Origin of the sequence: Dokdonella sp. (assembly GCF_019634845.1) — a bacterium.
In the GTDB taxonomy this organism is placed as follows: Bacteria; Pseudomonadota; Gammaproteobacteria; order Xanthomonadales; family Rhodanobacteraceae; genus Dokdonella_A.
In genome coordinates this window covers 56,408-164,367 of sequence record NZ_JAHCAQ010000007.1, presented here as the reverse complement: position 1 = coordinate 164,367, position 107,960 = coordinate 56,408, and the positions used below count along the sequence as shown (strand labels likewise).

Here is a 107,960-nt window from a genome sequence, read left to right as displayed (position 1 = left end):
GTGGGCAACGTGGCGATCGTCAAGACGCTCACCGGCGAGAACGGCACACTCACCGGCATTGCCGAGCCAGGCGAGCAGTTGACCTACACGATCACGCTGAGCAACAGCGGCGGCGTTGCCGTGACCGGTTACGGCGTGAGCGACCCGCTCGATGCCAACGTCAGCTTCGTCAGTGCCGACAACGGCGGCACGTACGGCGCGGGCGTGGTGACGTGGAGCGGTCTGACCGTGCCTGCGGGCGGAACGCTGAGCCTGCAGGTGGTGGTGCAGGTGGCCAGTCCGATTCCGGCCGGGGTGGCCCAGGTGATCAACCTCGCCTACCAGACCGGCACCACGCCGCCGGCGTGTCCGCCTGCGGGCCCGCAGTGCGTGATCACGCCGACTGCCGCCAACCTGTCGGTGACCAAGGCGGTGTCGGATGAAAGCATCACTGCCGACGGCATTGCCGAGCCGGGCGAACTGCTGACCTACACGATCACGGTACGCAACGAGGGTGGCACCGCCGCGCTCGGCACGCTCATCAACGAAACCGTGCCGGCCAACACGACCTACGTCGCCGGTTCGCCGAACATCTGGACCTGCGCCAATGGTGCGGCGGCGGGTACCGCTTGCGACACGCTGGTCGACGTGCCGGCGCAGAGTGGCGTCAACCCGGGCCTGGTCACAGTGACGTTCACGGTGCGCGTCGATGATCCGTTGCCGAGCGGCGTCACCAGCATCCGCAACGCGGTGGTGCTCAACGACGGTACGCCGCCAGACTGCGTGGCCTTGCCCACGGCACCCGGTTGCGCGGTGGTGCCGACGGCGAACATGCGCCTGACCAAGACGGTGGCCTCGCTGGTGCCGACCGGCCCGGCGACCTACACCGTGACCTACCAGATCGATGTGGTGAACCTTGGCGGTGCAGCGGTGAGCTACACGCTGACCGACACGCTGGGCTTCCCCAATGCCGGACTGGTGTTCATGGGCAATGCAGTGGCGGCGACCGCTACCGGCACGCTCAATCCGGGCCTGCCGGGCGGCAGCTTCACGCCGGTCAACGGCACGATCGTGCAGATCTCGGCCAATGGCGTGAGCCTGCCGGTTGGTGCCACGCACAGCTATACCGTGGCGGTTCCGGTCGGCGTGCAGCCGGCGGCGCTCGTCGATGGCGCCTGTACTGGCGCTGCCGGTCATGGCCTGTACAACGAGACCTCGGTCAGCGGCACGTTCAGTCTCGACAGCGCCGCCTGTGCGCCGATCGGCGCCGATGTGCCGCTGATCCGCCTGGTCAAGACCGTCACCCTGGGTCAGGACTTCAATGGCAACCACTACGGTGATGTCGGCGACGTGCTGTGGTACGACTTCACGATCAGCAATCCGGGCAGCCTGCCGCTCAGCACCGTGCAGTTGTTCGATCCGCGCCTGGCCAGCCTGCACTGCAGCCCGACCACGGTGGGTGGTCAGCCGTTCCGCGTGATTCCCGGTGACGAACTGTTCCACGACGGATTCAATCCGCTGGCCGGTGGTACGCTCCAGCCGGGTGATGCGGTGACCTGCTCGGGTACCTACGTGCTGACCGCGGCGGACGTGGCCTTGCGGCGTGTGGTCAACACGGCCACCACCACTGGCAACGCGCCGGGTGGGCAGGCGGTATCGTCGGTATCGACCGCGATCTTCACCCAGTTCCGCTGAGGACAAGGACATGATGAGCAGCAATCAGCACAGGCATCAGCTTCGCGCCCTGGGATTGGCGGCGGCCTTGGCCGCCACCGGCCTCGCATTGCCGGCGACCGCCGGCACCTTGCGCATCGCGGCCAGTTCCGCCGCTGGCGCGGCGCCAGTGAACGCAGCCGCAGGCGAGCATGCGTTCACGATCGACAACGTGGGCTCGGGTGCACTCAGCGCGGTGCGGATCGTGTCCGATCCGGCGCATGCGGTGAGCTGCGCGGGGGCCACCCAGCGTGGCGCGGCGTTCCCGGCCGCGGCAACGCTGGCGGCCGGTGACAGCGTGCGTTGCGTGACGCGCCCGGTCACCCAGGCGCGGCGGCGCAATGCAAGCATCGCCGTCGTCGCGAACGATGGCAGTGGCCATGCCGTCGCCCGCTCGTTTTCGTTCATGCAGCCGGCGGCGATCACGCCTGCACAGGGCATCGCGGTGCTGGCCGCCGGCGGCATCTTCAATGACGCCAACAGCAACGGTGTGCTCGAGGCCGGCGAGACGATCAGCTACCACTACAGCGTGCTCAACCTCGGCACCTTGGCCCTGTCGGGCCTGGCCGTCACCGACATCGACGGGGCGGTGAGCTGCCCGCAGACCACGCTCGCGGTCAATGCCTCGATGGTCTGCACGCAGCTGCATACGATCACCGCGGCCGAGCAGGCCGCGACGATGGTGTTCAACACGGTCGACCTTGCCGGCAGCGCAAGCAATGGCGATCCGGTCGGCGCGGGCGATTTCGTGGTCACCCAGAACCTGGGCGGCAACGCCGGCATCCGCGTGTTCAAGAGCCCGCTGCTGTTCGACGATGTCGACGCCAGCGGCTACGCGAGCGCCGGCGACATCGTCGAGTACACGTTCGTGGTGAAGAATGACAACGCACAGGCGTTGGCGACGGTCGATCTGGCCGAGGATGATCCCAGCCACATCGATGGCGCGATCGTCTGCGATGCCACCACGCTCGGCGGCCAGCCGTTCGCGGGTCTCGGCAGCGGCGCGCTGCAATCCAACGACATCGTGCTGTGCTCGGCGCAGCATACGATCACCGCCGCCGAAGCTGGCGCCGGGGTTGCCACCAATCTCGTCGAGGCGGGCGGCCAGCCCGGCATCGGCGCACGGGTCTATGGCACCGGCGCGTCGGCCGTGCTGATCCCGACGGCGGCCGACGTTGCCGTGAGCAAGGCGCTCACGGGCGAAAGTGGCAGTGTGCCGGGCGTGGCCGAGCCGGGCGAGACGCTGACCTACACGATCACGCTCAGCAACAGCGGCGCCGCCAATGCGTTCAACGTCGGCGTGGTCGACCCGCTCGATCCCAACGTGATCTTCGTGGCGGCCAGCAACGGCGGCACCCTGTCGGGCAATACCGTGACCTGGGCCGGCCTGACCGTGCCGGGCAACGGCACGCTCGCCCTTACGGTCACGGTCAGCGTGGTCGACCCGATCCCGCTGGGCACCACCCAGGTGCTCAATCTCGGCTACGTGGCCGGCACCACGCCGCCCGACTGCGCCGCCAATCCGCTGCCGCCAGCCTGTGCGATCACGCCGACGCAGCCGCCACCGCGCCTGCAGGTGACCAAGACCGCGTCGGCGACGTCGGTGGACCCCGGCGACACGCTGACCTACACGGTCACGGTAACCAACGTCGGCAGCGTGGTGGCGCACAACGTCGTGATCAGCGACCCGATTCCGGCGGGCATCGCCAGCTTCGCGTGGACCTGCGCGGGCAGCGCTGGTGCGGCCTGTGCCAACGCCAGCGGCAGCGGCGCGATCAATGAAACGATCGCCAGCTTCCCGGCCGGCGGCCAGCTCGTGTTCACGGTCGTGGCGCAGCTCACCAGTACGGCAGCAGGCAACGTGTTCAACACCGTCTCGGTCACACCAGACCAGATCACGGTGTGCATGCCGGGTGCGACGCCTGGTCCGTGCGACGCCACGGTCATCGTGGCGATCCGCGGCGTGGTGGGCAAGGTGCCGGCCACCGACGCCTGGGCCTTGCTCGTGCTGCTGCTCGCGCTGGTCATGGTCGCCTGGCGCCAGCACGGTCGCGTGCCGCGCTGAGATCGGCTGCGAACCGCCGGCGCCTGACCCGAACGGTGTCAGGCGCTGGTGGCAGCCGGCCATCACCGATGGCGCCGCCGGCCGCCGGCAGCGCGTGTCTTCACGCGTTGCGCATGGCCAGCAACTGGCGCAGTTCCTGTTTGCCTGCAGCGTCGAGTTGGCCCGCGCCATGGCTGGCCTGCAGTTCGTCGATGCGCTGCTGCCGCGTCTGGCGTTCGAGCTGGCCGATCGCGTCGATGAACTCGACGCGGGCGCCGGCGCTGTCGCCTGGAAACTCGGTCACGGCGAGCTTGTGCAGTGCGGTCGCCTCGTCGCGACCCGCGAAGTGCTCGAGCAGGGCGCCCGTCGTGAGGTCGGGGCGCTCACGCGCCAGCTCGAGCAGCTCGAGCAGCAGTTCGATGCCGGCCAGGCGCAGCGTGGCGAAGCTCCACGGCGGCTCGATGGCCAGCGCCAGTTCGGGCTGCTGCACGAGCAGGGTGATGACCGCGCGCACCAGCGAGCGCGGCGGCGGTCGGCCGCGGCGCTGATCGGCCGGGCGCGGCGCAGCCGATGCCGCGGCGTTGATGCGCACGCCGCCCATGCGTTCGAGTTCGTCGAACATGAGATCGCGGAACGCGCCGTCGGGAATCTGCGTGAGCAATGGGCGCGCGCGCTCGACCAGGCGCGCCTTGCCGTCGAGGCTGCCGAGATCGACTTCGCGCCCGAGCTCGGCGAACAGGAACCGGCTCAGCGGAGTGGCGTCCTTGAGACGCTGTTCGAAACCGGCCAGCCCTTCCTTGCGGATCAGCGAATCGGGGTCCTCACCGTCGGGCAGGAACAGGAACAGCGCCTGACGCCCGTCGCGCAGGCGCGGCAGCACCGACTCGAGCGCGCGCCACGCCGCCTGGCGGCCGGCACGATCGCCATCGAAGCAGAAATAGACGTCGCTGCACTGGCGGAACAGCAGTTCGGCGTGATCGCCGGTGGTGGCGGTACCGAGTGTGGCCACCGCCTGGGTCAGGCCCGCTTGATGCAGGGCGATGACGTCCATGTAACCTTCCACCACGATCAGGCGCGTCACCTTGGCGTGCGTCTCGCGCACCTGCCACAGGCCGAACAGCTCGCGGCCCTTGTGGAACAGCGGCGTTTCCGGTGAATTGAGGTATTTGGGGCCGTCGGACTTCGGCGCCCGCGCGGCGTCGGGCGCGGCCGCTGCGCCCACAGGCACGGTGCCGTCGCCGCGGGTGGCCGCGTGATCGGTGTCGGCGACCTCGCCGTCGGCCGTCGACTTGGTCTTGGGCAGGGTCAGGATGCGACCGCCGAATGCGATCGGCCGACCGCGCCGGTCGAGGATCGGGAACATGACGCGGTCGCGGAAGCGGTCGTAGCGCCTGCCGCGCTCGCCGCTGGTCAGCAGGCCCGCCTTCTCCAGCAATGCGAGCCGCTGCGCACTGGTGCCGAGCGCGCTGCCGAGGCCGTCCCAGGCCTGCGGTGCATAGCCGAGGCGGAAGCGCGCGATGATCGACTCGTCGAGGCCGCGCGCGGCGAAGTAGTCGCGGGCCGGCCCGTTCGCGGCAAGCTGGCGCCGGTAGTACGCAGTGGCGGCTTCGAGCAGTTCGTAGAGGTCGGTCGCGTCCTCGCGCGGCGCCGCGCGGCCACCTTCGTAGGGCACTTTCATGCCGGCGCGCCGGGCCAGCTCCTCGACCGCATCGGGAAACTCGAGGCGGTCGTAGTTCATGAGGAAACCGATCGCGCTGCCGTGCGCGCCACAACCGAAGCAATGGTAGAACTGCTTGTTGGGGCTCACCGTGAATGAGGGCGTGCGTTCGTCGTGGAACGGGCAGCAGGCCGACCAGTCGCGGCCGGCCTTCTTCATCGGCACGCGCTCGCCGATCACGTCGACGATATCGACGCGGGCGAGCAGGTCATCGATGAAGCGGGCAGGGATGCGGCCGGACATGAGGCTTAGCATGCCATGCGCCGACGGTGCGGCGCCGACCGTGTATGCGGCAACGCGCGCCGCGGTGGCCGATCCGGTGCTGCCGCGCGCGGCGGCGTGCCGGCGCTCAGCCGAGCTTGGCCTTGACCAGCGCCGACACCTTGCCCATGTCGGCACGGCCGGCCACTTGCGGCTTGACCAGCGCCACCACCTTGCCCATGTCCTTGGCGCTGGTGGCACCGCTGTCGGCGATCGCCCGAGTCACGATGGCCTCGATCTCGGCCTCGCCGAGCTGGGCCGGCAGGTAGCCTTCGATCACGCCCATCTCGAAGCGCTCGATCGCGGCCAGGTCCTCGCGGCCCGCGCTTTCGTACTGCGCGAGCGAGTCCTTGCGCTGCTTCATCATTTTCTCGAGCACGGTCAGCACCTGGGCGTCATCGAGCGTGATGCGCTCATCGACCTCGCGCTGCTTGATCGCGGCATTGACGAGGCGGATCGCCGCCAGGCGCTGCTTGTCGCCGCCCTTCATGGCGGCCTTCATGTCGTCGCTGAGTCGGAGCTTGAGGGTCATGGCTGGGCCTTGGAATGCTGGGGGGAACGGCGCTGCGGCCGCCGCGGCGACCTGCACAGCACAGGGTGGCGCGATCTGCCAACGCAAAAAGCCGGCTGCGCTTGCGCGCGGCCGGCTCTTGGCGATCCGTGGAGCGACACCGGCGGCCGCGGGCCGCCCGCGACGGTCAGTACAGACGCCGACGCTTGGTCACGTCGCGCGAGACGCGGCGCAGGTGACGCTTGACCGCAGCGGCACGCTTGCGCTTGCGCTCCTGGGTCGGCTTTTCGTAGAACTCGCGCTTGCGCACTTCGGCGAGCACGCCAGCCTTTTCGCAGGTGCGCTTGAAACGGCGCAGGGCGAACTCGAACGGCTCGTTTTCGCGGACTTTGACGCTGGGCATTGGAACTCCAGTTGCCTGAATACCCGGCCTGGCCGGGCGGTGAGCCGTGTATTCTAGCGCGATGAACGCGATTTTTGCAAAACGCTCGGTGGCCGTGGCGGGCGGGCCCGTACTCGGCATCGAAACATCGTGCGACGAGACCGGCGTGGCCGTCTACGACACCGCCCGCGGCCTGCTCGCGCACACGCTCTACAGCCAGATCCGCATGCATGCCGAATACGGTGGCGTGGTGCCCGAGCTCGCCTCGCGCGACCACGTGCGCAAGCTCATGCCGCTGGTGCGCGAGACCTTGGGCCGCGCAGGGCTCGGCGTAACCGATCTCGCCGGCGTGGCCTACACGGCCGGCCCCGGCCTGGTGGGCGCGCTGCTGGTCGGCGCCGCCGCCGCGCGTGCGCTGGCCTGGGCGCTCGGCGTGCCCGCGATCGGCGTCCACCACATGGAAGGACACCTGCTGGCGCCGCTGCTCGAAGATGCGACATTGGCGCCGCCATTCGTCGCGCTGCTGGTGTCGGGTGGTCATTCGATGCTGATCGAGGTCAGCGCGATCGGCCGCTACCGCCTGCTCGGCGACACGCTCGACGATGCCGCCGGCGAGGCCTTCGACAAGACCGCCAAGCTCATGGGCCTGCCGTATCCGGGCGGCCCGGCGCTGGCCCGGCTGGCGCAAACCGGGCGCGAGGGCGTGTTCCGCTTCGCGCGGCCGATGACCGACCGGCCCGGGCTCGACTTCAGTTTCTCGGGCCTCAAGACGCAGGTGCTGCTGGCGTGGCAGGCCAGCGACCGCAGCGAGCAGACCAAGGCCGACGTGGCGCGCGCGTTCGAAGAGGCGATCGTCGACACGCTCGTCATCAAATGCCGGCGCGCCCTGGCAGCGACCGCTGCCGCCACACTGGTCGTGGCCGGTGGCGTGGGCGCCAACCAGCGCCTGCGTGCGCAGCTCGTGCAGGCCGGCGCGCAGCACGGCTATCGGGTTGCGTTTCCGCGGCTGGAGTTTTGTACCGACAACGGCGCGATGATCGCGCTGGCCGGCGCGTTGCGCCTCGCCGCCGGCCAGCATGCGCCGGCGGCGATCCAGGTGCGGCCGCGCTGGCCGCTGGAGGAACTGCCGCCGCTGCATGCCGCGTAAACGGTACGTCGCGCGGCTGCCGCAGCGGATGGACAGCGTCGGGTCGATTTGTGACAGTGCGTGCCACCAGAACCCGACCGGAGGATCGTCATGGGTCGTTTCGCACGCAGCTGGACCTTGCTCAAGGCCAGTGCTGCCGTCCTCAGGGCCGACCGGCGCCTGCTGCTGCTGCCTCTGCTGTCGTCACTGGCCAGTCTCGTCGTCATCGCCAGCTTCGCGCTGCCGTTCGCGCTCGGTGGCGGCCTGGCCGCGCTCGACAACGGTCAGCCGCCAGCCTGGTTCATGGTCGGCGGCTTCGTGTTCTACCTCGTGCAGTACTTCGTCATCGTCTTCTTCAATGCGGCCTTGATCGGCGCTGCCCGCCTGCATCTGGACGGACAGCGGCCGAGCCTGTCGACCGCGCTCGGCATCGCCGCCGCGCACTGGCGTCAGATCCTCGGCTACGCGGCGATCGCCGCCACGGTCGGCGTGATCCTGCGCGCGATCGAGGAACGGGTCGGCTGGCTCGGGCGCATCGCGGTGGGCCTGCTTGGCACGGCGTGGACCGTCGCCAACTTCCTTGTGGTGCCGATACTCGTGCACGAAGATGTCGGCCCGATCGAAGCGGTCAAGCGCAGCGCGCAACTGCTGCGCAAGACCTGGGGCGAGAACCTCATCGGCACGGTCGGTCTCGGCCTTGCGTTCGCGCTGTTCTACGTTGGCTGGGCACTGCTTGCCGCGCTTCTCGTGTGGTTGGCGATTGCCGCCCAGTCCGTCGCGCTGGGGCTGCTGTCGGGCATCGTGGTGGTGCTCGGTTTCGTGCTGCTGGGCCTGGTCCACAGCGCGCTCAACGGCGTGTACGCGGCCGTGGTGTACCGCTACGCGCAGGTCGGCGACGGCGGGCCGGGCTTCGAATCGTCCCTGGTGGCGCAGGCGTTCGGCAGCAAGGCCTGATCGGGCGATACGCGCAGCGGCAGCTTCGCGGCGCCGATCGCGGGCGAGCTCGCGCCGGGCGGCGCGGTGGCCGCGATGAAGGCGAGCACGTCGTGCAGCGTCGGCGCATGGGCGTCGCGCGGTCGCGCCAGCGCAAGCAGGATGCGCGAATGGCCGATCTCGGGATACAGATGCAGTTCGACGCGGTCGCCGCGCGCGCGCAGTGCGGCAGCGAACACGCGGCTGTTGTCGGGATCGACTTCGTCGTCGTCGGTGCCGCTGAGCAGCAGCATCGGTGGTTCCTGCCCAACGACGTACGCGATCGGTTCGGCTGCCCGCCATTGCGCGGGCGTGGTGCCGAACGCGCCGAGCATTTCGTCGTCGCCGACGTCGGCCGGCAGGAAGGCGTACACGCCGGCCAGGCCGATGCAGCCGGCGAGGTCGCTCGGCAGCAGGCCCTGCGCGGCCAGCCAGCGCGGATCGGTGGCCAGCAGTGCCGCGATGTGGCCGCCTGACGAATGACCCATGAGGTACAAGCGCTGCGGGTCGCCACCGTAGGCTGCGATGTGCGCGTGCACCCAGCCGACCGCGCGCGCGGCGTCGCGCATGAAGCCGGGCAGTTCCACCTCCGGCAGCTTGCGGTAGTCGGGAATCACCGCGATCACGCCATGCGCCGCCAGCGCCTGGCCGACGAAGCGGTACCAGCCGCGCTCGCCGCCAAGCCAACTGCCGCCGTAGAAGAACACCACCACCGGTGCCGCATGCGCGTCGCGCGGCGCATAGATGTCGAGCGCGAGTGCGCGGTGCGCGTCGAACTCGATGTCGGCGTGCAGCCGTACCTGCCGCGATCGCGCCGGCTGCAGCGCGGCGCAGCCGGCAAGCAGCAGCACGAGTGGCAGAAACAGCATGCGCGCCGAGGCGCGACAGCGGCAGGGGGCACCAGGCCGATCCATGGCCGCGCAGTATCGCGCGGCCGCGCCCGGCTGTCGCCAACCGGCAAAAACGGCGATCATCGCCATTCATCGACAGCGAGGGGACGGCGTGGACCAGATCCATATCGACGAGCTGCGCGTGGAGGCGGTCATTGGCGTCTACGACTGGGAGCGCGAGCTGCGCCAGCAACTGTTGCTGACGATCGCACTGGCCTTCGACAGTGGCGCCGTGGCGCGCGCCGGCTCACTCGATGGCGGCCACGACTATGCGCAGATCTGCGAAGCGCTGCGCGAATGGGCCGCCGGCTGGGATGGCGAGCTGCTCGAAGTCTTTGCCGAGGACGCCTGCCGACTGCTGCGCGAACGCTTCGGCGCGCGGGCCATCGCGCTGCGCGTGGACAAGCCGCTGGCGGCGCAGAAGCTCGGCTGCGCGCGCGTCGGCGTGAGCGTGCAGCGCAGCTACGCCTGATGCCGACGCACTGGCTGCTGCTGCTGGGTTCGACACTGGCCGACGACGGCCGCCTGCGGCAGGCGCTGGCGGCGCTCGCCGAGCTCGGCAGCGTGCGCCTGTTGGCACCGCTGCAGCACGGCCCGGGCAGCCGCGATCCGCAGCGGCGCTATTTCAACGCGCTGGTCGAGCTGGTCCGCAGCGATGGGCGCGATGCGCTGGTGACCTCGCTCAAGGACATCGAGCAGCGGCTTGGACGCCGTCGCGATGATCGCGAGGTCGCCATCGACATCGATCTGCTCGCCGTGCGCAGCGACGGTCCCTGGCTGGCCGATGCCCACGCGCTGGCCAAGGGCGAGTTCGCGCAGGCGCACACGCGCGCGCTGCTGCACCACGCCGGACTGGCGATCCAGGCAACGCGCGACGCCTGATCAGATATGCAGCAGGCGTCCGCCGTCGACCGGCAGCACCGCGCCGCTGCAATAGCTCGCATCGCGCAGCAGGAACAGCACGGCGGTGGCGATGTCCTGCGGCGTACCCTGGCGGCGCAGGGCCGTGCGCTCCTCGAGCATCGCCGGCGTCTCGGCCTTGAGCGGGTTGGTCGACCACAGCACGTTGCCGGGCGCGACGCCGTTGACGCGCACCTGCGGCCCCAGCTCGATTGCCAGCACCTTGGTCGCCATCGCCAGCGCGGCCTTGCTGATGACGTACAGCCCGTGGTTGGGCAGCGGCCGCTCGGCGTACACGTCGAGGATGTTGACGATCGCGCCGCCGGCCTCGCGCAGTGCCGGTGCGGCGGCGCGAGCGAGGAACAATGGCGCGCGGGCATTGACCGCGAGGAACTCGTCCCACTGCGCCGGCGTGGCATCCATGAGCGGCGTGGCGTGGAACTGCGAGGCGTTGTTGACGAGTGCATCGAGGCGCCCGAAGCGGGCCAGCGCGGTATCGACCAGTTGCGGCAGGCTGTCGACGTCGGCCAGGTCGGCCTGCAGCGCGATCGTGCTGTCGCGTCGCGCGGCCTCGAGCTCGGCGACGAGTGCTTCCAGCTCGGTCCACGACGTGCGGCAGTGCAGGACCAGGTCGTAGCCTGCTGCGTGCAGCGTGCGGGCGATGACCGCGCCGACGCGGCGTGCGGCGCCCGTGATCAGCGCGGCTGGGCGTGAAGTCGAATCGCGCATCGCTGTTTGTCTCCCCCGCAGGTATGCTCGGTGTGACGGCACCCGGTCGAGTGTCGCAGAAAAACCCGCCCCGCACCCGTGCAGACCCGCCTCCCCGAACCCGGCGCCGACGAGCTCGCGCATTCGCGCCAACTGGCCGCGCTGATCCGCAACGAGATTGCCGCCAGCGGCCCGCTGCCGTTTTCGCGCTACATGATGCTGGCGCTGTACGCGCCGGGCCTGGGCTACTACAGCGCCGGCCGCACCAAGTTCGGCGCCGCTGGCGACTTCGTCACTGCCCCCGAACTCGGCAGCCTGTACGCGCGCTGCATCGCACACGCGGTGGCGGCGAGCCTGCGCGAGCTGGGCGCGGACGCCGATTTCCTCGAACTGGGCGGCGGCAGCGGCGCCTTCGCGGTCGCGGCGCTGGGCGAGCTGCAGCGCCGCGATGCGTTGCCGCGGCGCTACCTGCTGCTGGAACCGAGCGCCGACCTGCGTGCGCGGCAGCACGAGCGCATCGCGCGCGAGTTGCCCGCCGAGATTGCCGCGCGCGTGCACTGGCTCGACCGGCCGCCGCAGGAGACATGGCAGGGCGTGCTGTTTGCCAACGAAGTGATCGACGCATTGCCGAGCACGCGCTTTGCGATCCACGCCGGTGAGGTGTACGAGGAGCACATCGACCTTGCCGGCGACGGACTCCGCCGCGTCGACCGTCCCGCCGATGCGCTGGTGGCAGGCGCGGTGCGTCATGTCGAACGCGAACTGGGGACGGCGCTGCCCGACGGCTATCGCTCGGAAATCCTGCCGCAGCTGCCGTATTGGTTGCAGGCGGTGGCGGCGCCGCTCGCGCGCGGCCTGGCGCTGTTCGTCGACTATGGCTATCCGCGGCGCGAGTTCTACCTGCCCGAACGCAGCGACGGCACGCTGGTGTGCCATTACCGCCACCATGCCCACGCCGATCCGCTGCACTGGCCCGGGCTCACCGACATCACCGCCTTCGTCGACTTCACGGCACTGGCCGAAGCGGGCGTCGGCGCTGGGTTCGATCTGGTCGGCTACGCACCGCAGGGGCAGTTCCTGCTCGGCAGCGGCCTGCTCGACCTGGTGGCGGAAGCCGGCGACGACCCACTCGAGCATCTGCGTCGCGTGGCCGAGGTCAAGCGCCTGACCTTGCCCGGCGAAATGGGCGAGCGCTTCCAGGCGATGGCCTTCGCACGCGGCCTGGCCGATCCGCTGCCGTCGCTGCGCGCGTTCGACCGCTCGCGCCGCCTGTGACGGGCGGCATGCGCGCGGCGCGGGCGCCGTATCAGCGCGCGAACGCGCCCTTGTCGAGCGCCGCGATGGCGCGTTCGCGCGCAGCGCGCAGCGCCACGCCGATGGCCTGGCCGGTCAGGCCCTGCGCCAACATCGGCGCGGCGTCCACGCCCGACGCCGCCGCGTGCGCGGCACGCAGCCAGGCCGCCTGCGCGTAGCGATCCTGCGCGTGGCCGTGGCGACCGCGCTGGTCGGCCTCGCAGGCCAGCAGGAAGCGCGTCAACCGTTCGGGGCGGCGCAGCGCATCGAGCTGTTCGATGAGTTTGAGCACGGTCGCCGGGCGCAGCTCGAACGCGCGGTGCGCCTCGAGGTGGTGACGGCAGACGAGTGCCGCCAGCGCCGCATGCTCGGCCGGCACCTTGAGGCGCGCGCACAGAGCGCGCAGTGGCGCGAGGCCGCGTTGCTCGTGCATGACGTGGCGCGGCAGTTCGGCGGCCGGCGTGAGCGCCTTGCCGAGGTCGTGGGTCAGCGCGCAGAACGCCACGATGTCGTCGCCCGGCGCGAGTTCGGCGGCCATGTCGAGCACGAGTTCGACATGCGTGCCGGTATCGATCTCGGGGTGGAACTCGGCGCGTTGCGGTACGCCGTAGAGCGCATCGACCTCGGGCAGCACGCGGCGCAGCGCGCCGCAGTCGCGCAGCGCGCGCACGAAGGCCGCCGGCGTCGGCTCGGTCAGCGCCTTGCGCGTCTCCTGCCACACGCGCTCGGCCACGAGATGGTCGACCTCGCCGGCCTCGACCATCGCGCGCATGAGCGCCAGCGTTGGCGCTGCGATGCGGAACCCGAGCGTGGCGTAGCGCGCGGCGAAGCGCGCCACGCGCAGCACGCGCACCGGGTCTTCGGCGAACGCCGGCGACACGTGGCGCAGCAGGCGTGCCTCGAGATCGCGTGCGCCGCCGAAGGGATCGACCAGCGTGCCATCGTCGCTGCGCGCCATCGCATTGATCGTGAGGTCGCGTCGCGCGAGATCCTGTTCCAGCGTCACCGTCGGTTCGGCGTGAAACGCGAAACCGTGGTAGCCGTGGCCGGTCTTGCGTTCGGTGCGCGCCAGCGCGTACTCCTCCTGCGTCTGCGGATGCAGGAACACCGGGAAATCCTTGCCGACCGCGCGGAAGCCGCGCGCGAGCATCTGCTGCGGCGTGGCGCCGACCACCACGTAGTCGCGATCGGCTACCGCGCGGCCCAGCAGTTGATCGCGGACGGCGCCGCCGACGAGGTAGATGCGCATGGCTGGCTCATTGCTGCCGATGCGGCATTGTGCCAGCGATCGTCGCTCAGGACGTCGCGGCGGCAGGCGCATCGTCGCGCGGCGCAACCAGCGCGGTGAGCGACCAGCCCGGCTTCGCCTCGAGCGCGCGCGCTTCGCTGACCACGTGCAGGCGGCCCTGCTCGTCGAGCGAAAACAGCGCCAGCGCGTCGCTGCCATGGGTGGCGAAGAAATCGTCGACGCCGAAGCTGTCCGACAGACGCGTGCTCTTGATGCGCCAGCCAGCGTCGAGGCGGCGCGCGATGTCATCGAGCGTGATGTCATTGCCGAACAGGGCTGCGGCGCGGATCGCGTCGGCATGTTCGCGGCGTCGCCCGCCATCTTGCGAGGCGCCGACGATGCGCAGCCGGTACACGCGATGGCGGCCGAAATCGGGCCGGAAACGCACGCAGGCGAGGCTGTTGTGTTCGCGCCGCGCCGACATCGCGAACAGGCGGCCGAGGCCGTCGAGGGCCAGGCTGCGCTCGGCGTGCGCGCTGAGCGGGTCGCCATACCAGGTGCGCAGGTTCTGCATGCGGGCGAGCTGGATGTCCGACCAGTTGTCATCGGCAATCAGCACCGGAACGTCCTGCGCGGCGAGCGCCTGCGCGATCGTGCGTGCCACGCGGTGGGCGCCGACGATGAGCACGCCGCGTGGGTCGGGCGCCTTCACGCCGAGCCAACGCGCCAGCGGGGCCGCGGTCGCGCCCTGCACGACCACGGTGCCGATGATCAGCGCGAACACCAGTGGTACCAGCAGCTGCGCGCTCGCATCGCCCTGTTGTTCCAGCCGCAACGCGAACAGCGCCGACACGGCGGCGGCGACGATGCCGCGTGGCGCAATCCAGCCGACGAGCAGGCGCTCACGCCAGGACAGGCCGCCACCGACGCTGCTGGCGAGCACGGCGAGCGGCCGCGCGACGAACTGCGCCACGAGCAGCAGGGCGATGCCGGCGAGCAGTGTTCCGGCGGGCAGCGGCCATGCCAGTCGCGCCGCAAGCAGTATGAACAGCGCGCTGATCAGCAATGTGCTGAGGTGTTCCTTGAACGACAGGATGTCCTCGATGGCAAGGTCGCGCAGGTTGGCCAGCACGATGCCCATCACGGTCACGGCGAGCAATCCGGATTCGTGCGCGATGTCGTTCGCACCGGCGAACGTGAGCAGGACCAGCGCCAGCGCGGCATAGGTCTGCAGGTATTCGGGCAGCCACTGGCGGCGCAGCAGGAAGGCGAGCGCGAAGGCACCGAGCGCGCCGAGCCCGCCGCCAACGACGACCGTCTCCAGGAACACGATGAGCGGCCGGCCGCTCTCGTGGCGCGACACGATGGCCTCGTAGACGAGGACGGCGAGCAAGGCGCCGAGCGGATCGATGATGATGCCTTCCCAACGCAGCACGCGGGCGATGCGTTCGTTGGGTCGCACGCTGCGCAACATCGGCACGATCACGGTCGGTCCGGTCACGCAGGTCAGCGCGCCGAACAGCAACGCGAGATCCCAGCGCAGGCCCGCGATCTCGTGGGCGGCGATCGCCAGCGCCGCCATCGTGATCGCGGCGCCGACGCTGACCAGCCGCAGCACGGTACCGCCGACGCCGGCCAGTTCGTCCAGACGCAGCGTGAGCGAACCTTCGAACAGGATGATCGCCACGCTCAGCGACACGAACGGAAACAGCAGATCGCCGAGCAATGCGTTGGGATCGAGCCAGTGCAGGCCCGGGCCGAGTGCGAGGCCGCTCAGCAGCAGGAACAGGATTGCCGGCAGGCGCACGCGCCAGGCCAGCCACTGCGCACCGAAGCCGAGGGCGACCAGCAGCGCGACCTGCAGCGCGAGCGAGAGGTTCATCCGGCGTGGCCGTCGCCGGTCGGCCCGCGGCTGTCGGCGCCACCGGCCGCAGCAGCGGTCGGCGTGGCGGCGGCCTGCGCTGGCGCAGCGGGTTCGACCTTGGCGCAGGCCACTGCCTTGCGCGGCGTGGCGGCGGTCGGCAGCGTGTAGGACTGGCCGATCCTCGGCATGCGCGAGGACAGCGTGAGCGCGTTGCCATTGATGCGCCAGTCGTAGATCACGCTGAAGGCCATGACGCGCGCAACGTATTCGCGCGTTTCCCGGTAGGGAATCGTTTCGATGAAGAAGTCGGGGTCGAGATCGCCGCGTGCGGCGATCCAGCGCATCACGGCGCCCTGGCCGGCGTTGTAGGCCGCGCTGGCCAGCCACGGACTGCCCTGGAAGGCGTCGGCCATTTGCGCCAGGTAGTGCGTGCCGAGCTTGACGTTGAGCACCGGATCGAACAGGTCGCTGGGACTGCCGAGCTGCAGCTTGAGCGATTTGGCAACCTGTTTGCCGACGCTGGGCAGCAGTTGCATGAGACCGTAGGCATTGGCGCTGGAGCGCGCATCGCTCATCCAGGCGCTTTCGGCGCGCAGGATGCCGTAGGCCCAGCTCGGGTCGATGCCGGCGGCGTTGGCCGCGCGGTGCATGGTGTCGGCCATGCCGAGCGGAAAGCGCTGTTCGTACAGGCGCTGGGTCTGCGGGTCGGCCGAGAACGCGAACACCGCGCGGTCATACCAGCCTTGCCGGTAGGCATAGTCCGCCGCCAGCCGCCGCTCGCGATCGTCGAACTTGCCCATCGCAAAACTCCACTCGCGCCGCGCCTCGCGCAGCATGCCCAGTGCGCGGAACTCGAACGCGCGCGCCAGGTCGGGTTGCTGCGCCAGCCGCGTCTCGTCGTCGCGACCGATCGCGAGCGTGTCGGCGCAGATGCTGTAGGGCTGGTCGAGCCAGTCGGCGGCGAGGAAGCCGTGGAAATTCGCCTCGCGCGCGACCTCGACGAGGATCGGCCGCGCTTCGGCATCGCGGCCGAGACGGGCGAGCACGCGCGCACGCAGGTAGCGCCAGCGCGCGTCGGCCTGCTGTTGCGGACTCATGCGCTCGAGCGCGGCCAGCGTCTCGGGCAGGTCGGCGGCGGCCAGCGCCATGCGCACGTGCCATTCGCGCGTGGCGTCGCTCTCGGCCGTGTCGGGCAGTGCCTTGAGTCGCGCAAGTGCATCGGGTGAATAGCTGGTGGCGCGATACAGCGCCAGCGCGTTGAGGATGCGCTCGCGCTGCGGCGCATCCCACTTGAAGCGTCCCTGCAGATCCGTCCACAGCGTTTCCGCCGCCGCGCTGTTGCTGCGCGCGTAGCGCGCCAGGCCCCAGGCAACGGCATCGCGCGTGCGCGGACTGTCGGCCCAGGACTTGGCCTTGGCCAGCGCCGCCGCCGGGTCGCGCAGCGCGCTGGCGATACGCTCGGCCTCGCTGCGCGCGCTGCCGCGCAGCAGCGCGGCGGCGCCGGTCACGATCGCGACGTTGCCGGCCTCGGCGCCAGCGTCGAGGCGCTGCCAGATGTGCGGTGCATCGAGCGCGCCCTGCGCTTGCGCCTGGATCAGGACCGCATCGCAGGCCGCGGGCAGTTCGCGCGGACTGGTCCACAGGCGCTCCAGGTCACGCGCGTAGTCGAGCTTGCTGCCCGCGTCGATGCGCGCGCGCAGCGCGTCGCATTGCAGATCGGCATCGCTGCTGGCGACGTAGAGCGCAGTGAAGGTCTTCCAGTCGCCGCGCCGCGCCAGTTCGCGCAGCCAGACCTTGCGCAGGTCGCTGGCCGGCAGCGTGTCGGGGAAGCGGTCGAGGAAGGCGTCGATCTCGGCGTGTGTGCGCGACTTGAGGTTGCCGCGCAGCGCCGCGAGTTCGACATAGGGATACAACGGATAGTGATCGTGCTGCAGCAGGGCGGCCCAGCGCCGCGAGGCGTCAGTCGGCGGCTGGGTCGCGGCCGCCAGCGCGGCGCGGAACGCTTCGCGCTGGGCGTCGAGGTCGGCTGCCGCGCAGCAGCCCGCGGCGGCGAACAATGACGCGACGCACCATATCCAGTGGCGCGCAACGTGAATCATCGGCATGCAACTTCATCCTCATCGACCTGCGCCGCCAGTGTACTGCGGACGCCGATGCGGGGCCGGGGCCGGCGCGACGCAACTTTCACTGTACAAATTGCAAACATTTCATTTACATTTTCCCGATGCCTGCGCTGGGGGCCGGGCACGATGCCCGGGCGCATGTGCGACCGCGGTATTCCTAGGCACTGAATCGGAGATTCCCATGCGTTCACGAGGTCATGTTCACGTAGCACTCCATGCGCTGGCAGGCGCCGTCCTGCTCGCCTTGTATGCGGTGCCGACGCTCGCGCAAGACAGCCGTGGTGACCAGCCACAGCAGCTGCAGTCGATCGAGGTCACCGGCTCGCGCATCAAGCAGACTGAAATCGAGACGCAATCGCCGGTTCTCACGATCGATCGCAAGATGATCGAGCGCACGGGCCTGCAGACCGTGGGCGACATCCTCCAGCAGCTCACGGCCAGCGGCAAGGCGCTCAACGCCAAGTTCAATTCGTCGGGCAACTTCGGTTTTCCCTCCGACGGCGGTGGCATCGGCGCGGGTTCGGCCCAGGTCGACCTGCGCAACCTCGGCTCCAAGCGCGTGCTGGTCCTCGTCGACGGCATCCGTTGGGTCAATGAATCTTCGGCGTCGGGTGTGGGCGGCTCGGCCGACCTCAACACGATCCCGGTGTCGATCATCGACCGCATCGAGATCCTCGAGGACGGCGCTTCGGCCATCTACGGCTCGGACGCGATCGCCGGCGTGATCAACATCATCACGCGCAAGACCTTCGATGGCGCCGAGGTGAGCGGTTACTTCGGTCGCTACTCCGGCTACGGCGGTGACACCAAGCAGGGCTCGCTGACCATCGGTGGCAGCGGCGAGAACTTCAGCGCGGTGATGAATGCGAGTTATTTCAAGCAGGATCGCATCAGCTCGGGCAAATGGTGGGCATCGGCGGTGCCGGAGCCGTATGCGGGCCTGGCGGCCGGCAGTTCGGGCATCCCGCAGGGCCGCTTCACGTTCTGCGATCCGGCGCGGCCGATCACGAGCTACGGCGGCTGCGACCCGGGCCAGGAAAACTGGTACGACGTGACGCTCAATGGCGGCACAACCGTGCCGGTGTGGGATCCGGCCGATCCGTCCAGCGGCACCTATCACGACTTCAGCCGCGCCGACCGTTTCAATTTCGCGCCGTTCAACCTGCTGCTCACGCCCAACGAGCGCAAGGCGATCTACGCCAACGTCACCTACAAGTTCAGCGACACCACCCAGTTGCACCTGCGTGCGCTGTATAACAACCGCACCTCGGCCAACCAGGCCGCGCCCGAGCCGATCTTCGTCGGCCCCTATGCCGGCACCGGTGGCATTGCCGACACGATCTTCATCTCGCATGCCAACCCGTACAACCCGTTCGGCATCGACCTCGATCCATCGAGCAACCTGGGCTGGATCACCAAGCGCCCGATCGAAGTCGGTCCGCGCATCTTCAACCAGGCGGTCGACACCTGGTACGTCAATGCCGGCCTGGACGGCGAATGGAATCTGGGTCGCGGCCTGAGCTGGAATGCCAACGTCGTGCATTCGGAGAACAAAGCCGACCAGACCTTCTACAACGGCTTCAACCTGTCGCACCTGGCCCTGGGGCTGGGCGATCCGGCAGTCTGCGCGGCAGTGCCCAACTGCGTGCCGGTCGACCTGTTCGGCGGCCAGGCGCGACCGATGACTGCGCAGATGATCGATTGGATCCGCGCCACCCAGGTCGATCGCAGCAAGCAGAAGCTCGACCTGGCTTCGTTCAACGTGTCGGGCGACCTGTTCAACATCATCGACTCGCGCGCGGTGGCATTTGCCGCCGGCGTGGAATACCGCCGCTACTTCGGTTCGTTCGATCCCGATCCGCTGCGCCAGAGCGGTGATTCGCAGGATTCGCAGGCGGCTGCGGTGGCCGCGGCGTATCACGTCAGCGAGTTCTACGGTGAGTTCAACATCCCGGTGCTCGACTCGCTCGACCTCAGTGCCGCCGGCCGCTATTCGGATTACTCGACCTTCGGTGGCGAGACCACCGGCAAAGTCGGCTTCCGCTGGCAGCCGAGCGCAGACTGGCTGTTCCGCGGTTCGTATTCGACCGGCTTCCGCGCGCCGACGATCGGCGAGCTGCATGGCCTGACCCAGTTCGGTGCGTCGCTGACCGATCCCTGCGGCACGACCGGCTCGCCCGGCCCGGCCGGTCCCGAATACGTCGCTGGCTGTCTCGCGCAGGGCGTGTCGCCGACATTCGAGCAGGCCAATACGCAGATCACCACGATCACGGGTGGCAACCCCAACCTCAAGCCCGAGAAGTCGCGCAGTTGGCAGGTCGGCACCGTGTACAGCCCGAGCTGGGCCGAAGGTCTGGCCGGCACCCAGAAGCTCGACTTCGCGCTGACCTATTACCACCACAAGATCAGCGATGCGATCGGCGCCCGCGACATCCAGGCCCTGCTCGATGACTGCGTGCGTTCGGGCGGCGTCGACCCGACGCTGTGCTCGGCCTTCACGCGCCAGCCTGGCGGCAATCTCAATCCGCCCGACAACAAGCTGACCAACCTCGGCACGATCCGTACCGATGGCATGGACGTCAAGATCAACTGGACCAGTGACGAGTTCAGCTTCGGCCACCTGCGCGCATCGCTGCAGGCCACCTGGGTGCACGAATACAAGGAGGTCGATGCGTACGGCTCGGTGTCCAACCGTGCGGTCGGCATCGAAACCGACAACGGCTCGATCCCGAAGTGGCAGGTGAACACGCAGCTGGGCTGGTCGCGTGATGACTGGAGCGTCAACTGGAACGTGCGTTACCTGCACAGCGTGAAGGAATACTGCAGCGCCGCCGCCGTGACCGGGCCGAATATCCCCGGTTGCGAGAGCGCGTCCAAGGTGCACAGCCTGGGCGACGTCTACTACCACGACGTGCAGGTGGGCTGGGCCAACGCGATCGGCGTGAGGAATCTGTCGCTGGAAGCCGGCATCAACAACCTGTTCAACAAGCAGCCGCCGGTGTGCTTCTCGTGCACGCTCAATGGCTACGATGCCGGAACCTACGATCTGCCGGGCCGCTTCGCCTACGTGCAGGCCTCGTACAAGTTCTGATCCATCGCCGTCAGGCACGATGAAAAGGCCGCCCTCGGGCGGCCTTTTCACTTGCGGGACCCGGCGCCGGCTGGCCGTGCGCGACAGGCGCCATCAGTTGCCGGACGGCGCGTCCGGCAGGCGGATGCGGGCGGCGATCGGCAGGTGATCGGAACCCAGGTGGGGCAGGGCCCAGCGCCGCTCGACCTCGATCGGCGCCGAGGTGAGGATGTGGTCGATCGCGCGCTTGGGTTTCCAGCTCGGGAAGGTCGGCGGTGGATCGGTCGGTGGCGTGAGCGTGGTGCGCCGGTACAGCGCCTCGAGTTCCTTGCTGTGCGCGGGCGTGTTGAGGTCGCCCATCAGCACTGCATTAGCCTGTCCTTCGAGCAGTTCGGCGAGGAAGCCGAGCTGGCGCGCACGCGCTTGTGCGCCGAGCGACAGGTGGGCGACCACCACGACCAGGCCATCGGTGGCGGCGCCAAAGCGCACCCACAGCGCGCCGCGGCCGGGAATGCGTCCGGGCAGCGGGTAATCGAGCACCTCGCTCGGCTCCAGGCGCGCCAGCAGACCATTGCTCGACGTCGCGAGCCTGGCCACGCGCCGATTGGGCTGATGGGTCCAGTATGGGAAATGCGCGCTTTCGGCCAGATATTGGGTCTGGTTGAGGAAGCCCGAGCGCAGGCTGCCGGCGTCGGCTTCCTGCAGCGCAACGAGGTCGAAGTCACCCAGCAGGCGGGCCAGCCCGTCGAGGTTGGCGCGCTTGCCGTGTGGCAGCACCTGCTTCCAGCTGCCGGTCACGTAGTCGCGGTAACCCTTGACGCTGCCGCCGGCGAGGATGTTGCAACTGAGCAGGTTCAGCGCGTTGGCCCGCGGCTCATCGTCATGGGGGCTGGCCGGGGCGGAGGTCATGCGCGGGAGCCGGCGCCGCGGGTGCCGCCAAGCGGCGGCCCCACGGCGCGAATCACTTGGCGGCGGCGGACTTGGCCGGCTTGGCCTTGGCGTCGTGTTCCTTCTTCACCAGCCAGTCGGTGAGTTCGATCATCTGCGGATAGCCGCCGGCCGAGGCACCCGTGATGCGGTACTTGCCGTTGACGACGATCGAAGGCGTGCCGTCGATGCCGTCGTTCTTGACGATGTCGAAGGCGCGCGCGAGCTTGCTTTCCACCTCGAACGAGGCGGCCGTGGCGAGGAACTTGGCGCGATCCACTCCGTGCTGCGCGTAGAACCCGGCCAGGTCCTCGATCGTGCGCATCGGGATGTGGTCACGGTGCAGGGCATCGAAAAGTGCCTGGTGCGTCTTGGCCAGCACCCCCATCGACTGCGCCGTGTAGTAGGCGCGCGCGTAGGGTTCCCAGCTCGCGTTGAAGATGGCCGGCATGTAGTCGAAGGCGGCGTAGGACGGCAGCGATTGCTTGAGCTGCTCGGCATAGGGCTGGAAATGCGCGCAATGCGGGCAGGCATACGAGAACACTTCGAGCACTTCGACCTTGTCGCCACTGGCCACCGGCTGCGGCGGATCGATGGCGAAGTAGTGGGTGCCTTCCTTCCAGTCGGGCGCTGCCGTCGCCACGGCTGGCGCGTCGGCGGCCACGGCCGAGCCGGCCGCCAGCAGTGCGGCAAACAAGAAACCGATGCGCTTGAACATGAGGCGATCCTCGTGGGGCGGAAGTGGAGCCTGGCGCTGCCTCAATGGCCGGCGCTTTCCTTGGCGACGAGATAGTTGACCAGCGGCACCAGCTTGTCGAGGTCGCCCGCCGACCGCGCGGTCACGCGGTACTTGCCGGCAACGACGAGGGTCGGCGTCGAATCCACGCCATAGGCCTTGAGCAGCGCATCGGCGCGCTTCATCTTGGCGTTGACCGCGAATGAATTGGCGGTGCCGATCGCGTCGTCGACGCTGACGCCATGGCCGGCGAAGAACTTGGCGACGTCCTCGATCGACGGCATCGGCTTGAGCGGCTGGTGGGTCTTGGCATCGGTGATGCGCAGCGTGCCATCGTCCTTCCATACCGCGTCGAACAGCGCGTCGTGCACCTTGTCGGCGATGCCCAGTGCCTGCGCCGCGTAGTAGGCGCGCTGGAACACGGGCCAGTCCTCGTCGGGGCGGAACGAGGCGGGCAGGTAGGTCATGACGGCATTGGCGGGCAGCGCGGCACGCAGCTTCTTGATCGTCGGCTGGAACGCGTTGCAGGCCGGGCAGGCGTAGGAAAAGATCTCCACCACCTCGACCTTGCCATCGACCGTGCCCGGCTGCGCCGGCTCGATCAGGAAATAGTTCTTGCCTTCGGTGAAGGTTTCGCTGGCGGGCGCCTGGGCATGGCCGAGCGTGAACGCGGCCAGCCAGCCGAACAGGACGATGGCAGCGCGGGTGAACATCGGTCGAGTGGACATCGACGCAGACTCCGGGTGGCAAGGGAGGGTGCAGCCGCACGCGGCGGCTGCGCTGGAAGCAAGCCGCCCGTGGGCGGCTGCGTCATGGCCGCGCTCAGACTACTTCTGCGCGGTGTTGGTTCCCGCGGCCGCCGTGTGCAGGCCTTCGACGTAGGACGATACGGCGGCGATATCGGCGGCCGACAGGCGCTGGGCGATCGCCGGCATGATCTGGGCGTTGGTGTCGTTGCCCCACGTGGTGCCGCTCTTCCATTCGGTGAGCTTGGCATCGACATAGCTGGCCCACTGGCCGGCCAGTTGCGGGAAGCCGGCGCCGGCCACGCCATGGCCATCGGGGCCGTGGCAGGCCATGCAGGCCGGCACGCCGAGCGCTGCGTCGCCGCCGCGGTACAAGGCCTGGCCGCGGGCCAGAGCCTGTTCGTCGGTGACGCCGGCGGTGACGTTCTTGCTGGCGAAGAAGGCGCCCACGTCGTGGGCTTCCTGTGGCGTCAGCATCGAGGCAAAGCCGAGCATGATCGGATTGTTGCGCTTGGTGGTCTTGAACAGCTCGAGCTGGCGCGCGATGTAGGCCTCGTTCTGGCCCGCGAGCTTGGGATACTGCTGGTCGGTCGAGTTGCCATCCATGCCGTGGCAGGCCACGCAGACCGCGGCCTTGGCCTCGCCCGCCGTGGCATCGCCAGGATGCGGCGCGGCGCCGTCCTGGGCCATGGCGAAGCCGGCGCAGCAGGTGCCGAGCAGCAGGGTGGGGACAAACGTGCGCCGAAAACTCATACACTGGCTCCGCAAGGCGAGGGGTCCCGGGGTTCCGGACGTCGCGGTGCGTTGGCACCGCCGCATGACGTGTGGATTATCCGCGCCAGTCCAAGGGTGGTCAAACCACCGTTCCTTCCAGTCCGACGGTGTTCCATGCCAGCCAACCCATTTCGCCAGGCGCGATTCGCGACCAGCGCCAACCGGCTCGACCAGCTGCCTGCTGACGCGGGCGTCGAAGTGGCCTTTGCCGGCCGCTCCAACGCCGGCAAATCGAGCGCGCTCAACGCGATCTGCGACCAGCACGGGCTGGCGCGCACCTCGCGCACGCCGGGGCGGACCCAGTTGCTCAACGTGTTCGTGCTCGGCGAGGGCCAGCTGCGGCTCATCGACCTGCCCGGCTACGGATACGCCAAGGTACCCGAGGCGATGCGCGCGCACTGGCGCGGGGTGATCGATGCCTACCTGCGCACGCGCGGCTCGCTGTGCGGGCTGGTGCTGGTCATGGACGCGCGCCATCCGCTCAAGGAGTTCGACCGCCAGATGCTCGAGTTCGCGGCCGCCAGCGGGCGGGCCTGTCATTGCCTGCTCACCAAGGCCGACAAGCTCTCGCGCGGCGAGGCCGCGCGCACGCTGCAGGCCGTGCGCAAGGAGTTGGCGCAATTCGCGCCGGGGGCGAGCGTGCAGCTGTTCTCGGCCCAGGCCGGCACCGGGCTGGCCGAAGTGCGCACGCTGCTGGCCGGTTGGCTCGGGGTGGCCACGGCCTGAGTGGCCGGCGCGGCTTGCCGCGCCGCCGCCTGGACGCGCAAGTCACTGATCCATTGGGTTACTCCCGCAAGCGCCGCCGACGTGCGCGGGCACAGCGGCAGCCGCCGTTGGCGTCGCCGGCCCGCAGCGCCCTTCGGTTCGCTGCGGGCGCCCCCATAATTCGTCCCCGTTTGCCGCGAGGAAGCACCGATGTCCGGATTGAGTCAGGTCAAGGACGAGCCGATCCGCGATCGGCAGCAGCTCGTGGACTACATCGCCGCCGGCGAAAAGCCTGCGGCACTTTGGCGCATCGGCACCGAACACGAGAAGTTCGGCTTTCGCCTCGACGATCTGCGCCCGCCCGGATGGGACGGTGAGCGCGGCATCGGCGCCCTGCTCGAAGGCCTCACGCGGTTCGGTTGGCAGCGCATCGAGGAACACGGCAAGTTGATCGCGCTGTCGCGCGACGGTGCGTCGGTCACGCTCGAACCGGCCGGCCAGCTCGAATTGTCGGGCGCGCAACTGGAAACCGTGCACGACACCTGCTGCGAGGTCAGCAGTCACCTGCGCGAGGTCAAGACCATTGCCGACGCGCTCGGACTCGGTTTCCTCGGCATGGGCTTCCAGCCCAAGTGGCGCCGCGAGGACATGCCGTGGATGCCCAAGGGCCGCTACCGCATCATGCGCGACTACATGCCCAAGGTCGGTTCGCTCGGCCTGGACATGATGACGCGCACCTGCACCGTGCAGGTCAACCTCGACTTCGCCAACGAAGCCGACATGGTGAAGAAGTTCCGCGTCGCGCTTGCCCTGCAACCGGTCGCCACCGCGCTGTTCGCCGATTCACCGTTCACCCACGGCAAGCCCAACGGTTTCCAGAGCTACCGTTCGCACATCTGGACCGACACCGACCCCGATCGCACCGGCATGCTCGATTTCGTGTTCGAGGCTGGGTTCGGCTACGAGCGCTACGTCGACTACCTGCTCGACGTGCCGATGTACTTCAGCTATCGCGGCGGCGAATACATCGACCTTGCCGGCAAGTCGTTCCGCAAGTTCCTGGCCGGCGAGCTGGCCGAGCTGCCGGGCGCGAAAGCGACGCTGCACGACTGGGCCGACCACATGACCACGGCGTTTCCCGAGGTACGGCTCAAGAAGTTTCTCGAGATGCGTGGCGCCGACGGCGGACCGTGGAACCGACTGTGCGCGCTGCCGGCGCTGTGGGTCGGCCTGCTCTACGACGAGGACGCGCTCGCTGCGGCCTGGGACCTGGTCAAGGACTTCACGCGCGAGCAGCGCCACGCGCTGCGTGACGGTGTGCCGCGGCATGCCTTGGCGCTGCCGTTTCGCGGCGCCACCGTGCGTGAGCTTGCGCGCGAGGTACTCGCGATCAGCGCGCACGGTCTGGCGCGGCGCGCGCGCCACAACCCCGGCGGCGCCGACGAGCGCATCTTCCTCGACACGCTCAACCACATCGTCGAAGCCAACCAGACCCCGGCCCAGCGCAAGCTCGAGCTCTACCACGGGCCGTGGCAGGGCGACATCGATCGCGTGTTCGGCGAGTTCGCCTACTGACGCGCCACGCGGCGCCGCTGCGCGGCGCGCATCACAGCGCGCTGACGCTGCGCAGCTCCCAGTGCTTGCCGATCAGCAGCGTCATGCGATGCTGGATCACCGCATGCGGCAGCGTCGTCTGCACCTCGACGCTCACATGCACATCCGATTGCTGCGCGATCACGCGCGCCTGCGGGTCACTGGCGCCGAGCGCCGGATCGACCCCGTCGGGATCGGGTTGCAGCGCCTTCCAGCGCAGCCACAGGCCCGGTTCACGCAGCGCCTGCTGCAACGCCTGCGCGAAGCCGTCGGGCGAGACGCCATCGAACGACAGATCCTTCGAGTCGCCGCGTGCGTTGGAGAGGTCGTCGATGATGAACAAGAATCTCTGCGCGCTCATGATGCCTTCCTGATGATCATGGCCGCAGTGTATCAGCGCGCCCCTTGCCTCGGCGTGGCAAGCACCGCGGCGAGCGCGATGAGGCTGGCCACGCATGGCCAGCCCAGATAGCGCAGTTCGGCAGCCGGCGCGAGCACGCCCAATGGCAGCGCCAGCAAGGCGGCGCTGGCGAGTGCGGTCAGCGCGACGCGGCCGGCCAGCGTGGTGCGCCGGCGCCATGCCGGCAGTGCCGCGAGCAGTCCGGCCAGCAGGCAGGGCCACGCCGCGAGCAGCGGCGTCGCCCGCAGCAGCGCCGCGAGCTGCATCAGCCGCGCATGCAGGGCGCCCTGGTGGGTGGCGATCGGTGGATTGTCACGATAGTCGACCGATGCCTGCACGTAGATCAGTTCGGCTGGCCAGTCGGCCGCATGCGTGCCGAGCAGCGCGCGCGTCACCTGCCAGCGGTGGCCGAGCCATGCGGCCGGGTGCGTCGCGATCGCATCGAGCCAGGCGCGCCGCAGCGTGGCCAGTTCGAGCGGCGACAGCGGCGGTTCGAACGGCGAGCGCACGCCGTGGCGCGTGTCGAACAGCGTGAGATTGCTCCATGGTCGGAACGCGTGCGCGAGTTCGCCCACCTCGAGGCCGGGGCCGACCATGAACGCGGGCAGCAGCATCTGGCCACTGCGCACCGACATCCCGGCCAGGTCGAACTGGGCGAGCGATGGCCACACCGGCACGCGCTCGCGGATGCCGTCCTGCAGCAGCCGGCCCAACCCGAAGATCGCCAGCAGCAGTGCGCAGGCCAGCGCCGCCCGCGCCAGACAGGCGCCACGCACGGTGCCGCGCGCAGGTCGGGCCAGCGTGCTCCACCACCATGCCAGCGGCAGCATTGCCGGCAAGGCGTTGTGGCGCAGCAGGCCGGCGCAGGCCAGACAAGGCAGGGCCAGAAGCAGCCATGGCCATGGCCAGGGTCGTGTCGACCGCTGTGCCCGTGCCAGCAGGCCGAGCGCGCAGCATGCCGCGGCGAGCACGATGACATCGGTCCACACATGGCCGCGCAGCAGCCACGGCACCGGCAGCAGGGCAATGGCGAGCAGGAGCGGAGCGCCACGCCGGGCCGGCCATTGCAGGGCCTGCGCCAGCAGCGCCAGACCGCTCCAGAACAGCGTCAGTTGCAGCACGAACAGGGCGCCCGGGCCGGCGCCGAGCCGATCGGCGGCTTGCCACAGCAACACGAACGGCAGCGGCGTGATGCCCGTGGCGGCCTGGTGCCGTGCCTGCCACCAGGCCTGCGCGGAGTCGAACGAGAGCAGTCCGGGCCAGAACGCAACGAGATCGAGCGCGACGCCGGCCAGTGCCAGCCACCACGGCCAGCGCGCCAGCGGCGGCGCGGGCGCGTCAGCAGCCATCGAGCGTGAATCGCGGCGCAGCCTCGTGCCAGGCCAGCGTGGCCAGCAGCGGCGCTTCGATGCGGCTGCCGATCGCGGCGATGCTGGCGTCGGCCTCGGCCATGTGCGGATCGATGCGATTGGCGATCCAGCCGACCAGCCTGCAGCCATCGGCGCGGATCGCGCGTGCGCTGAGCAGGGCGTGGTTGATGCAGCCGAGCCTGACGCCGACCACGAGCACGACGCGCAGGTCGAGCGCATGCACGAGGTCGGCCTGCATGAGCGTGTCCGACAACGGCGCGAGCCAGCCGCCGACGCCTTCGACCACGCTGCGCGTGCAGTGCGCGGCGATGCGGGCGTGGGCGGCGATGATGACGTCGAGCGCGACCGGGCGATCGGCGAGCGCTGCCGCCACGTGCGGCGCGATCGGCGGCTCGTAGGCGAACGGATTGCAGTCGGCGTAGGCCGGCGCGGGGTCGCTGGCGGCGAGCAGGGCCAGCGCGTCTTCGTTGCGCAGGCCCTGCGGGGTGGTCACGCTGCCGCTGGCCACGGGCTTCATGCCGCTGGCGCGCAGGCCTTGCGCGCGCCAGGCGCGCAGCAGTGCGCAACTGGCGAAGGTCTTGCCGCTGCCGGTGTCGGTGCCGGTGACGAAAATTCCGTGCAAGGTCGTCGTTCCGTTGGGGGGAGTGTCGGCGCGCCGTGGCGCATGGGCCGCAGGTCGACATGAGGCGATACAATACGGCGTTTCCCGCTTCCGGTGCCGCATGTTCGCTGCCACCCACATCGAGGCTGCCAGCAAGGACGAGTTCTATGCCGAGCTCGCGCAGCAGGCGTGTGCACTGCTGCACGGCGAGCGCGATCGCGTCGCCAACGCGGCCAATTTCGCCGCCCTGGTCTGGCATGCGCTGCCGGCGATCAACTGGTGCGGGTTCTATTTCTTCGACGGCCGCGAACTCGTGGTCGGTCCATTCCAGGGCAAGCCGGCCTGCGTTCGCATCGCGCTCGGCAAAGGCGTGTGCGGCACCGCGGCGCAGACGCGGCAGACCCAGCTCGTCGACGATGTCAACGCATTCGCCGGCCACATCGCCTGCGACGGTGCCTCGCGTTCCGAGCTCGTGGTGCCGCTCATCGACGCGCGCGGCGTGCTGCTCGGCGTGTGGGACGTGGACAGCCCCGAGCTGGCCCGCTTCGACGCCGCCGATCGGCGCGGCATGGAGCGCTTGTGCGCGGCATTCGTCGCGTCGCTCGAACCGGCTGCGGCTGCGGCCTGAGGAATCCCCATGGCTGGCAACGACAACAAGATTCGCAACGTCGGACCGAAGTCCGCCGCCTGGCTGCGCCAGGTCGGCGTGCGCACCACCGACGACCTCGCCCGCGTCGGCGTGGTCGAGGCCTTCCTCAAGGTCAAGCGCGCCGGCTTCCGGCCCAGCCTCAACCTGCTCTACTCGATGGCCGGTGCGCTGGCCGACTGCCATTGGAACGATGTGCCCGAGGCGCAGCGCAAGGAGCTCGTCGCCGCGCTCGAGGCAGCCGAGTCGGCCAATCCGATCCGCTCGCGCTGGGAACGCCAGAAGGCGGCCAGCGACGGCGCGCCCAGCGCTGGCGACGATGGCAGCGGCGATGCGGCGCAGGCCGCGAGCCTGTTCGATGACCCCGATCGCGCCGAGGATGGCGCGGGCGGTGACGAGCGCAGCCTCAGCCGCTTCGATTGACGGCGCGATCGCCGCGCCGCGACCGCGTCAGCGCGCCGCCGCGTAGGCGCGCGCGTTGGCATCCCAGTCGGGTGTGGCCCGGATCGTCGGCAGCACATCGGCCACGCGTGTCACGCGTGTCCACAGGCCGCGATGCTCGATGTTCATGAAGCGCTGTTCGATCATCTGTTCGAGGAAGCGCTCGAGCGGTGCGTAGAATCCGTTGATGTCGAGCAGCAGGATCGGCTTGGCATACAGCGCCAGGCGCTTGAGCGTGAGCGCCTCGGACAGCTCTTCGAGCGTGCCGCAACCACCCGGCAGCGCGACCACCGCATCCGAGCCCGTCAGCAGGCGATGCTTGCGCTCGCGCATGTCCTCGACGACCTGCATGTCGCCCACGCCCGGATGCTGCCATTCCACTTCGACCATGAAGCGCGGGATGATGCCGATGACCTCGCCGCCTGCGGCGAGCGCGCCGTCGGCCAGCGCGCCCATGAGGCCGGTGCCGCCACCGCCGTAGACGACCGTGCACTGTTCGCGCGCAAGCGTCGCGCCAAGCTCGCGCGCGGCGGCCAGGTAAGCCGGATCGACCAGCGCGCTCGAGGCGCAATAGACACAGACTCGCATTGGCGCATTGTGCCGGAGCGCGCTTGCTGCACGCCAGCACGAACCATGGCCGGCGCGCGCGTAGACTGGCCGCCAGCCGTGTCGTGACCGGGAGACGCAGATGACCGACCAGCAATTCCTGCTCAAGCGTGAGTTCTTCGAGGAAGCGATCCAGATCCGTATCTACACCACCCAGCTCGCCGAGCTGGCGGTCACGCTCGCCCAGGCCGCCGGTGAACACGTGACGCGCCCGCTCAGCGCGCAGCAGATCGCGCGTGCGATCGAGGTCAATGGCGTCGAGACCCAGCTCGTGCTCGACGCCCTGACCGAGCGCCTGCAGAGGCTCTACCGCGAGGGCAAGCTGCCGGCGGATGCCGGCGTGCCGCGCTGGTGATATTCCCGTAGCGCGCCGGGGCGCCCGCTCGCGTCGTTGCGCGAACGGGCACTGCGGGCGGCGTTGCCTTGCTGCGCCCGCGTGGTGGCGCCGCGATGCCTTCGATCCGCAGTCGGTATTGTCCGAATCGGACAATGACGCGGAAATCCTGTGCGCGCTGCCCGACGCCGACCTCGAACGAGGGTGGCCGCGCCGCCGGCCTACTGATCCAGGCAGCAATCGTGCGCCCGAGCCCGCCGCACCGGCGCCGAGCGCGTTAGGGCGAAGCGACCCGGCGGCCGTCTTCAGCCGCGACAGGCGCGGCAACGCGAGGCGATCGACGGCAGGTGTGGCCGCAGTCGGCCTATGGCTTCACTTGTTCCACGTGCAGGCGTTTTCGCCGGATGCCTGCAGGTCTTCTTCGAAGCGGAAGATCTTGCCGTCCTTGTTGCGGATGTAGCGGAAGTCGGCGACGCGCGCGCCCTCGCTGGTCATCACGTATTCGCCGCCGGCGCCCACCGTCGCATCTTCCCGCCAGCGCATCGTCGCCTCGCCGGGGCGATCGCGCGGGGAAAGGGCGCTCTTGTCGTCGGTCAGCGCGACGGGGATCCGGCCATGGCCATGTTCGTAGGTGACGTAGCCAGCGTTGGCGTTCGTGAACTCGATTTCCAGCCGGATCGGTGGCTGATGGCCAATCGATACGAAGCAACGAAAGTCGTCCGGATCGGCGTGTGCCTGGCCGCAGATGCAAGCGGCAACTGCAAGTGTGAGGAGTCGCCTCATGGGGTTACGGTTTCATCCGGGTTTCGAGGTTTTCCGCGATCAGGCCGCAGTGGATGGTGACGGGTTGCGCCTTGATGACGGCGGCAAGGCTGCCGTCGATGAAATCGCAGGCCAGGATGTTGTCCGGATCGCTGTGGCGGGAGGAAAACACGTTGACGTTCACCTTCACGCCACCCTGGATCCAGCCGAGGCGATCGGTCGCGACGTTGCCGCCGCTGAAGTGGACCGGGCCCGCACTGCCGGGCGCCGCGACCTGCTCGTTGCCGAGGTCGATATGGCCCACTTCGTCGGCGTGCTTGGCAGCCGCCGGAGTCGGGTCGCCGTAGTAGCTTGCACTGGCAGTGATGCCTTCGTGCGTCGCCTGCAACTTTGCGGCCGCCTTGGGCGACAGGGTCACGCTCACGTTGAAGTCGAGCGGCTCGTTCGCGGATGCGGCAGCGAGCGTGCCGCAGAGCGCAGCGGCGAGGGCGTACAACCCATGACGTACGGATTTCATCTGGACCTCCGGATCAGTGACACCATGATTCCAGTTGCGTTCTGCCATGGGTCTGGACCGTCAACTGGGCTTTGGCGTTCGACGGCACTTCGTCATTGGTGCAACCCGGCTCGCTGACGACGTAGTCGGTGTTGCCGTTGCGGAAATGCCAGATCCGATGCGAACACATGCCCGTGCCTTCGCGGCTCTCATCGCCGATGAGGTTCATCGCCGGATCAGCCGGCGGCAGGTTGGGTTGGTTCCAGGAACGGTAGCGCGGCTGGTCGTCCGCCCCGGCGTCGATCACGATGTGGAACTTGTTGGTGTCGCACGCGAGAAGCACCTTGTTGCCGCCCGCGGCGCGGGCCGCTGCGGCCTCGGCCGGCGTGCCCTGCGCCGGCGCATGCCCGGGAAGATTGAGCGCGGTGATCCGGAACACTGCGGCGCGGCCGACGAGGTTGACCCACACCGTGCCATCGCCGTACATCACGCCGTCCGCATTGCAGAACAGCTCGCCCGGCTGCTGCCCGATTACGGCGTCCTGCAGGACGGGCCACAAGCCGCCGGCGTAGCGCTCGCGCAGGGCGGCCGCATCGTGGACCTCGACATGGCCACCGTCCTTGTAGTTGAGGCGAACCGGGTAATCGACCAGCGGCGCGAGTGCTGCCGCATCGCGTGCGGTGACGGCCTCGCGCAGCGTGTTGTCGAAGCGGTAAAAGTCGGTGGTGTCACCAACGCCGAGGACGGACAGATCGCAGCTCTCGCCCAGCCGCGAGGCGGCATTCGCCGGCCCCGCGAACAATTCGGCGGCGAGCAGGATGAAGATCAAGGTGGCAGCCATTCTCATGGGATTCGTCTCATGCTGTGCGGTTGGCATGTCATCGGCCCGGTTCCGGGTGCCAACAGTATCCGACATCAGGGAAATCGCTGCTCGGGTTCGTTCGCACGCTGGGCCGATCCCGGTTGTGCGTCGGCTCCGCGCCGTCATGCCGCGCGGGCCGCGTGCCCACCCCGACGGCGGAAGCAACACGTGATGTTATGCTCGGCGCGCCGGTGCCGCATTCGACGTCAGATCCGTCGCGCGTCGCGGATGGCAACCGACTTCGCATCGCAACATTGCCAAGGGAGGACTTCAGCATGCGTCGCGTACAGGTCATGGTTGCGGTCGCCACCTTCTGCATTCCTGCTGCGGCATGGGCCGCCAACGGGTATGGGCCGCAGGGATATTCGTCGGGAGGCGGCAGTAGCATCGAGTGTGACAGCTCGGGTGGTGCGGAACATCGCTGTCCGGCCCGCGGTTTCGCAGGCGCGCGGCTCATCCAGCAGCTGTCGCGCGCGGCTTGTGTCGAAGGTGAGACCTGGGGCTTCGACCAGGGTGATCCGGCAGTGTGGGTGTCCAATGGCTGTCGCGGACAGTTTGCGCTGATCCGTGAGCAGGGCGGCGGTGGTTATGACTCGCCATCGGACGATGATGGCGTTGTCGAGTGCGCCAGTTCGAACGGCGAGATGATGAAATGTTCGATCCCGAGCCATTGGCAGGGCGTGCGCCTGGTGGAAAAGTTGTCGCGCTCGGCGTGTTCGCCCGGCGAGGACTTCGGCTATGACCACCGGGGTGAAATGTGGGTCGACAACGGATGTCGGGGCCGGTTCGCGAACGATTCGCCGTACTGATCGCAAGACTCGCTGTTGATGCCGTGCCCGCGGCGTGGTCGCGGGCTGTTTCCCGACATGCGCCTGCGGCACGCGTCGCACCGCCGGCGCCCGGGCGTGCCGCGTGGCTGCTCGCCTGCGGTTGCGGTACCCAGTCCCATCTTCGCTGCACTCGTACCGCTCAGCTCGCGGCGTTTGGTCGATCCGCGCCTGCGCCTTTCTTCGGCGCTGCGACCGTCGGTGCGGGCGGCGATCGAAACCGGGTCGCGGGCACGCCTTTTGCTGCGTCCTGCATGGGCCAACGGTGCCCGCGGGTCGGGCTCATGCGCCAGTTGTTCGAGCAAGCGATCCAGATACCCACCCACAGCTCCCGCTTGCCGAGCTGACGGTCCCGCGGGCCGTCGGCCGGTGAGCACGCGATGCTCCGCTCGGCGCGCAGCCGGTCGCGCGTGCGATCGAGGTTCAATGACGCCGAAGGTCGAGCTCGCGCTCGACGCCGTGACCGAGCGCCGGCAGAAGCCCTACCGCGACGGCAAGTTGCCCGGGGAGGCGGGCCGCCGTGCTGACAACATCCGCGTGGTGCGCGCGGGGTGCCGGTTCGCCTTGTTGCGCGAGCGTGCACTTCGGGGCGGCGATCAACCAGCGAGGGGGAGTGCAGCATGACGTACATGATCCGTTTGTTGCTGGCCGCAGTGGCGGGCAGCCTGGCTTCGGTCGCCGCTGCGGCCGATTTCATTGGCGGCGGTACCGGGCCGATTCCCGATGGCAGCCCCGCCGGGATGACGATCACTTTCAACGTGTCGGGCATGGTCCAGCCGATCGATCGCGTGAACCTGCGACTGGGCCTCACCCACACCTGGGCCGGTGATCTCAAGGCCACCCTCGTGTCACCCGGTGGCAAGGCGCAGCTGGTCGTGTTCGGGCGGGTTGGTGTATCGAGGCCAAGCGCCGTCGGGACCCCGGCCAACTTCAATGGCACGTATGACTTCGGCGATACCGGTGCCGACCTGTGGGTCACGGCAGTCGGGCAGCCAAGCGCATTCGGCATCCCCGCCGGCCCTTACCGCACGAGCACCGAGGGTACGAAGCTGGGTCTGTCCGGCGGCTGTGGCACTTCGCTCGCGTTGGCCTTTGGCGGGCTCAGCGGCAGCGACGTCAACGGCGCCTGGACGCTGACGATCCCCGATAACTTCGGCGGGGACACCGGCAGCGTGAATTCGGCGCGGCTCAGCTTGCTCGATGACGCGATCTTCGGCGATGGATTCGATGCCACGCGGGGCCATTGCCGGCGCGCGTGGGCCGACTACACCGGCAGCGGCCGCACCAGCTACACGGTGGTGCGCAATACCGGCGGCGGCGCCAATGGCGACGTGACCTGGTTCGTGAAGGGCAACGATGGCACGGCGGCCGGGCCGGTGCAGAGTTTCGTTTTCGGCACCGCGACCAATTTCTTCACCAGCGGCGATTTCGATGGCGACGGCATCGCCGATGCGGTGGTCTGGGTTCCCGGCGCCGCCGCGTTCAAGGTGCGGCGCTCGAGTCGTCCTACCGATGTTCCGTTGATCCAGGTGATGGGCCAAACCGGCGACAATCCAACCCACATCGGCGATTACGATGGTGACGGCATCGACGATTTCGCACTGTATCGTGCTGGAAGCGCGCCGGGTGATGCCTCGCACACCCTGATCCGCCTGAGCAGCACGGGCGCGCTGCGCGATCTGGTGACCGGCGAGACCGGTGCGTTCGCAATGGGGGGTGTCGACTACACCGGTGACGGCCGCGCCGACATGGCAATCCAGTCGAACGCCGGCGGCGGCGTGGCCCAATTCCGCATCTACGACGGTACGACGGGCGCAATCGCCAGGACGTTCAACTTCGGCACGCCCTCAAATGTGGTCGTGGTGGGCAACCACGTCGGCAATGAGCTTCATGACATCACCACGACCGCCAGCAGCGGCGGCGTGGTGCAGTGGACGAGCTACGACATGGGGACGAGCACGGGCCAGCCATCGGTGGCGTTTGGCGCCTCGGCCACCGATTACGTGTTGTCCGGCGACTATGATGGCGATGGGCTCGACGACTATGCGGTGTGGCGTCCATCGGCCACTGCGGGCGAGTCGAAGTTCATGGTGCGAGGTTCGGTCTCGACCGTGGCCGACATGCCCTGGGGTCAGAACGGCGACTACCCCATCGCAAACGTACGCGCGCATTGAAGCCGGTCGCCGCGCTCCAGGCTGCGGGGCCGCGGCGGGTCTGCAAACCTGCGGGCGGGAATGGCCGCCGTGGTCGCCCCCGCTCGGGCCGGTCGCGCCTTCGGCAGGCCGCCGCTGCCGCGCCGCGGCGGCCGCATGCATCGGCGGCCGGCCTGATTCGCGCGCAACCGTCGCGGTGCAGGCTTGGCGCGCGGCGCCGCTGCGGTCAGCGGATCGCGCACGTTTGCGCGGCGCTGGCCGGTCCGACCTCGGGTCGGTCGTCAGCAGCCAACGGCGCTTGGCGCTCGCTTGTGGGCTGCGCTGCCAACGCAGGCGATCAACCTTGGGGCGGTTGTCGCGGTGTCGGCTTGGCGGGCGATGCGCGCGTGCGGCGCAACGGCGGCAACCACGGTTCCAGGGCGGCCTCGGCCAGGCCGGGCCAGTCGCGGTTGGCGGCCGGGCTGGCCGGGCTCGGATGCGGCAGGTAGTGCACCTGCACATCCGCTGCGAGCACGGCGCGCGCGCGAGCCTGTGCGTAACGGCCGATGCCGACCACCGCGGTGGGACGCAGCGCGCGCCAGACGTCCGCCAGCGCGCGATCGCAGGCCTGCGTGAGTGCTGCGCCCTCGTGCCTGCCCAGGCGCTCGGGCACGAGGTTGCGCGCATCCTTGATGAACAGCAGCGGGCAATAGTTCCAGACGAAGAAGCGGGCAAAGAACGCCTCCGGCGTGCCCACGCGCTGCTGCGCCCAGTGCCACAGCCGCGCGCCGCTGCCCTCGCTGCGCCGGCAGTCCTTGCCGAGGATCGGATACTTGCGGTGCTGCGCCGGCAACTCGCGGCCGAGCTGCAGCGGAATGTCGAACCAGTCGCGCACCATGGCGACGTCGCCGAACGGTACGCCGGTCTGCGCCATGCCCCAGGGCCCCGGGTTCATGCCCAGCAGCAGCACGCGGCCAGGCGCCGTGCCGTAGCGGCTGAGGTACTCGCGGTGCGCGGCCCAGGTGTAGACCAGCGGGTTGTACACGTGCGACGGCGTGCTGAAGTGCAGCGCCTGCATGTCGCGCGCGAGACGCCGCGCGATGCGGATCGTCGCGTTGCTGCCCGCACTCACTCGACGGTCACGCTCTTGGCGAGGTTGCGCGGCTGGTCGACGTCGGTGCCGCGCAGCACGGCGACGTGGTAGGCCAGCATCTGCAGCGGCACCGTGAACACGGCCGGCGCGATGAAGTTGCCGCCCGAGGCGACCTTGAGCACGGCGCCGCGCGCATCGGGGTGCTCGACGGCAGCGTCGGTGTCGGCGAACACGAACAGCTCGCCGCCGCGTGCGCGCACTTCCTCGAGGTTGGACTTGAGCTTTTCCAGCAACTGGTTGTTGGGCGCCACCGCGATCACGGGCATGTCGGCGTCGACCAGCGCGAGCGGGCCATGCTTGAGTTCGCCGGCGGCATAGCCTTCGGCGTGGATGTAGGAGATTTCCTTGAGCTTGAGCGCACCCTCCAGCGCCACCGGGTAGTGCACGCCGCGACCGAGGAACAGCGCATGCTGTCTGGCCACGAAGCGCTCGGCCAGTTGCGCGATCCGCGGTTCGAGCTCGAGCGTTTCACCGACCACGCGCGGCAGCGTGGCCAGCTCGCGCACGAGCTGCGCGCAGCGCCCCGCATCGATGCCGTTGAGGCGCGCCAGCTCGACCGTGAGCAGCGCCAGCGCGGCGAGCTGGGTGGTGAAGGCCTTGGTCGAGGCGACGCCGATCTCGGGGCCGGCGCGCGTCATCAGCACGAGATCGGACTCGCGCACGAGGCTCGATTCGGGCACGTTGCAGATCGCCAGTGATCCCAGGTAGCCGCGCTTGCGGCCGTCGCGCAGCGCGGCCAGCGTGTCGGCAGTCTCGCCGGATTGCGATACCGCCAGGAACAGCGTGCCCGGCGGCACCACCACGCGTCGGTAGCGGTATTCACTGGCGACCTCGACGCTGCACGGGATGCCGGCGATGCCCTCCAGCCAGTAGCGAGCGACGAGACCGGCATGAAAACTCGTGCCGCAGGCGACGATCTGCACGTGGCGCACGCGCCCCAGCAGCGCGTCGGCGTCGACGCCGAAGATGTTGGGCAACACGTGGTCGTCGCTGATGCGGCCTTCGAGCGTGTCGGCCAGCGCGCGCGGTTGCTCGAAGATCTCCTTGAGCATGTAGTGGCGATATTCGCCGCGCTCCACCGCGTCGGCACTGAGTTCGCTCCTGCGCAGCGGACGCTCGACGGGTTGCCCCGCGGCATCGCAGATCGCGTAGTGGTCCTGGTCGATCTGCACCACGTCGCCTTCTTCGAGGTAAATGAAGCGATTGGTGTGACGGATCAGCGCCTGCACGTCGGAGCCGAGGAAATGTTCGCCATCACCGACGCCGAGCACGAGCGGGCTGCCGCGGCGCGCGCCGACGATGCGGCCGGGTTCGTCGCGGTTCATCACCGCGATCGCGTAGGCGCCGTGCAGGCGCGCGACTGCCGCCAGGACCGCCTCGCGCAGGCTGGCGCCGGCGGCGATGGCGTGATCGATGAGGTGCGCCACGACTTCGGTGTCGGTCTGCGAGCTGAACCGGTAGCCGGCGGCGGTGAGTTCCTCGCGCAGGGCGGCATGGTTCTCGATGATGCCGTTGTGGACGAGCGCGATGCGCTCGTTGGACACGTGCGGATGCGCGTTGGCCGTGTTGGGCGCGCCATGGGTGGCCCAGCGCGTGTGGGCGATGCCGCTGCTGCCGTGCACGGGCGCGCGCGCCTGCAGCGCCTCGAGCTCGCGTACCTTGCCGGCGGCGCGCAGTCGCGCCAGCACGCCGTCCTGCAGCACGCAGACACCGGCCGAGTCGTAGCCGCGGTATTCCAGCGCCTTGAGGCCATCGAACAGGGTCGACACGACGTCACGACGTGCGCTGGCGGCGACGATTCCACACATGGGGTGATCCTTGCAGGGGAGCGGGTGGGGCGGCTGCGTCCTTGCCGACACGGCCGGGCACTGCCAAGATGATAAACCCACGGCGGCTGAGTGACGGGTGAAGACAACCGATCACGCCGGCCCCAGTGCGCGCACGTGGCGCAATGCGCCAGCGAAGAGCCGCCGGCACGCCGTCGTCGCCACCGGCCCGGTCACGAGGCGGATTCGACTGAAGGAATCAAGTTGATGGACGCGCGTTACCGAGGCCCGGTGTTCACGGAGGCCAACACGATGGAGCGAAACACCGGAATGTGGCAATTGCTGCGCCGGCAGTCGATTCGCTGGCTGGCCCTGCTGGCGCTGGTCGAGTTCGCCTTGCTGAGCTGCGCGGTGGCCTTGGCCGCGCACCTGCGCTACCTCGGCAACGCGGGTGGGTTGGCGGACTTCATGCCATGGCTGTGGCCGCGGGCGGCGCTGTTCGCGCTGGCGCTGATGATCGGCATGGCGGCGTTGGGCCTGTATCAGCAGCATCTGCGCGAGAGCTGGTTCGGCCTTGCCGCGCGCCAACTGGTCGGCTTCGCGATTGGTCTGGCAGGCCTGCTGGTCGTCTACTACCTGCTGCCCGATGCCGCCATCGGCCGCGGTGTGCTCGCCATCGCGCTGCTGCTCGGTTTCCTGCTGGTGCAGGGCTGGCGCTTGCTGTTCGCGCGGCTGATCGATATCGACCTGCTCAAGCGTCGCGTCCTCGTGCTCGGCGCCGGCGAACAGGCCGCCGCGATTCCGCAGCGCATGCGCCGGCGCAGCGATCGCCGCGGATTCCTCGTGCTCGGCTACGTGCGCATGGGTGAGGAAGCCGTGCGCGTGGCAGCCGAGGACGTGCTCGAGGTCGAGGGCAGCCTGCGCGGCTATGCCGAGTCGCTGCAGGTCAACGAGATCGTGGTGGGCCCGGACGATCGGCGCTGCGGCCTGCCGATGCGCGAACTGCTCGACTGCAAACAGGCCGGCATCGCGGTCAGCACGCTGGCTTCGTTCTTCGAGCGCGAACGGGGTCTGGTCAACCTTGCGCTGGTCGAGCCGTCGTGGCTGGTCTTTTCCGAGGGCTTTGACACCTCACCGCTGCGTCATGCGGTCAAGCGCGTGTTCGACATCACGGTCGCGCTGCTGGTGTTCGCGCTGACCTGGCCGTTCATGCTGCTGGTGGCGCTGGCCATCGTGCTCGAATCGGGCCTGCGGGCGCCGATCCTGTACCGCCAGCCGCGCGTGGGTGAACACGGCGCCGTGTTCGATGTGATCAAGTTCCGCAGCATGCGCACCGATGCCGAACGTGACGGTGTGGCGCGCTGGGCCACGCGCGGCGACACCCGCATCACGCGCGTGGGGCGCCTGATCCGACGCACGCGGCTCGACGAGCTGCCGCAGCTGTGGAACGTGCTGCGCGGCGACATGAGCATCATCGGACCACGCCCCGAGCGGCCCGAGTTCGTGGCCGATCTCGCCCGCCAGATCCGCTATTACAACCTGCGTCACGCCGTGAAGCCGGGATTGGCCGGCTGGGCGCAGCTGCGCTACCCGTACGGTGCCTCGGTCGAGGATGCCGAGCAGAAACTCAAGTACGACCTGTTCTACGTCAAGAACCACAACCTGCTGCTCGACATCATCATCCTCGTGCAGACGGTCGAGGTGGTGCTGTTCGGGCGCGGTGCGCGCTGACCGGCGTCAGTGCGCCGGTCGCGTCGGCGGTGGATGTGCGCTGGCCACCTTGAGCGGGCGCAGCGGCGAGCTGTACCAGTCCACGACCTTGCCGTCGCTGAAGGCGATCCACGAAGGTCCGTAGTCCCAGCGCTCCACGCTTTCCATCAGTGGCCGGCCCTGCAGCGCGCGCACCGTGGTCGCGTCGCTGCCGAGCAGGATGAGGCCGCCGGTCGCGGCAACGGCAGGGCTCGGCAGGCCGGCATCGGCGGGCGCTGGCGCGGTGCCAGCAGCATCATCCTGACCGGTATCGAACAGGCCGCCGGCCCACAGACCCCACCCCAGCGCCACCGTCAGCAGCAGCCAAGGCCAGCGCCGTGCGCGCTTCCCAGCCTGCGCTTCGATGCCGGCGGCCCATGGCGTCGCGGTTGCGCGCGGCAAGGGCGTGGTTGGCGCCAGGTGGGCGGCGCCCGGCAGGCGCCCGTAGCGACGGTGGAACTGGTTGGCGGCGTTGTAGGCCACCGTCAGTTCGGACAGCCGCAGTGCGTCGCCGGCATCGGCGCTCACGCCGTGGCGATCGGGGTGCAATTCGGCAACGCGGCGTCGATAGGCGGCCTTGAGCTCGTCCAGCGAACAGCCTGGAGCCAGCCCGAGCTGTTGGTACAACGCCATGAAATCGGCCTTGGTGGCCACGTCGCCCTCGCTGGATCCGCGTCTGCGGTGCACCCCAAACCGGCGCCGCAATGCCGCGCCCGCACCGGTGTCTGGCCGATTCTACGTCGCGCCGCCGCCGCGTGAACGCACCGCCCCCTTGATGCGCCCACCCTCGTCACGCAGTGGCAAGCGGCGCTAAACTGTGAACTGCGTCACGTTTTGCTGGTGGCGCAAGGTGCGCCGGCGGTGCCACCACAGCGGTGTGGCGGTTCGCGCGCCGGTCGCCCATCGATACGGCGCGCGCAAGAGGCGAAGTCATGAGGATCGCGGCAGCAATGGCCAACGACGAGATTGCGACCGATCGCGATGGCTGGGTCGACGAGGTCGAACAGGTGGAACCGGCGCGGTTTCGCGCCCGCTACCTGCTGCCGCGACGGCCGGTGGTGGTGCGCGGCGCACTCGCAGCCTGGCCGGCGCGTCATCGCTTCACGCCGGAATTCTTCCTCGAGCACCACGCCGACCGAACCGTGCGCGTGCGCGGCCGCCCGTACCGGCTGGGCGACATCGTCGGCCAGCAACTGCGTTCCGACGCCGAGCATCCGGCGCCATACCCCTGCACGCTGGCCGATTGCAGCGATCTGCTCCCCGACCTCGGCCCGCGGCTGGCCTGCGGCCAGCCCAATCGCCACACCAGTCCGTTGATGCCAAAGGGCGTGTTCGATCTCGTCAACCACCTCGAGATCTTCTTTGGCGGCCCCGGCAGCGGCTTTCCGTACCTGCACTACGACATGCTCCACATGCACACCTGGATCGCGCAGGTGTACGGCGCCAAGGAGTTCACGTTCTACGAACCCGGTCAGGAAGACCTGCTCTACGTGCATCCGCAGATGCCATGGATGTCGCGCATGGACGACGTCAATGACCGCGAGCGCTGGCCGTCGCTGCAGCAGGCGCGCCGTCACAGCGTCGTGCTCGAGGCCGGCGACGCCGCCTTCGTGCCGTGTGGCGTATGGCACATCACGCGTTGCATCAACATGAATATCACGGTCGCCTTCGACCAGCTCGAAGCGAGCAACTGGCGCGAGTTCACCCGCGACGTGGTCGCCGAGGAGCGCCGCAAGGGGCACCGGGCCCGTGCAGGCTGGCTTGGCGCCTACCTCGCGGCGCTCGGTCCGCTGTTCGGCGTGACCGAACGCTTCGGCGCCAACCGCGGCGCCGATTGGGGCGTGCCGCGTGTGCATTGAGGCAAATACCGGATCAATCGCGATGCAGCCAGCGACGATGACCATGGCCATGAGCAACGATCGGGCTGCGCGCGCGCGGCACGGCCGCGTGGTGGCCGCGCAGGCGATTGGTCGCTGCGCAGTGATCGGCTGCGCTGCCATGCGGTTGCCGCGACGCACTGCATGTCCGTTGCGATGGAGCGTGTGATGGGCGTTGCCAGCGTCTTGCCGCCACGCCCGGGCGGCGCCGACAGCCTGCTTGCGCCGTGGTTGGCGCAGGCCGGTTCGAGCGCGCCGGCGCTGCGTGCGGGCGAGTTGCAGCTCAGTCACGCGCAACTGCTCGCGCGCGTCGCGGCGCATACGGCTGCGCTGCGCGCCGCCGGAGTGCAGTGTGGTGACGTGGTGGCGCTGCCGGCCGAGCGCGCGATCGAAACCATCGCTGCCATGCTCGCCTGCATCGCCTGCGGCGCGGCCTATCTGCCGCTCGATCTGGACTTTCCCCCGGCGCGGCTCGCCGCGATGCTCGACGATGCGGCGCCGCGCTGCTTTTACGCCAGCGCCACCGCGCAGGCGCCGACCGGCATCGCACGCATCGAGCCGGCCGCGGCCATCACGGTCGCGGTCGTGCCGGAGCTGACGGCGGGCGAACTGGCCTATGTGCTGTTCACCTCGGGTTCGACCGGCCGGCCCAAGGGCGTGGCCATGCGCAGCGCCGCGCTGGCCGGGCTGTTGGCCTGGCACCTGCAGCATCCGCGTCTGGGCCACGGCGCCCGCACGCTGCAGTTCGCGCCGCTCGGTTTCGACGTCTCGTTCCAGGAAATTTTCACCACGCTTGCCGCAGGCGGCTGCCTCGTGTTGCCGAGCGACGCCGAGCGGCGCGATCCCTACGCGCTGCTGGCGCTGCTGGCGCGCGAGCGCATCGAACGCCTGTTCGTGCCGCATGTCGCGCTGCAGGCGCTGGCCGAGGCCGTAGCCGCTGGCGGCGTGCTGCCGGCCGCGCTGCGCGACATCATCACCGCCGGTGAACCCTTGCACGTCACGCCGGCGATCCGCGCGCTGTTCGTGGCATTGCCGGGCGCCGTGCTGCACAACCATTATGGTCCGACCGAAACCCATGTCGTGACCGCCCACGAGCTCGACGGCGATCCCGCGCAGTGGCCGGCGGCGCCGCCGATCGGCCGCGCGCTGCCGCACGTGCGCACGCGCATCGTCGATGCCGCGCTGGTCGAGGTGGCTGCCGGCGCGGAAGGCGAGCTGCTGCTTGGCGGCGCCTGTCTGGCCGCCGGTTACATCCACCGCCCCGAGCTCACCGCCGAGCGCTTCATCCTGCTCGATGGCACGCGCTGGTATCGCAGCGGCGATCGCGTGCGCGATGTCGGCGGCGGCGTGCTCGATTGCCTGGGACGGCTCGACGACCAGATCAAGATCGACGGCTTCCGCATCGAGCCGGCCGAGGTCGAGGCCGTGCTGGCCGACCACGATGCGGTGGCCGCCGCCGTGGTGGTGGCCTGCGACGCACCGGCCGGGCGGCGCCTCGTCGCGCACGTGGTGGCGCGCGATGCCCACGCCGATCCGCACGCGCTCGCTCTCGCGCTGCAGGCACACTGTGCCGCCAGCCTGGCCGCCTACCTCGTGCCGCAGGCGGTACTCATGCACGCCGCGCTGCCGCTCACGGCCAGCGGCAAGGTCGATCGCCGCGCACTCGCCGCGACAAGCGCGACCGAGCCGCTGCAATGGCGCGAGGACGCGCCGCTGGTGGAGCAGTTGCGCGAACTGTGGCAACACCTGCTCGGGGTGGCGCGGCTCGACGTGCACGCCAACCTGTTCGACCACGGTGCGCGTTCGCTGCTCGTGGTCGCCGCGCTGACCGAACTGCGCCGGCACGGTCACGTACTTGGCGCGGCACAGATCTACGAACATCCGACGATCGCGGCGCAGGCGGCCGTGCTGGCGGCGCCGGCAGCGGCCGCGGGCGGCAGCGAGGCCGACCCGGCCCGTGCGGCCGCGCGGCGCGCCGCGTTCACCCGTTTCGGCGCCCGCAGCGGAGGTGGACGATGAACGAGCCCGCGCAGGATGGCATTGCGATCGTCGGCATGGCCGGCCGCTTTCCCGGCGCGGCCAGCGTCGACGAGCTGTGGGCGAACCTGCTCGCGGGTCGCGAAGCGATCACGCGGTTCGCAGCGGACGAGCTGTCGCCGCGCGTGCCGCGCGAGCTGCGCGAGCACCCGCGCTACGTGGCCGCCCGCGGCATCATCGCCGATGCCGCGCGTTTCGACGCCGCGCTGTTCGGGATCCCCGCGCGCGAGGCGCAACTGATCGACCCACAGCAACGCATCTTCCTCGAGCTGTGCTGGAGCGCGCTCGAACACGCCGGCATCGACCCGGCGCGCAGCGAGGGCAGCATCGGCGTCTGGGCCGGTACGTCCAACAACGGTTATCGCAAGCTCATCGACGAGCATCCCGAAGTCATCGCCGCCAGCGGCGAATTCGCCGCGATGCTCGCCAACGAGAAGGACTACGTCGCCACTCGCGTCGCGCACCGGCTCGGCCTCACCGGGCCGGCGATCAGCCTGTACACGGCCTGTTCGACCTCGCTGGTGGCGGTGGCGCAGGCCTGGTACGGACTCATGAGCTGGCAGTGCGACGTGGCGCTGGCCGGCGGCGTCAACCTCGTGGTGCCGCAGGAGTCGGGCTATCTGCCGGCCGAAGGCGCGATCGAGTCGGCTGACGGCCATTGCCGACCATTCGCCGCCGACGCCAGCGGCACCGTGTTCTCCTCGGGGGCAGGCGTGGTCGTGCTCAAGCGCCTGGCCGATGCGCTGGCGCAAGGCGACACGATCTACGCGGTGATCCGCGGCGTGGGCGTCAACAACGATGGCGCGGACAAGGCCAGTTTCAGCGCGCCGAGCGTGCGCGGGCAAAGCGCTGCCATCCGGCTCGCGCTCGACTGCGCCGGTCTCGATGCCGGCGCGATCGGCTACGTCGAGGCGCATGGCACCGGCACCCTGCTGGGCGATCCGATCGAAGTGGAGGCGTTGACGCGTGCCTTCCGCGGCGACGGCGCAGCAGCGGCGACCTGCTGGCTCGGTTCGCTCAAGGGCAACCTGGGTCATCTCGTCGCGGCGTCGGGTGTGGCCGGCCTCATCAAGGCGACGCTGGCCCTGTATCACGAGCGCATCCCGCCATCGATCAACCTCGAGCAACCCAATCCGCAGATCGACTTTGCCCATTCACCGTTCCGGCTTGCGCGCGAGGCGGTGGCCTGGCCGCGCGGCGCCACGCCGCGCCGCGCCGGCGTGAGTTCGTTCGGCATCGGCGGCACCAATGCGCACGTCGTGCTCGAGGAAGCACCACCGGCGCCGCCCGCGGCGGCGGGGCGCGGCGTCGAGCTGCTGCTGCTGTCGGCGCACGATGAAGCCGCCCTGCAACGCCGGGCGCAGCAACTCGCGCAGCATCTGGAACACGCCAGCGAGGCGCAGCTGCCCGACATCGCCGCCACGCTTGCACTCGGCCGCCGCGAGCTGGCGGTGCGCGGCGCCGTAGTCGCGCGTGATGCCGCGCAGGCGGCCAGCGCGCTGGCGCAGCTCGCGCCGCAGACCGCGCGTCACCGCAAGATCGCGCTGCTGTTCCCGGGTCAGGGCTCGCAGCATGTCGACATGGCACGCGAACTGGTGGCGACCGAACCGGTGTTCGCGGCCGAGTTCGAGCGCTGCTGTGCGCTGGCCGGTCCGCACCTGGGCTGCGACCTGCGCGCCCTGATCCTGCCGCCGCCTGCGCAGGCGACCGCTGCCGCCGAGCGCCTGGCACAGACGCGCTACACCCAGCCGGCGTTGTTTGCAGTCGAATACGCATTGGCGCGGCTGTGGGAAAGCTGCGGCATCGTCGCCGATGTCCTCATCGGTCACAGCAGTGGCGAGTACGTCGCGGCCACGCTGGCCGGCGTGTTCACGCTCGAACAGGCCGTGATGCTCGTGTGTGCGCGCGGCGCCGCGATGCAGGCGCAGCCGACCGGTGCGATGCTGGCGGTGCGCGCGGCGCCGGCCGCGATCGCCGCGCAGCTCGGCGCCGGACTCGACCTTGCCGCGCACAATGCGCCCGAACTGTGCGTGGTGGCGGGCACTGGCGCCGCCATCGACGACCTCGCGCAGCGGCTCACCGCGCAGCATGTCGCCAGCACGCGGCTCAAGGTCAGCCATGCCTTCCACAGCGCGCTGATGGCAGGCGCGCTGGAGCCGTTCGAGCGTGCGTTCGCCGGCCTGTCGCTGGCGGCGCCGACGCGGCCGTTCCATTCCTGCGTCAGCGGCGCGCCGATCACCGCGCAGGAGGCGACCAGCGTCGCCTACTGGTGCCGCCAGCTGCGTCAGCCGGTGCAGTTTGCCAGCGCCATCGCCGCGGCGACGGCCGACGGTGTCAGCCTGTTCATCGAGGCCGGGCCCTCGCACGCATTGACCAGCTTCGTGCGCAGCCAGCTCGGCGGCGACGCGCAGGCCGTGGCCACACTCGGCCCGGCCGCCAAACCCGGCAGCGACGCCGAACATTTTGCCGCCGCGCTGGGTGCCTGCTGGGTGGCCGGTGCCACGCCCGACTGGAGCCTGCGCTACGCCGGCCAGGGCCGTCGCCGCATCGGTTTGCCAACCTATCCGTTCGGCGGCCAGCGCCATTGGATCGACCCACCGTTGCCCGTGCGCGGTGCGACAGAGGAAGTCAGCATGAACGAAGTCCAGCCCACACCCGCAGCTCCCGTGACCACGACCGCGACCGCCGACACGACCGCCGACACGGTCGCGCCGGCGGCCGCCGATGCCGCGCTGCGCGTGCAACTGCGTGCGCTGGTCGAGTCGCTGACGGGCGAGCGCATCGACGCCAGCCATGACACCAACAGTTTCCTCGAGCTCGGGCTCGATTCGCTGTCGCTGACCCAGGCCGCGCTCGAACTCGAGCGCCAGCATGGCGTCAAGCTCAAATTCCGGCGCCTGCTGGAGGACCTCGACAGCATTGCCAGTCTCGCTGGCTTCATTGCCTCGACGCGGCCACAGCCGGTCGTGGCCGCGCTGGCGCCGGCAGCAATGCCGACGCCAACTCCGACACCCATTGCGGCGCCGTCTGCGACCACCGCCACCGCCACCGCGCCCGCCGACCTGCTCGATCTGCTGCGCAGCCAGCAGGCGCTCATGCAGCAGCAGATGCAGTTGCTGGCACGGCTGGCCGGCGCTGCCGCGCCCGCCGTGGCAGCACCGTCGCCGAGCGTGGCCACGCCCGCGGTCGCCACCGCGCCGCCCCCGGCAGCCGGCGCCGACGCGCTGCCGGCCGATCTTGGTGCGCGCCCGTTCGGCGCCAGTGCGCGCATCACGCGCCAGCGCGAGCTGGCCCTGACGCCGGCGCAGCACGCCTGGATCGACGACTTCACGCAGCGCTACAACGCGCGCACGGCGCGTTCGAAGGCGTTCGCCGAGCACAACCGCGCGTGCATGGCCGATCCGCGCGTGGTGACCGGCTTCAACCCGCTGTGGAAGGAGCTCGTCTATCCGATCGTCGTCGAGCGCTCGCAAGGCGCGTACCTGTACGACCTCGACGGCAATCAGTACGTCGACTGCCTCAATGCGTTCGGGGCCAATTTCCTCGGCTACCAGCCCAGCGCCGTGGCGGCCGCGCTGCATCAGCAGATCGACGCCGGCTACGAGATCGGGCCGCAGCATCCACTCACCGCCGAAGTGGCGGCGCTCATCGCCGAGATGACCGGCATGGCGCGCGTGGCGTTCTGCAATACCGGATCCGAAGCGGTGATGGGCGCGATGCGCATTGCGCGCACCGTGACCGGGCGCCGCACGATCGCGATCTTCACCAATTCCTACCACGGCATCTTCGACGAGGTGATCGTGCGCGGCACGCGCAGCCTGCGTTCGATCGCGGCGGCGCCGGGCATCCTTGCCAGCGCGGTCGAGAACGTGCTCGTGCTCGACTATGGCAGCGATGCCGCGCTCCAGGTGCTGCGCGAGCGCGGCCACGAGCTGGCCGCGATCATGATCGAGCCGGTGCAGGGCAGGAACCCGACGCTGCAGCCACGCGCCTTCGTGCAGGCCTTGCGCGCGATCTGCGACGAGGCCGGCTGTGCGCTGATCTTCGACGAGGTCATCACCGGATTCCGCTTGGCCCAGGGCGGCGCGCAGGCGTTCTATGGCGTGCGGGCCGACATCGCCACCTACGGCAAGATCATCGGCGGCGGTCTGCCGCTGGCGGCGATCGCCGGCAGCGCGCACTGGCTCGATGCGCTCGACGGCGGCGACTGGCACTTTGGCGACGACTCGGTGCCCGAAGCCGGTGTCACCTATTTCGCCGGCACCTTCGTGCGGCATCCGTTGGCGCTGGCGGCGGCGCGCGCCGCGCTGCTGCACCTCAAGCGCAGCGGGCCGGCACTGCAGGAAACGCTCAACGCGCGCAGCGGCGAACTCGTGGCGCGTCTCAACGCATTGTTCGAGCAACGCGCAGCGCCACTCACGGCGGTGGGCTGCAGTTCGTTGTGGCGCATCGTCGCCGACGAGGACCAACCGTGCGCGAGCCTGTTCTGGTATGCGCTGCGTGGGCACGGCCTGCACCTGTACGAACAGTTCAATTGCTTCCTCACCGAGGCCCACGGCGCGGTCGAGGTCGAGCGCATCCACGAGGCGGTGCGCGCCGCACTCGACGAGTTGCTCGCGGCCGGGCTGCTGCGGCCACGTGCGGCGCCGCCGGCGTTGCCGGCAGCGGCCAGCGCGCCTGCAGCGGCAGCAACCACGCTGCCCGAGACGGTGGCGCTGACCGACGGCCAGCTCGAGAAATGGCTCGGTTGCCAGTACGGGCCGAGCGCCGCGCTGGCCTGCAACGAAGCGGTGCTGCTCGAATTCGACGGCACGCTCGATCGTTCCGCACTCGAGGATGCGCTGCGCAACCTGTGGCAGCGTCACGAGGCGTTCCGCTGTGCCATCTCGGCCAACGGGCGCAGCCTGGTGCTGCAGGCATTGCCGCCGTTGCCGCTGCGCGAGGTCGATCTCGCCGGCGCTGATGCGCAGAGCGCGCTGGCGGACTGGTGCGAGCGCGAGATGCGCACGCCGTTCGATCTCACGCAAGCGCCGCTGCTGCGTTTTGCATTGCTGCGGTTGGGCGCGCAACGCCATGCCCTGCATGTGATCGGCCATCACCTCATTCTCGATGGCTGGTCGCTGGCGGTGCTGTGCGAGGAACTGCAGGTTGGCTACAACGCCGCGCACGCCGGCCACGCGGCGCAACTGCCGGCCGCGCAGAGCCTGCGCGCCTACGCGCTGGCCGAGCATGCCCGGCGCGCCGGCAATGGCGCGGCGCAGTTGGCCTGGTGGAATGCGCTGTACGCCGAGCTGCCGGCGCCACTGGATCTGCCGGCCGACCCGACCCTGACCGCGGGCGCCGACAGCGACTTCGACGCCGCCACCGAACGCCACGAGTTCGGCGTCGAGCTGAGCACCGCGTTGCGCGCACAGGCCAGGCGTCGCGGGGTGACCCTGTACGGTCTGCTGCTGGGCGCCTTCGGCCTGTTCCTCGCGCGCCTGTCGGGCCAGCGCGACTTCGCGGTGGCCGTGCCGTTCGCGGGGCAGGCGCTGGCCGGCAGCGGCGCGTTGATCGGCGATGGCGTCAACACGCTGCCGCTGCGGCTGCGCATCGCGGCGCACGATGGCATCGACGCGGCCGTGGCCGGTGCCCAGGCCGCGTTGCTCGATGCCGCCGAGCATCAGGACCTCAGCCTGCTGACGATCGTGCGCGCGCGCGCGCTGCGCCGGCGTGGCGCGCGTGGCGCGCTGGCCGATGTGATCTTCAATCTCAATCCGCGCGTGCGCGCGCCGCAGTTCAGTGGGCTGGTCACGCGCTGGCGCGATTGCCCGCACGTGGCGCTGTTGTGGAACCTGTTCTTCAACCTCAATGACGACGGTCGCCAGCTCACGCTGGATCTGCACTACCGGACCGCGTTGTATCAAACGGCGACGATCCAGCGCTGGATCGCCCAGTACGAGCGCCTGCTCGAGGAGGTCGCCATGCAAACCCCAACGCATGTGCTGCCGGCAGCGGCCGTCGCCACGGCCACGCCAGCGGCACCGGCGCCGCGGCCGGACACCGGTTCGCTGCTCGATCTGATCGCGGCGCAGGTGCAGGCCACGCCCGACCGCATTGCGGTATCGGATGCGGGCGCAAGCTACAGCTACGCGCAGTTGTGGCATGCCAGCGCGCAGGTGGCGGCGCGACTTCTCGCCAGTGGCGTGGGCCGCGGCGAGCTGGTCGGCATCTGCATGCCGCGGCGCTGCGCGATGCTGGCGGCAGCGCTCGGGATCCTGCGCGCCGGTGCAGCCTACGTGCCGCTCGACGCGGCGTTCCCCGCCAAGCGCCTGCAGCTCATGGCCGAGCGTGCCGCGTTGCGGCACGTGGTGGTGCTCGACGGCGAAGCCGTACCGGATGCGGTGAGTGGACCCGGCATCGCGCTGGTCGCGTTCGGCGACGGCGAGCTGCGCCGGGCCGCGGCGGTGACGCCGCTGCCGGCCGTGAGTGGCGCCGATCTCGCCTACGTGCTGTTCACGTCGGGCTCGACCGGCGAACCCAAGGGGGTGCGCATCCTGCACCGCAATCTCGTCAATTTCCTGTGCTCGATGCGCGAGCAGCCGGGCTTCGACGCCGACGATGTGATCTGCGCGGTGACCACGCTGTCGTTCGACATCGCCGGGCTGGAGCTGTACCTGCCGCTGATCTGCGGCGCGCGCGTGCACATCGCCAGCGAGGCGCAGGTGCGCGATCCGCAGCAGGCGCGAGCGCTGTTCAAGGACTGCGGCGCCAGCGTGCTGCAGACCACGCCGACCCTGCTGCGGCTGCTGTGCGAGGGTGACGCGGGCGAGGCGGTGGCCGGCCTGCGGCTGCTGGTCGGCGGCGAGGCGATGCCGCGTGACCTGGCCAGTCTCGTGCTGCCGCATTGCCGCCAGTTGTGGAACATGTACGGTCCCACCGAGACCACGATCTGGTCGACGCTGCATCGTGTCGTCGCCGACGAGGATCCGGTGCCGTTGGGGCGGCCGATCGCCAACACCCGCATCCATGTGCTCGATGCCGCGGGGCAGGCGGTCGCGCCCGGCGAGCGCGGCGAGATCTGGATCGGCGGCGACGGTGTCGCCGACGGTTACCTCAACCGCCCCGACCTAACGGCCGAGCGTTTCCGCGCCGACCCGTTCGCGGCCGACGGCAGCCGCATGTACCGCACCGGGGATGCCGGCAGCCTGCGCGACGGCGTGCTGCAGTTCCATGGCCGCATCGACGACCAGGTCAAGGTCCGCGGCTTTCGCGTCGAGCTTGGCGACATCGAGGCCGCCGCGCACGAAGATCCGCTCGTGCGCGAGGCCGCCGCGGCGGTGCGCGAGTTCGGCCCGCACGACCAGCGGCTCGTGCTGTACGTGACCGCGCGCGACCGCTTCGGCGACCTCGCCACGCGCCTGCGCGAGCGCCTGCGCGACACCTTGCCGGCCTACATGCGCCCCAGTCACATCGTCGTCGTCGAATCGATGCCGACGACGCCCAACGGCAAGATCGACCGTAAGGCCTTGCCGCCACCAGCCGAGCAGGCCGCGCCGGCCGCCGCGCCGGCCGCTGCCGTGGTCGACGCGCGCGAGACCTATCTTGCCGCGCTGTGGTGCGAGCTGATCGGTGTCGCCGCGGTGCAGGCCGACGACAACTTCTTCGACCTCGGTGGCGATTCGCTGCTGGCGGTCGACATGCTCGCGCGCGTGGAACGCGAGACCGGCACGCGCCTCAACGTGCTGGCGATCGCCACCGGTACGCTGGCCAGCATCGCGACGGCGCTGCCGCAGGAGTCGGCGACGCTGCGCGGCGGCTGGCTGTCGCGCCTGCGCGGCTGGATCGGCGCGAGGCGCACCGGATGACGGCCGTGCCTGCGTCGACGTCGCCCGCGCGTGGTGGCGAGGCTCTGCACGAGTTCGCGTTCGCGGGCGCCCCGCAGCGACGCCTGTCGACGGTGTTCCGCCCCGCGCAGGGGGTGCCACGTGCCGCGCTGCTGCTGTGTCCGCCATTTTTCCACGAGCACTTCCTCAGCTACCGGCTGCTGTCGCTGGTAGCGGCGCGATTGGCCGAACGCGGCATCGCCAGCTTGCGTTTCGATTACTTCGGCAGTGGCGACTCGTGGGGCGAGGAAAGCGCCTTCACGCTCGCCGGCGCGGTCGCCGATGCCGAGGTTGCGCTGGCCGAACTCGCGCGCCGGGCCCCGGCGCTGCCATGCAGCGTGCTCGGTGCGCGCGCCGGTGGCTGGATCGCGGCGCGACTGGCGCGCTGCCATCGGCTGCCGCTGTGGTTGTGGCAGCCCTTGCCGCGCGGCCAGGTCTGGCTCGACGAGCTGATCGCGATGGACCGCCGCGAGCGCGCCTCGCGCCAACGTTACCCATTCCTCGGCGCGCAGCCGTGGCCGAGCGACCCCGAGCGGCTGCTGGCCGCATACTGCCCGCCCGCGCTGCGCGCCGAACTCGCGGCGCAGGATCTGGAGGCGCTGCTCGAGTCCGCTGTCGAGCCCGTGCATGTGGTCGACGATGAGCGCGCCGCGCCACTCGCGCGCGCCACCACGTGGCACGCGTTGCCAGCCGCGGCGGCGGCCTGGCACGAACGCATCGATTTGCGCGCGACCTTCATCACGCCGCCGGTGGCGGCCTGCATCGAGGCCCTGGCGCGACTCGCGCCGGGCGCGGAGGCGGCATGATCGAGGAAGTTCCGCTCGACCTCGGTGGCGGCCTGACCGGCATCCTGACGCGGCCCGCACAGCCGACCACGCGCCCGCTGTGGATCCTGCTCAACGCGGGTTTCATCCCGCGCAGCGGACCGTTCCGGTTGCACGTCGATCTCGCCCGCGCACTGGCGCGCGACGGCATTGCGGTGCTGCGCGTGGACCAACCGGGGGTGGGCGATGCGCCGCCCAAGCGTGGCGACGACGTGGCCGTGCTCGTGCAGGGCCTGGACCGCCTGTGCGCCATCAGCGGCGCCAGCCGCTTCGTGCTCGGCGGCCTGTGCAGCGCGGCCGACCAGGCCTGGAAGGTGGCGCTGACCGATGCGCGCGTGTGCGGGCTGCTGCTGCTCGATCCGTATGCGGCGCGTGGCGCGTGGTTCCGCCTTGGCCAGTTGCGCCTGCTGCTCGGTCGCGGCGGCAGCGCGGTCAGGACCGTGTGGCGACGCCTGCGCCGCAGACATGTTGCTGCACTCGGCGACCGCGACCTGCGCGACTGGCCCGACCCGGCCGCGGCGCGCCGGCAGGCGGCGCAACTCGTTGCGCGCGGGGTGGCGCTGCTGGCCCTGTACACCGGCGGCGCCGCTGCCTATTTCACCGATCGACGCCAGTTCGCCGCGACCTACGGCGCCAGCGCACGCAGCGCCCGCGTGCGCCTGCACCACTGGCCCGACTGCGACCACATGTTCATGCGCCACGAGGATCGGCAGCGCCTGCAGCAGGCCATCATCGACTGGGCGCGGGCGTTGGCATGACCGCCACCGGCGTCGCCGACCAGGCCACTGCACTGTACGCGGACCTGCCTGCGCACGGCCGTCGGTTGCGCGTGGTGGTACTGCTCGATCGTCTGCTGGTGCCGGCCTGGCTGGCCGAAACCCTGGCCGCACTGACAACGACCGGGGCCTGCGAACTGGTGGCGTTGCTGCAGGTGCCGCTGCCGCCGGCAGCGGCGCCGCGGGGTGCCCTCGCCGCCTTCCTGCGCCTCGATGCGCGATTGGCCGGCAGCGCGCGCCGCGCCACCGCGAGCGTGGATCTGCGCACACGCCTGCCGGCGCTGCCGCTGCATGCGGTGCCGGCGGTCGAGCGCGCGGGCCGGCTCGAGCTCGACGCCCAAGGCTGCGCGCTGGTGCGCGGCCTCGATGCCGACGTGCTGCTCGGCTTCGGTCTGCCGCCGGCCGCGGCGGACCTCGCTGCGCTCGCCACGCGCGCGAGCTGGTTTTTCGAACGCGACGCTACCGACGGCCACGGGCACGGCCTGCGCCATCTGGCGCCGCTGTGGCGCGGCGAGGTCACCAGCGCCGGTGGCATCGTGGTCCACGATGGCGCCGACTGGCGCTGGCTCGGCGTCGACCACAGCGCCACCGCGCAGTTGTCGTTCGCACGCAACCGCGCCTGCCAGTTGCTGCGCGTGCCGGCGACGTTGGCACGCCTGCTGCGCGAGCTCGCTCGCGGCCACGCGCCACCGGCCGCACCGCCACCAACCTTCGCGGCGCCGGGCGCGCTCGCGCTCGGTGGGTTCGTGCTGCGCCTGCTGTGGCGGGCGGCGCGGCGTCATCTGCCGCGCCTGGGCCGTGCCGAGGACTGGTTGCTGGCGGCGCGCTGTGGCACGCCGCTCGACCCGCGGCAGCCGCAGGCCGCCGACTGGCAGTTGCTGGCGACGCCGGCCGGGCGCTTCTGGGCCGATCCCAGCCTGGTCGAGCATGACGGGCGCCGCTGGCTGTTCGTCGAGGAATGTCCGCATGCGACGCGGCGCGGTCGCATCGCAGTGGCCGAGCTCGACGCCGCGCTGCGTCCGCAACAGGCGCAGGTCGTGCTCGACCTGGCCTGGCATCTGTCGTATCCGCTCGTGTACCGGTGGGACGATGCGTGGTGGCTGAGCGTGGAATCATCGGCGGCACGCAACTTCGTGCTGTACCGGGCGCTCGACTTTCCGGCGCGTTGGGAGCCGGTCGCCGAACTCGTGCGCGGGCGCAACGTGGTCGATGGCACGCTGCATCACGATGGTCGCCACTGGTACCTGTTCGCCTGCATCAGCGAAAGTCCGCTCGACGTCGACCGCCGCGTGTGGACCGATCTGTTCCTGTTCGTCGCCGACACGCCATTGGGGCCCTGGCGTGCGCATCCGGCCAATCCGCTGCTGAGCGACGTGCGGCGCGCGCGACCGGCCGGCAAGTTGTTCATGCACGAAGGGCGCCTGATCCGGCCGGCGCAGGATTGCAGCGTCGAGTACGGCTACGCCGTGGTGTTCAACGAAGTCACGCGGCTCGATCCCGAACACTACGCGGAGCGGGCGCTCGGCCGCATCGAACCGGACTGGCGCCATGGCCTGCGCGGCTGCCATACCTACAGCGCCGCCGCCGGCGTCGAGATCATCGACGCCAAGCGCCTCGTCGCGCGCTGGCGCCAGCGCGCAATCGCGGAGGAACGCACATGACGCAAGCCACGATCCTCGTCACCGGCGGCGCCGGTTACATCGGCAGCCATGTGGTGCGCCAGCTGCGCGAGGCCGGCCTGCCCGTGCTGGTGCTCGACGACCTCAGCACGGGTTTCCGCGAGGCGGTGCTCGATGCGCCGCTGGTGGTCGGCAACGTCGGTGACGCGGCGCTGCTCGATGATCTGTTGCCGCGCCACCAAGTGCAGTCCGTACTGCATTTCGCCGCACGCACCGTGGTGCCCGAATCGGTGGCCGATCCGCTGCGCTACTACGGCAACAACACCTGCGCCACGCGCAACCTGCTCGCGGCCTGCGTGCGCCATGGCGTGCAGCACTGCGTGTTCTCCTCGACCGCGGCCGTATACGGGCCCAACGCCGATGGCCGCGCCAGCGAGGACACGCCAACCGAGCCGATCAGTCCCTACGGCCGCTCCAAGCTCATGAGCGAGTGGATGCTGCGCGACCTCGACGCCAACGCCAGCCTGCGCCACGTGATCCTGCGCTATTTCAATGTCGCCGGCTGCGATCCGCAGGGGCGCATCGGCCTGTCCACGCGCGGCTCGACGCTGCTGTTCAAGGTGGCCTGCGAAGTCGCCACCGGGCAGCGCGAGGCGCTGGCGATCTTCGGCACCGACTACGCGACGCCCGATGGCACCGGCATCCGCGATTTCATCCACGTCGAGGATCTGGCCGCGGCGCATCTGCGCGCGCTGGCGCACCTGCGGCGCGGCGGTGCCTCGCTCACGCTCAACTGCGGCTACGGGCATGGCTATTCGGTGCGCGAGGTGATCGCTGCGGTGGAGCGCGCCAGCGGTGCGCGCCTGCGCGTGGTCGAGCAGGCGCGCCGCGCGGGTGACATTCCGGCGCTGGTGGCCGACGCGCAGCGCATCCGCACGCTGCTGGGTTGGCAGCCGCGTCACGACGATCTCGACGAGATTGCGCGCACGGCGCTGGCCTGGGAGCGTCGCCTGCAGCAACGGGCGTCCTGAGCGCGTCATCCGGGCCGGTCCCGGCGACGGTGCGGTCAAATCACCGCGCGGACTCGCGGCGCGCAGTGTCGCTTGCCGCGGGCCGCGGTGTTGTCGCCGGCAGGGCGCCCTCGCGCAGCACGATCATGTAGTCGTCGACGTCGTTGCTGCTGCTGGTGTTCCAGTTGGAATTGAATACCACCCGATCGAGCTGGCGGTTGGGCGCCGCATGCGGCTCGGTCCAGTAGCCGACGTAGTGGCTGACTTCATGGCGGCCGAGCGCGAACAGGCGCGGCTGCGCCGACAGTTCGAGCGCGAAGATCTTGTTCGTGTACCACGGCCACTGGCCGCTGCGCGTGGGCTGCGTGGCATAGCTCGACACCACCACCCAACCCGGTCGGGCATAGGCCTTGCCGGAAAAATGCAGGGAGGTGTGGGCGCCATCGATGTAGGTCGGAAACAGCACCGTGCGCGGGCAGGGCGGCACGCTGGCAGCGGGCGTCGTGGCCGGCACCGATGGGCACTGGTCGATATCGACGTAGAACACATCGCCGCCGTTGCTCTGGAAATCGACCGACACGTACAGATCGTGGCCATCGGCGCCGAAGGCGAGGTCGGAGTGTTCGGACTTGTGGTGCAGTTTCTTCTTGCTGCTGAAGTCGGGTGACCAGGCCCAGGTGCCGTCATCGTCACCCGAACTCACGAACCAGCGTCCCGAAGGACTCATGCTGACATGGTCGGGTCGGACGCTGCTGGCGCGGCTGCCGACGATGCGATCCTGCTGCAGGTCGTAGACCACATAGCCGCGGATCGCGAACGCGGTACCGGCCTCGGCCTGAAAGCCCCAGTAGCGGCCATCGGCCGACGGTGAACCCTCGTCCTTGGTCCACAAGTGGGTCACGTCGGGCCACGGCAGGCGGTCGCGCAGGTTCGCCGCCACACGCGAGCGGTTGGTGCGGATGTCGAGCGCGTCGATCTCCAGGCCGCCATTGGTGGGCAGGTAGTAGAGCGTGTTCGGATCGGTCGGATGCCATTGCGGCTCGGCGTCGCCGGCCGGGCCCTTCAGCCGCAGCAGGTGGCGCAGGCTGCGCGCGTCGTAGAGGTGCCAGTAGCCGCCGCTGCCATAGACGAGCAGCACGCTGGAATCGGCATTGAAGGCCTGGCGGCGCGAATAGTCGTTGCGGGCGAAATCACCGACTGAGTCGGCGTCGTGGTCGGTGACGCGCACCACGCAGGTGCCGGCGCTGTCACGCAGCGGCACGCCACGGGTCGGCTTGGCGAGCGCGACTTGCGATTGATCCCAGCCGCTGGCCTGCAGAGACGACAGCGCAGCGACCGGTTCGTGGGCATACACATCACGAGCGCAGTCGGTGGCGATGTCGGCGGCAGCGCTGGGTGGCCGCAGCGCATGGCTCGAGTGGGCCGGTTCCGATGCGGCCGCCGTGGCCGTGCCGGCGACGAGCAGGGCCAGCAGCACGAAGGGGCGCGCCGGCGAGGCCGGCGCCGATGGCGCAGACGGGATGGCGCGGCGCATGCGGCGGACTCCGGGTCGATGGCGCTGACGGGCGCCTGGGCACCGCGCCATCGTAGTGCAGTCGCGCTGGCGCCGCGCAGCCGCGCGGCCGCTGCCGTTACACTGCCCGGCTCGCGTTCAGGAAACCCGCGATGCTGTCGCCACTGCGATTGCTGTTGCTGCTTGCGATCGGCGCATGGTTGGCCCAGCGGCGCGGCTGGCGACGGTTGCGCTGGCTGTGCGGCGCAGCCGCGGTGTTGGCACTGGTGCTGACCACGCCGCTCGGCGCCAATGCGCTGGTGGGGCTGCAGGAGGCGCGCGCACCGGGTGTCGAAGCCTGCACTGGCCCGGCGCCGCAGGCGATCGTGCTGCTGTCGGCGGGTGTGACCGGTCGACCAAAGGACGAGCGCGACTATGCCGTGCTCGACCTCGCCAGCCTGCAGCGCCTGCTCGGCGCAGTCGACCTGCAGCGCCGCCACGCCGATCTGCCGCTGCTCATCGTCGGCAGCAGCGGCTGGCGCATCGCCAATAGCACGTTGATGGCGAGCCTCGCCGGCGAACTCGGCATCGCCCCGGCACTGCTGCGTGTGGAGACCCACTCGCGGGACACCTGGCACAACGCGCAGGCCAGCGCCGCGCTGCAGCCAGCGCTGCCGCGTCGCATTTGGCTGGTGACATCCAAACTGCACATGGCGCGGGCGCTGTTCGCGTTTCGCAGCGCCGGCTTCGAGCCCTGCGCCTATCCGGTCGACGCGCGCTACCAGCGCTTCACCGGCGTCGGCTACCTGCTGCCGAGCGGCAGCGCGACGGTCAAGGCCGAACAGGCGCTGCACGAACTGGTGGGTGAGGCGGCCTACCGCGTGCGCGCCGCGTTCGACACCGCGCACGCGCCATGAGCAGCGGCCGCCATCGGCGGCCGTCTGCAGGACTGGCGTCGCCCGCTCATTGCGAGGCGGGAATCATCCCCGGCGCCAGCTGGATCATGTAGTCATCGACGTCGGTCGCGCTGCCCGTATTCCAGTTGGAGTTGAAGGCGATGCGCGTGAAGTCGCGGCTCACTGCGCCCTGGTTCTCGGTCCAGTAGCCATCGGCGCCGCCGTGGTGGAAGCCCAGCCCGTAGACGCGGCCATTGGGCTTGAGCTCGACCGCGATCTCCTTGTCGGTGAACCACGGCGCCGCGCCGCTGCGATCGCGCCGCGTGCCATAGGTCGAGATCAGTACCCAGCCCGGCCGCGCATAGGCCTTGCCCGAGATGTGCAGTGATGTCGAGGCGCCATTGAGATAGGTCGAAAACAGCACGGTGCGCGGACACACCGGGACGCTGGCCGGGTCGGCATCGGCCGCCACGGCCGGGCAAGTGTCGATGTCGGTGTAGAACACATCGCCGGAATTGCTCTGGAAATCGATCGCCACATACAGGTCGTGGCCATTGGCGCCCAGCGCGATGTCGGAATGCTCGGACTTGTGGTGCAGCTTCTTTTTCTGCGAGAAGTCGGGCGACCAGGCCCAGGTGCCGAGGGTGTCGTCGGAGGCCGTGAACCAACGCCCCGATGGCGACATGCTGGTGTGGTCGGGACGCACGCTCGCGCTGCGCGTGCCGACGATGCGGTCCTGCTGCAGGTCATAGACCACGTAGCCGCGGATCGCGAAATTGTTGGTTTCGGCCTGCAGGCCCCAGTACCTGCCGTCGGCCGACGGCGAGCCTTCGCTCTTGGTCCACAGCCGCTTGGCATCCGACCACGGCAGGCGTCCGTTGAAATCGGCGACGGTCTGGTGCGTGTTGGTGCGGATGTCGAGCTTGTAGATGTTCATGCCGCCATTGGTCGGCATGTAGTAGATCGTGTCGGGATCGGTCGCGTGCCACTGCACCTCGGAGTCTCCGGCCGGACCGCTGAGCGTCTTGTAGAAGGCGAGCGTGTTGGCGTCGTAGACGTGCCAGAAGCCGCCCGAACCGTACACGAGCAGGCGGCTGTTGTCGGCGTTGAACGGCTGGCGGCGCGAATAGTCGTTGCGGGCGAAGGTCTGCGGCGGTTCCACGTCGTGCTGGGTCACGCGCACCATGCAGGTGTCGAAACCGGGATCGGCGAACACCTGCCCCTTGGCCGGCTTGGACAGCGTGCCGATCGGCGGATTGAGTTGTCCTTGCAGCAGGCTGAAGCCATCGGGATAGAAATTGCGGCAGGGACCGGCGCTGATGGCCGCGTATTCGAAGCCGCTGGCGAAGACGGTGTCAGCCGCAGCGGCGGCATGGGTGGGTGCAACGAGGCAGAGCGAGGAAAGGGCGATGCCGGGCAGGGCGAGCGTGGCAAAGCGGATCACGGACACAAACATGACGGACTACTGTGGTGGGGGTGATCGGCATTCTCCTGACCCGTTCTCACTGAATATGGGACGTGTGTCGCAGCTTGCGCCACGCATTGCGGTTGATTGTGTAAAGAGCCGTGTAAAGTGTTGACCCAGCGTGAAAAAAGCGTTGACGGCGAAGCTCGGCAGGCGCTGCTTGGCCGACCTGCGGTACCGCCTTCACACGACCGGAGTGCCGCGCTGACGCCGCACGCGGGCTCGCAGTCTGTCGAGCAGCGCGACCGCTTCGGGCAGTCGCAGACGCACCGCGAGCGCACCTGCGGCGAGTACCGCAAGCATTGCCGCCGCGCCACAGGCGATGGCCCAGCCGCGGTGGCTGCTGGTGTAGAGGCTGGTTGGCACCAGCCAGCGTGCCAGCACGGTGCCCAGTGCGAGAACCAACATCGGCATCAGCATGGCCGGTGACAGCAGGCGCGGCAGCGCGCCGGTGCCACGCAGCAGTTGACGCACCACCAGCCCGGCGATCAGCGCCGACTGCAACTGTGACAGCGTGGCCGACAGCGCGACGCCGCGCAGGCCCAGGCGTTGTGCCCACACCAGGTTGAGGCCGATGCAGGTGGCCACGCCGGCCAGACCGATCGCGACCTGGGTCCACGGCCGGATCATGCTGTGCAGCACGCGGTAGCTGAAATAGGCCTGGGCGCGGAACACCATGCCGATCGACAGGATCGTCATCGCCTCGACCGTGAGCGCGGTCGAGTGTTCATCGAAGCGGCCGTGTTCGAGCAGGACGATGACGATCGGCTTGGCCAGTCCGATCAGCAGCACTGCGCACGGCAGCGTGAGCAGCAGGATCATGCGCTGGCCGCTGCGCCAGGCGCCGGCGACGGCGTCGTGGTCGCCGGCCGCCACGCCGCGTCCGAGCGCGGGGTAGTAGCTGGTGATGATCGCCTGCGCGAACACTTCGACCGGCAGCATCGCCATCATCAGTGCGTAGGTCAGTGCCGAGATCGAGCCGGCATCGAGCCGCGACACGAAATACTGGTCGACGAGCGCGGTCATGGTGGCGCCGATCGAGCCGACCAGCAGCGGCAGCAGATGCGCCAGTGGCCGCAGGAAATCCGGATGGCTGAACGCGAACGCCGGGCGCAGGCTGTCGCGCAGCAGGTCGCGATTGCCGTAGACGAGCATGCACAGATGCACGAAGAAGCCGAGCGTGACGCCAACCACCAGCGCCTGCACACCGAGGCGGTGCGCCAGCAGCAGCGCCACGAGGATGATCGCGACGTTGTTGATGACGCCGTTCAGTGCCGGCAACACGAAGCGTTCGCGCGCATTGCCGAGCGCCGACAGCAGCGATGACAGCGTGAGCATGAGCATGCATGGCAGCATCAGGCGCACCATCTGGATCGCCTGCTCGCGGTAGGGGCTTGCAAGACCCGGCGCGAGCCAGCGCACGAGCACGTCGGCACGCCACAGGATCGCCAGGCAGGTCACCAGTGCGAGTCCGATCGCGAGCGTGAACAGCGTGTTGGCACCGCGCCAGGCCACGGTGCCGGTGCGGCCTTCCAGGTTCTTCACGAAGCGCGGCACGAATGCCACCGTGATCACCGTGGTGAGCAGGTTGGGCAGCATGAGCGGCAGCGAATAGGCCACCCAGAACGCATCGAGCATGCCACTGGTGCCGAACAGCGTGGCGATGATCAGGGTTTTGCCGATGGCGAGGAACTTGCCCGCGAGGTTGAGCGTGGACAGCGCGAACACGGCGCGATGTGGCGTGTTCACGGACGCCGCGCCGGAATGCCGCGCGCACGCGCGGCCAGTGGGTAGCGCGCGAACACGCTGGCAGCGGCCTGAGGGGCCGGCGCCGATGCGCTTGGTGCCTGCTGCGTCTTGAGCAGCATGTAGCGCTCGAGCAGGCCGCACAGGATCCAGAACGTGCCCATGACATTGCCTTCGAGGAACGGGCTGCCATACAGGTTGCCCAGCGCCATGCAGACGGCGCACACGCTGAAGCCGATCGCCAGCGCCTGCGCCTCGGGGTCGTCGGGTGGCGCCTTGCGGCGCAGCCAGGTGCCGAGCCGGAATGTCGCCCATACCAGCAGCAGCAGCGCGAGCAGCGCCTGCGGGCCGCCTTCGGCCAATGTCAGCACGTAGAAGTTGTGGGCATCGTAGCCACGGAACGCGGAGTAGTGGCCGATTTCCTGTTTGAAGCGGTTCTGGCCCACGCCGGCCGGATGGTCCTGCCACATCGCCAGCGCACCGGTCCAGATTTCCCAGCGGCTGGCCGTGCTCTCGTCGACCTGATCCTCGCCGTGTGGCCCCTGCTGTTCAGTGCCGGCCACGCGCTGGGTGACGCTGTCGGGCAGGTAGCCGATCAGCGAGGCCAGCGCCACCCCGAGCACGAGCGCCAGCAGCACGCTGCGCCGGAACAACAGCACGACCAGGCCGAACACGGCAATGAAATAGGCCTGGCGCGAATAGGTGAACAACAGTGCCATGGCCAGCAGCACGACGCCGGCGAGCGCGGCCAGTCGCCAGCGTTTGTCGCGCGCGAACAGGGCCATGCCGATGAACAGCGGCAGGAACATCGCGTAGTACACGCCGGCGCGGTTGGCGTCGCGATAGTTGCTGCCGAACGGGCCCGCCGCACGGTGGCTTTCCACGTAGTTGCCGATGCCGTAGTCGAAGCCCTGCCGGATCGCCTGTACGGCGGCCAGCGCCGCGACCGCCATCACCACGATCACGAGCAGGCGCGTGTTCTTGAGGTCCTGCCTGCAGTGCAGGTACATGAAGTACAGCAGTGGCGCAAACAGTGCATTCTTGAGATAGGTCAGGTCGGCCATGAGGTCGCCTGGCGCGCGCAGTTGCGCGATCGCGAACGCCAACGCGAGCATCGCCATGAACAGCAGCACTGCGCCGCGCAGCATCGCCTGCGGCGCCACCGCGTCGCGCTTGCCGGACGACCACAGCAACACCAGCGTGACGAGGAACAAGGCGTTGGGCAGGTTGACCCCGGGCACGCCCGACTCGAACACGTAGTGGTTCTGGTAGACCGTGTAAAGGATCTGCAGGGCGAGCAGCAGGCGCAGCATGGTTCAGCCCGCGGCCGGCGAATCGAGAAAACGGCGGGCCCACAATTCGAGCGACAGGATCAACCACAGCGTCTCACCGCGATCGGCGCGCCCCGCCAGGTGGTCGTCGAGGCAGGCGCGAGCCGCGGCCGGATCGAGCAGGCCACGTTCGCGGAACGCGCGACTGGCAATCAGGTCCTCGGCCAGTGCGCGCAGCGGTCCGCGAAACCATTGCGCGAGCGGAATGCCGAACCCCTGCTTGGGTTTGGCCAGCACGTCGGCCGGAAGCCAGCGCTCGGCCACGCGTCGCAGCAGGTGCTTGCCACGGCCGCGGGCTACGCGCAGGCCGTCGGGCAGGCTCACTGCAAACTCGACCAGCGCCGGATCGAGGAACGGCACGCGCCCCTCGAGCGAATTCGCCATCGCCATGCGGTCGACCTTGACCAGAATGTCATCGGGCAGATAGCTGCCGAAATCGATCTCGATGATGCGGTCGAGCAGCGAATGCTGCGCGCTGCCAGCGGCGGCGAGCGCGCGCAGCGGATCGACGTAGTCGGCCGGCGCGTCGGCGCCGAGCAGGTCGCGCACGGTGCCGGGGCGGCTCATCGCCACGCCGCCGAGGTAGCTGTCGGGGAATGGCATGCGCATGCGCTCGGCCAGCCCGCGCAGGCGAAAACCGAACGCGCCGCCGAGCATGCGCCCGGCCTGACGCGCGGCCCAGCCCGCCGGTCGCGCCAGCGGGCCGAGCCGCTGCATGGCGAGGAAGCGCAGGTAGCGCGTGTAGCCGGCGAAGGTTTCGTCTCCGGCGTCGCCGGTGAGCACCATCGTCACCTGCGAACGGGCCAGCTTGGAGACGAGGAAGGTCGGCACCGCCGAGGAGTCGGCGAATGGCTCGTCGAGGTACCACACGAGCTGTTCGAACAGGTCCACCGCATCGGGCTCGACGACGAGCTCATGGTGCTCGGTGCCCAGGTGCTCGGCGACCCGGCGCGCGTCGGACAGCTCGTTCCAGGCCGCCTCCTTGAACCCGATCGAGTAGGTGCGCACGCGCTGCGAGGCGTGCCGCGTCATCAGCGCCACCACCGTGCTCGAATCGAGGCCGCCGCTCAGGAAGGCACCGAATGGCACGTCGGCCACCATGCGGCTGTGCACGGCGCGATCGAGCAATTCGGCCAGGCGATGCTCGGCCTCGCGCGGATCGATGACCTGCTTGCGGGCGAAGTCGAGCCGGTAGTAGCGCGTCAGCTCGATGTGGCCATCGCGGCAGCGCAGGGTGCAGCCGGGTGGCAGCTTGCGCACGCTGGCGAAGATGCTGGCCGGTGTCGGCACGTAGCCGTAGCGCACGTAGGAGCGCAGCGCCGCGGCGTCGATCTCGCGCGCGAAACCCGGCACCTGCAGCAGCGCCTTGAGCTCGCTGGCGAACAGCAGCCGGCGCGCGTCGTGGGCGTAGAACAGCGGCTTTTCGCCGAAGCGGTCGCGCGCGAGCACCAGTGTCCGGGTGCGGTCATCCCAGGCCGCGATCGCGAACATGCCGTCGAAGCGGCTGAAGCAGTCCTCACCCCATTGCGCAAACGCCTGCACCACCACTTCGCTGTCGGAGGCGGTATGGAAGCGACGTCCGAGCAGCTCCAGCTCGCGGCGCAGTTGTCGATAGTTGTAGATCTCGCCATTGAAAACGAGCTGGATGTGGCCGCCATCGGCCGTCACTGGCTGGTGACCACCGGCAGGATCGATCACGGCCAGTCGGCGCATGCCCAGCAGCACGCGCGCGTCGTGATGGAAGCCGGCGTCGTCGGGGCCACGATGGCTGATCGCATCGTTCATGGCCTGTCCGACGCGCGCGTCGGGCGGCGCCTGGCCCGGTGCAACGACGATGCCGACGATTCCACACACGGATCAGCTTCCCTTGTCTGCCGCGGCCGGCGCCATCATGGCGTCCGGCTGCCCACCACGGTACAGGCTAACGAGGCGCGCGACCACGACGGCGAGATCGGCGCGCGCACACACGTCCTCGCGCGCCTGGCAGCCGAGCCGGTACAGGCCGGTGCGCCCGCATTGCGCCGCCGCGCGCAGCCGCTCGGCCAGCTCGGCGCGCGCGCCCGCTTCGAACAGCCAGCCATTGCGGCCATCGACGATGAAATCCTCGCTGCCGCTGACGCGGCTGGCGACCACCGGCAGACCCGAAGCCATGAACTCGAGCAGCGTGTTGGACAGGCCCTCGATATGCGAGGGCAGCACGCCGAAATCGGCAGCACCGAGCAGGCCGGCGACATCGGTACGCTGGCCGAGGAACTCGACCTGAGCCGCGATGCCCAGTTGCGCGGCACGGGCGCGCAACGCGGCGTCGAGCGGACCGGCGCCGACCAGGCGCAGGCGCGCGTCGGCACAGTTGCCGAAGGCGTCGGCCCAGGCATCGAGCAGCAGGTCCAGGCCCTTTTCGGGCACCAGGCGGCCGACGTAGATCGCGGCCGGGTGGCCTGCCGCGGCCGGTGCGGCGCGCAGCGCGAAGCGGCGCGTGTCGATCGCGTTGGGCAGCGCCACGATGCGTTCGCGCGCAAACCCCAGGCGCAGCAGTTCGTGCTCGATGCGCCGGCTGATCGCCTGCTGCGCGCTGGCCCGCCGCAGCCAGCGGCGGCCAAGGCGTGCCACCGGGCCGCGCGCAGCGCCGAGCAGGCCCTTGCGCAGTTCCCACCAGCCCGACACCTTGACCACGACCGGCCGCCGCAGGCGTTCGCCCATCATCGCGGTCAAGGCGCCGAGGTAGTGCGCGATGTGGACGTGCCAGGCGTCGTAGCGACGGCCGCGGCGGGCGAGGAAGGCGAGCAGGCGCAGCCACAGCACGAGGCTGCCGAGCAGGCGGATGCGCGGATAGTCCAGGCGCAGTACCGGGATGCCGGCGTGGCGGCCGATGCGTGCCGGCGTGAGCGCGCGGTCGTGCAACGGCGTCAGTACGGTAACGCGATGTCCCTGCTCGCGCAGGCCCAGCGCCAGCGTGCGTACCTGCGACTCGGCCCCGCCGCCGCCGACCACCGGAAAGTTGCTCTCGAGCACCATCAATACGTGCAGCGGCCGTGGCTCAGGCGACATCCAGATGCCTCCGCAGCCACAATTCGAGCACCACGAGTTGCCAGATGCCGCGCGAGTGGTCCCAGCTGCCGCGCTCGTGCTCGGCCAGCAGGCGTTCGACGCAGGCGCGCTGGAACAGGCCGCGTGATTGGGTGCGCGCATCGAACAGCACCTCGCGCACGTAGCGGCCGAACGCCGCGTCGCTGCGCAGCCATACCGCGACCGGCAGGCCGAAGCCCTGCTTCTTCTTGCGCAGCACCTCGACGGGGAGGATGCCGGCCATGGCCTGCTTGAACAGGTAGCGCTTGTGCGTGCCGCGCACCTTGCAGTCGGCCGGCAGGTGGCCGGTCCAGTCGACGAGGCGCGGATCGAGGTAGGGGTAACGCACGCTGATGCCGTGGGCGCGGCAGGCGCCCTGCACCTTGACGAGATCGTTCTGCGCAATCGCCATTTGCAGGTCCAGCCGCATGATCCGGTGCAGCGGATCGGCCGCATCGCCAAGCGCGTAGATGCCGCGCATGAACTCCAGCGAGGCATCGCGCGGCACCTGGGCGCGGAAGTCCGCGCTCAGCAGGCTGTCGTAGTCATCCGAGCCGAACGAGTCGTCGGTGTAGAAGCGGTCGGGGTTGGGCAGGCTGGCGCGGCGCGTGAAATTGTCGATGCGGTTGAGGAACCGCGAGGAGGAGCGGCCGGCCAGCCGCCCGATGCCGCGCGCAACCGCCTTGAGTGGCGCCGGCAGGCGATGGAAGCGCTCCATGACCTGGTCCTTGGCGTAACGCTCGTTGCCGCCGAAGATCTCGTCGCCGCCGTCACCGGCCAGCAACATGTCGATGCCGTGCTGCGCCGCGAGTGCCGCGCAGGCGAGCGTGGGCACGGCCGAGGCGTCGCCGAAGGGCTGGTCCCAGCCGTCGACCACCTGCTGCAGCAGGTGCATGCTGTCGTCGCGGCCCACCTGCGCGGTGTACGGATGCGCATGCACCCTGCGCGCGACGAGTTCGGCGTAGCCGAGTTCGTCATACCCGGCCTCGGCGAAGCCGATCGAGAAGCTGCGCACGGTCTCCGCGCGGTCCTGGCTGGCGAGGATCGACACGATGCTCGAGCTGTCGGTGCCACCCGACAGGAAGCAGCCCCAGCCCTCGGCGCGGCCGGGGCGGTAGTCGTGCACGCTGGCCACGATCTGCTCGCGCAGCGCGCTGGCGCGCGTGGCGTCGTCACCGCGCAGGTCCTGCGGGTACTCGGGCAACCAGTAGCGCGAGGTGGTGCCGCTGCCAGCGTGCCAGGCGTAGCGCGTGGCCGGAGTCAGGTGCTGCACGCCGCGGCAGATCGTCAGCGGCGCCGGCACGTAGGCGAAATTGAGGTAGTGGTAGAGCGCCAATGGGTCGACCGCGCGGCTGCACAGCGGGCTGGCGAGGATGAGGCGCAGGTCGGTCGCCAGCAGCACGTTCGGGCCGTGCTCGAGCACGTACAGCGGCAGCGTCGAGAAGTGGTCGCTCAGTGCCACCAGCCGGTCGCGCGCGGCGTTCCACACCAGTTGCACGAAGCGGCCGCGCCAGTGCGCCTGCGGCACCGTGCCGGCCTGCAGCGCGGCGACGCCGTCGTCGCAGTCGCCGGTGACGAGGTCGGCCAGCGCCAGCCAGTGGTTGGCGCCGACCTGGCCATGGCGCACCGCGCCGCGGCTGGCGATGCACAGGTCGGTGGCGCCACTGAGCGCGAAGCCATCGGGTGCACCGACGGCGTGCGCCGCCTGCGGCCCGAAGGCGCAGATGAAATCGCCGATGACGCCGGCGCGTGGGGATGGCTCAAACATGGGCGGCGCCCTCGACGGGAAAGTGCGCGCGATGGCGGGCCAATGCCTGCAGGTACACCGCTTCGGTGCCGCGCACCATCGCCTCGATGGTGAAATCGCGCTGCGCATCGGTGCGCGCGGCCGCGCCCAGGCGCAGGCGCAGTGCGGGATCAGCGCCAAGCCGCGCCAGCGCCGCCGCCAGGGCGTCGGCATCATCGTCGGCAAACAACAGGCCGTTGCGCTCGTGTTCGATCAGTTCGGGATTGCCGCCGACCGCCGAGGCCAGCGGCGGGCAGCCCACCGCCATCGCTTCCAGCACGACGTTGGACAGCCCCTCCTCGCGCGAACACAGCACGAGAAAGTCGGCGCATTGCATCAGCGCCTGCGCGTCGTCACGCTCGCCGAGGAAGCGCACGTCATCCGTCAGCGCGAGCGCCGTGGCCTGCGCGCGCAGCGCTTCGTCGAGCGGACCGCTGCCGGCCAGCAACAGGTATGGGCGCTGCGCCGGCGCGAGTTGCGCGAGCGCGCGCAGCAGCAGTGCGACGTTCTTGATCGCGACCAGGCGGCCGACGAACAGGCCGCAGGCGCGTCCGTCCGGCAGCGCCAGCGAGGCGCGCAGTTGGGTGCGCTGCGCCGGGTCGAGCGGCGGCGGCAGCGTGACACCGTTGGGTACCACGCTGACGCGCTCGCGCGGCAGGTGCGCGCGGGCGGCGGTGACGGCGGCCCCGGCGCGTGCATTGGCGATCACCGCGTCGGCGCGGCGCACGATCCAGCGCTTCTGGCGCCACTGGGCGGGCGTGTGGTGCAGGCACAAGCCACGCACCGAGGCGATGAAGGTGCAGGCGGGCAGCAGCGGCAGCAATGCGCGCACCCACAGCTCGGCGGTCAGCGAATAGCAGTGCACGATGTCGTAGCGGCCGCGCCGCAGCAGCATCAGCAGGCGCCACATGAAGCGCCCATCGACGCGGTGGCGCTTGGGCAGCTCGTGGATCGCGAGGCCGGCTGCGCGCACTTCGTCGACGAGGAACGAGCGTTGGCGAAAGTACAGCAGCTCCGCGTCCCAGCGCGTGCGATCGAGTCCGCGCAGCAGGTGCACGATCTGGCGCTGGCTGCCGCCGACTTCCATCTCGTCGCTCACCACCAGCACGCGGGTCCGCGAACGCTCAGCCATGGACCACCTCACGGAAGCAGTCGAACAGGCGACCCGCCTCGATGCGCACGTCGAATTCGCGTTCGACCTTGGCCCGCCCGGCGGCGGCGCAGGCATCGCGCAGGGTCGCGTCAGCCAGCATGGCCGCGATCGCATCGGCGAGCGCCGGCGCGTCGCGCTGGTCGACGAGGAGTCCGCTGACACCATCGTCGACGAGTTCGGGGATGCCCGACACGCGTGTGCTGACCACCGGCAAGCCGGCCGCCATTGCCTCGGTCAGCACGTTGGGGATGCCGTCGGCATTGCCTTCGGGAGTCACCACGCAGGGCATCACCATCATGGTGGCCCGCGCCATCGCCCGGCTCACCTCGGCGTGTGGTCGGGCACCGACGAAGTCGACCAGGTCGTGCAGGCCGAGGCGATCGCGCTGCGCGGCGAGTCGGTCGCGTTCGTCGCCTTCGCCGATGATCGTGCCGTCGAAAGCGATGCCACGCTGGCGCAGCAGCGCCAGTGCGTCGAGCAGCACGTCGAACCCCTTGATCGGATCGAGACGGCCGACCGCCAGCAGACGGTGCGGCAGGCGGTCGTCGCGGTTGTAGCGGGTGTGTTCGAGCTCGAGCGCCGAGTGCATGACGTGGATCGGTATCGAACCGGGTGGGTCGATCCAGCGCTGCATGTGGCGCACGTTGTTGCGCGTGATGGTGACGGCGAGATCGCAGGCGGCGAGCTTGGCCGCCATCATCTGATCCTCGACGAAGATGTCGTGGGCACGGCTCGTGAACGAGAACGGCTTGCCGAGCAGACGGCCGAGAAACCAGGCCACGGTGGCCGGGTAGGTGGCCCATGGCGCATGCACGAGGTCGGGATCGAACTGGCGGATCTGGCGCCACTGTCCTGCGGCACGGCACAGCGCACCGAGGCTGTTGAACAGCACGCGCGGCTGGCGCCACAGGCCGCCGCACAGGCGCAGCAGGAAACCGCCGGTGACGAGCGGGCGGCGCAGCAGCAGGCCGAGCAGGGCCGCGATCGAGGCCAGCGTGCCGCGCGGATGCAGGGTGTGCTCGAGCAGCACGGCGGCGCGGTCCTGCACGATGCTCTCGCTGGCCGGCTTGAGCGACAGGATGGCCAATTGCGCGCCGCGGCCGCGCAAGGCATGCATCTCGCGCACGATGAAGGTCTCCGACCAGCACGGAAACAGCGAGACGACATAGAGGACGCGCAGCGTCGGCGGGGCGGGGCTGGGATTCATGGCTCAGGGATTGGAATGACGGGTGACCGACCAGGTCGCGGCGGCGCGGCCGGTGAGGAAGTCGTACAGGCCCAGCATCGCATAGCCGTTCATCCGCACGAAGGTGGCGATGACCCGCACCGGCATGAGGCGCAGCAGCGAAGCGCGCGCGAGCGCGGCCAAGGCGGCGCCGTAGAACGCGAGCTGGGCCAGTGCGAGCGCGGTCCAGGTCGGCGAGTGGCCGACGAGCGCGAGGTTGCTCACCAGCAGGGTCAGCATGCACCACGGCGCCAGCAGGCGCAGCCACTTGTGGCCCCACAGGCGCCAGCCCAGTGGATGCGTCCACGGCAGCAGCAAGGTTGGTTCGCGCGCGATGAGCTGGAAATTGCCGGCCAGCGTGCGGCGTTTGCGCGCCGCTTCGGTGGCGGCATCGCCCGGCGGGCGGTCCCAGGCGCGGGCCTCGCTGCAGAATGCGATGCGCGCGCCGGTCGCGGCGATCTGCAGCGGGATCCATACGTCGTCGAGGATGAGGCCGGGCGGAATCGCCGGCAGCAAGGTGCGCCGCGCCGCGTACAGCGCGCCGCTGACGCCGACCACCGAACCGCTGATCGCTTCCTGGCTGCGGATGAAGGTCTCGTAACGCCAGTAGAAGTCGGCGCCGTCGCCGTAGCTGCTGGTGCTGCGCTCGAAGGCGAGCTCGGCGCCGACCGCGCCGACGCCGGGCTCGGCCAGCATCCGCACCAGCGCCCGCAGCGCCGCCGGCTCGATGCGTTGGCGCACGTCGGCAAACACCACGACGTCGGCGTCGAGCAGCGCCACCATGTCGGCGAGGCAGGCCGACTTGCCGCGGCGCAAGGCAAACACATGGGCGCGCAGGCGCGGATCGCTCCATTCGTGCAGGATCGCCGCGGTGCGGTCCTCCGAGCCATCCGAGGCGACGTGGAAGCGCAGCTGGTCGGCCGGATAGTCGAGCGCGGCGAGGTTGGCGAGCCGTGCCGGCAGGGTGTCGGCGGCGTTGTGGGCGACGATGACGATGTCCACACGCGGTTCCCACGGCGCGCCGCGTACGCGGCGCGGGCGATACAGCGCCAGCGCCAGCATTGCCAGCGGATAGCCGAAATAGGTCCAGCCCAGCGCGAGCAGGCTCAGCAGGAACAGCCATTTCATCGCGCGGTGATCTCCTGTCCGAGCAGGCGGGCGCGCCAGCGCTCGTAGCGGCGGTCACCGAGCGTGTGCTTGGCCAGGCCGAGCAGCTCGTAACGCAGTCGTGCCCGCGCCAGCCCGCGTCCGGCGAGCCAGCCGGCCAGTGTGGCGGCATCGAGCGCTGCCGTCACCGCCAGGCGCGGCAGCGCCTGCGCGCCGCGAGCATGCCGCAGCGGACCCGGTTGTGAACCGAGCACGTGCGTGTAGCCGCATTCGCGCGCGATGCGCGGCAGGTCGGCGTGCATGCGCCCGCCGGGCGGCGCCAGCAGCGTGACCGGTGCGCCGATGTGGTCCTCGATCGTCTGGCGCGAGCGGCGCAGATCCTCGCGCAGCGCCGGCGCGTCGAGTTCGGTGAAATAGCGATGATTCCAGCCATGCGACTGGATCGACATGCCGCTGGCAGCCATCTCGCGCAGCGCGCTCCAGCTTGCCAGCCCGGGCTCGCCGACCTTGCCCGGGTTGATGAAGAAGTCGGCGCGCATGCCGCGTTCGAGCAAGGCCGGCCAGGCCAGCAAGTGGTTGCTGGCGTGACCATCATCAAAGGTGAGCACGGCCGGCGCGGCGTCCGGCGTTGCCAGCCAGTCGCGCGCGCTGGTGGCGCCGCCGGCCAGTTGCGCGAGCGTGTCCAACTGTTGCGCAAAGTGCGTCGCCGCCACCGTGTAGTGCGGATCCTGCGCGGCGTCGGCGCGGTCGGGTCCACCGATCGCGTGGTACATGAGGGCGATGGCGCGTGGCGCGCGGCCCGGTTTGGTCGTGCTGCTCATCGGCGATCGTCAGCGCGTATAGGCCAGCGACAGGATGATGGCGTTGTCGCGGTAGCCGGCCGCGCGCAGCGTGCTGTCGCGACGTGCGTGGGTGGCGCGCAGCTGCCACAACCAGTGGCTGGTGCGGCGCCATTGCAGCACGACCGAGCTGGTGAGGTCGGTGTCGACGCGATCCATGTCGCGGTAGTCGCGGCGTTCGCGCCCGGTCGATGCCGACAGCGTCAGGTTCGGCCGCAGGCGCCAGTCGACGCTCGCGGTCCAGCCCAGCGAATGCTGGCTCAGCAGCGCACCATCGATGTAGTCGAGTTGGCGCCAGAACGGCGCCAGCGCGATGCTCCACCGTGCCTCGCGATGGTTGAAGTCGAGGTCGATGCGCTTTTCGACGTACAACTGCGGCGAGATCACGGCGCCATTGCGGCCGCTGCCGATGCCCAGATCGCCCAGTGCGGTCGGGTCGACGATGAGGTCCTGGCTCGCGTCGGCGATCTGCCGCACCGCGCTCACGCCGAGATCGGTTGCCGGCGATGGCATCCAGCGCAGCGCGAGCTTGAGCAGGCTGCCGTTGTGCTGGCCCGCCGCGCGCAGATCCAGCCAGCTGTAGCCGGCCACCGACTCGAGCTTGATCGCGTCGGTGGCGTGGGTGTAACCGAGATAGGCATCGTTGCGGTCGTAGTCGAATGGCTGCGACACCTGGCGGTCGTAGCGCACGCGACTGCTGCCGAGCGATGCGGCCAGGGTGTCGCCGGGGCTGAGCAGCCAGGCCAGCTGCGCCAGCGCGCTGAGCCGGCTGCTGTCGAATTCGCCGGTCTTTTCGGCGTAGGTGTTGGTGTAGCGCAGGTCGAGCCGCCCCTGCAGGTCCTCGCGCAGGTGCAGGTGCAGGGTCGGCCCGGTGCTGAACACGTTGGTCTGCTGCTGGTTGGTGGGTACGTCGACCTGCAGCACGTTGATCGGCTGCCGGCCGAGATAGTCCTCGGCCACCCAATCCAGGCGCCCGGGGCTGATCGCCCACACGCCGGTGCCGGCGAACAGGCCGCGCAATTCGTCGGAAAACGGTCCGTCGAGGTAGTCGCGCCACGACAGCGAACCGGCCGCGCTGGCCGTGAGCACGGCGCCCTGCTGCTGCAGGTCGAAGGCGAGGGTCGGCGTCAGTACCGTGGCGCCAACCGGGTTGTCGCGGCTGAGATTGATGTTGTCGTTGCGCTCCAGCTCGATGCCGAGCGAGTAGTTGAACGCGGATTGCGCGTGCAGCGCAGGTGCGCTTGCGGCGCACAGCGCCGCGGCGAGGGCGAGTGGACCGCGAACGGGGATGCGCATCGATGCTGCTCCATGTCAGTGTCCCGCTGCGACGCACTTGCCGCGGCAGCGGGCATGGCCCCGGCCCGGGCGCCCGCCGGCGGCGAGCGCCACGGTCAGGGCAGTTCGTTGAACACCACGCCGGCGAAGCGGCTGGGGTCGAAGATCGATGCCGCCTGCGCGATTGCCGCCGGCGTGTCGCGACCGTAACCGGCCACCAGCACCACGAAGTCGGCCAGATCCGACAGGATACGCGCGTCGGGCGAGCCCTTCACCGCGGGGCCATCGAGCAGCAGGTAGCGATCGGTGTAGCGGCAGCGCAGCGAATCGAGCGTGGCCCGCATGCGGAACGAGGAGAAGTACTCGCCACCGGTCTCGCGCGACTTGCCGGCCGTGATCAGGCGCAGACGCGGGATGCCGGTGTGGCGGATGATGGCGGGCACGCCCAGCGCCGGTTTTTCGAGATAGTCGATCAGGCCGGGGCTGGCGTCGGTGGCGAGCGCCTTGTGCTGGCTGGCGTAGCGCAGGTTGCAGTCGATCAGCAGCGCGGTCTTGGCCTCGTCGAAGGCGAACGCGGCGGCAAGGTTGCGGGCCACGAAGCTGCCACCCGAGTGCGGGCTCACCGAGGCGACCATCGTCACGAAGTTTTGGTCGCCACCCAACGCCAACAGGCGCGTGCGCAGTTCGCGGAAGGCATCGGCCTGCGGCCGCGCGCGATCGTCGCGATGGATCATGCGCCGCTGGTCGAGCTCGCGCGTGCTCAGTGCGGTCGTTTCCGTCATCAGCGCGATCGACCGGCTGCTGTTCGATTGCAGGCCCAACTCGCGCGCGGTGGCTTCGATCGCGCCGCCGACGCGGTCGGGCGTGGTGTTGTCGTGGCCGGAATTCATCGGGAAGCCTCCAGCCGGATCCAGTACAGCGCGGCATAGGCGAGCAGCACGCCGACGATGATGATGAGCAGCGCCGCGCCGTGCAGCGCGCTGCGGCGCCGGTCCTGCGGCGTGCGGTAGGTCGGGATCGTCACCAGCACCGGCACGCCGGCGAGACGTTCGATCTGTGCCGCCGAGCGCACGCGCGGGTCGAAGCGCGCATAGCCGAACAGCAGTGCCAACGGCAACAGGGCGCCGAGCACGAGACCGCCGATCGCGAAGTGGATCAGGCGCAGGCCGGACGGACGCACCGGCATCACCGCCGGCTCCTGGATGCGGAAGGTCAGGCCCTGCTGCTTGGCATCGAGGTCCATCGACACACGGGCGTTTTCGCGACGCTTGAGCAGGTCCTGGTAGATGTCGCGGTTGACCTCGTAGTCGCGCGTGAGCTCGGCCAGCGCATTTTCCGAGTTGGCGATGCGCTTGTTGCGGTCGAGTTCGCCGTTGAGCATGCCTTCGGTGGCACTGAGCTTGGCGGCGGTGGCGGCCGCATTGCGGCGTGCCTCGTTGAGCTTGCTGCGCAGTTCCTGGTGCAGCGGGTTGTAGGCGATGCTGTCGTCGGTGGCCGAGGGGCCGCCCGTGGGCTTGGGCGCGAGTGCCTTGTCGGCTTCGTCGCGCTTGAGCAGATCGCGGATGTCCTGCATCTGGTGCCGGATGCGCACCACGTCGGGATAGTCGTCGGTGTAGGTGAGCAGCAGCCGATCGAGCTGATTCTGCAGCTCGGCCAACTGCACACGATAGGTACTGGCGCGGGTCTGCACGGCCGTGATTTCGGCCTCGCCCGACAGTTGCGACGCCAGCGCACTCTCGCGCGAGTGTTGTTCCATGAGCTCGAGTCGCGCCTGCTCGATCTGGGTGCGCAACTGCGCGATGCGGGTGTTGCTGTCGGCCTCGCCGCCGGGGCGCGCGTCGACGTTGGCTTCGCGATAGGCCTTGAGCTTGTCCTCGGCGTCGGTCAGCTTCTTGTGGTAGAGCGCGACCTGGCTGTCGATGAACTCGAACGCGTTGCGGCTCTCGTGTTCCTTGGCGGCGAGGCTCTCCTGGATGAACAGTTCGGCCAAGCGCTCGGTCACGTGGAACGAGCGCGCCGCGTCCTTGTCGGTGTAGCTGATCTGGATCAGGTTGTCGCGTGGACTGGCGATGCGCGTGCGATCGGTGATCGCCTCGATCATGCGGTCCTGCTCGACCGGGGATGGGTGCTGGTCGAGCCAGCCACCGGCGGCGAGGATGTCGTTCATGACCTTGCGGCTGAAGATCACCTCGCGCGCGATGCCGGCGCGATCGGCGACGCCGGTGGCCACCGCGCGCCCCTCCATGAGGCCGGTGACGATGTTGCTCTCCTGCACCAGGATCGTGGTGGAGGATTCATACTTGCGCGGCAACAGCACGCCGATCACCAGTGCGGTGAGCGCGATGACCGCAAACAGCGTGCCAAGCGCGAGCCGGCGCCGGCGTGCCTCGACCAGCAGCACGCGCACCAGCTCGTCCATGGGTGCCATGGTGTCCTTCACGGGATCGGGCCTGCCTCAGAATACGCGTTCGGGTACGGTGATGACGTCCCCGGGTTGCGCGGGGTAGTTGGTCGACAGATCACCCTTCTTGAGGATGCGCTCCAGATGCACGGCGTAGGCGTGCGTGCCAGCGCCCTCCTTGCGGTACAGCTCGGTGCGGTCGGCGGCAGCGAATTCGGTGGTGCCGCCGGCGGCCAGCACGGCGTCGAGCATGGTCATGCCCTGGCGATAGGGGACCGAGATCGGGTTGCGCACGGCGCCGGTCACGCGCACCCGCGACAGGTACTCGTGGCTGCGCAGCTCGGTGAGGATCACCGCCACCTGCGGGTCGCGGATGAATACCTTGAGCTTGTCCGAGACCTCGGCAGCCACCTCGGCGGTCGTCTTGCCACCGGCCATGACATCGCCGATCAGCGGCAGCGAGATCATGCCGTCGGGCCGCACCGGCACCTTGGCGCCGAGATCGGGGTTGTGCCATACCGACACTTCGACGAGGTCATCAACGCCAATTCGGTACTCGCTGACCGCCGCCATCTCCGGGTGCGCCTTCGGAGTGCCCGAGTTGAGCACGGGATTGGCCGAACACGCTTGTAGAATCAACAAGATAATGAGCAGCAACGAACAACGGAGCAGGCTCATGGCGCAGATCCCTTGGCGGCGAAAGTGTGAACCGTATCACATTCTACGCTGAACCGAGCCGTGCTTCGCAAGCGCGTGCGGCCAGCGATCCAGGCCGCCAGTCCGTCTCCCGGCGTGGCCGGTTGGCCGTTTCAGACGCGATAGAAGTCGCGGTACCAGTCGACGAAACGGCCAATGCCGACCTCGACCGGGGTGGCCGGTGCGTAGCCGGTGTCGCGCGCCAGCTCGGCCACATCGGCATAGGTGTCGGGCACGTCGCCCGGCTGCAGCGGCAGCATGATCTTGTCGGCCTTGCGGCCGAGCCTGGCTTCGAGCACCTCGATGTAGTGCGCCAGCTGCACGGGCTGGTTGTTGCCGATGTTGTAGACGCGGTACGGCGCGGCCGATGAGCCCGGATTGGGCTGCAGCGGATCGAAGGCCGGATCACCGGCCGGCACGCGATCGAGCGTGCGCACCACGCCTTCGACGATGTCGTCGATGTAGGTGAAGTCACGCGTGTGGTGGCCGTGGTTGAAGACCTCGATCGGTTCGCCGGCGAGAATCTTGCGCGTGAACAGGAACAGCGCCATGTCGGGGCGGCCCCAGGGGCCGTACACGGTGAAGAAACGCAGGCCCGTGGTCGGCAAGGCATACAGGTGGCTGTAGGTGTGCGCCATCAGCTCGTTGGCTTTCTTGGTCGCCGCATACAGGCTCACCGGGTGGTCGACCGCGTCCTGCACCGAGAACGGCAGCTTGCGGTTGGCGCCGTATACCGAACTGGACGAGGCATAGACCAGGTGTTCGACGCCGCCGTGGCGGCAGGCCTCGAGCACGTTGATGAAGCCGACGAGGTTGGCCTCGACGTAGGCGTAGGGGTTGGTCAGCGAGTAGCGCACGCCGGCCTGCGCGGCAAGATTGACCACGCGCTGCGGGCGGAACCGGGCGAACGCCTGTTCGAGAGCCGCGCGATCCTCGAGCGCGCCGCGCACGAACTGGAAGCCGGCCTGCGGCGTGAGCCGGTCCAGGCGTGCCTGCTTGAGCGTGGGATCGTAGTAATCGTTGAGGTTGTCGTAGCCGAGAACCTCGTCGCCGCGTGCGAGCAGCCGCTGGCTGAGGGTCGAGCCGATGAAGCCGGCGGCGCCGGTGACTAGGATGCGCATGGACGATCCGTGATTGATGATTCGCGATGGGGGATTGGAAACAGCCTGGATTGCACGGCGGGACTCGATGCGCGGCGCCCGCCCGGTCCGGATGGTCATTCTGTCGCCGCGGCACCATCCGATGCACTGCCGCGGGGTGCCGCAACCTTGGCGTGGATCGTGCCCGACGCGGTCACGCGACGTCGCGGCACGTCGCGCCGGCCAACGCCTGGCCAGCCGTCACAACCGATCGTCCACCAGTTCGCGCGGCAGCGCCTGCTTGACGTCGAACAGCACGCAGCCGGGCTTGCCCAGCGCGCGGATGCGCGGCGCACCCATGTCGACGAACTGGCGGTGGGCGACGGCGAGGATGATCGCGTCGTACTTGCCCGGCTGCAGTTCCGGCACGAGCTCAAGGCCATATTCATGGCGCGCTTCGTCCGCGCTCACCCACGGGTCGTGCACATCGACCCGCGCGTGGTAATCGGCGAACTCGGCGACCACGTCGGTAACGCGCGTATTGCGCAGGTCCGGGCAGTTCTCCTTGAACGCGAGGCCGAGCACGAGCACGTTGGCGTCGACGACCTGGATGCGCCGCTGGGTCATGAGCTTGATGACGCGCTGGGCCACGTGCTGGCCCATGCCGTCGTTGATGCGGCGGCCCGACAGGATCACCTCGGGCTGGTAGCCGATCTGCTGCGCCTTGTGGGTCAGGTAGTAGGGATCCACGCCGATGCAGTGGCCGCCGACCAGGCCCGGTCGGAACGGCAGGAAGTTCCATTTGGTGCCGGCCGCGGCAAGCACCTCGGCGGTGTCGATGCCGAGCCGGTGGAAGATCAGCGCCAGTTCGTTGATGAGCGCGATGTTGAGGTCGCGCTGGGTGTTCTCGATGACCTTGGCTGCTTCGGCGACGCGGATGCTCGAGGCCTTGTGGGTGCCGGCGCGAACCACGCGCCGGTACAGGGCATCGACGAAATCGGCCACCTGCGGCGTCGAGCCCGACGTGATCTTGAGGATCGTTTCCAGGCGATGTTCCTTGTCACCCGGATTGATGCGCTCGGGGCTGTAACCGGCGTAGAAATCCTCGTTGTAGCGCAGGCCCGACTCGCGCTCGATGATCGGCACGCACACTTCCTCGGTCGCACCCGGGTAGACGGTCGACTCGAACACCACCACGGCGCCGCGGCCGATCGCCTTGCCGACGCTGCGGCTGGCGCCGACGAGCGGAGTGAGGTCGGGACGCTTGGCATCGTCGATCGGCGTGGGCACCGTGACGATGAACACGTTGCAGGTCTTGAGCTCGGCCGGATCGGCGCTGCAGCGCAGCTGCGTCGCCGCGCGCAGTTCGTCGGCCGACACTTCCAGCGTGTGGTCGCGCTGCTCGCGCAGCTCGGCGATGCGCGCCTGGTTGATGTCGAAGCCGAGCGTGGGCAGGGCGCGTCCAAAGCCGACCGCCAGGGGCAGTCCCACGTAACCAAGCCCGATGACCGCGACGCGGATGTCGTCGCGACCGGGCAGGGGAGCAGCGTCCATTCGGCAACCTCCGCGACGGAAAACACGTCAGTCTAGCAAGTCGCGCGGTGCCGCGGCACGCACGCCGGGTCGCTGCGGCCACGCCGCGACCGGGCCGGCTGCGCGCCGGCTCGCCGCGAGTGCTCAGTCGTCCTTGTCGGGACGCTTCCAGCCTTCGACCGTGTTCTGGCGCGCGCGCGCCACGGTCAGTTCGCCGGCCGGAGCCTCGCGCGTGATCACCGATCCCGCGCCGACGGTCGCGCCCTGGCCCACGCGCACCGGCGCCACCAGCGCGGTATTGGAGCCGATGAAGGCGCCGTCCTCGATCGTGGTGGCGTGCTTGCGCACGCCGTCGTAGTTGCAGGTGATGGTGCCGGCGCCGATGTTGACGTCGGCGCCGACCTGGGTATCGCCGAGGTAGCTGAGGTGGCCGACCTTGCTGCGCTCGCCGATGCGCGTCTGCTTGGTCTCGACGAAGTTGCCGATGTGGGCGCCGCCGGCGATTTCGGTGCCGGGCCGCAGCCGCGCGAACGGACCGACCTCGCAGGGGCCGTGGGTGACCACGCCGTCGAGGTTGCAGTGCGAATGGATGATCGTGCCGCTGGCCAGCGTGGAGTTGCGGATGCGACAGAACGCACCGATGTGGACGTCGTCGCCGATTTCGACCAGGCCTTCGAGGATCACGTCGATGTCGATCTCGACGTCGCGGCCAATGTGGACGTCACCGCGCAGGTCGAAGCGCATCGGATCGGCGAAGCGCACGCCGGCCGCGGCAAGCTGGGTGGCGCGGCTGCGCTGGTGCATGCGTTCGAGGCCGGCCAGTTGCCAGGGATCGTTGGCGCCGAACACCTCCTGCGGGCTGGCGCACATCTCGGCCGCGGCCGGATCGCCTTCGTCGGCGGCCTGCGCGAACACGTCGGTCAGATACAGTTCCTGCTGCGCGTTGTCGGTATCGAGGTTGGCGATCCACACGCGCAGGCGGCGCGCGTCGGCGGCGAGGATGCCGCTGTTGATGCAGGTGATCGCGCGCTGATCGGTGGTGGCGTCCTTTTCCTCGACGATGGCGCGGATGCGGCCGATGCCGTCGCGCACCACGCGGCCGTAGCCGTAGGGTGCTTCGAGCTGTGCCACCAGGGCCGCCAGCGGCTCCTCGTGCTCCAGCAGCCGGCGCAGCGTCTGTGCCCGCACCAGCGGCACGTCGCCGTAGAGCACCAGCACGCGCGCGTCGTCGGGGATGTTGGGCAGCGCCAGCATCACCGCATGGCCGGTGCCGCGCTGCTCGGGCTGGTGGGTCCAGCTGATGTCGCCCAGGTCGGTGGCCGCCGCACGCACCTGTTCGCCGAGGTGGCCGTACACGATGTGGATGCGCGCAGGCTGCAGCGCGCGCGCCGCATCGAGGACGTGGGCCAGCATCGGCCGGCCGGCCAGCGGCATCAGCACCTTGGCGCGTACCGATTTCATGCGCTTGCCTTCGCCGGCAGCGAGGATGATGACGTGCAACGGAGGAGGGGCCACGAGCGACTCCGGCAAGACAGGGGACAGCGGCATTCTAGTCGCCCGCGCCGCAGCGTCGAAGCCGCGCAGGCCCATCCGTCGGGCCTGCGGCGCCGGTCGGGCGGAAAGCCCGCCGCGCTCGCCTGCGGCCGCGCCGCCGTGGCATGCTCGCGCGGCCGGCGCTGGCGCCGCACGCGACGATCGGCATGAACGCCCATCCACCTCCCGCTGCCCGTTCCACCAACGATCTGCTGCAGGCGCACGTCGCGCGCGGCGACGGCTGCCTTGCGCGTGGCGACTTCGTTGAGGCCGAGGCGGCCTTTGCGGCCGCCTTGCGCCTGGCACCGCAGCAACCGCAGCTGCAGCTCGCGCGCGCGCTGGCGCTGCAGGGACTGGGGCGCGTCGACGCCGCGCTGGCGCTGCTGCGCGAGGCGGCCAACTGTGCCCCAGGCGACGCCGCGATCCTCAATGCGCTGGGCAGCCTGCTCGGCGAGGTCGGCGAGGTCGACGCCGCGCTGGCCACACTGCAACGTGCCTGCGAGCTCGCACCGGGCTTCGCCGCGGCCTGGTTCAACCTTGGCAAGTGTCGCGTGCTGCGTGGCGAGATCGAGGTCGCGCAGGCACCTCTCGAACGCGCGTTGGCGCTGGCGCCGGCGCTCGCTTCGGCCCGCTACACGCTGGCCGAGGTGCTGATGATGCGCGGCCGCAGCGCCGAGTCGGCGGCGCAGTATCGCGAGCTGCTGCGCCACGAGCCACGTGCGGGGCTTGCCTGGTGGGGCCTGGCCAACCTCAAGGCCGTGCGCTTCAATGCGGCCGACGTCGCGCGGCTGGAGGCCCTGCTGCAACGGCGCGACGTGGCGCCCGACGAACAGCTCGCGGCGCGCTTCGCGCTGGCCAGGGCACTCGATGACGAGGGTCGTGACGAGGCAGCGTTCGCGGCCTATGTCGCCGCCAATGAGCAGGCCCGACCCGCATTCCCGTGGCAGGCGGCTGCCTTCGACGACTGGATGGCACAAGTGGTGGCCGCCTTCGATGCGGCGCCATCCCCACCCGACGCCGGACTCGGCGACGAGGTCATCTTCATCGTCGGCCTGCCGCGCTCGGCATCGACGCTGACCGAACAGATCCTCGCCGCCCACTCGCAGGTCGAGGGTGCCAGCGAGCTCGGCGATCTGGGCGCGGTGATCGCCGCGGAGTCGCGGCGGCGCGGCGCACCGTTCCCGCAATGGGTGGGCCAGCTTGATGCGACCGACTGGCGCCGGCTCGGCGAACAGTATCTGCAGCGCACCGCGCGCTGGCGACGGCAACGCCCGCGTTTCACCGACAAAATGCCCGGCAACTGGGTCTACAGCGCGGCCATCGCGCACATGCTGCCGGCGGCGCGCATCGTGCATTGCCGGCGCGATGCGGTGGAGACCTGCTGGTCGTGCTTCCGCCAGATCTTCTGGGCCGCGCACAACTACAGCTATGACCTCATGGACTTGGCCGTTTACTGGCGCGTCTGCGATCGCAGCATGCGCCACTGGCAAGGACGGTGGCCGGCGCGCATCCGCGACCAGGTCTACGAGTCGCTGCTGGCGGAGCCGGAGGCGCAGACGCGCGTCCTGCTCGAGTTCTGCGGGCTGCCGTTCGAGGCGGCGTGCCTGCGTCCGCACGAGGCCACGCGCAGCGTGCGCACCGCCAGTGCGGCGCAGGTGCGCGAGCCGCTGCGTCGCGACACGGCACGCACGGCGCGCTACGGCGCCTTGCTCGATCCGCTGCGCGCGGCCTTGTCCGCGTCACCTCGCTGAGCTGCCGCTGCCGACACGGCAGCGTGCCCGGTCGAGCTGCTAGGATCACGCGCCCTTCGTCCACCGCCGCCTGCATGCCGCAACGCCTGCTCCGCCTGCTGCCTGCCGCGCTCGTTGTCGCCGGACTGTTGGCATGCGTCGCCGGCCTGCTGCTGCAGCGCATGTGGCTGGCGTTGCCGTGGCCGCGCCTGCTCGATCAGCTGGTGATGGGCGCGCTGGCGCTGACGGCGGCGTGGCCGCTGCGGCGCTGGGGCCGACTGTCGTGGGCCGCCGCGCTGGCGCTGGTGTGGGGCGTCGCGCTGTTGCCGTTCGCGGGCGTGCCGGCGGTGCTGGCGGGCCTGCTGCTCGTTGCGGCCGCGGCGGCGCTCGGCAGCCTCGTGGTGCCACGCGACGGACATCCGCTGCTGGCGCTGGGTTGTGGTCTGGCCCTCATCGGCGGCATCGACGGCTGGCTGCTTGGCTGGCCCCTGCATCGCTGGTTCGTCTACTGGCCGCTGCTGCTGGCGCTGTGCCTGGTGCGGCGCCACGTCCTGCGCGGGCTGCTGGTGCGCAGCCGCGATGGCTGGCACGCGGCGGTCGCCGCATCGCCGCGCGGCGCGGCCTTCGCGGTGGCCCTGCTCGGCGTCACCTCGCGTGGCGCCTGGTTGCCGACCCTGCTGTCGGACGACGTCAACTACCATCTCGGGCTGCCTTCGCAACTGCTGCGCCACGGGCGCTACCTGCCCGATCTCGCCAACCAGATCTGGGCCGCGGCGCCGTGGCTCGGCGACACCTTGCAGGGCATCGCGGCCGTGCTTGCGGGCGGCGAGGCGCGCGCCGCGCTGGTACTGCCCTGGCTGCTGCTGGCGGCCGCCTCCACCTGGACGCTGGCGCGCGGCCTGGCCAGCGCGCGCATGGCGTGGCTGGCGGTTGCGCTGCTGGCCAGCCTGCCGCTGTGCAGCGGCCTGCTCGGCAGCATGCAGACCGAATTGCCGGCGATCGGCCTGCTCGGCGTGCTGGCGCTTGCGATCGTGCAGCCGCGCCCGGCTGCAGTAGCGATCGCGGTGCTGGCCGGCGGCCTGGTCGCGCTCAAGTTCGGCCAGGCGGTCGCAGCGCTGGTCATGCTGGTGTGGGCGGGTTGGCGGCGCGGCTGGCCCGGCACGCGCGCCTTCGCCGCCGGCGCGGTCGCGTTCGTGCTGGTCGCCGGTTCGAGTTACGTGCAGGCCGCGTGGCTCAGCGGCAATCCGCTGTTCCCGCTGTTCAATCACTGGTTCGAGTCGCCGCTGCTGGCCGCGCGCCAACTCGACGATCCGCGCTGGCATGCCGGCTTCGGCGTGGGCCTGCCGTGGCGCATCACCTTCATGACCGACGCCTACCTGGAAGGTTGGCCGGGCGGCTTCGGCTTCGTCTGGCTCGCGCTGGCCGGCGCCTGGCTGCTCGCGTTGCGCGAGACGCGCACGCGCGCTCTCGCGCTCGCCGCCTCGGCGATCCTGCTGCTGCCGCTGCTGCCGATGCAGTACGCGCGCTACGCCTTCCCGGGCCTGGTGCTGCTGCTGGCGCCGCTGGTCGCGGCCACGGCCGCGGCGCTGGGCGAGCGGCGCGCGGCATTCGCGCTGGCGGCGCTGTGCCTGCTCGATTTCGCGTTCCTCGCCAACGCCAACTGGACGCAGCACACGAGCGCGCTGCGCCTGCTGGTGCGCGCACGCGGCGATGCGATGACGGTGCTGGCGCACTATTCGCCCGAACGCGCCCTGATCGCCCGCTTGCGGTCGCGTGACGATGGCGCGTCGATCGTGCTGGCGCTCGATCCGGCCGCGCCGGCGATCGCCGAGCTGGCCGGGCGTGGGCGCAGCGTGGCCTGGTATGCGCCAGCGCTGGAACGTGCGCGCGTGGCGGCCAACGCCGACGCGAGCGGGCAGCGCTGGGTCGCCATCGTGCGTGAGCTCGATGCACGCTGGTTGCTGCTGCGCGACGCGACCCTGACCGAGCCGCAGCGCCACGCGCTGGCGCTGCTGGGCGCGCGTCACGAGGCCAGTGCCGGCGACGCCCAGTTGTGGTCGGTGCCGCCGGTGCCGGCGCCATGAGCCTGCTGCGCCAAGGACGCTGGTACATCGTCATCGGCGTCGCGCAGTGGCTGCTCGACTGGGCCACGCTGGTCGGTCTCAGCCACGCCGGGCTCGATGTGGTGGTCGCCAATGTCTGCGGCCGGATGGCCGGAGCATTGCTCGGGTTCTGGCTCAACGGCGCGATCACGTTCGCGCGCGACGACGCCGCGCCGCGCCGGCGCCAGGCGCTGCGCTACCTGGCCCTGTGGTGCGGCAACACCGTGCTGAGCACGTTCGGCGTGACCGCGGTGGCCGCGGCGTTCGGCGTGCGCTCGGCCTGGCTGGCCAAGCCGCTGGTCGAGGGCGCGCTGGCGATCGGCAGCTTCCTCGTGTCGCGGCACTGGGTGTACCGCTGAAGTCGGCGCGCCGTGGCCGCGGGCCGCGGCGTCGCGGCCCGCGTGGACGACACGCGAGCGCGAGTTGCGCGTGTGCTCAGTGCTTGAGCGAACGGCGCAGCTTTTCGAGCGCCTGCAACTGGGCCATGGCCTGCGCGAGCTGGGCCTGGGCCTGGGCGACTTCGATCGCGTCGCTGCGATTGGCCAGTGCGCGTTCGGCTTCTTCCTTGGCCTTGCGCGCGGCCGATTCGTCCAGATCCTTGGCGCGGATCGCGGTGTCGGTGAGTACGGTCACCACGTTGGGCTGCACCTCGAGGATGCCGCCCGAGACGTAGAAGAACTGCTCCTCGCCGTTGTCGAGCAGCACGCGCACCTGACCGGGCTTGAGGCGCGTGATCAGCGGCGCGTGGCGCGGCGCGATGCCGAGCTCGCCCATCTCGCCGGTAGCGATGATCATTTGCGCGTTGCCGCTGAAGATCTCTTCCTCGGCGCTGACGATGTCGCAGTGGATGGTGGCCATGTGTCTCTCGCTCCGCTCGTTCGACGTGATTGGTGGTTCGTGACGGGTGATTCGTCAGCTTGCGCGGTTGCCGCGTGAAGCGCGGTCGGCCTGCGTCGAATCACCCATCACCAATGCCGCATCACGTTGGTCAGGCCGCCTTCGTCTCCATCGCCTTGGCCTTCTCGAAGGCTTCGTCGATGCCGCCAACCATGTAGAACGCCTGTTCGGGCAGGTGGTCGCACTCGCCGTCGACGATCATCTTGAAGCCGCGGATGGTTTCCTTGAGCGAGACATACTTGCCCGGCGTGCCGGTGAACACCTGCGCCACCGTGAACGGCTGCGAGAAGAAGCGCTCGATCTTGCGCGCGCGGTACACCGTGTTGCGATCGTCCTCGCTGAGCTCGTCCATGCCGAGGATGGCGATGATGTCCTTGAGTTCCTTGTAGCGCTGCAGCATGCCCTGCACGCGGCGCGCGACTTCGTAGTGTTCCTGGCCGATCACCAGCGGATCGAGCTGGCGGCTGGTCGAGGCCAGCGGATCGACGGCCGGATAGATGCCGAGCGAGGCGATGTCGCGCGACAGTGCCACGGTCGAATCCAGATGCGCGAAGGTGGTGGCGGGCGACGGATCGGTGTAGTCGTCGGCGGGCACGTACACGGCCTGGATCGAGGTGATCGAGCCGGTCTTGGTCGAGGTGATGCGCTCCTGCAGCACGCCCATTTCCTCGGCCAGCGTGGGCTGGTAACCGACCGCCGACGGCATGCGGCCCAGCAGCGCCGACACTTCGGTGCCGGCCAGCGTGTAGCGGTAGATGTTGTCGACGAAGAACAGCACGTCGCGTCCTTCTCGTCGCGGAAGTACTCGGCCATCGTGAGGCCGGTCAGCGCCACGCGCAGACGGTTGCCCGGCGGCTCGTTCATCTGGCCGTACACCATCGCCACCTTCGACTGCGTCTTGTCGTCGAGCTTGACGACGCCGGCGTCGATCATCTCGTGGTAGAAGTCGTTGCCCTCGCGGGTGCGCTCGCCGACGCCGGCGAACACCGACAGGCCCGAGTGCTGGGTCGCGATGTTGTTGATGAGCTCGAGCATGTTGACGGTCTTGCCGACGCCGGCGCCGCCGAACAGGCCGACCTTGCCGCCCTTGGCGAACGGGCACACCAGGTCGATGACCTTGATGCCGGTTTCCAGCAGCTCGTTGGCCGCCGCCTGCTCGTCGTAGGACGGTGCCGAGCGGTGGATGACCCAGCGCTCCTGCTCGCCGATCGGGCCGGCTTCGTCGATCGGGTTGCCGAGCACGTCCATGATGCGGCCGAGGGTGGCCTTGCCGACCGGCACCGCGATGCCCTGGCCGGTGTTGCCGACCACGAGGCCGCGCTTGAGGCCGTCGGTGGAGCCCAGCGCAATGGTGCGCACCACGCCGTCGCCGAGCTGCTGCTGCACCTCGAGCGTGATCGGCATGCCTTCGATCTTGAGCGCGTCGTACACCTTGGGCACGGACTCGCGCGGGAACTCGACGTCGACGACGGCGCCGATGATTTGGACGACTTTGCCTTGGCTCATTGGAGTGCTCCGGATGAATCTTTCAAAACTGGATTGGCACGACCGAAACCGTGCTGCTGTCGAGAAGGGCGGCCATCGCTGACCGCGGTTCTGGTTTCGCGATCAGGGTCGGGCGCGGTCATACCGCCGCCGCGCCGCCCACGATCTCGGAAATCTCCTGGGTGATCGCCGCCTGCCGCGCCTTGTTGTAGACGAGGGTCAGCGAATCGATCGCCTTGGTGGCATTGTCCGAGGCCGCCTTCATCGCGACCATGCGCGCGGCATGCTCGCTGGCGAGGTTCTCGAGCACGGCCTGATAGACCAGCGACTCGATGTAGCGCGTCAGCACGTGTTCGAGCACGGTCTCGGCATCGGGTTCGTACAGGTAGTCCCAGGCGTGCGGGCTGTCGAGGTCACTCGATGCCGGCAGCGGCAGCAACTGATCGACCGTCGCGCGCTGCGTCATCGTGTTGACGAAGTCGCTGTAGGCGAGCTGCAGACGGTCGATGGTGCCGGCCGTGTAGGCGTCGAGCATGACCTTGATCACGCCGATCAGCTCCGCGATCTGCGGTTTTTCGCCCAGATGGGTGACCGAGCCGAGCAGGTTGACCTTGAGGCGGCGGAAGAACTGCGTGGCCTTCTGGCCGATGCAGACGAGGTCGACCTCGACGCCCTGGTCGTGCCAGCCGCGCAACTCGGTGACGAGCTTGCGGAACAGGTTGGTGTTGAGGCCACCGCACAGGCCGCGGTCGGTCGAGATGATGATGTAACCGACGCGCTTGATCGCGTCGCGCTCGACCAGGAACGGGTGCTTGTACTCTGGATTGGCGTGCGCGAGATGACCGATGACCTGGCGCATCATGCGCGCATACGGGCGCGAGGACTTCATGAGGTCCTGCGCCTTGCGGATCTTGGACGCCGAGACCATCTCCAGCGCGCGCGTCACCTTGCGCGTGTTGTTGACGCTCTTGATCTTGGTGCGGATTTCTCTTGCGCCTGCCATCTGCTCGCTACGCTCGGTCGTGATGGGTGATTCGTGATGGGTGGTTCGTGTCCGTGATCGGCTTTTCCCGATCACGAATCACGAGTGCCAAATCACGGCCTTACCAGCTGCCCGTCTTCTTGAATTCCTCGACGCCCTTCTTGAACGTGGCCTCGATGTCGGCGTTCCAGTCGCCAGTGGCGACGATCTTCTGCATGAGATCGCCGTGGTTGTGGTGGAAGTGCGCGTGCAGCGCGGCTTCGAACGGCAGCACCTTGGCCAGCGGCAGGTCGTCGAGGTAGCCCTTTTCGGCCGCATACACCGACAGCGCCAGTTCGGCGATCGACAGCGGCGCGTACTGCTTCTGCTTCATCAGCTCGGTGACGCGCTGACCGCGCTCGAGCTGGGCGCGCGTGGCGGCATCGAGGTCGGAGGCGAACTGCGCGAACGCCGCCAGCTCGCGGAACTGCGCCAGCGCCAGCTTCACGCCGCCCGACAGCTTCTTGACGATCTTGGTCTGCGCCGCGCCACCCACGCGCGACACCGAAACGCCCGCGTTCACGGCCGGGCGGATGCCGGCGTTGAACAGGTCGGTCTCGAGGAAGATCTGGCCGTCGGTGATCGAAATCACGTTGGTCGGCACGAACGCCGACACGTCGCCAGCCTGGGTCTCGATGATCGGCAGCGCAGTGAGCGAGCCGGTCTTGCCCTTGACCGCGCCGTTGGTGAACTTCTCCACGTAGGCTTCGTTGACGCGCGCGGCACGCTCGAGCAGGCGGCTGTGCAGGTAGAACACGTCACCCGGGTAGGCTTCGCGGCCCGGCGGGCGCTTGAGCAGCAGCGAGATCTGGCGGTAGGCCCAGGCCTGCTTGGTCAGGTCGTCGTAGATGATGAGCGCGTCTTCGCCGTGGTCACGGAAGTACTCGCCCATCGAGCAGCCCGCATAGGCGGCGATGTACTGCATCGCGGCCGATTCCGAGGCCGAGGCGGCGACGATGATGGTGTGGGCCAGCGCATCGTTCTCCTCGAGCTTGCGCACCACGTTGGCGATCGACGACTGCTTCTGGCCGATCGCGACGTAGATGCATTTGATGCCCGAGCCCTTCTGGTTGATGATCGTGTCGACGGCCAGCGCGGTCTTGCCGGTCTGGCGGTCGCCGATGATGAGCTCACGCTGGCCACGGCCGATCGGGATCATCGAGTCGACCGACTTGTAGCCGGTCTGCACCGGCTGGTCGACCGACTTGCGCCAGATCACGCCCGGCGCAACCTTCTCCACCGCTGCGGTCTGGCTCGTGTTGATCGGACCCTTGCCGTCGATCGGGTTGCCCAGCGCATCGACCACGCGGCCGAGCAGTTCGCGGCCGACCGGCACTTCGAGGATGCGGCCGGTGGTCTTGGCGGTGTCGCCTTCGCGCAGGTGCTCGTAGTCACCGAGCACCACGGCGCCGACCGAATCGCGCTCGAGGTTGAGCGCGAGCGCGAAGGTGTTGCCGGGCAGCTCGATCATTTCGCCCGACATCGCGTCGTTGAGGCCGTGGATGCGCACGATGCCGTCGGACACGCTGGTCAGCGTGCCTTCGTTGCGCGCCTCGGCGGACAGCTTGAACTTTTCGATGCGGCTCTTGATGAGTTCGCTGATTTCGGACGGATTGATCGTGGTTGCCATGTCGGTTTCCTCGGTCGCCTGCCGCGGCTGCGGCGGGCGGGGTGGTAGTTTTGTTGCCGTGGTCGTGAATGGTGGGTCGGTGATCAGGGGTGCCCGGCTTCAGGAATCACCAATCACGCATCACCGGTCACGTTCCTCAGTTGGCCAACGTCTGCTCGAGGCGCGCCAGGCGGCCGCGCACCGAACCATCGATGACGACGTCGCCGGCGTCGATGACGGCGCCGCCGAGCATGCCGGGGTCGAGCGACTGCTCGAGCTCGATGTCGCGACCGAAGCGGCGCTTGAGGGCGTCCTTGAGCTTGGCCGCCTCGGCCTCGCCCAGCGGTGCCGCCGAACGCACGCCGACCTTGAGCACGCGTTCGGCTTCGTTCTTGAGCTCGGCGAACAGCGCGGCGATTTCCGGCAGCACGACGAGGCGATGGTTTTGCGCCAGCAGGCCGACGAAGACCGCGAACGGCGACTCGGCCGGCTCGTCCGGCGGCGTGACCAGCGCTGCCAGCTCGGCCTGCGCCACGCGTGGATCCCCGATCAGCCCGACCACGCGCGGGTCGGCCGCGACCTGGGCGGCGAAGCCGAGCTTGCCGGCCCATGCCGCGAGGGCGCCTTGTGCACGCGCCAGCTCGAACGCGGCGCGCGCGTACGGACGGGCGAAGGTGAGGGCGTTGGACATGTCAGATCTCGGTCACGAGCTGGTCGAGCAGCGTTTTGTGCGCGTTGGCGTCGATCTCGCGGCGCAGGATCTTCTCGGCACCGGCCACGGCCAGCGCCGCCACCTTGCCGCGCAGTTCCTCGCGTGCCTTGTGCGCCTGCGCCTCGATGTCGGCAGCGGCGATCGCCTTCTGCTTGGTCGCTTCGACGATCGCGTCCTGGCGCGCCTTGTCGACGATCTGCGCCGCCTGCTGCTGCGCCTTGTCGACGATCGAGGTCGCTTCAGCACGTGCCTTCTTGATTTCCTCGGCCACACGGGCGTCGGCGTCGGCCAGTTCCTTGCGCGCCTTGTCGGCCTGCGACAGGCCTTCGGCGATGCGGTTCTGGCGCTCCTCGATCGCGGCGATGATGTGCGGCCAGCCGAACTTCATGACCAGCCACACCACGGCGAAGAACGCCAGGCCCTGGACCACCAGGGTGAGATTGGGATTCATGGCGATGCTCCTGTGGCGACGGCAGCGCCGTCGCCGTGCTGCGGGTGATTACTTGACGCCCAGCGTCGACAGCAGCGGGTTGGCAAACAGGAGCAACAGCGCGATCGCCACGCCGATCATCGGCACCGCGTCGAGCAGGCCGGCGACGATGAACATCTTGGTCTGCAGCATCGGGGTCAGCTCCGGCTGGCGCGAGGCACCTTCGATGAACTTGCCACCGAGGATCGCAAAGCCGATGGCCGTGCCGAGCGCGCCGAGGCCGATCAGCAGTGCGGCGGCGATGACCGTCATGCTCAGAACATCAGCAACCTGAGCAATGTTGGCGATGGTTTCCATGTTTTTCTCCGTGGTTCAGTAGCGGGTGGTTGGGAAAACTAATGTGTTGCCGGGCGCAGCGATCGCTGCCTTTCAAGAAACCGGTGCGCCCATGGACGTTGGCCGCGAGTCGGAACCTGCAGGCGCGACGCCTGCGTTCCGGCCCTGGCGCCCATGGCCGAACGCAGGAACTAGTGACTCTCGGCCGCCATGCTGAGATAGACGATCGACAGCACCATGAAGATGAAGGCCTGCAGCGTGATGATGAGGATATGGAATGCGGTCCAGCCGAAGTCGGCGATGAACTGGCCCACACCGAGCGCCCAGGTCGAGCCGTGCGCGAGGCTGGCGCCAAGCGTCATCACCGCGATCAGGATGAAGATGAGCTCGCCGGCGTACATGTTGCCGAACAGTCGCAGGCTCAGCGATACCGGCCGCACGGCTTCCTCGATGAGGCGCAGCAGCAGGTTGGCCGGCGACAGCAGCACCTTGCCGAGCGCGCCATGGGCATGGAACGGCGCGGTGAAGAATTCGCCGAAGAACTTGCCCACGCCCTTCTCGCGCAGGCCCACGTACTGGACCATGAAGAACACGGCCAGCGCCATGCCCAGCGGCGTGTTGAGGTCGGCGGTCGGCACGATGCGCAGGTAGGCGTGGGCCGGGTCGTGACCGGCCAGGCTGTGCGCGCCGCCCCAGGCCCATGGCAGGAAGTCGACCGGAATCAGGTCGAGGAAATTCATGAAGAAGATGAGGCCGAACAGCGTCAGCGACATCGGCGCGATGGCCTTGCTCTTGCCGTGGAAGGTCTCCTTGACCAGACCATCGACGAACAGCACGACGGCCTCGACGACCGACTGCAGCTTGCCCGGCACGCCGGCGGTGGCGCGGCGGGCGAAGAACACGAACAGGCCGAGGAAGGCCGCGCAGCAGAACACGGTGAAGATCAGCGTGTCGATGTTGAGCGTCATGAAGGCGCTGTCGCCGACCGACACCTGCCAATGGTGCAGGTGGTGCTGGATGTAGCCGGTCATGTCGACTGCGGCTGCGGATTCTTCGGCGGTGGCCATCACGTTACCTGGTTGCTAGCAAGGCGATCCAAAAAGCGAACTGCGCGGCCAATATCCCCGCGATGAGGCCGGGGAACGGCAGCTTCCATACGGCAATGGCCAGATACAGCATCGAGCCCAGCCACAGCCACTTCAACATCTCGGCAGCGTAGACCGAGCGCAGCGCACTGCGCCCCGACGTGACGCCCCGCGCATACATGCGCAGCGCGAACAGCCCGTTGCCGAACGACACCAAAAAACCACCGACCAGCGTGGCCAGGCCATCGCGCCAGCCGAAGCCGGCCGCCAGCAGGGCAGCCACGACGCTTGCGGCCAGTTGCAACGCCACCGTGCGCCACGCCACGCTCTTGCCATGAGCGATCGAGTTGCGCACGCGAGGCTCCCGCAGTCGGAGGCGGCGGCCGGCGCAGTCCTGCGCACGACCTCTCCAAAAAGGTCTGCGATTCTAGCAAGTCGCGACCGATGCCCGCAATCGAGCGCAGTGGGCAAATCGCCGCGCTCGGCCTGCCCGCGACGCCGGCCGCGGCAAAAAAAAACCGGGCCCGAAGGCCCGGTCTGGGTTGGCGTGCCGAGCGGAGGGGAGGACCGTGGCACGCCGTCTCTGGGGAGAGTCGGTTCAGGCGGCCTTCTTGCCGGCCTTGACGGTCTTGCTCAGCGAGTCGTTGACCTGCTTGCTGGCCGTCTCGAGCGAGGACTTGGTCAGCGCGCCGATCGCTTCGGACGTCTTGAGCGAGATGCCGAGGACTTCCTGGCCGTTGGCGTAGAGCTTCTCGGCGCTTTCCTTGACGAACTGCGCGCTCTTGGGCCAGAAGGCCTGGGCGGCTTCGATGTCGCGCACTTCGGCCGCTTCCGACCAGAAGTCGACGGAGGCCTTGACGCGGTCCTCGAAGGTCTTGAGGTTGAGCTCGGTGATGCGCTCGAAGCCAGCCAGGGCCAGACCCTGCGCCTTCACGAAGGCGTCGGTGTAGCTCTTGCTGAGGGCGAGCGGCTGGAGATTGATCTGGTCGAACATGGTGGCGTACCTCGCTGGGAGTGTGTGGCACACATCATAGGGTCGGAAATTGTGCAATGCAACAAGAGCCGGCCTTGCAGTCGCCATCAGACAGGTTTCGTTCAGATAAAACCGCTTCCCAACAATGGGTTGCCGGTTTCGTCCGCGATGCGGCGCCGCACTAAAACGCGACCGATCCAGCTTCAGTCACCGCGATAGGTGCTGGTCGAGGTGCAGGTCTCATGGACCGTGACCGCTGCAAGCAGCGGCAGCGTCGGCTTGAGGCGCTGCCAGACCCAGCGCGCGAGGTTCTCGCTGGTCGGGTTGTCGAGACCCGCCACGTCGTTGAGGTAATTGTGGTCGAGCTCGGCGAACAGCGGCGCGAACGCGGCCTTGAGGTCGGCGAAGTCCATCACCCAGCCCAGCTGCGGGTCGAGCGGGCCGCTCACGTGCAGCTCGATGCGGAACGAGTGGCCATGCAGGCGTGAACACTTGTGGCTGGGCGGCAGGTTGGGCAGGCGGTGCGCCGCCTCGATGCGGAAGGTCTTGGAAATGTCCATGCGCCAAGTCTAGCGCGTCGCCAACCGGCGTCCGGCGCCAGCGTTTGGCGGCAGGCATGTCCTTTGTCACATGCGCGCGCCGCCCCGGCTGGCCAAGATCGCCCGATCCGTCGCGGCAGCGACCCCGTTGAGCACAGGGCACGACAATGGACAGAAGAGATTTCCTCAAGCTGAGTGGCGCGGGACTGGGCAGCCTGCTGCTGCCGGCATTCGCCGGGCGCGTGATCGCTGCCGAGGAGCTGCTGTCCTCGCTCGATGTCGCCACCAAGAAAAAGCTGGCCGACGTGGCCCTGCAGGCGGCCAAGGCCGCCGGCGCCAAGTACTGCGATGTCCGCATCGGCCGCTACCTGCGCCAGTTCGTGATCACGCGCGAAAACAAGGTGCAGAACGTGGTCAACACCGAGTCCACCGGCATCGGCATCCGTGTCGTCGCCAAGGGGACGTGGGGCTTTGCCGCCACCAGCGAGCTCACCGCCGACGCGGTGGCCAAGGCCGCGCGCGACGCGGTGGCGATCGCCAAGGCCAATGCCAAGGTGCAGTCGCGCCCGGTGGACCTGGCGCCGGTCAAGGGCGTGGGCGAAGTCAGTTGGGCCACGCCGATCGTCAAGAACAGCATGGCGGTGCCGATCAAGGACAAGGTCGATCTGCTGCTGGGCGTCAACGCCGACGCGCTCAAGGCCGGCGCGAGCTTCGTCAACTCGATGTTGTTCCTCGTCAACGAGCAGAAATACTTCGCCTCGACCGATGGCTCCTACATCGACCAGGACGTGCATCGCATCTGGGCGCCGATGCATGTCACCGCGGTCGACCAGCAGAGCGGCAAGTTCCGCATGCGTGAGGGCCTGTCGATGCCGTGCGGCATGGGCTACGAGTACCTCGATGGGCGCAAGGAGGACAAGGTCGAGCTGCCCTGCGGCGTGACCGTCTACGGCAACTCCTACGACCTGCGCGAGGATGCGGTGGCCGCCGCCAAGCAGGCCCGCGCCAAACTCACCGCGCCATCGGTCAAGCCCGGCAAGTACGATCTCATGCTCGATCCCTCGCACACCTGGCTCACGATCCACGAATCGGTCGGCCATCCGACCGAACTCGATCGCGTGCTCGGCTACGAGGCCAACTTCGCCGGCACGAGCTTCGCCACGCTCGACAAGTGGAAGTCGAAGAACTTCCGCTATGGCAGCGACAAGGTCACGATCTACGCCGACAAGATCGCCAAGGGCACGCTCGGTGCCGTTGGCTACGACGATGAGGGCGTCAAGACCCAGCAGTGGGACATCATCAAGGACGGCATCCTCGTCAACTACCAGGCGATCCGCGACCAGGCCCACATCCTCGGCCTCAAGGCCTCGCAAGGTTGCTGCTACGCCGACTCGTGGTCGAACGTGCAGTTCCAGCGCATGGCCAACATCTCGCTGGCACCGGGCAAGGACAAGCTCGACCCGGCGCAGATGATCAAGGACATCGAGCACGGCATCTACATCGTCGGCGACGGCTCGTTCTCGATCGACCAGCAGCGCTACAACGCCCAATTCGGCGGCCAGCTGTTCTTCGAGATCAAGGACGGCAAGGTGGCCGGACAGATCGAGGACGTCGCCTACCAGATCCGCACGCCCGAGTTCTGGAACTCGTGCGTGGCCGTATGCGATGCCAGCGACTTCCGCTATGGCGGTTCGTTCTTCGACGGCAAGGGCCAGCCCGAACAGGTGTCGGCCGTGTCGCACGGGTCGGCCACTGCGCGCTTCAACGGCGTCAACGTCATCAACACTGCCCGCAGCCTTGGCTGAGCAATCGGAGAACGCACCATGACCATCTATTCCGAACAGGACGCCAAGGCCATCCTCGACAAGGCCATCAAGGCCAGCGTTGCCGACGAATGCTCGGCCACGCTCGGCGGCTCGGACGAGGGCAACATCCGCTACGCGCTCAACAGCGTGTCGACCAGTGGCTTCGTCAGCGACTGCAATCTTGCCGTCGAGGTTGCTTTCGGCAAGCGCACCGGCACCGCCACCACCAACCGCTTCGACGACGCTTCGATCCGCGAGGTCGTGCGCCGTGCCGAGGAGCTGGCCAAGCTCGCGCCGGAGAACCCCGAGTTCATGCCGGCGATCGACAAGCAGAGTTACCGCGCCAGCGCGACGTTCAATGACAAGACCGCCGCGGTGACGCCCGATTATCGCGCCAGCGTCGCTGCCGCCTGCATCGAGCCTTGCCGCAAGGACAAGCTCACGGCGGCCGGCTTCTTCACCGACAGTCGCGACTTCATGGCCACTGCCAACAGCAAGGGCAACTTCGGTTATCAGAAGAGCAGCGACATGGACTTCACCTGCACCGTGCGCACCGACGACGGCAAGGGTTCGGGCTGGGTCGCGCGCAACCTCGGTGACGTCGGCCAGTTCGATGTCGGCAGCGACATCCGCACCGCGATGGACAAGGCGCGCCGCTCGGTCGATGCGCGCGCGCTCGAGCCGGGCAAGTACACCGTCATCATGGAACCGGCGGCCACGGCCGGCCTGATTTCATTCATGATGTTCAACTTCGATGCGCGCCAGGCCGACGAGGGGCGCAGCTTCCTGTCGAAGAAGGGCGGTGGCAACAAACTCGGCGACAAGCTGTTCGACGAGCGCGTGACGATGATCGCCGACCCCTGGGATGCGCAGGCCGCGGTGCTGCCGTGGGATCAGAGCGGCCTGGCGCGTGAGCGCACCACGATCATCGACAAGGGCAAGATCAACTACCTGCATTACTCGCGCTACTGGGCCCACAAGCAGGGCAAGCAGGCCACCGGCCAGCCCGGCAACCTCATCATGGCCGGCGGCGACAAATCGACCGCCGAGCTCGTCAAGGGCACGCGCAAGGGCGTCCTCGTCACGCGCACCTGGTACATCCGCATGGTCGATCCGCAGACCGTGCTGCTGACCGGCCTCACGCGCGACGGCACGTTCTACATCGAGGATGGCGAGATCAAGTACCCGATCAAGAACTTCCGCTTCAACGAATCGCCCGCGATCATGCTCAACAACATCGAGGAACTCGGCAAGCCCGTGCGCGTGAAGGGCGACGAGTCGTCGTTCGTGATGATGGTGCCGCCGATGAAGATTCGCGATTTCACCTTCACCTCGCTGTCGGACGCGGTGTGAGGCAGGGATTCGGGATTGGTGATTGGTGATTCGTGGAAAGCCATCGATGGCCCGCGGTCGTTTTTCCGCTTTTCCAGATCACCAATCACGACTCACCCATCCCGGCTTGTCCATGACCCGCGCCGAGTTCCTCCGCCTCCTGGTCGCCGGCGCCGCCGGCCTCGCGCTCGCGCCGCATGCGCGCGCGCAGCAGGCCTCCGCCGCCCCGGCCCGCGCACCGGCCGAGGGTGCGTATGACTTCTGGTTCACGCGCCTCATGTACGAGTCGGGCGACTGGGATGTCGACACGCGCATGCCATCCAACCTGCTCGACGCGCTGATCCAGTACACGACCCTGCGCGTGGACACCACCGAGCATGTGTTGCCGCTGGCCGATGCGCGCATGCTCGGCGCGCCGCTGTGCTACCTCGCCGGTCACAAGCTCGTCGAGTTCAATGCCGACGAGCGACGCAATTTCGCCGCCTACGTGCGCAACGGCGGCTTCGTGCTCGTCGACGACTGCAACCACGACATCGACGGCCTGTTCGCCAAGTCCTTCGAGCGCGAGATGGCCGCGCTGTTCGGCGCCGACGCGCTGCGCAAGCTGCCAAGCGATCATCCGCTCTACACCAGCTTCTTCCGTTTCAAGGAACCGCCCAATACCGGTTTCGAACTCAATGGCTGGGGGGACGACCTCGTGCATGCCTATCTCAAGGGCATCAGCATCGACGGCCGCCTGGGCGTGCTCTACAGCAACAAGGATTACGGCTGCGAGTGGGACTACGACTGGCGCAACAAACGCTTTCTCGCCGAGGACAACACCCGCTTCGCGGTCAATATCGTGATCTATGCGCTGACGGCGTGAACGAAGGACGGCGCCGGCATCACGGCCGCCGCGCGGCGCCGGCGTCGCGCCATCCGCGCAGTGCCGTGGCGCTGGCGGCGCTGCCGGCGACCAACCCGACCGGCTGCGCGGTGCGGCGTCCTGCGCGGCATGGCTGCGCGCTACAACGACGAGGGATGACAAGTGACCCAGGCAAGTTCCGAAACCGAGATCGCGCTGCAGTTGCAGACCCTCACCGCGCTGCGCGAAGCGATCGCGCGCGCCGTGGTCGGCCAGCATGAAGTCGTCGAGCAACTGCTGATCGGCCTGCTCGCCGGCGGGCACTGCCTGCTCGAGGGCGTGCCGGGTCTGGGCAAGACCCTGCTCGTGCGCAGCCTCGGCCAGGCGCTCGCGCTCGAGTTCCGGCGCATCCAGTTCACGCCCGACCTCATGCCGGGCGACATCATCGGCACCGAGCTGCTCGAGGAGGACCACGGCACCGGCAAGCGCTACTTCCGCTTCCAGCAGGGGCCGGTGTTCACGCACCTGCTGCTCGCCGACGAGCTCAACCGCACGCCGCCCAAGACGCAGTCGGCCCTGCTCGAGGCGATGCAGGAGCGCACCGTGAGCTATGCCGGCGCCACTCACGCCCTGCCGCGGCCGTTCTTCGTGCTGGCGACGCAGAACCCGCTCGAGCAGGCCGGCACCTATCCCTTGCCCGAGGCCCAGCTCGACCGCTTCCTGCTGCAGATCCGCGTCGACTATCCGGCCGAGGCCGAGGAGCGCGCGATCGTCGCGCGCACCACCGGCAGTGACGATGCCGCCATCGAGGCCGTGATGAGCGGCGCGCAGCTGCTCGCACTGCAGGCGCTCACGCGGCAGGTGCATGTGGGCGACGAATTGCTGGCGTGGATCGTGCGTCTCGTGCGCGCCACGCGACCGGCGCACAGTCCGCTGACGGCCGTACGCGAGTGGGTGCGCTGGGGCGCCGGACCGCGCGCGGGACAGGCGCTCGTGCTGGCCGCCAAGGCGCGCGCGCTGCTGCATGGAAGGCTTGCCGCCACGCGCGAGGACGTGCACGCACTGGCGCCGGCCGTGCTGCGCCACCGCCTGTTGCTGTCGTTCGCGGCCGAGGCCGAGCACAAGGGTGCCGACGACGTCGTCGCCGCCTTGCTCGCAGCCCTGCCTGCGCCCTGACCGGCACCGCGGCACTGCGCGTATCCGATGCTGCCCACCCAGATCCCCGCCGCCGTCCGCAGCCGCCTGCGTGGTTTGCGCCTGACCACGCGCCGTGATGCCGGCGGTGCCGGGCTGGGTCAGCACGCGAGCCGCAGTCGCGGCGCCGGGCTCGAATTCGCCCAGTATCGCGCCTACGAACCCGGTGATGACCTGCGCCGCATCGACTGGAAGCTGTACGCGCGTTCGGACCGCCACTTCGTGCGCGAGGCCGAGCGCGACAGCCCGCTCGAGCTGTGGATCCTCATCGATGCCACCGCCTCGATGCGGCAGGCGGACCTGGCCCGGCCCGATTACGCCAAGTTCGACGCCGCCCGCCTGCTCGCCGCCTGCGCGATCGAGATCGCGCTGCGCCAGGGCGATGGTTTCGGCATCGCCACCTTCGGCGGCTCGCCGCCGTGCCTGCTCGCGCCGGGTGCCGGTGCGCGCCAGCGCGACCGCTGCCTGATCGAACTGGCGCGCGTGCAGGCCGCTGGCCAGTGGCCGGCCGCCGGCCCTGCGCGCGAGGCCGCGGCGCGCATCGCGTCGCATGCCCTGGTGCTGCTGCTGTCGGATTTCTTCGATGCGGCCGCGCTCGAGCTGGCGCGGCGGCTGGCCGCTGCCGGCCGCGAAGTGCTCACGCTGCAGATCCTCGCCGCCGACGAGCGCGACTTCCCGTTTCGCGGCGGACGGCGTTTCCTCGACCCCGAGTCCGCACTCGAGCGGCAGGCCGAAGCCGGCGCCGTGCGCGAGGAGTTCCTGCGCCGCTTCGCGCTCGCGCGCGCCGGGCTCGCGCGCGAGTGCGCGACGCTCGGCATCCGCCACGGCGAGCACTGGCTCGATGAGCCGCTCGATGCGCCGCTGCAGCGTCTGTTCGCGGTGCCCGAGGTGCGCCGGTGAGCCTGGGCCTGCTCGCGCCGCTCGGCCTCGTCGCGCTGCTCGCGCTCGGCGTGCCGCTGCTGCTGCACCTGATCCGCCGCAGCGAGCTCATCGACACCGCGTTTGCTGCGCTGCGCTGGATTCCCGCCCGCGCCTTGCCGCGGCGTCGCCTGCGCGTCGAACGACCCTGGCTGCTGCTGTTGCGCCTGCTGCTGCTGGGCCTGCTGGCCTTGTTGCTGGCACGCCTCGTGCTCGTCGACGCCGCGGTAGCGCCGTACCGCGACGCGATCATGGTGGCGCCCGGCGCCGATGTCGCCAGCGCGCGCGCGCAACTCGGTGCGGCGGGGCAGTGGCGCTGGCTGGCGCCGGGATTCCCGCTGCTGGAGGCGGCGCCCGCGCCGGGACCGACCGCGACCGCGAGCCTGCTGCGCGAGCTCGACGCGCTCGCGCCGGCGGGCGCGCGCCTGCGCGTGGTGGTGCCGCGCACACTCGATGGACTCGACGGCGAGCGCCCGCAGCTCGCCCATGCCATCGACTGGATCGTGGTGGACGGCAGCGCACCGTCGGCGATCGCGCCGGCCACGGCGGCGGTGCGCGTGCACGTGCGCCACGCCGACAACGCCGACGCGGCGCTCGCTTACCTGCGTGCCGCGCTGGCGGCATGGAACCTGCGCGAGCCGGCGCGCTACACGCTCGATGCGCAGCCGCTCGCGGCCGGGCTGCCCGCCGACCACGGCTGGCTGCTGTGGCTCGGCGCGGCGGCGCCGGCCGCGCTGACGAGCTGGGTCGAGCAGGGCGGCACCGCGCTGCTCGCACCGGCCACGGCGACGCGCGGGCGGGTGTTGTGGCGCGATGGTGACGGCCGCGTGCTCGCGCGCGTCGAGGCTCGTGGCGCAGGGCGCCTCATCACACTGCCGGCGAGCTTGGCGCCGGCCGACCTGCCATGGCTGCTCGATGCCGACTTTCCCGACCGGCTGCTGGCGGCACTGCGCGGCAGCCCGGCGGCGCCGACGCGCGCCTTCGCCGCCACCTCGGCGCCCGCAGTCGGCGGCATGGCCGCCACCGGCGCCAGTGCTGCGGCGCTGCACGGCGCGCGCGCGCTCGATGGCTGGCTGGCATGGGCGATCGCGGTCCTGTTCGTACTCGAGCGCCTGCTCGCGACGCGGCGCCGCGAAGGCGTGCGCGGATGAACCAGACCACGCCACTGCGGCGCTGGCAGCGCGCCGTATCGCAGCGTCGCGCGGCCATCGTGCTGGCGCTCGCGCTGCCGCCGCTGCTTGGCCTGGTCGGGCTGGCCTGGCGCTTCGGCGCGGGCACGCTGGCGGTGGTCGTGGCGACTGCAGGCATCGCCGGCAGCGCCCTCGTCGCGTGGCACTGGTCGCGCCGCGGCGTCGAGAGCTGGCTTGGGCGGCGGCTCGATGCGCTGGCGCCGTCGCTCGAGGACAGCGCCGCGCTGTTGTGGCGCGACGCGGCCGCACTGACGCCACTGCAGCGCCTGCAGCGCGAGCGCCTGCAGGCGCGACTGGGCGGCCTCGACCTCGACCTGCGCCCGGCCTGGCCGCGACGCGCCCTCGCCGCCAGCGCGCTGCTGGCACTGGTGCTGCTGGCCGTGGCGCTGCGCCCGCCGCCGCTGCCACTGCCGTCGCCCACGCCCGCTGTCGATGCGCGCGGGCCCGCGGCCAGCGCCACGCGCCTGGTGGCGGCGCAGCTCGCGGTGACGCCGCCGGCCTACACGGGCCTGCCTGCACGCAGCGGCCAAGCACTCGACGCGCGCGTGCCGCAGGATGCGCGGCTCGACTGGCGCCTGCGCTTCGCTCCGCAGCCGAGCGCCGTCTGGCTGGCCTTCCACGACGGCAGCCGACTCGACCTGCAGCGCCACGGCGACGACTGGCGTGGCGGTCGCACCCTCGCCGCCTCGAGCCTGTACCGCATCGGCGTCGAGGCCGCCGCGCCGCTGACCGATCCGCTGCACCGCATCGACGTCAGCGCCGACCTCGCGCCGACGATCCGGATTCTCGAACCACAGCAGAGCCTGACCACCTACGATGGCCGGCAGGCGCGCTGGCCGCTGCTGTTCGAAGCGGCCGATGACTACGGCCTGGCCAGCGCCGAGCTGTCGCTGACCCATGCCCAGGGCACGGGCGAAAGCATCCGCTTCAGCGAGCAGAGCGTGCCGTTGCAGGGCGAGGCGCTCGACGGTGCGCGCCGGCAGCGCTATCGCCACGAGGTCGATCTGGCCGCGCTCAAGCTCGCCGCCGGTGATGAAGTGATCGCGCGCCTCATCGTCGGCGACAACCGCACGCCCACGCCCAACATCACGCGCAGCCCGGCGCTGATCCTGCGCTGGAGCGCGCCGCCCGCTGCCGATGCGGCCGGCGTCGACGGCATCAGCCAGCAGGTGCTGCCGGCCTACTTCCGCAGCCAGCGCCAGATCATCATCGACACCGAAACCCTGCTCGCCGAGCAGGACCGGCTCGACCCCGCGCGCCTGCTGGCGCGCTCCGATGCGATCGGCGTGGACCAGAAGATCCTGCGCCTGCGCTATGGCCAGTTCCTCGGCGAGGAAGCCGAAGGCGCCGCCGCTGCCGCGGTCGAGGCTGGCCATGCCGAGGCCGACTCGCAACTGGGTGCGCTGGCGCAGGCGCACGAGGCCAGCGAACGCGCGGCCACGAGCGAGGGTCGGTTCGGCGTCGCCGGCGACGTGCTGGCGCAGTACGGCCACGTGCATGACATCGCCGAGGCGGCGACGCTGCTCGATGCAGGCACGCGCGCCACGCTCAAGGCCGCGCTCGATGCCATGTGGCAGGCCGAGCTGCATCTGCGCCAGGGCGCGCCGGCCGCGGCGTTGCCCCATGAACAGCGCGCGCTCGAGTTCATCAAGCAGGCGCAGCAGGCCACGCGCATCTACCTCGCGCGCGTCGGCCTCGAATTGCCCCCGCCCGACGAGACGCGGCGCCTGAGCGGCGAGCGCAAGGGCGTGACCGACGTCACCGGCAGTCTGGCCGCGGCCAGCGACGCGACAGCACCCTTGGTGCAGTTGTGGCAGGCGCTGGCGCTCGGCACGCCGCCCGACTGGGACGGCGCGCTGCATGCGCTGGGCGGTGCCGCTGCCACCGATGCGCGTTCACTCGACGTGCTGGCTGCGCTCGACCGCGCGCAGCACGAGCCCGACTGCGCCGAGTGTCGGCAGCGCCTGCGCGCGGCCTTGTGGCCGCTGCTGCCGACGCCGGCCGCGCAGGTGCTGCCGCGTGAGGCGGCCGACGCCGCCGGCGCGACCTACCTCGATGCGCTGCCAGCCGCCGCGGGGGCGAGGCCATGAACGCCGCGCTGGCCACCGCGCTGCTGCTCGCGCTCGGCACGCTGCTCGGGCTCGTGCGCAGCTGGCGCGCGCGACCGCGGCGCGTGCTGCTGCGCAGCCTGCTGCAGGTCGCCGTCGCGCTCGCGCTGTGGCTGTGCCTGTGGCCACCGTCGTTGCAGCAGTCGTTCCGGCCGGACCAACTCACGGTGCTGACGCCGGCGGCGACGCCGGCCCAGATCGCCGGCGCCGACGCCGCTGCCGTGGTGCTGCCCGGCGTCGTCGCGCCGGCTGCGCTCGAGCCCGTCGCCGATCTCGCCACCGCACTGCGCCACCATCCGCAGGCGCAGCGCCTGCGCGTGATCGGTGGCGGGCTGCCGGCGCGTGATCGTGATGCCGCGCGCGGGCGGCTGGCGGCGTTCGACGCCGCGCCACTGCCGCCCGGCATCGTCGAACTGGCTGCGCCGGGCGTGGTTGGCGTCGGTGCGCGATGGCGGCTGACGGGCCGCGTCAACGCCGCGCCCGGCGCCCGCGTCGAGCTGCACGATCCGGCCGGCGCGGTGGCGGCGAGTGCGCCCACCGATGCACAGGGACAGTTCGAGCTCGACGTGACCGCGAAAGCGGCCGGCACGGTCGACTACAGCCTGCGCGCGCTCGATGCGCGGGGCGCGGTGCTCGACACGCTGCCGGTTCCGCTGGCGGTGCGCGCAGGCGAGCGCCTGCGCCTGCTGCTGCTGGCCGGCGCACCTGCCGCGCAACTCAAGTACCTGCGCCGCTGGGCGCTCGATGCCGGCCTCGACCTCGACAGCCGCATCGATCTCAGCACCGGCATCGCCTTGCGCGAAGGCGATGCACGACTCGACCCGGCCACGCTGGCGGCCACCGACCTCGTGATCATCGACGAGCGCGCCTGGGCCGGCCTCGACGATGCGCGCAAGCAGGCACTGCACGACGCGGTCGCGGCCGGGCTCGGCCTGCTGCTGCGCGCGAGCGGGCCGTTGCCGCCCGCGGTGGCGCAGGATTGGCGCGCGCTGGGCTTTGCCACCACGGCCACCGCGGCGCGCGAGGTGGCGGTCGCGCACGCGCTTGGCGCGTCGCCGCCGCTCGTGCTGACGGCGCTGCCGCTCGTGCCGGCGGCGGCCGATGCCGCGCTGCTGCTGCGTGGCGACGACGGCACGCCGCTCGCGTTGTGGCGTGCCAGCGGGCGGGGCCGCGTCGGCATGATCGGCTTCGACGGCGACTGGAAGTTCGTGCTCGGCGGCACGCCGGCGGCACAGGCGGGTCTATGGAGCGCGCTCGTCACGCAACTGGCGCGGGCCCATGCGACTGCGGCGCCGCAACTGCCGCAACGCGCCCAGGTCGGCGAACGCGCCGTGCTGTGTGGCGTGGCCGATGGCGACGAGGTCGAGGACAGCCAGGGCCGGCGCAGCGCCCTGTTGGCAGTGGCCGGGCCGGCGGCGACGCAATGCGCGGCGTACTGGCCGGTTGCCGCCGGCTGGCATGCGCTCGTGCGCGGTACCGGGCGCTGGCCGTTCGCGGTGCTGGCCGATGCCGCCGATGGCGCGCTGGCCCGCGCCGCACGGGCCGACGCCACGCAGGCCTTGCTCGGTGCGCTGCCGGCCACTGACGCCGGTGCCGCGGCGCGTGCGCGCGCGCTGCCGCGCTGGCCCTTCTGGCTCGCCTTCCTCGGCCTGGCCGGCCTGCTGTGGTGGCTGGAGCGGCCGCGGCACTGAGTGACCACGGTTGCGCGATCGCGTCGCGCGCTGCCAGCAAGTCACATTCCACGGCCTGGCCGCACGCCGGCTGTCGCATTGTGCCGGCGCGTGGTCGCATTGCGACGACATTCCGCCGGCCCTGCCAGTGGTTGCGCGATCCGCGCGCTCAGGGGCAGCCGCGCAGTTGCCGCGCGACCTCGGCGCGTTGCTGCCTGAGGCCGGGCAGGGTGTCGCTGAACGCGCGACGGATGCGGCCATCGAGTGTGTCGAGTTCGCTGCGCAGCCAGGCGCAGGCCTCGGCCGGTGCGGCCCGATGGCAGGGATCGGTGACCTCGACGTAATAGCCCGCTGCCGAGCCCGGCGCGGCCGGATGATGCGGAATGTTCGCTGCGCCGGGCGGATGCGTGGCCAGTCCGTCGGGCCCGCCGTAGGCGTCGGCCAGGCTCTGGCCGTGGCCATCGATCACGCCATACGGCACCCAGCGGGTCAGGCCGACGCCGCTCGCGCTCTGGTAGCGACTGCCGTCGATGGCGCGGCACAGGTGGAACGATGGCGGTGCCACGGCGACCGCTGGCGCGCTTGCGGGCGCCGCTGGCCCGGTGGTGGCGGCCGCCGGTTCCGGCACTGCCGGCTCGCTGGCGGGCGGTGCGCTTGGCATGGGCGCGGGCGCCAGCCGCGGCCGGCTCTGGCGCTGCTGTGGCGGGCAGGGGCGGTCCTGGAAGCTCACCCCGGCGGCGCTGTCACAGCGGTAGACCTCGGCGCCTTGCGCGACGATCCCGAGACTGCCGCCGAGCCATGGCAACAACAGCCATTTCGCGTGATGCAGCAAGCGATTGGAGGGCATTGCGACGTGCGTCCCGAGGATGGCACAGGTTCTGCATGGGATACGCCGTCAATGGTAATGGCTTGGGCCGACGATCGGGACATGAGCGTGGATTGGAGTGGCAAACGGGGGCGGCTGCGCTGGTCATGGCTGCTCTGGGCGATCGGCGCACTGGCTTGGCTGATGCCGGCACTGGCCGCGACGCGGGAAGGCGTGCCGATCGTGGTGGAGCGCTATGTGACGGCGATCGGCGACGATGACCTCGCGGCCCTGCAGCGCGGCGCCCTCGATGCCCGCCTGCAGGCCGAAGATCCGGCCGCGGTGACCCCGCCGGTCGGGCGTACCACCTGGTATCGCGTGCAGCTCGTCGCCGAGTGGGTGTCGCCGCGCGAGCCGGTGCTGCTCATCACCTACGCCAACGACATGCGCGTGCGCGCCTATGGGCCGCCGAGCTATGGCGGCGACGAATACAGCATCTATCGCGCCGACATCGGCACCCTGCGCACGCGGCGCGTGCTGGTGGTGCCGTTGCCGCAGGGCTGGAACGCCGGCACGCCGCTGTACCTGCGCGTGGAAGCGGCAACCGCGGTGACGCACCAGTTCATCGTCACCGACCGGCAGTCGGCGTACGCCGCCGAGCTGACGCAGGCACGCCTCGACGTGCTGTGGCCGCTGCTGCAACTGTCGCTGTTGCTGGCCGGCCTGGTGGTGCTGCGACCACGCAGCAACAACCTCGGCGCCCTGTACCTCGGCCTGACCGCTGCCATCGCCGTGGCGATGGCCTGCAAGTCGGGCCTGGCCTTCGAATACTGGCCGACCCGGCTGCTGGCGCCGCTCGGCGTGCGCGCCACTGCGTTGGCGGCGACGACGGTCGCCTTGTTCGCACTGGCGCTGGCGCGTGCCTACCTGGAGCTGCCGCGCTGGGCACCGCGCCTGGCGCGTGGGTTCATCGGCTGTGGCGGTGTCCTCGTCGCCTTCGTGATCGCCTGCACCTTGCCGCTGCCCGATGCGTGGATGATGCGAATCACGTCGGCCCTCGTCGGCACGGCGCTGACGCTGTCGTGGCTGGCCGGCGTGCGGGCCTGGCGCCACCGCCGCCCCGGCGCTGCCTTGTTCGTGCTGGTGTGGTCGCCGACCTTGGCGGTGATCCTGCTGCGCATGGTGTACGTGCTGCTGCAGCAGCCCTCGCCGCCGCTGGCTGGACCGCTGCAGGCGGCGGCGCTGAGCGTGGCCGCGCTCGGTATGCTGCATCTGCTGTCGCAACGCCTGCCGCGCGATGCGGTGGCGTCGTACGGCGATGTCCGCCACGAGCGCGACGTGCTCACCGGCGCCCTCAGCCGCGGCGCCGGCCTGGCGCGCCTGCGCGCAAGCTTCGTCGCGGCCCGTACGCGGCAGCGCCCGCTGTCGCTCATCAGCTGTGATCTGGGGCCGCACCTGCGTGAGCGCCGCAATGGCTGCGCACGCAGTGAAGTCGATGCGAGCCTGTGCGCGCTCATGGCGGTGTTGCGCGCCGAGCTGCGCCGCAACGACGGCATCGTGCGCGCTGGCGACGAGCGCCTGCTTGCCATCGCATCCGAAGCCGATGCCGGCGCCGCACGGGCGCTCGCCGAGCGCATCGTGCGCCACATCGACGCGGCCGCACTCGACCTGTGCGGCGCGCCACTGGCGAGCGTGCTGGCGCTGGGCGTGGCGTCGCTCGGCGAGGACGTGCGCACGCCCGAGGAAATGCTCGACCGCGCGCTCGCCGACGGCGAGGCCCGGCGTGGTTCACATGCCGCGGCTGCAGCGCGGTCCGCCGCGCCGCCACGCCGCGCGTAGCCGAAGGCCACGCCGCGCGCCGGCATCGCATCGCGGTCAATGCAGGGTCTTGTACCGCGCCGCGTCGAACGCATCGACCGCGATCACCTCGTCGCGCGCGTCGCGTGCCTCGTTGAGCAGGTCGTATTCCTCGCCACTGATGACGCCGGCCTCGACGCCGAGTTCGTCGAGCATGTAGCCCGGCGCGCGATCGAGCCGGCCGGCGCGGACTGCGTCGCGCAGCTTGGTCTCGATCGGCAGCGCGCGCACGGCCTTGTCGAGCGCGGCCTCGAGCGCGCCCAGGCCGGGCTCGTCGGCC

The 107,960-nt window shown here is 69.7% G+C and carries 89 protein-coding genes and 1 pseudogene (1 of these 90 cut by a window edge); 37 read left to right on the top strand and 53 right to left on the bottom strand.

Annotated elements, in window-relative coordinates; all coding sequences use genetic code 11:
- Positions 1-1,674 (top strand): hypothetical protein (locus tag KF903_RS07180; RefSeq protein ID WP_291213049.1); only part of this gene is annotated, 1,674 nt, incomplete at its 5' end.
- Positions 1,675-1,687: 13 nt separating this feature from the next.
- Complete coding sequence (locus tag KF903_RS07175; protein WP_291213047.1) at positions 1,688-3,757, top strand: DUF11 domain-containing protein; 2,070 nt, start codon at positions 1,688-1,690, stop codon at positions 3,755-3,757.
- Positions 3,758-3,857: 100 nt separating this feature from the next.
- Here the strand turns inward: KF903_RS07175 and KF903_RS07170 are convergent, their stop codons facing one another.
- From KF903_RS07170 to rpsU, 3 genes are all read right to left on the bottom strand, one after another.
- Positions 3,858-5,696 (bottom strand): DNA primase, encoded by a 1,839-nt coding sequence (locus KF903_RS07170; RefSeq protein WP_291213045.1) that lies wholly within the window; start codon positions 5,694-5,696, stop codon positions 3,858-3,860.
- 106 nt (positions 5,697-5,802) lie between these two features.
- Entirely contained in the window at positions 5,803-6,246 is a 444-nt protein-coding gene (locus tag KF903_RS07165; RefSeq protein ID WP_291213043.1) for a GatB/YqeY domain-containing protein, read from the bottom strand.
- A 166-nt stretch (positions 6,247-6,412) separates the two neighbouring features.
- A complete protein-coding gene (gene rpsU / locus KF903_RS07160; protein WP_291213041.1) occupies positions 6,413-6,628 on the bottom strand; it encodes a 30S ribosomal protein S21 in 216 nt (71 codons plus the stop codon).
- Between the two features lie 61 nt (positions 6,629-6,689).
- Between rpsU and tsaD the strand changes: the two genes are divergently transcribed.
- Positions 6,690-7,754, top strand: a complete 1,065-nt coding sequence (gene tsaD, locus KF903_RS07155) for a tRNA (adenosine(37)-N6)-threonylcarbamoyltransferase complex transferase subunit TsaD (protein WP_291213039.1) — start codon at positions 6,690-6,692, stop codon at positions 7,752-7,754.
- 90 nt (positions 7,755-7,844) lie between these two features.
- A complete protein-coding gene (locus KF903_RS07150) occupies positions 7,845-8,687 on the top strand; it encodes a DUF6159 family protein (protein ID WP_291213037.1) in 843 nt (280 codons plus the stop codon).
- Here the strand turns inward: KF903_RS07150 and KF903_RS07145 are convergent.
- Entirely contained in the window at positions 8,612-9,574 is a 963-nt protein-coding gene (locus KF903_RS07145; RefSeq protein ID WP_291213035.1) for an alpha/beta hydrolase, read from the bottom strand. The two genes, KF903_RS07150 and KF903_RS07145, sit on opposite strands and share 76 nt — an antisense overlap.
- 133 nt (positions 9,575-9,707) lie before the next feature.
- On the opposite strand from KF903_RS07145, the gene KF903_RS07140 reads away from it, so the two are divergent.
- Both KF903_RS07140 and KF903_RS07135 read left to right on the top strand, forming a co-directional pair.
- Positions 9,708-10,067 (top strand): dihydroneopterin aldolase, encoded by a 360-nt coding sequence (locus tag KF903_RS07140; RefSeq protein ID WP_291213033.1) that lies wholly within the window; start codon positions 9,708-9,710, stop codon positions 10,065-10,067.
- Positions 10,067-10,477: a 2-amino-4-hydroxy-6-hydroxymethyldihydropteridine diphosphokinase gene (locus KF903_RS07135; RefSeq protein WP_291213031.1), complete on the top strand. Its 411-nt coding sequence runs from the start codon at positions 10,067-10,069 to the stop codon at positions 10,475-10,477. Before KF903_RS07140 ends, KF903_RS07135 begins: the two co-directional genes overlap by 1 nt.
- On the opposite strand, the gene KF903_RS07130 is transcribed toward KF903_RS07135, so the two are convergent.
- The gene (locus KF903_RS07130; RefSeq protein WP_291213028.1) at positions 10,478-11,224 is read right to left on the bottom strand and encodes a pteridine reductase; all 747 of its coding nucleotides are present in this window, start codon (positions 11,222-11,224) and stop codon (positions 10,478-10,480) included.
- A gap of 78 nt (positions 11,225-11,302) precedes the next feature.
- Between KF903_RS07130 and KF903_RS07125 the strand changes: the two genes are divergently transcribed.
- Positions 11,303-12,478: an SAM-dependent methyltransferase gene (locus tag KF903_RS07125; RefSeq protein WP_291213025.1), complete on the top strand. Its 1,176-nt coding sequence runs from the start codon at positions 11,303-11,305 to the stop codon at positions 12,476-12,478.
- Between the two features lie 31 nt (positions 12,479-12,509).
- On the opposite strand, the gene KF903_RS07120 is transcribed toward KF903_RS07125, so the two are convergent.
- The 3 genes from KF903_RS07120 to KF903_RS07110 are packed head-to-tail and all read right to left on the bottom strand — an operon-like array spanning position 12,510 to position 17,693.
- Positions 12,510-13,745: a multifunctional CCA addition/repair protein gene (locus KF903_RS07120; RefSeq protein ID WP_291213022.1), complete on the bottom strand. Its 1,236-nt coding sequence runs from the start codon at positions 13,743-13,745 to the stop codon at positions 12,510-12,512.
- Between the two features lie 46 nt (positions 13,746-13,791).
- Positions 13,792-15,606: a sodium:proton antiporter gene (locus KF903_RS07115; protein WP_291213019.1), complete on the bottom strand. Its 1,815-nt coding sequence runs from the start codon at positions 15,604-15,606 to the stop codon at positions 13,792-13,794.
- Positions 15,603-17,693: a transglycosylase SLT domain-containing protein gene (locus tag KF903_RS07110; protein ID WP_291213016.1), complete on the bottom strand. Its 2,091-nt coding sequence runs from the start codon at positions 17,691-17,693 to the stop codon at positions 15,603-15,605. Before KF903_RS07110 ends, KF903_RS07115 begins: the two co-directional genes overlap by 4 nt.
- Positions 17,694-17,892: 199 nt before the next feature.
- On the opposite strand from KF903_RS07110, the gene KF903_RS07105 reads away from it, so the two are divergent.
- The gene (locus KF903_RS07105) at positions 17,893-20,802 is read left to right on the top strand and encodes a TonB-dependent receptor (protein WP_291213013.1); all 2,910 of its coding nucleotides are present in this window, start codon (positions 17,893-17,895) and stop codon (positions 20,800-20,802) included.
- 93 nt (positions 20,803-20,895) lie between these two features.
- Here KF903_RS07105 and KF903_RS07100 read toward each other — a convergent pair whose 3' ends face one another.
- The 4 genes from KF903_RS07100 to KF903_RS07085 form a co-directional block, all read right to left on the bottom strand.
- The gene (locus KF903_RS07100) at positions 20,896-21,690 is read right to left on the bottom strand and encodes an endonuclease/exonuclease/phosphatase family protein (RefSeq protein ID WP_291213010.1); all 795 of its coding nucleotides are present in this window, start codon (positions 21,688-21,690) and stop codon (positions 20,896-20,898) included.
- A 52-nt stretch (positions 21,691-21,742) separates the two neighbouring features.
- Complete coding sequence (locus KF903_RS07095) at positions 21,743-22,426, bottom strand: thiol:disulfide interchange protein DsbA/DsbL (RefSeq protein WP_291213007.1); 684 nt, start codon at positions 22,424-22,426, stop codon at positions 21,743-21,745.
- Between the two features lie 41 nt (positions 22,427-22,467).
- A complete protein-coding gene (locus tag KF903_RS07090) occupies positions 22,468-23,172 on the bottom strand; it encodes a thiol:disulfide interchange protein DsbA/DsbL (protein ID WP_291213004.1) in 705 nt (234 codons plus the stop codon).
- 99 nt (positions 23,173-23,271) lie between these two features.
- Positions 23,272-23,943, bottom strand: a complete 672-nt coding sequence (locus KF903_RS07085; protein ID WP_291213001.1) for a c-type cytochrome — start codon at positions 23,941-23,943, stop codon at positions 23,272-23,274.
- 135 nt (positions 23,944-24,078) lie between these two features.
- On the opposite strand from KF903_RS07085, the gene yihA reads away from it, so the two are divergent.
- Both yihA and KF903_RS07075 read left to right on the top strand, forming a co-directional pair.
- Positions 24,079-24,690: a ribosome biogenesis GTP-binding protein YihA/YsxC gene (yihA, locus tag KF903_RS07080; RefSeq protein ID WP_291212998.1), complete on the top strand. Its 612-nt coding sequence runs from the start codon at positions 24,079-24,081 to the stop codon at positions 24,688-24,690.
- Between the two features lie 189 nt (positions 24,691-24,879).
- Positions 24,880-26,244 carry a glutamate--cysteine ligase gene (locus KF903_RS07075; RefSeq protein WP_291212995.1) on the top strand — a complete coding sequence of 455 codons (1,365 nt, stop codon included), beginning with the start codon at positions 24,880-24,882 and terminating at the stop codon, positions 26,242-26,244.
- A gap of 31 nt (positions 26,245-26,275) precedes the next feature.
- Here the strand turns inward: KF903_RS07075 and KF903_RS07070 are convergent, their stop codons facing one another.
- From KF903_RS07070 to bioD, 3 genes are read right to left on the bottom strand one after another with little or no spacing between them, the layout of a single operon-like run.
- Positions 26,276-26,623, bottom strand: coding sequence for a hypothetical protein (locus KF903_RS07070; RefSeq protein WP_291212992.1), 348 nt, complete (start codon positions 26,621-26,623; stop codon positions 26,276-26,278).
- Between the two features lie 32 nt (positions 26,624-26,655).
- Entirely contained in the window at positions 26,656-28,011 is a 1,356-nt protein-coding gene (locus tag KF903_RS07065; RefSeq protein WP_291212989.1) for a hypothetical protein, read from the bottom strand.
- Positions 28,001-28,654 (bottom strand): dethiobiotin synthase, encoded by a 654-nt coding sequence (gene bioD, locus KF903_RS07060; protein ID WP_345777747.1) that lies wholly within the window; start codon positions 28,652-28,654, stop codon positions 28,001-28,003. The genes KF903_RS07065 and bioD overlap by 11 nt, the downstream gene beginning before the upstream one ends.
- 100 nt (positions 28,655-28,754) lie before the next feature.
- Here bioD and KF903_RS07055 point away from each other — a divergent pair, with 100 nt between their 5' ends.
- Positions 28,755-29,261 carry a GAF domain-containing protein gene (locus KF903_RS07055; RefSeq protein ID WP_291212984.1) on the top strand — a complete coding sequence of 169 codons (507 nt, stop codon included), beginning with the start codon at positions 28,755-28,757 and terminating at the stop codon, positions 29,259-29,261.
- Between the two features lie 9 nt (positions 29,262-29,270).
- On the top strand, positions 29,271-29,702 hold the full coding sequence (locus KF903_RS07050; RefSeq protein ID WP_291212981.1) for a TfoX/Sxy family protein: 432 nt from the start codon (positions 29,271-29,273) through the stop codon (positions 29,700-29,702).
- A 27-nt stretch (positions 29,703-29,729) separates the two neighbouring features.
- Here the strand turns inward: KF903_RS07050 and KF903_RS07045 are convergent, their stop codons facing one another.
- Positions 29,730-30,308, bottom strand: a complete 579-nt coding sequence (locus KF903_RS07045; protein ID WP_291212978.1) for a TIGR00730 family Rossman fold protein — start codon at positions 30,306-30,308, stop codon at positions 29,730-29,732.
- 100 nt (positions 30,309-30,408) lie between these two features.
- Between KF903_RS07045 and KF903_RS07040 the strand changes: the two genes are divergently transcribed.
- A complete protein-coding gene (locus tag KF903_RS07040) occupies positions 30,409-30,681 on the top strand; it encodes a hypothetical protein (protein ID WP_291212976.1) in 273 nt (90 codons plus the stop codon).
- A gap of 351 nt (positions 30,682-31,032) precedes the next feature.
- Here the strand turns inward: KF903_RS07040 and KF903_RS07035 are convergent, their stop codons facing one another.
- The 3 genes from KF903_RS07035 to KF903_RS07025 are packed head-to-tail and all read right to left on the bottom strand — an operon-like array spanning position 31,033 to position 32,747.
- The gene (locus tag KF903_RS07035; protein WP_291212974.1) at positions 31,033-31,443 is read right to left on the bottom strand and encodes a hypothetical protein; all 411 of its coding nucleotides are present in this window, start codon (positions 31,441-31,443) and stop codon (positions 31,033-31,035) included.
- 4 nt (positions 31,444-31,447) lie between these two features.
- Entirely contained in the window at positions 31,448-31,987 is a 540-nt protein-coding gene (locus KF903_RS07030) for a hypothetical protein (RefSeq protein WP_291212971.1), read from the bottom strand.
- The gene (locus KF903_RS07025) at positions 31,953-32,747 is read right to left on the bottom strand and encodes a hypothetical protein (RefSeq protein WP_291212970.1); all 795 of its coding nucleotides are present in this window, start codon (positions 32,745-32,747) and stop codon (positions 31,953-31,955) included. Before KF903_RS07025 ends, KF903_RS07030 begins: the two co-directional genes overlap by 35 nt.
- A gap of 308 nt (positions 32,748-33,055) precedes the next feature.
- Between KF903_RS07025 and KF903_RS07020 the strand changes: the two genes are divergently transcribed.
- From KF903_RS07020 to KF903_RS07010, 3 genes are all read left to right on the top strand, one after another.
- Complete coding sequence (locus KF903_RS07020) at positions 33,056-33,589, top strand: DUF3011 domain-containing protein (RefSeq protein WP_291212968.1); 534 nt, start codon at positions 33,056-33,058, stop codon at positions 33,587-33,589.
- A gap of 444 nt (positions 33,590-34,033) precedes the next feature.
- Positions 34,034-34,231: a hypothetical protein gene (locus KF903_RS07015; protein ID WP_291212965.1), complete on the top strand. Its 198-nt coding sequence runs from the start codon at positions 34,034-34,036 to the stop codon at positions 34,229-34,231.
- Complete coding sequence (locus KF903_RS07010) at positions 34,228-35,781, top strand: hypothetical protein (protein ID WP_291212962.1); 1,554 nt, start codon at positions 34,228-34,230, stop codon at positions 35,779-35,781. The genes KF903_RS07015 and KF903_RS07010 overlap by 4 nt, the downstream gene beginning before the upstream one ends.
- A gap of 316 nt (positions 35,782-36,097) precedes the next feature.
- Here KF903_RS07010 and KF903_RS07005 read toward each other — a convergent pair whose 3' ends face one another.
- Positions 36,098-36,871 carry a uracil-DNA glycosylase family protein gene (locus KF903_RS07005; RefSeq protein WP_291212959.1) on the bottom strand — a complete coding sequence of 258 codons (774 nt, stop codon included), beginning with the start codon at positions 36,869-36,871 and terminating at the stop codon, positions 36,098-36,100.
- Positions 36,868-38,700: a glutamine--fructose-6-phosphate transaminase (isomerizing) gene (gene glmS, locus KF903_RS07000; protein ID WP_291212956.1), complete on the bottom strand. Its 1,833-nt coding sequence runs from the start codon at positions 38,698-38,700 to the stop codon at positions 36,868-36,870. Before glmS ends, KF903_RS07005 begins: the two co-directional genes overlap by 4 nt.
- A 270-nt stretch (positions 38,701-38,970) precedes the next feature.
- Here glmS and KF903_RS06995 point away from each other — a divergent pair, with 270 nt between their 5' ends.
- Entirely contained in the window at positions 38,971-40,389 is a 1,419-nt protein-coding gene (locus KF903_RS06995; protein ID WP_291212954.1) for a TIGR03013 family XrtA/PEP-CTERM system glycosyltransferase, read from the top strand.
- A gap of 6 nt (positions 40,390-40,395) precedes the next feature.
- Here the strand turns inward: KF903_RS06995 and KF903_RS06990 are convergent, their stop codons facing one another.
- Positions 40,396-41,061, bottom strand: a complete 666-nt coding sequence (locus KF903_RS06990) for a J domain-containing protein (RefSeq protein ID WP_291212950.1) — start codon at positions 41,059-41,061, stop codon at positions 40,396-40,398.
- Positions 41,062-41,339: 278 nt separating this feature from the next.
- Between KF903_RS06990 and KF903_RS06985 the strand changes: the two genes are divergently transcribed.
- The 7 genes from KF903_RS06985 (at position 41,340) to galE (ending at position 56,436) form a co-directional block, all read left to right on the top strand.
- Positions 41,340-42,266, top strand: coding sequence for a cupin-like domain-containing protein (locus tag KF903_RS06985; protein ID WP_291212947.1), 927 nt, complete (start codon positions 41,340-41,342; stop codon positions 42,264-42,266).
- Positions 42,267-42,452: 186 nt separating this feature from the next.
- Entirely contained in the window at positions 42,453-44,303 is a 1,851-nt protein-coding gene (locus tag KF903_RS06980; protein WP_291212944.1) for a non-ribosomal peptide synthetase, read from the top strand.
- On the top strand, positions 44,300-52,168 hold the full coding sequence (locus tag KF903_RS06975; protein ID WP_291212941.1) for a non-ribosomal peptide synthetase/type I polyketide synthase: 7,869 nt from the start codon (positions 44,300-44,302) through the stop codon (positions 52,166-52,168). The genes KF903_RS06980 and KF903_RS06975 overlap by 4 nt, the downstream gene beginning before the upstream one ends.
- A gap of 5 nt (positions 52,169-52,173) precedes the next feature.
- Complete coding sequence (locus KF903_RS06970) at positions 52,174-52,992, top strand: alpha/beta hydrolase (protein ID WP_291212938.1); 819 nt, start codon at positions 52,174-52,176, stop codon at positions 52,990-52,992.
- The gene (locus KF903_RS06965; RefSeq protein ID WP_291212935.1) at positions 52,989-53,768 is read left to right on the top strand and encodes an alpha/beta fold hydrolase; all 780 of its coding nucleotides are present in this window, start codon (positions 52,989-52,991) and stop codon (positions 53,766-53,768) included. The genes KF903_RS06970 and KF903_RS06965 overlap by 4 nt, the downstream gene beginning before the upstream one ends.
- Entirely contained in the window at positions 53,765-55,447 is a 1,683-nt protein-coding gene (locus KF903_RS06960) for a hypothetical protein (RefSeq protein WP_291212932.1), read from the top strand. The genes KF903_RS06965 and KF903_RS06960 overlap by 4 nt, the downstream gene beginning before the upstream one ends.
- Positions 55,444-56,436 (top strand): UDP-glucose 4-epimerase GalE, encoded by a 993-nt coding sequence (galE, locus tag KF903_RS06955; protein ID WP_291212929.1) that lies wholly within the window; start codon positions 55,444-55,446, stop codon positions 56,434-56,436. The genes KF903_RS06960 and galE overlap by 4 nt, the downstream gene beginning before the upstream one ends.
- A gap of 40 nt (positions 56,437-56,476) precedes the next feature.
- Here the strand turns inward: galE and KF903_RS06950 are convergent, their stop codons facing one another.
- On the bottom strand, positions 56,477-57,949 hold the full coding sequence (locus KF903_RS06950) for a hypothetical protein (RefSeq protein WP_291212927.1): 1,473 nt from the start codon (positions 57,947-57,949) through the stop codon (positions 56,477-56,479).
- 131 nt (positions 57,950-58,080) lie between these two features.
- Here KF903_RS06950 and KF903_RS06945 point away from each other — a divergent pair, with 131 nt between their 5' ends.
- Positions 58,081-58,824, top strand: coding sequence for a YdcF family protein (locus KF903_RS06945; RefSeq protein WP_291212924.1), 744 nt, complete (start codon positions 58,081-58,083; stop codon positions 58,822-58,824).
- A gap of 46 nt (positions 58,825-58,870) precedes the next feature.
- Here the strand turns inward: KF903_RS06945 and KF903_RS06940 are convergent, their stop codons facing one another.
- From KF903_RS06940 to glmU, 17 genes are all read right to left on the bottom strand, one after another.
- Entirely contained in the window at positions 58,871-60,259 is a 1,389-nt protein-coding gene (locus KF903_RS06940; RefSeq protein ID WP_291212921.1) for a hypothetical protein, read from the bottom strand.
- A gap of 192 nt (positions 60,260-60,451) precedes the next feature.
- Positions 60,452-62,017 carry a lipid II flippase MurJ gene (locus KF903_RS06935; RefSeq protein WP_291212918.1) on the bottom strand — a complete coding sequence of 522 codons (1,566 nt, stop codon included), beginning with the start codon at positions 62,015-62,017 and terminating at the stop codon, positions 60,452-60,454.
- Entirely contained in the window at positions 62,014-63,327 is a 1,314-nt protein-coding gene (locus KF903_RS06930) for an O-antigen ligase family protein (RefSeq protein WP_291212915.1), read from the bottom strand. Before KF903_RS06930 ends, KF903_RS06935 begins: the two co-directional genes overlap by 4 nt.
- Before the next feature lie 3 nt (positions 63,328-63,330).
- A complete protein-coding gene (gene asnB / locus KF903_RS06925) occupies positions 63,331-65,199 on the bottom strand; it encodes an asparagine synthase (glutamine-hydrolyzing) (RefSeq protein WP_291212912.1) in 1,869 nt (622 codons plus the stop codon).
- A gap of 3 nt (positions 65,200-65,202) precedes the next feature.
- Positions 65,203-66,393: a glycosyltransferase family 4 protein gene (locus KF903_RS06920; protein ID WP_291212908.1), complete on the bottom strand. Its 1,191-nt coding sequence runs from the start codon at positions 66,391-66,393 to the stop codon at positions 65,203-65,205.
- Positions 66,383-68,179, bottom strand: coding sequence for an asparagine synthase-related protein (locus tag KF903_RS06915; protein WP_291212905.1), 1,797 nt, complete (start codon positions 68,177-68,179; stop codon positions 66,383-66,385). Before KF903_RS06915 ends, KF903_RS06920 begins: the two co-directional genes overlap by 11 nt.
- Positions 68,172-69,329, bottom strand: a complete 1,158-nt coding sequence (locus KF903_RS06910) for a glycosyltransferase family 4 protein (RefSeq protein WP_291212902.1) — start codon at positions 69,327-69,329, stop codon at positions 68,172-68,174. The genes KF903_RS06915 and KF903_RS06910 overlap by 8 nt, the downstream gene beginning before the upstream one ends.
- Positions 69,322-70,557 carry a glycosyltransferase gene (locus KF903_RS06905; RefSeq protein ID WP_291212899.1) on the bottom strand — a complete coding sequence of 412 codons (1,236 nt, stop codon included), beginning with the start codon at positions 70,555-70,557 and terminating at the stop codon, positions 69,322-69,324. Before KF903_RS06905 ends, KF903_RS06910 begins: the two co-directional genes overlap by 8 nt.
- Before the next feature lie 3 nt (positions 70,558-70,560).
- Positions 70,561-71,703: a glycosyltransferase family 2 protein gene (locus KF903_RS06900; RefSeq protein WP_291212897.1), complete on the bottom strand. Its 1,143-nt coding sequence runs from the start codon at positions 71,701-71,703 to the stop codon at positions 70,561-70,563.
- Positions 71,700-72,503, bottom strand: coding sequence for a polysaccharide deacetylase family protein (locus KF903_RS06895; protein WP_291212894.1), 804 nt, complete (start codon positions 72,501-72,503; stop codon positions 71,700-71,702). Before KF903_RS06895 ends, KF903_RS06900 begins: the two co-directional genes overlap by 4 nt.
- A 9-nt stretch (positions 72,504-72,512) precedes the next feature.
- Positions 72,513-73,817, bottom strand: coding sequence for an outer membrane beta-barrel protein (locus tag KF903_RS06890; protein ID WP_291212892.1), 1,305 nt, complete (start codon positions 73,815-73,817; stop codon positions 72,513-72,515).
- A 95-nt stretch (positions 73,818-73,912) separates the two neighbouring features.
- Positions 73,913-74,686, bottom strand: coding sequence for a CpsD/CapB family tyrosine-protein kinase (locus KF903_RS06885; RefSeq protein ID WP_291212890.1), 774 nt, complete (start codon positions 74,684-74,686; stop codon positions 73,913-73,915).
- Positions 74,683-76,236 carry an XrtA system polysaccharide chain length determinant gene (locus KF903_RS06880; protein ID WP_291212887.1) on the bottom strand — a complete coding sequence of 518 codons (1,554 nt, stop codon included), beginning with the start codon at positions 76,234-76,236 and terminating at the stop codon, positions 74,683-74,685. Before KF903_RS06880 ends, KF903_RS06885 begins: the two co-directional genes overlap by 4 nt.
- A gap of 15 nt (positions 76,237-76,251) precedes the next feature.
- The gene (locus tag KF903_RS06875) at positions 76,252-76,875 is read right to left on the bottom strand and encodes an XrtA/PEP-CTERM system exopolysaccharide export protein (protein WP_291212884.1); all 624 of its coding nucleotides are present in this window, start codon (positions 76,873-76,875) and stop codon (positions 76,252-76,254) included.
- A 131-nt stretch (positions 76,876-77,006) separates the two neighbouring features.
- Positions 77,007-78,014 (bottom strand): NAD-dependent epimerase, encoded by a 1,008-nt coding sequence (locus KF903_RS06870; protein ID WP_291212881.1) that lies wholly within the window; start codon positions 78,012-78,014, stop codon positions 77,007-77,009.
- A 219-nt stretch (positions 78,015-78,233) separates the two neighbouring features.
- Complete coding sequence (gene tviB / locus KF903_RS06865) at positions 78,234-79,526, bottom strand: Vi polysaccharide biosynthesis UDP-N-acetylglucosamine C-6 dehydrogenase TviB (protein WP_291212878.1); 1,293 nt, start codon at positions 79,524-79,526, stop codon at positions 78,234-78,236.
- A 123-nt stretch (positions 79,527-79,649) separates the two neighbouring features.
- Positions 79,650-81,053, bottom strand: coding sequence for a bifunctional UDP-N-acetylglucosamine diphosphorylase/glucosamine-1-phosphate N-acetyltransferase GlmU (gene glmU, locus KF903_RS06860; RefSeq protein WP_291212875.1), 1,404 nt, complete (start codon positions 81,051-81,053; stop codon positions 79,650-79,652).
- A 152-nt stretch (positions 81,054-81,205) separates the two neighbouring features.
- On the opposite strand from glmU, the gene KF903_RS06855 reads away from it, so the two are divergent.
- From KF903_RS06855 to KF903_RS06845, 3 genes are all read left to right on the top strand, one after another.
- Positions 81,206-82,789: a sulfotransferase gene (locus KF903_RS06855; RefSeq protein WP_291212872.1), complete on the top strand. Its 1,584-nt coding sequence runs from the start codon at positions 81,206-81,208 to the stop codon at positions 82,787-82,789.
- A 74-nt stretch (positions 82,790-82,863) separates the two neighbouring features.
- On the top strand, positions 82,864-84,852 hold the full coding sequence (locus tag KF903_RS06850) for a hypothetical protein (RefSeq protein ID WP_291212869.1): 1,989 nt from the start codon (positions 82,864-82,866) through the stop codon (positions 84,850-84,852).
- The gene (locus tag KF903_RS06845; RefSeq protein WP_291212865.1) at positions 84,849-85,229 is read left to right on the top strand and encodes a GtrA family protein; all 381 of its coding nucleotides are present in this window, start codon (positions 84,849-84,851) and stop codon (positions 85,227-85,229) included. Before KF903_RS06850 ends, KF903_RS06845 begins: the two co-directional genes overlap by 4 nt.
- 76 nt (positions 85,230-85,305) lie before the next feature.
- Here the strand turns inward: KF903_RS06845 and KF903_RS06840 are convergent, their stop codons facing one another.
- The 11 genes and pseudogenes from KF903_RS06840 to queD form a co-directional block, all read right to left on the bottom strand.
- On the bottom strand, positions 85,306-85,728 hold the full coding sequence (locus KF903_RS06840; protein WP_291212863.1) for a F0F1 ATP synthase subunit epsilon: 423 nt from the start codon (positions 85,726-85,728) through the stop codon (positions 85,306-85,308).
- 130 nt (positions 85,729-85,858) lie between these two features.
- Positions 85,859-87,273: pseudogene (atpD, locus tag KF903_RS06835) on the bottom strand (F0F1 ATP synthase subunit beta).
- Between the two features lie 118 nt (positions 87,274-87,391).
- Positions 87,392-88,255 (bottom strand): F0F1 ATP synthase subunit gamma, encoded by an 864-nt coding sequence (atpG, locus tag KF903_RS06830; protein ID WP_291212860.1) that lies wholly within the window; start codon positions 88,253-88,255, stop codon positions 87,392-87,394.
- Between the two features lie 100 nt (positions 88,256-88,355).
- On the bottom strand, positions 88,356-89,903 hold the full coding sequence (gene atpA / locus KF903_RS06825) for a F0F1 ATP synthase subunit alpha (RefSeq protein ID WP_291212857.1): 1,548 nt from the start codon (positions 89,901-89,903) through the stop codon (positions 88,356-88,358).
- A gap of 136 nt (positions 89,904-90,039) precedes the next feature.
- Positions 90,040-90,573 (bottom strand): F0F1 ATP synthase subunit delta, encoded by a 534-nt coding sequence (locus tag KF903_RS06820; RefSeq protein WP_291212855.1) that lies wholly within the window; start codon positions 90,571-90,573, stop codon positions 90,040-90,042.
- A 1-nt stretch (position 90,574) separates the two neighbouring features.
- A complete protein-coding gene (locus tag KF903_RS06815; RefSeq protein ID WP_291212852.1) occupies positions 90,575-91,045 on the bottom strand; it encodes a F0F1 ATP synthase subunit B in 471 nt (156 codons plus the stop codon).
- A gap of 48 nt (positions 91,046-91,093) precedes the next feature.
- Positions 91,094-91,381, bottom strand: coding sequence for a F0F1 ATP synthase subunit C (gene atpE / locus KF903_RS06810; RefSeq protein WP_345777745.1), 288 nt, complete (start codon positions 91,379-91,381; stop codon positions 91,094-91,096).
- 170 nt (positions 91,382-91,551) lie between these two features.
- The gene (atpB, locus tag KF903_RS06805; RefSeq protein ID WP_291212849.1) at positions 91,552-92,427 is read right to left on the bottom strand and encodes a F0F1 ATP synthase subunit A; all 876 of its coding nucleotides are present in this window, start codon (positions 92,425-92,427) and stop codon (positions 91,552-91,554) included.
- A gap of 4 nt (positions 92,428-92,431) precedes the next feature.
- Positions 92,432-92,800, bottom strand: a complete 369-nt coding sequence (locus KF903_RS06800; RefSeq protein ID WP_291212847.1) for an ATP synthase subunit I — start codon at positions 92,798-92,800, stop codon at positions 92,432-92,434.
- 243 nt (positions 92,801-93,043) lie between these two features.
- Complete coding sequence (locus KF903_RS06795) at positions 93,044-93,439, bottom strand: phasin family protein (protein ID WP_291212844.1); 396 nt, start codon at positions 93,437-93,439, stop codon at positions 93,044-93,046.
- A 182-nt stretch (positions 93,440-93,621) separates the two neighbouring features.
- Entirely contained in the window at positions 93,622-93,978 is a 357-nt protein-coding gene (gene queD / locus KF903_RS06790) for a 6-carboxytetrahydropterin synthase QueD (protein WP_291212841.1), read from the bottom strand.
- 146 nt (positions 93,979-94,124) lie between these two features.
- Here queD and KF903_RS06785 point away from each other — a divergent pair, with 146 nt between their 5' ends.
- The 8 genes from KF903_RS06785 (at position 94,125) to KF903_RS06750 (ending at position 105,039) form a co-directional block, all read left to right on the top strand.
- Entirely contained in the window at positions 94,125-95,762 is a 1,638-nt protein-coding gene (locus KF903_RS06785; RefSeq protein ID WP_291212838.1) for a TldD/PmbA family protein, read from the top strand.
- A gap of 18 nt (positions 95,763-95,780) precedes the next feature.
- Positions 95,781-97,115 carry a TldD/PmbA family protein gene (locus KF903_RS06780; protein ID WP_291212835.1) on the top strand — a complete coding sequence of 445 codons (1,335 nt, stop codon included), beginning with the start codon at positions 95,781-95,783 and terminating at the stop codon, positions 97,113-97,115.
- A 112-nt stretch (positions 97,116-97,227) separates the two neighbouring features.
- Positions 97,228-97,959, top strand: coding sequence for a DUF4159 domain-containing protein (locus KF903_RS06775; RefSeq protein ID WP_291212834.1), 732 nt, complete (start codon positions 97,228-97,230; stop codon positions 97,957-97,959).
- Between the two features lie 162 nt (positions 97,960-98,121).
- On the top strand, positions 98,122-99,114 hold the full coding sequence (locus tag KF903_RS06770; protein ID WP_291212831.1) for a MoxR family ATPase: 993 nt from the start codon (positions 98,122-98,124) through the stop codon (positions 99,112-99,114).
- 27 nt (positions 99,115-99,141) lie between these two features.
- Positions 99,142-100,032, top strand: coding sequence for a DUF58 domain-containing protein (locus KF903_RS06765; protein ID WP_291212829.1), 891 nt, complete (start codon positions 99,142-99,144; stop codon positions 100,030-100,032).
- Positions 100,029-101,201, top strand: a complete 1,173-nt coding sequence (locus KF903_RS06760; RefSeq protein WP_291212827.1) for a BatA domain-containing protein — start codon at positions 100,029-100,031, stop codon at positions 101,199-101,201. The genes KF903_RS06765 and KF903_RS06760 overlap by 4 nt, the downstream gene beginning before the upstream one ends.
- On the top strand, positions 101,198-103,330 hold the full coding sequence (locus KF903_RS06755; RefSeq protein ID WP_291212825.1) for a DUF4175 family protein: 2,133 nt from the start codon (positions 101,198-101,200) through the stop codon (positions 103,328-103,330). The genes KF903_RS06760 and KF903_RS06755 overlap by 4 nt, the downstream gene beginning before the upstream one ends.
- Positions 103,327-105,039 carry a carboxypeptidase regulatory-like domain-containing protein gene (locus tag KF903_RS06750; protein WP_291212822.1) on the top strand — a complete coding sequence of 571 codons (1,713 nt, stop codon included), beginning with the start codon at positions 103,327-103,329 and terminating at the stop codon, positions 105,037-105,039. Before KF903_RS06755 ends, KF903_RS06750 begins: the two co-directional genes overlap by 4 nt.
- A 148-nt stretch (positions 105,040-105,187) precedes the next feature.
- Here the strand turns inward: KF903_RS06750 and KF903_RS06745 are convergent, their stop codons facing one another.
- Positions 105,188-105,865, bottom strand: coding sequence for a hypothetical protein (locus KF903_RS06745; RefSeq protein WP_291212820.1), 678 nt, complete (start codon positions 105,863-105,865; stop codon positions 105,188-105,190).
- 81 nt (positions 105,866-105,946) lie between these two features.
- Between KF903_RS06745 and KF903_RS06740 the strand changes: the two genes are divergently transcribed.
- Positions 105,947-107,662: a 7TM diverse intracellular signaling domain-containing protein gene (locus tag KF903_RS06740; RefSeq protein WP_291212817.1), complete on the top strand. Its 1,716-nt coding sequence runs from the start codon at positions 105,947-105,949 to the stop codon at positions 107,660-107,662.
- Positions 107,663-107,698: 36 nt separating this feature from the next.
- Here the strand turns inward: KF903_RS06740 and KF903_RS06735 are convergent, their stop codons facing one another.
- Positions 107,699-107,960, bottom strand: the end of a protein-coding gene (locus KF903_RS06735) for an acyl-CoA dehydrogenase (RefSeq protein WP_291212814.1). Its footprint extends 2,159 nt past the window's final position; 262 of the gene's 2,421 nt are visible here — the last part of the coding sequence; its start codon lies beyond the right edge, outside the window — the gene reads right to left on this strand; the stop codon is at positions 107,699-107,701.

What these genes read in the sequence shown, in the direction of transcription:
- KF903_RS07175 (WP_291213047.1), top strand. Translation starts at nt 1,688, where the DNA reads ATGAGCAGCAATCAGCACAGGCATCAGCTTCGCGCCCTGGGATTGGCG.
- KF903_RS07170 (WP_291213045.1), bottom strand. Translation starts at nt 5,696, where the DNA reads ATGTCCGGCCGCATCCCTGCCCGCTTCATCGATGACCTGCTCGCCCGC.
- KF903_RS07165 (WP_291213043.1), bottom strand. Translation starts at nt 6,246, where the DNA reads ATGACCCTCAAGCTCCGACTCAGCGACGACATGAAGGCCGCCATGAAG.
- rpsU (WP_291213041.1), bottom strand. Translation starts at nt 6,628, where the DNA reads ATGCCCAGCGTCAAAGTCCGCGAAAACGAGCCGTTCGAGTTCGCCCTG.
- tsaD (WP_291213039.1), top strand. Translation starts at nt 6,690, where the DNA reads ATGAACGCGATTTTTGCAAAACGCTCGGTGGCCGTGGCGGGCGGGCCC.
- KF903_RS07150 (WP_291213037.1), top strand. Translation starts at nt 7,845, where the DNA reads ATGGGTCGTTTCGCACGCAGCTGGACCTTGCTCAAGGCCAGTGCTGCC.
- KF903_RS07145 (WP_291213035.1), bottom strand. Translation starts at nt 9,574, where the DNA reads ATGCTGTTTCTGCCACTCGTGCTGCTGCTTGCCGGCTGCGCCGCGCTG.
- KF903_RS07135 (WP_291213031.1), top strand. Translation starts at nt 10,067, where the DNA reads ATGCCGACGCACTGGCTGCTGCTGCTGGGTTCGACACTGGCCGACGAC.
- KF903_RS07130 (WP_291213028.1), bottom strand. Translation starts at nt 11,224, where the DNA reads ATGCGCGATTCGACTTCACGCCCAGCCGCGCTGATCACGGGCGCCGCA.
- KF903_RS07120 (WP_291213022.1), bottom strand. Translation starts at nt 13,745, where the DNA reads ATGCGCATCTACCTCGTCGGCGGCGCCGTCCGCGATCAACTGCTGGGC.
- KF903_RS07115 (WP_291213019.1), bottom strand. Translation starts at nt 15,606, where the DNA reads ATGAACCTCTCGCTCGCGCTGCAGGTCGCGCTGCTGGTCGCCCTCGGC.
- KF903_RS07110 (WP_291213016.1), bottom strand. Translation starts at nt 17,693, where the DNA reads ATGCCGATGATTCACGTTGCGCGCCACTGGATATGGTGCGTCGCGTCA.
- KF903_RS07105 (WP_291213013.1), top strand. Translation starts at nt 17,893, where the DNA reads ATGCGTTCACGAGGTCATGTTCACGTAGCACTCCATGCGCTGGCAGGC.
- KF903_RS07100 (WP_291213010.1), bottom strand. Translation starts at nt 21,690, where the DNA reads ATGACCTCCGCCCCGGCCAGCCCCCATGACGATGAGCCGCGGGCCAAC.
- KF903_RS07095 (WP_291213007.1), bottom strand. Translation starts at nt 22,426, where the DNA reads ATGTTCAAGCGCATCGGTTTCTTGTTTGCCGCACTGCTGGCGGCCGGC.
- KF903_RS07090 (WP_291213004.1), bottom strand. Translation starts at nt 23,172, where the DNA reads ATGTCCACTCGACCGATGTTCACCCGCGCTGCCATCGTCCTGTTCGGC.
- KF903_RS07085 (WP_291213001.1), bottom strand. Translation starts at nt 23,943, where the DNA reads ATGAGTTTTCGGCGCACGTTTGTCCCCACCCTGCTGCTCGGCACCTGC.
- yihA (WP_291212998.1), top strand. Translation starts at nt 24,079, where the DNA reads ATGCCAGCCAACCCATTTCGCCAGGCGCGATTCGCGACCAGCGCCAAC.
- KF903_RS07075 (WP_291212995.1), top strand. Translation starts at nt 24,880, where the DNA reads ATGTCCGGATTGAGTCAGGTCAAGGACGAGCCGATCCGCGATCGGCAG.
- KF903_RS07070 (WP_291212992.1), bottom strand. Translation starts at nt 26,623, where the DNA reads ATGAGCGCGCAGAGATTCTTGTTCATCATCGACGACCTCTCCAACGCA.
- KF903_RS07065 (WP_291212989.1), bottom strand. Translation starts at nt 28,011, where the DNA reads ATGGCTGCTGACGCGCCCGCGCCGCCGCTGGCGCGCTGGCCGTGGTGG.
- KF903_RS07055 (WP_291212984.1), top strand. Translation starts at nt 28,755, where the DNA reads ATGTTCGCTGCCACCCACATCGAGGCTGCCAGCAAGGACGAGTTCTAT.
- KF903_RS07050 (WP_291212981.1), top strand. Translation starts at nt 29,271, where the DNA reads ATGGCTGGCAACGACAACAAGATTCGCAACGTCGGACCGAAGTCCGCC.
- KF903_RS07045 (WP_291212978.1), bottom strand. Translation starts at nt 30,308, where the DNA reads ATGCGAGTCTGTGTCTATTGCGCCTCGAGCGCGCTGGTCGATCCGGCT.
- KF903_RS07040 (WP_291212976.1), top strand. Translation starts at nt 30,409, where the DNA reads ATGACCGACCAGCAATTCCTGCTCAAGCGTGAGTTCTTCGAGGAAGCG.
- KF903_RS07035 (WP_291212974.1), bottom strand. Translation starts at nt 31,443, where the DNA reads ATGAGGCGACTCCTCACACTTGCAGTTGCCGCTTGCATCTGCGGCCAG.
- KF903_RS07030 (WP_291212971.1), bottom strand. Translation starts at nt 31,987, where the DNA reads ATGGCAGAACGCAACTGGAATCATGGTGTCACTGATCCGGAGGTCCAG.
- KF903_RS07020 (WP_291212968.1), top strand. Translation starts at nt 33,056, where the DNA reads ATGCGTCGCGTACAGGTCATGGTTGCGGTCGCCACCTTCTGCATTCCT.
- KF903_RS07015 (WP_291212965.1), top strand. Translation starts at nt 34,034, where the DNA reads ATGACGCCGAAGGTCGAGCTCGCGCTCGACGCCGTGACCGAGCGCCGG.
- KF903_RS07010 (WP_291212962.1), top strand. Translation starts at nt 34,228, where the DNA reads ATGACGTACATGATCCGTTTGTTGCTGGCCGCAGTGGCGGGCAGCCTG.
- glmS (WP_291212956.1), bottom strand. Translation starts at nt 38,700, where the DNA reads ATGTGTGGAATCGTCGCCGCCAGCGCACGTCGTGACGTCGTGTCGACC.
- KF903_RS06995 (WP_291212954.1), top strand. Translation starts at nt 38,971, where the DNA reads ATGGAGCGAAACACCGGAATGTGGCAATTGCTGCGCCGGCAGTCGATT.
- KF903_RS06985 (WP_291212947.1), top strand. Translation starts at nt 41,340, where the DNA reads ATGAGGATCGCGGCAGCAATGGCCAACGACGAGATTGCGACCGATCGC.
- KF903_RS06980 (WP_291212944.1), top strand. Translation starts at nt 42,453, where the DNA reads ATGGGCGTTGCCAGCGTCTTGCCGCCACGCCCGGGCGGCGCCGACAGC.
- KF903_RS06975 (WP_291212941.1), top strand. Translation starts at nt 44,300, where the DNA reads ATGAACGAGCCCGCGCAGGATGGCATTGCGATCGTCGGCATGGCCGGC.
- KF903_RS06965 (WP_291212935.1), top strand. Translation starts at nt 52,989, where the DNA reads ATGATCGAGGAAGTTCCGCTCGACCTCGGTGGCGGCCTGACCGGCATC.
- KF903_RS06960 (WP_291212932.1), top strand. Translation starts at nt 53,765, where the DNA reads ATGACCGCCACCGGCGTCGCCGACCAGGCCACTGCACTGTACGCGGAC.
- galE (WP_291212929.1), top strand. Translation starts at nt 55,444, where the DNA reads ATGACGCAAGCCACGATCCTCGTCACCGGCGGCGCCGGTTACATCGGC.
- KF903_RS06950 (WP_291212927.1), bottom strand. Translation starts at nt 57,949, where the DNA reads ATGCGCCGCGCCATCCCGTCTGCGCCATCGGCGCCGGCCTCGCCGGCG.
- KF903_RS06945 (WP_291212924.1), top strand. Translation starts at nt 58,081, where the DNA reads ATGCTGTCGCCACTGCGATTGCTGTTGCTGCTTGCGATCGGCGCATGG.
- KF903_RS06940 (WP_291212921.1), bottom strand. Translation starts at nt 60,259, where the DNA reads ATGTTTGTGTCCGTGATCCGCTTTGCCACGCTCGCCCTGCCCGGCATC.
- KF903_RS06930 (WP_291212915.1), bottom strand. Translation starts at nt 63,327, where the DNA reads ATGCTGCGCCTGCTGCTCGCCCTGCAGATCCTTTACACGGTCTACCAG.
- KF903_RS06920 (WP_291212908.1), bottom strand. Translation starts at nt 66,393, where the DNA reads ATGTCGCCTGAGCCACGGCCGCTGCACGTATTGATGGTGCTCGAGAGC.
- KF903_RS06915 (WP_291212905.1), bottom strand. Translation starts at nt 68,179, where the DNA reads ATGTTTGAGCCATCCCCACGCGCCGGCGTCATCGGCGATTTCATCTGC.
- KF903_RS06910 (WP_291212902.1), bottom strand. Translation starts at nt 69,329, where the DNA reads ATGGCTGAGCGTTCGCGGACCCGCGTGCTGGTGGTGAGCGACGAGATG.
- KF903_RS06905 (WP_291212899.1), bottom strand. Translation starts at nt 70,557, where the DNA reads ATGAATCCCAGCCCCGCCCCGCCGACGCTGCGCGTCCTCTATGTCGTC.
- KF903_RS06900 (WP_291212897.1), bottom strand. Translation starts at nt 71,703, where the DNA reads ATGAAATGGCTGTTCCTGCTGAGCCTGCTCGCGCTGGGCTGGACCTAT.
- KF903_RS06895 (WP_291212894.1), bottom strand. Translation starts at nt 72,503, where the DNA reads ATGAGCAGCACGACCAAACCGGGCCGCGCGCCACGCGCCATCGCCCTC.
- KF903_RS06890 (WP_291212892.1), bottom strand. Translation starts at nt 73,817, where the DNA reads ATGCGCATCCCCGTTCGCGGTCCACTCGCCCTCGCCGCGGCGCTGTGC.
- KF903_RS06885 (WP_291212890.1), bottom strand. Translation starts at nt 74,686, where the DNA reads ATGAATTCCGGCCACGACAACACCACGCCCGACCGCGTCGGCGGCGCG.
- KF903_RS06875 (WP_291212884.1), bottom strand. Translation starts at nt 76,875, where the DNA reads ATGAGCCTGCTCCGTTGTTCGTTGCTGCTCATTATCTTGTTGATTCTA.
- KF903_RS06870 (WP_291212881.1), bottom strand. Translation starts at nt 78,014, where the DNA reads ATGCGCATCCTAGTCACCGGCGCCGCCGGCTTCATCGGCTCGACCCTC.
- tviB (WP_291212878.1), bottom strand. Translation starts at nt 79,526, where the DNA reads ATGGACGCTGCTCCCCTGCCCGGTCGCGACGACATCCGCGTCGCGGTC.
- glmU (WP_291212875.1), bottom strand. Translation starts at nt 81,053, where the DNA reads ATGCCGCTGTCCCCTGTCTTGCCGGAGTCGCTCGTGGCCCCTCCTCCG.
- KF903_RS06855 (WP_291212872.1), top strand. Translation starts at nt 81,206, where the DNA reads ATGAACGCCCATCCACCTCCCGCTGCCCGTTCCACCAACGATCTGCTG.
- KF903_RS06850 (WP_291212869.1), top strand. Translation starts at nt 82,864, where the DNA reads ATGCCGCAACGCCTGCTCCGCCTGCTGCCTGCCGCGCTCGTTGTCGCC.
- KF903_RS06845 (WP_291212865.1), top strand. Translation starts at nt 84,849, where the DNA reads ATGAGCCTGCTGCGCCAAGGACGCTGGTACATCGTCATCGGCGTCGCG.
- KF903_RS06840 (WP_291212863.1), bottom strand. Translation starts at nt 85,728, where the DNA reads ATGGCCACCATCCACTGCGACATCGTCAGCGCCGAGGAAGAGATCTTC.
- atpG (WP_291212860.1), bottom strand. Translation starts at nt 88,255, where the DNA reads ATGGCAGGCGCAAGAGAAATCCGCACCAAGATCAAGAGCGTCAACAAC.
- atpA (WP_291212857.1), bottom strand. Translation starts at nt 89,903, where the DNA reads ATGGCAACCACGATCAATCCGTCCGAAATCAGCGAACTCATCAAGAGC.
- KF903_RS06820 (WP_291212855.1), bottom strand. Translation starts at nt 90,573, where the DNA reads ATGTCCAACGCCCTCACCTTCGCCCGTCCGTACGCGCGCGCCGCGTTC.
- KF903_RS06815 (WP_291212852.1), bottom strand. Translation starts at nt 91,045, where the DNA reads ATGAATCCCAATCTCACCCTGGTGGTCCAGGGCCTGGCGTTCTTCGCC.
- atpE (WP_345777745.1), bottom strand. Translation starts at nt 91,381, where the DNA reads ATGGAAACCATCGCCAACATTGCTCAGGTTGCTGATGTTCTGAGCATG.
- atpB (WP_291212849.1), bottom strand. Translation starts at nt 92,427, where the DNA reads ATGGCCACCGCCGAAGAATCCGCAGCCGCAGTCGACATGACCGGCTAC.
- KF903_RS06795 (WP_291212844.1), bottom strand. Translation starts at nt 93,439, where the DNA reads ATGTTCGACCAGATCAATCTCCAGCCGCTCGCCCTCAGCAAGAGCTAC.
- queD (WP_291212841.1), bottom strand. Translation starts at nt 93,978, where the DNA reads ATGGACATTTCCAAGACCTTCCGCATCGAGGCGGCGCACCGCCTGCCC.
- KF903_RS06785 (WP_291212838.1), top strand. Translation starts at nt 94,125, where the DNA reads ATGGACAGAAGAGATTTCCTCAAGCTGAGTGGCGCGGGACTGGGCAGC.
- KF903_RS06780 (WP_291212835.1), top strand. Translation starts at nt 95,781, where the DNA reads ATGACCATCTATTCCGAACAGGACGCCAAGGCCATCCTCGACAAGGCC.
- KF903_RS06775 (WP_291212834.1), top strand. Translation starts at nt 97,228, where the DNA reads ATGACCCGCGCCGAGTTCCTCCGCCTCCTGGTCGCCGGCGCCGCCGGC.
- KF903_RS06765 (WP_291212829.1), top strand. Translation starts at nt 99,142, where the DNA reads ATGCTGCCCACCCAGATCCCCGCCGCCGTCCGCAGCCGCCTGCGTGGT.
- KF903_RS06755 (WP_291212825.1), top strand. Translation starts at nt 101,198, where the DNA reads ATGAACCAGACCACGCCACTGCGGCGCTGGCAGCGCGCCGTATCGCAG.
- KF903_RS06750 (WP_291212822.1), top strand. Translation starts at nt 103,327, where the DNA reads ATGAACGCCGCGCTGGCCACCGCGCTGCTGCTCGCGCTCGGCACGCTG.
- KF903_RS06745 (WP_291212820.1), bottom strand. Translation starts at nt 105,865, where the DNA reads ATGCCCTCCAATCGCTTGCTGCATCACGCGAAATGGCTGTTGTTGCCA.
- KF903_RS06740 (WP_291212817.1), top strand. Translation starts at nt 105,947, where the DNA reads ATGAGCGTGGATTGGAGTGGCAAACGGGGGCGGCTGCGCTGGTCATGG.